This window comes from Thioflexithrix psekupsensis (assembly GCF_002149925.1).
Classification (GTDB): Bacteria; Pseudomonadota; Gammaproteobacteria; order Beggiatoales; family Beggiatoaceae; genus Thioflexithrix; species Thioflexithrix psekupsensis.
In genome coordinates this window covers 749,730-865,072 of sequence record NZ_MSLT01000012.1, presented here as the reverse complement: position 1 = coordinate 865,072, position 115,343 = coordinate 749,730, and the positions used below count along the sequence as shown (strand labels likewise).

General features: G+C 40.8%; 95 protein-coding genes and 1 pseudogene (2 of these 96 cut by a window edge). 40 read left to right on the top strand and 56 right to left on the bottom strand.

Annotated features, from left to right (window positions below; translation table 11 throughout):
* On the top strand, nucleotides 1-2,821 hold the 3' portion of the coding sequence (locus TPSD3_RS08845; protein ID WP_086488181.1) for a carboxypeptidase regulatory-like domain-containing protein. The gene continues 2,354 nt to the left of window position 1, outside the view; only the last 2,821 of its 5,175 coding nucleotides appear in the window; the start codon falls outside the window, past its left edge; its stop codon occupies nucleotides 2,819-2,821.
* An 81-nt stretch (nucleotides 2,822-2,902) separates the two neighbouring features.
* Nucleotides 2,903-5,923, top strand: coding sequence for an LbetaH domain-containing protein (locus TPSD3_RS08840; protein ID WP_140048522.1), 3,021 nt, complete (start codon nucleotides 2,903-2,905; stop codon nucleotides 5,921-5,923).
* 96 nt (nucleotides 5,924-6,019) lie between these two features.
* Here the strand turns inward: TPSD3_RS08840 and lon are convergent, their stop codons facing one another.
* Nucleotides 6,020-8,560, bottom strand: coding sequence for an endopeptidase La (gene lon, locus TPSD3_RS08835; protein WP_086488179.1), 2,541 nt, complete (start codon nucleotides 8,558-8,560; stop codon nucleotides 6,020-6,022).
* Between the two features lie 379 nt (nucleotides 8,561-8,939).
* On the opposite strand from lon, the gene TPSD3_RS08830 reads away from it, so the two are divergent.
* Nucleotides 8,940-10,163 (top strand): aspartate kinase, encoded by a 1,224-nt coding sequence (locus TPSD3_RS08830; protein WP_086488178.1) that lies wholly within the window; start codon nucleotides 8,940-8,942, stop codon nucleotides 10,161-10,163.
* A gap of 60 nt (nucleotides 10,164-10,223) precedes the next feature.
* Complete coding sequence (gene csrA / locus TPSD3_RS08825; protein ID WP_086488177.1) at nucleotides 10,224-10,412, top strand: carbon storage regulator CsrA; 189 nt, start codon at nucleotides 10,224-10,226, stop codon at nucleotides 10,410-10,412.
* A 54-nt stretch (nucleotides 10,413-10,466) separates the two neighbouring features.
* On the opposite strand, the gene TPSD3_RS08820 is transcribed toward csrA, so the two are convergent.
* Genes TPSD3_RS08820 through TPSD3_RS08790 form a run of 8 tightly spaced genes read right to left on the bottom strand, consistent with a single transcriptional unit; the run spans nucleotide 10,467 to nucleotide 20,523 of the window.
* On the bottom strand, nucleotides 10,467-11,363 hold the full coding sequence (locus TPSD3_RS08820) for a hypothetical protein (protein ID WP_086488176.1): 897 nt from the start codon (nucleotides 11,361-11,363) through the stop codon (nucleotides 10,467-10,469).
* A 4-nt stretch (nucleotides 11,364-11,367) separates the two neighbouring features.
* Nucleotides 11,368-13,233, bottom strand: a complete 1,866-nt coding sequence (locus TPSD3_RS18130; protein ID WP_086488175.1) for an AAA family ATPase — start codon at nucleotides 13,231-13,233, stop codon at nucleotides 11,368-11,370.
* 6 nt (nucleotides 13,234-13,239) lie between these two features.
* Entirely contained in the window at nucleotides 13,240-13,395 is a 156-nt protein-coding gene (locus TPSD3_RS17250) for an RloB domain-containing protein (RefSeq protein WP_140048521.1), read from the bottom strand.
* A complete protein-coding gene (locus tag TPSD3_RS08810; protein ID WP_086488174.1) occupies nucleotides 13,395-14,732 on the bottom strand; it encodes an AAA family ATPase in 1,338 nt (445 codons plus the stop codon). Before TPSD3_RS08810 ends, TPSD3_RS17250 begins: the two co-directional genes overlap by 1 nt.
* Nucleotides 14,733-14,777: 45 nt before the next feature.
* Entirely contained in the window at nucleotides 14,778-15,695 is a 918-nt protein-coding gene (locus TPSD3_RS08805; protein ID WP_086488173.1) for an energy transducer TonB, read from the bottom strand.
* Nucleotides 15,696-15,707: 12 nt separating this feature from the next.
* Nucleotides 15,708-17,516, bottom strand: a complete 1,809-nt coding sequence (locus TPSD3_RS08800) for a proton-conducting transporter transmembrane domain-containing protein (RefSeq protein WP_176329801.1) — start codon at nucleotides 17,514-17,516, stop codon at nucleotides 15,708-15,710.
* A gap of 20 nt (nucleotides 17,517-17,536) precedes the next feature.
* Nucleotides 17,537-19,033, bottom strand: coding sequence for a complex I subunit 5 family protein (locus tag TPSD3_RS08795; RefSeq protein ID WP_176329800.1), 1,497 nt, complete (start codon nucleotides 19,031-19,033; stop codon nucleotides 17,537-17,539).
* Nucleotides 19,030-20,523, bottom strand: coding sequence for a complex I subunit 5 family protein (locus TPSD3_RS08790; RefSeq protein WP_086488171.1), 1,494 nt, complete (start codon nucleotides 20,521-20,523; stop codon nucleotides 19,030-19,032). Before TPSD3_RS08790 ends, TPSD3_RS08795 begins: the two co-directional genes overlap by 4 nt.
* Nucleotides 20,524-20,692: 169 nt before the next feature.
* Between TPSD3_RS08790 and TPSD3_RS08785 the strand changes: the two genes are divergently transcribed.
* Complete coding sequence (locus TPSD3_RS08785; protein WP_086488170.1) at nucleotides 20,693-21,982, top strand: HlyD family type I secretion periplasmic adaptor subunit; 1,290 nt, start codon at nucleotides 20,693-20,695, stop codon at nucleotides 21,980-21,982.
* Between the two features lie 18 nt (nucleotides 21,983-22,000).
* A complete protein-coding gene (locus tag TPSD3_RS08780) occupies nucleotides 22,001-22,621 on the top strand; it encodes an arylesterase (protein ID WP_217884407.1) in 621 nt (206 codons plus the stop codon).
* A gap of 9 nt (nucleotides 22,622-22,630) precedes the next feature.
* On the opposite strand, the gene TPSD3_RS08775 is transcribed toward TPSD3_RS08780, so the two are convergent.
* The 4 genes from TPSD3_RS08775 to TPSD3_RS08760 all read right to left on the bottom strand — a co-directional run bounded on the left by TPSD3_RS08775 (nucleotide 22,631) and on the right by TPSD3_RS08760 (nucleotide 27,681).
* The gene (locus TPSD3_RS08775; RefSeq protein WP_086488169.1) at nucleotides 22,631-23,107 is read right to left on the bottom strand and encodes a rhodanese-like domain-containing protein; all 477 of its coding nucleotides are present in this window, start codon (nucleotides 23,105-23,107) and stop codon (nucleotides 22,631-22,633) included.
* 6 nt (nucleotides 23,108-23,113) lie between these two features.
* The gene (locus tag TPSD3_RS08770; RefSeq protein WP_176329799.1) at nucleotides 23,114-25,054 is read right to left on the bottom strand and encodes a hybrid sensor histidine kinase/response regulator; all 1,941 of its coding nucleotides are present in this window, start codon (nucleotides 25,052-25,054) and stop codon (nucleotides 23,114-23,116) included.
* A gap of 192 nt (nucleotides 25,055-25,246) precedes the next feature.
* The gene (locus TPSD3_RS08765; protein ID WP_086488167.1) at nucleotides 25,247-27,166 is read right to left on the bottom strand and encodes a M48 family metallopeptidase; all 1,920 of its coding nucleotides are present in this window, start codon (nucleotides 27,164-27,166) and stop codon (nucleotides 25,247-25,249) included.
* Between the two features lie 155 nt (nucleotides 27,167-27,321).
* Nucleotides 27,322-27,681, bottom strand: coding sequence for a PilZ domain-containing protein (locus tag TPSD3_RS08760; protein ID WP_086488166.1), 360 nt, complete (start codon nucleotides 27,679-27,681; stop codon nucleotides 27,322-27,324).
* 234 nt (nucleotides 27,682-27,915) lie between these two features.
* Between TPSD3_RS08760 and TPSD3_RS08755 the strand changes: the two genes are divergently transcribed.
* Entirely contained in the window at nucleotides 27,916-32,856 is a 4,941-nt protein-coding gene (locus tag TPSD3_RS08755) for a response regulator (protein ID WP_176329798.1), read from the top strand.
* 11 nt (nucleotides 32,857-32,867) lie between these two features.
* Here TPSD3_RS08755 and TPSD3_RS08750 read toward each other — a convergent pair whose 3' ends face one another.
* The 9 genes from TPSD3_RS08750 to TPSD3_RS08710 all read right to left on the bottom strand — a co-directional run bounded on the left by TPSD3_RS08750 (nucleotide 32,868) and on the right by TPSD3_RS08710 (nucleotide 41,707).
* The gene (locus tag TPSD3_RS08750; protein ID WP_086488164.1) at nucleotides 32,868-33,473 is read right to left on the bottom strand and encodes an LON peptidase substrate-binding domain-containing protein; all 606 of its coding nucleotides are present in this window, start codon (nucleotides 33,471-33,473) and stop codon (nucleotides 32,868-32,870) included.
* Nucleotides 33,466-34,083: a flavin prenyltransferase UbiX gene (locus TPSD3_RS08745; protein WP_086488163.1), complete on the bottom strand. Its 618-nt coding sequence runs from the start codon at nucleotides 34,081-34,083 to the stop codon at nucleotides 33,466-33,468. Before TPSD3_RS08745 ends, TPSD3_RS08750 begins: the two co-directional genes overlap by 8 nt.
* Nucleotides 34,080-35,435: a UDP-N-acetylmuramate:L-alanyl-gamma-D-glutamyl-meso-diaminopimelate ligase gene (mpl, locus tag TPSD3_RS08740; RefSeq protein WP_086488162.1), complete on the bottom strand. Its 1,356-nt coding sequence runs from the start codon at nucleotides 35,433-35,435 to the stop codon at nucleotides 34,080-34,082. Before mpl ends, TPSD3_RS08745 begins: the two co-directional genes overlap by 4 nt.
* A 325-nt stretch (nucleotides 35,436-35,760) precedes the next feature.
* Nucleotides 35,761-36,984: an NADH:ubiquinone reductase (Na(+)-transporting) subunit F gene (nqrF, locus tag TPSD3_RS08735; protein WP_086488161.1), complete on the bottom strand. Its 1,224-nt coding sequence runs from the start codon at nucleotides 36,982-36,984 to the stop codon at nucleotides 35,761-35,763.
* A gap of 15 nt (nucleotides 36,985-36,999) precedes the next feature.
* The gene (gene nqrE / locus TPSD3_RS08730; RefSeq protein WP_086488160.1) at nucleotides 37,000-37,608 is read right to left on the bottom strand and encodes an NADH:ubiquinone reductase (Na(+)-transporting) subunit E; all 609 of its coding nucleotides are present in this window, start codon (nucleotides 37,606-37,608) and stop codon (nucleotides 37,000-37,002) included.
* Between the two features lie 19 nt (nucleotides 37,609-37,627).
* Nucleotides 37,628-38,284: an NADH:ubiquinone reductase (Na(+)-transporting) subunit D gene (locus TPSD3_RS08725; protein WP_086488159.1), complete on the bottom strand. Its 657-nt coding sequence runs from the start codon at nucleotides 38,282-38,284 to the stop codon at nucleotides 37,628-37,630.
* 11 nt (nucleotides 38,285-38,295) lie between these two features.
* Entirely contained in the window at nucleotides 38,296-39,141 is an 846-nt protein-coding gene (locus TPSD3_RS08720; protein WP_086488158.1) for a Na(+)-translocating NADH-quinone reductase subunit C, read from the bottom strand.
* Complete coding sequence (locus TPSD3_RS08715; RefSeq protein WP_086488157.1) at nucleotides 39,131-40,342, bottom strand: NADH:ubiquinone reductase (Na(+)-transporting) subunit B; 1,212 nt, start codon at nucleotides 40,340-40,342, stop codon at nucleotides 39,131-39,133. The genes TPSD3_RS08720 and TPSD3_RS08715 overlap by 11 nt, the downstream gene beginning before the upstream one ends.
* On the bottom strand, nucleotides 40,343-41,707 hold the full coding sequence (locus TPSD3_RS08710) for a Na(+)-translocating NADH-quinone reductase subunit A (protein WP_342587071.1): 1,365 nt from the start codon (nucleotides 41,705-41,707) through the stop codon (nucleotides 40,343-40,345). It abuts the gene before it with no gap.
* A gap of 514 nt (nucleotides 41,708-42,221) precedes the next feature.
* On the opposite strand from TPSD3_RS08710, the gene TPSD3_RS08705 reads away from it, so the two are divergent.
* Entirely contained in the window at nucleotides 42,222-42,608 is a 387-nt protein-coding gene (locus TPSD3_RS08705; RefSeq protein ID WP_086488156.1) for a RidA family protein, read from the top strand.
* A 32-nt stretch (nucleotides 42,609-42,640) separates the two neighbouring features.
* The gene (gene speE, locus TPSD3_RS08700; RefSeq protein WP_086488155.1) at nucleotides 42,641-43,486 is read left to right on the top strand and encodes a polyamine aminopropyltransferase; all 846 of its coding nucleotides are present in this window, start codon (nucleotides 42,641-42,643) and stop codon (nucleotides 43,484-43,486) included.
* Between the two features lie 357 nt (nucleotides 43,487-43,843).
* On the opposite strand, the gene TPSD3_RS08695 is transcribed toward speE, so the two are convergent.
* From TPSD3_RS08695 to TPSD3_RS08685, 3 genes are all read right to left on the bottom strand, one after another.
* Nucleotides 43,844-45,052, bottom strand: coding sequence for an ISNCY family transposase (locus TPSD3_RS08695; RefSeq protein ID WP_217884406.1), 1,209 nt, complete (start codon nucleotides 45,050-45,052; stop codon nucleotides 43,844-43,846).
* Between the two features lie 251 nt (nucleotides 45,053-45,303).
* The gene (locus TPSD3_RS08690; RefSeq protein ID WP_176329665.1) at nucleotides 45,304-45,831 is read right to left on the bottom strand and encodes a transposase; all 528 of its coding nucleotides are present in this window, start codon (nucleotides 45,829-45,831) and stop codon (nucleotides 45,304-45,306) included.
* 47 nt (nucleotides 45,832-45,878) lie between these two features.
* On the bottom strand, nucleotides 45,879-46,334 hold the full coding sequence (locus tag TPSD3_RS08685; RefSeq protein WP_086486665.1) for a helix-turn-helix domain-containing protein: 456 nt from the start codon (nucleotides 46,332-46,334) through the stop codon (nucleotides 45,879-45,881).
* A 226-nt stretch (nucleotides 46,335-46,560) separates the two neighbouring features.
* Between TPSD3_RS08685 and TPSD3_RS08680 the strand changes: the two genes are divergently transcribed.
* From TPSD3_RS08680 to TPSD3_RS08665, 4 genes are all read left to right on the top strand, one after another.
* Nucleotides 46,561-48,768 (top strand): restriction endonuclease, encoded by a 2,208-nt coding sequence (locus tag TPSD3_RS08680; RefSeq protein ID WP_086488154.1) that lies wholly within the window; start codon nucleotides 46,561-46,563, stop codon nucleotides 48,766-48,768.
* A complete protein-coding gene (locus TPSD3_RS08675; protein ID WP_086488153.1) occupies nucleotides 48,752-49,402 on the top strand; it encodes a hypothetical protein in 651 nt (216 codons plus the stop codon). The genes TPSD3_RS08680 and TPSD3_RS08675 overlap by 17 nt, the downstream gene beginning before the upstream one ends.
* 148 nt (nucleotides 49,403-49,550) lie before the next feature.
* The gene (locus TPSD3_RS08670) at nucleotides 49,551-49,754 is read left to right on the top strand and encodes a hypothetical protein (protein ID WP_086488152.1); all 204 of its coding nucleotides are present in this window, start codon (nucleotides 49,551-49,553) and stop codon (nucleotides 49,752-49,754) included.
* Complete coding sequence (locus tag TPSD3_RS08665) at nucleotides 49,751-50,134, top strand: type II toxin-antitoxin system VapC family toxin (protein ID WP_086488151.1); 384 nt, start codon at nucleotides 49,751-49,753, stop codon at nucleotides 50,132-50,134. The genes TPSD3_RS08670 and TPSD3_RS08665 overlap by 4 nt, the downstream gene beginning before the upstream one ends.
* A 43-nt stretch (nucleotides 50,135-50,177) precedes the next feature.
* Here the strand turns inward: TPSD3_RS08665 and TPSD3_RS08660 are convergent, their stop codons facing one another.
* A complete protein-coding gene (locus TPSD3_RS08660; protein WP_086488150.1) occupies nucleotides 50,178-50,489 on the bottom strand; it encodes a hypothetical protein in 312 nt (103 codons plus the stop codon).
* Between the two features lie 669 nt (nucleotides 50,490-51,158).
* Here TPSD3_RS08660 and TPSD3_RS08655 point away from each other — a divergent pair.
* Nucleotides 51,159-51,362 (top strand): hypothetical protein, encoded by a 204-nt coding sequence (locus tag TPSD3_RS08655; RefSeq protein WP_086488149.1) that lies wholly within the window; start codon nucleotides 51,159-51,161, stop codon nucleotides 51,360-51,362.
* A 208-nt stretch (nucleotides 51,363-51,570) separates the two neighbouring features.
* On the opposite strand, the gene TPSD3_RS08650 is transcribed toward TPSD3_RS08655, so the two are convergent.
* The 7 genes from TPSD3_RS08650 to TPSD3_RS08620 form a co-directional block, all read right to left on the bottom strand.
* Entirely contained in the window at nucleotides 51,571-51,819 is a 249-nt protein-coding gene (locus tag TPSD3_RS08650; RefSeq protein ID WP_140048519.1) for a DUF4351 domain-containing protein, read from the bottom strand.
* A 457-nt stretch (nucleotides 51,820-52,276) separates the two neighbouring features.
* Complete coding sequence (locus TPSD3_RS08645) at nucleotides 52,277-52,567, bottom strand: DUF2442 domain-containing protein (RefSeq protein WP_086488147.1); 291 nt, start codon at nucleotides 52,565-52,567, stop codon at nucleotides 52,277-52,279.
* Between the two features lie 628 nt (nucleotides 52,568-53,195).
* Nucleotides 53,196-53,453, bottom strand: a complete 258-nt coding sequence (locus TPSD3_RS08640) for a DUF2442 domain-containing protein (RefSeq protein WP_086488146.1) — start codon at nucleotides 53,451-53,453, stop codon at nucleotides 53,196-53,198.
* A gap of 375 nt (nucleotides 53,454-53,828) precedes the next feature.
* Nucleotides 53,829-54,392 (bottom strand): Lcl C-terminal domain-containing protein, encoded by a 564-nt coding sequence (locus tag TPSD3_RS08635; protein ID WP_086488145.1) that lies wholly within the window; start codon nucleotides 54,390-54,392, stop codon nucleotides 53,829-53,831.
* 117 nt (nucleotides 54,393-54,509) lie between these two features.
* Nucleotides 54,510-59,771, bottom strand: coding sequence for an Lcl C-terminal domain-containing protein (locus TPSD3_RS08630; RefSeq protein WP_140048518.1), 5,262 nt, complete (start codon nucleotides 59,769-59,771; stop codon nucleotides 54,510-54,512).
* Nucleotides 59,772-59,979: 208 nt separating this feature from the next.
* Nucleotides 59,980-60,504: a zinc ribbon-containing protein gene (locus TPSD3_RS08625; protein ID WP_086488143.1), complete on the bottom strand. Its 525-nt coding sequence runs from the start codon at nucleotides 60,502-60,504 to the stop codon at nucleotides 59,980-59,982.
* 128 nt (nucleotides 60,505-60,632) lie between these two features.
* Nucleotides 60,633-61,595: a coiled-coil domain-containing protein gene (locus TPSD3_RS08620; RefSeq protein ID WP_086488142.1), complete on the bottom strand. Its 963-nt coding sequence runs from the start codon at nucleotides 61,593-61,595 to the stop codon at nucleotides 60,633-60,635.
* 122 nt (nucleotides 61,596-61,717) lie between these two features.
* Here TPSD3_RS08620 and TPSD3_RS08615 point away from each other — a divergent pair, with 122 nt between their 5' ends.
* From TPSD3_RS08615 to TPSD3_RS08605, 3 genes are read left to right on the top strand one after another with little or no spacing between them, the layout of a single operon-like run.
* A complete protein-coding gene (locus TPSD3_RS08615) occupies nucleotides 61,718-63,277 on the top strand; it encodes a hypothetical protein (RefSeq protein WP_086488141.1) in 1,560 nt (519 codons plus the stop codon).
* A 9-nt stretch (nucleotides 63,278-63,286) separates the two neighbouring features.
* Nucleotides 63,287-64,318: an IS630 family transposase gene (locus TPSD3_RS08610; protein WP_086486662.1), complete on the top strand. Its 1,032-nt coding sequence runs from the start codon at nucleotides 63,287-63,289 to the stop codon at nucleotides 64,316-64,318.
* Nucleotides 64,319-64,371: 53 nt separating this feature from the next.
* On the top strand, nucleotides 64,372-67,074 hold the full coding sequence (locus TPSD3_RS08605; protein WP_086488140.1) for a hypothetical protein: 2,703 nt from the start codon (nucleotides 64,372-64,374) through the stop codon (nucleotides 67,072-67,074).
* A 281-nt stretch (nucleotides 67,075-67,355) separates the two neighbouring features.
* Here TPSD3_RS08605 and TPSD3_RS08600 read toward each other — a convergent pair whose 3' ends face one another.
* The 4 genes from TPSD3_RS08600 to TPSD3_RS08585 form a co-directional block, all read right to left on the bottom strand.
* Nucleotides 67,356-68,489, bottom strand: a complete 1,134-nt coding sequence (locus TPSD3_RS08600) for a site-specific DNA-methyltransferase (RefSeq protein ID WP_086488139.1) — start codon at nucleotides 68,487-68,489, stop codon at nucleotides 67,356-67,358.
* Between the two features lie 76 nt (nucleotides 68,490-68,565).
* Nucleotides 68,566-69,225, bottom strand: coding sequence for a uracil-DNA glycosylase (gene ung, locus TPSD3_RS08595; RefSeq protein ID WP_086488138.1), 660 nt, complete (start codon nucleotides 69,223-69,225; stop codon nucleotides 68,566-68,568).
* 104 nt (nucleotides 69,226-69,329) lie between these two features.
* The gene (locus tag TPSD3_RS08590; protein ID WP_217884406.1) at nucleotides 69,330-70,538 is read right to left on the bottom strand and encodes an ISNCY family transposase; all 1,209 of its coding nucleotides are present in this window, start codon (nucleotides 70,536-70,538) and stop codon (nucleotides 69,330-69,332) included.
* A 150-nt stretch (nucleotides 70,539-70,688) separates the two neighbouring features.
* Nucleotides 70,689-71,153 (bottom strand): ankyrin repeat domain-containing protein, encoded by a 465-nt coding sequence (locus TPSD3_RS08585; RefSeq protein WP_176329797.1) that lies wholly within the window; start codon nucleotides 71,151-71,153, stop codon nucleotides 70,689-70,691.
* Between the two features lie 420 nt (nucleotides 71,154-71,573).
* Between TPSD3_RS08585 and TPSD3_RS08580 the strand changes: the two genes are divergently transcribed.
* Nucleotides 71,574-71,864 (top strand): CopG family antitoxin, encoded by a 291-nt coding sequence (locus tag TPSD3_RS08580; protein ID WP_086488136.1) that lies wholly within the window; start codon nucleotides 71,574-71,576, stop codon nucleotides 71,862-71,864.
* Between the two features lie 102 nt (nucleotides 71,865-71,966).
* Here the strand turns inward: TPSD3_RS08580 and TPSD3_RS08575 are convergent, their stop codons facing one another.
* Together TPSD3_RS08575 and pepA are read right to left on the bottom strand one after the other, a co-directional pair.
* Nucleotides 71,967-72,398 (bottom strand): DNA polymerase III subunit chi, encoded by a 432-nt coding sequence (locus tag TPSD3_RS08575; protein WP_176329796.1) that lies wholly within the window; start codon nucleotides 72,396-72,398, stop codon nucleotides 71,967-71,969.
* Between the two features lie 4 nt (nucleotides 72,399-72,402).
* Nucleotides 72,403-74,004, bottom strand: coding sequence for a leucyl aminopeptidase (pepA, locus tag TPSD3_RS08570; protein ID WP_342587070.1), 1,602 nt, complete (start codon nucleotides 74,002-74,004; stop codon nucleotides 72,403-72,405).
* A gap of 294 nt (nucleotides 74,005-74,298) precedes the next feature.
* Between pepA and lptF the strand changes: the two genes are divergently transcribed.
* The 3 genes from lptF (at nucleotide 74,299) to TPSD3_RS08555 (ending at nucleotide 79,036) form a co-directional block, all read left to right on the top strand.
* Nucleotides 74,299-75,369 carry an LPS export ABC transporter permease LptF gene (lptF, locus tag TPSD3_RS08565; protein WP_086488133.1) on the top strand — a complete coding sequence of 357 codons (1,071 nt, stop codon included), beginning with the start codon at nucleotides 74,299-74,301 and terminating at the stop codon, nucleotides 75,367-75,369.
* 49 nt (nucleotides 75,370-75,418) lie between these two features.
* Nucleotides 75,419-78,310, top strand: a complete 2,892-nt coding sequence (locus TPSD3_RS08560) for an ATP-binding protein (protein WP_086488132.1) — start codon at nucleotides 75,419-75,421, stop codon at nucleotides 78,308-78,310.
* 240 nt (nucleotides 78,311-78,550) lie between these two features.
* Nucleotides 78,551-79,036: a hypothetical protein gene (locus TPSD3_RS08555; RefSeq protein WP_086488131.1), complete on the top strand. Its 486-nt coding sequence runs from the start codon at nucleotides 78,551-78,553 to the stop codon at nucleotides 79,034-79,036.
* A gap of 37 nt (nucleotides 79,037-79,073) precedes the next feature.
* On the opposite strand, the gene TPSD3_RS08550 is transcribed toward TPSD3_RS08555, so the two are convergent.
* The 8 genes from TPSD3_RS08550 to TPSD3_RS08515 all read right to left on the bottom strand — a co-directional run bounded on the left by TPSD3_RS08550 (nucleotide 79,074) and on the right by TPSD3_RS08515 (nucleotide 86,929).
* The gene (locus tag TPSD3_RS08550) at nucleotides 79,074-79,997 is read right to left on the bottom strand and encodes a DUF58 domain-containing protein (RefSeq protein ID WP_086488130.1); all 924 of its coding nucleotides are present in this window, start codon (nucleotides 79,995-79,997) and stop codon (nucleotides 79,074-79,076) included.
* 40 nt (nucleotides 79,998-80,037) lie between these two features.
* Nucleotides 80,038-80,874, bottom strand: a complete 837-nt coding sequence (xth, locus tag TPSD3_RS08545; protein WP_245391551.1) for an exodeoxyribonuclease III — start codon at nucleotides 80,872-80,874, stop codon at nucleotides 80,038-80,040.
* 5 nt (nucleotides 80,875-80,879) lie between these two features.
* A complete protein-coding gene (gene hflX / locus TPSD3_RS08540) occupies nucleotides 80,880-82,187 on the bottom strand; it encodes a ribosome rescue GTPase HflX (protein WP_086488128.1) in 1,308 nt (435 codons plus the stop codon).
* Nucleotides 82,188-82,617: 430 nt separating this feature from the next.
* Entirely contained in the window at nucleotides 82,618-83,823 is a 1,206-nt protein-coding gene (gspF, locus tag TPSD3_RS08535) for a type II secretion system inner membrane protein GspF (RefSeq protein ID WP_086488127.1), read from the bottom strand.
* A gap of 35 nt (nucleotides 83,824-83,858) precedes the next feature.
* The gene (locus tag TPSD3_RS08530; protein WP_086488126.1) at nucleotides 83,859-84,203 is read right to left on the bottom strand and encodes a TraR/DksA family transcriptional regulator; all 345 of its coding nucleotides are present in this window, start codon (nucleotides 84,201-84,203) and stop codon (nucleotides 83,859-83,861) included.
* A gap of 88 nt (nucleotides 84,204-84,291) precedes the next feature.
* Nucleotides 84,292-85,266, bottom strand: a complete 975-nt coding sequence (locus TPSD3_RS08525; protein ID WP_086488125.1) for a WD40 repeat domain-containing protein — start codon at nucleotides 85,264-85,266, stop codon at nucleotides 84,292-84,294.
* A 140-nt stretch (nucleotides 85,267-85,406) separates the two neighbouring features.
* Complete coding sequence (hybD, locus tag TPSD3_RS08520) at nucleotides 85,407-86,063, bottom strand: HyaD/HybD family hydrogenase maturation endopeptidase (RefSeq protein ID WP_086488124.1); 657 nt, start codon at nucleotides 86,061-86,063, stop codon at nucleotides 85,407-85,409.
* A complete protein-coding gene (locus TPSD3_RS08515; protein ID WP_086488123.1) occupies nucleotides 86,060-86,929 on the bottom strand; it encodes a CAP domain-containing protein in 870 nt (289 codons plus the stop codon). Before TPSD3_RS08515 ends, hybD begins: the two co-directional genes overlap by 4 nt.
* A gap of 150 nt (nucleotides 86,930-87,079) precedes the next feature.
* Between TPSD3_RS08515 and TPSD3_RS08510 the strand changes: the two genes are divergently transcribed.
* The 5 genes from TPSD3_RS08510 (at nucleotide 87,080) to TPSD3_RS08490 (ending at nucleotide 94,373) form a co-directional block, all read left to right on the top strand.
* Entirely contained in the window at nucleotides 87,080-88,879 is a 1,800-nt protein-coding gene (locus TPSD3_RS08510) for an ABCB family ABC transporter ATP-binding protein/permease (RefSeq protein ID WP_342587069.1), read from the top strand.
* Nucleotides 88,880-88,967: 88 nt separating this feature from the next.
* Entirely contained in the window at nucleotides 88,968-90,293 is a 1,326-nt protein-coding gene (locus TPSD3_RS08505; protein ID WP_086488122.1) for a PAS domain-containing sensor histidine kinase, read from the top strand.
* Nucleotides 90,294-90,380: 87 nt separating this feature from the next.
* On the top strand, nucleotides 90,381-92,147 hold the full coding sequence (locus TPSD3_RS08500) for a methyltransferase domain-containing protein (protein ID WP_086488121.1): 1,767 nt from the start codon (nucleotides 90,381-90,383) through the stop codon (nucleotides 92,145-92,147).
* 5 nt (nucleotides 92,148-92,152) lie between these two features.
* Nucleotides 92,153-93,433, top strand: coding sequence for an ABC transporter ATP-binding protein (locus tag TPSD3_RS08495; protein WP_245391550.1), 1,281 nt, complete (start codon nucleotides 92,153-92,155; stop codon nucleotides 93,431-93,433).
* A gap of 16 nt (nucleotides 93,434-93,449) precedes the next feature.
* The gene (locus TPSD3_RS08490) at nucleotides 93,450-94,373 is read left to right on the top strand and encodes a lysophospholipid acyltransferase family protein (protein ID WP_086488119.1); all 924 of its coding nucleotides are present in this window, start codon (nucleotides 93,450-93,452) and stop codon (nucleotides 94,371-94,373) included.
* A 4-nt stretch (nucleotides 94,374-94,377) separates the two neighbouring features.
* Here the strand turns inward: TPSD3_RS08490 and TPSD3_RS08485 are convergent, their stop codons facing one another.
* Both TPSD3_RS08485 and TPSD3_RS08480 read right to left on the bottom strand, forming a co-directional pair.
* Nucleotides 94,378-95,337, bottom strand: coding sequence for a Nudix family hydrolase (locus tag TPSD3_RS08485; RefSeq protein ID WP_086488118.1), 960 nt, complete (start codon nucleotides 95,335-95,337; stop codon nucleotides 94,378-94,380).
* 89 nt (nucleotides 95,338-95,426) lie between these two features.
* Nucleotides 95,427-95,927, bottom strand: a complete 501-nt coding sequence (locus TPSD3_RS08480) for a DnaJ domain-containing protein (RefSeq protein ID WP_217884405.1) — start codon at nucleotides 95,925-95,927, stop codon at nucleotides 95,427-95,429.
* A 216-nt stretch (nucleotides 95,928-96,143) separates the two neighbouring features.
* Between TPSD3_RS08480 and TPSD3_RS08475 the strand changes: the two genes are divergently transcribed.
* From TPSD3_RS08475 to pyrF, 6 genes are all read left to right on the top strand, one after another.
* Nucleotides 96,144-97,073: an Rpn family recombination-promoting nuclease/putative transposase gene (locus TPSD3_RS08475; RefSeq protein WP_086488116.1), complete on the top strand. Its 930-nt coding sequence runs from the start codon at nucleotides 96,144-96,146 to the stop codon at nucleotides 97,071-97,073.
* Nucleotides 97,074-97,086: 13 nt separating this feature from the next.
* Nucleotides 97,087-98,028, top strand: a complete 942-nt coding sequence (locus tag TPSD3_RS08470; protein ID WP_086488115.1) for an Rpn family recombination-promoting nuclease/putative transposase — start codon at nucleotides 97,087-97,089, stop codon at nucleotides 98,026-98,028.
* A gap of 13 nt (nucleotides 98,029-98,041) precedes the next feature.
* Entirely contained in the window at nucleotides 98,042-98,959 is a 918-nt protein-coding gene (locus TPSD3_RS08465; protein ID WP_086488114.1) for an Rpn family recombination-promoting nuclease/putative transposase, read from the top strand.
* A gap of 13 nt (nucleotides 98,960-98,972) precedes the next feature.
* The gene (locus TPSD3_RS08460) at nucleotides 98,973-99,944 is read left to right on the top strand and encodes an Rpn family recombination-promoting nuclease/putative transposase (RefSeq protein ID WP_086488113.1); all 972 of its coding nucleotides are present in this window, start codon (nucleotides 98,973-98,975) and stop codon (nucleotides 99,942-99,944) included.
* Nucleotides 99,945-100,186: 242 nt separating this feature from the next.
* The gene (gene lapB / locus TPSD3_RS08455; protein WP_086488112.1) at nucleotides 100,187-101,353 is read left to right on the top strand and encodes a lipopolysaccharide assembly protein LapB; all 1,167 of its coding nucleotides are present in this window, start codon (nucleotides 100,187-100,189) and stop codon (nucleotides 101,351-101,353) included.
* Entirely contained in the window at nucleotides 101,343-102,044 is a 702-nt protein-coding gene (gene pyrF / locus TPSD3_RS08450; protein ID WP_176329795.1) for an orotidine-5'-phosphate decarboxylase, read from the top strand. The genes lapB and pyrF overlap by 11 nt, the downstream gene beginning before the upstream one ends.
* 82 nt (nucleotides 102,045-102,126) lie before the next feature.
* Here pyrF and TPSD3_RS08445 read toward each other — a convergent pair whose 3' ends face one another.
* Nucleotides 102,127-102,399 carry a hypothetical protein gene (locus TPSD3_RS08445; RefSeq protein ID WP_086488111.1) on the bottom strand — a complete coding sequence of 91 codons (273 nt, stop codon included), beginning with the start codon at nucleotides 102,397-102,399 and terminating at the stop codon, nucleotides 102,127-102,129.
* Nucleotides 102,400-102,681: 282 nt separating this feature from the next.
* Here TPSD3_RS08445 and rsxG point away from each other — a divergent pair, with 282 nt between their 5' ends.
* Nucleotides 102,682-103,287 carry an electron transport complex subunit RsxG gene (gene rsxG / locus TPSD3_RS08440; RefSeq protein WP_245391549.1) on the top strand — a complete coding sequence of 202 codons (606 nt, stop codon included), beginning with the start codon at nucleotides 102,682-102,684 and terminating at the stop codon, nucleotides 103,285-103,287.
* Between the two features lie 163 nt (nucleotides 103,288-103,450).
* Here rsxG and TPSD3_RS08435 read toward each other — a convergent pair whose 3' ends face one another.
* The 5 genes from TPSD3_RS08435 to TPSD3_RS08415 all read right to left on the bottom strand — a co-directional run bounded on the left by TPSD3_RS08435 (nucleotide 103,451) and on the right by TPSD3_RS08415 (nucleotide 107,720).
* Nucleotides 103,451-104,233, bottom strand: a complete 783-nt coding sequence (locus TPSD3_RS08435) for an RNA-guided endonuclease InsQ/TnpB family protein (protein WP_086488430.1) — start codon at nucleotides 104,231-104,233, stop codon at nucleotides 103,451-103,453.
* Nucleotides 104,234-104,710: 477 nt separating this feature from the next.
* Nucleotides 104,711-105,661, bottom strand: a complete 951-nt coding sequence (locus TPSD3_RS08430; RefSeq protein WP_086488109.1) for an AEC family transporter — start codon at nucleotides 105,659-105,661, stop codon at nucleotides 104,711-104,713.
* 52 nt (nucleotides 105,662-105,713) lie between these two features.
* On the bottom strand, nucleotides 105,714-106,634 hold the full coding sequence (gene rimK / locus TPSD3_RS08425) for a 30S ribosomal protein S6--L-glutamate ligase (protein ID WP_086488108.1): 921 nt from the start codon (nucleotides 106,632-106,634) through the stop codon (nucleotides 105,714-105,716).
* Nucleotides 106,635-106,694: 60 nt separating this feature from the next.
* Complete coding sequence (locus TPSD3_RS08420) at nucleotides 106,695-107,249, bottom strand: ATP-dependent zinc protease family protein (RefSeq protein WP_086488107.1); 555 nt, start codon at nucleotides 107,247-107,249, stop codon at nucleotides 106,695-106,697.
* Nucleotides 107,250-107,315: 66 nt separating this feature from the next.
* Entirely contained in the window at nucleotides 107,316-107,720 is a 405-nt protein-coding gene (locus TPSD3_RS08415) for an HIT family protein (RefSeq protein WP_245391548.1), read from the bottom strand.
* 223 nt (nucleotides 107,721-107,943) lie between these two features.
* Between TPSD3_RS08415 and TPSD3_RS08410 the strand changes: the two genes are divergently transcribed.
* The 7 genes and pseudogenes from TPSD3_RS08410 (at nucleotide 107,944) to TPSD3_RS08385 (ending at nucleotide 113,726) form a co-directional block, all read left to right on the top strand.
* Entirely contained in the window at nucleotides 107,944-109,434 is a 1,491-nt protein-coding gene (locus TPSD3_RS08410; protein WP_086488106.1) for a LysM peptidoglycan-binding domain-containing protein, read from the top strand.
* A gap of 99 nt (nucleotides 109,435-109,533) precedes the next feature.
* Entirely contained in the window at nucleotides 109,534-110,466 is a 933-nt protein-coding gene (locus TPSD3_RS08405; protein WP_176329794.1) for a DHH family phosphoesterase, read from the top strand.
* A 4-nt stretch (nucleotides 110,467-110,470) separates the two neighbouring features.
* Nucleotides 110,471-111,298, top strand: a complete 828-nt coding sequence (locus tag TPSD3_RS08400) for an esterase/lipase family protein (protein ID WP_086488104.1) — start codon at nucleotides 110,471-110,473, stop codon at nucleotides 111,296-111,298.
* 18 nt (nucleotides 111,299-111,316) lie between these two features.
* Nucleotides 111,317-111,466 (top strand): hypothetical protein, encoded by a 150-nt coding sequence (locus tag TPSD3_RS17515; RefSeq protein ID WP_176329793.1) that lies wholly within the window; start codon nucleotides 111,317-111,319, stop codon nucleotides 111,464-111,466.
* Entirely contained in the window at nucleotides 111,466-111,891 is a 426-nt protein-coding gene (locus tag TPSD3_RS08395) for a hypothetical protein (protein ID WP_086488103.1), read from the top strand. Before TPSD3_RS17515 ends, TPSD3_RS08395 begins: the two co-directional genes overlap by 1 nt.
* A gap of 483 nt (nucleotides 111,892-112,374) precedes the next feature.
* Nucleotides 112,375-112,828, top strand: a pseudogene (locus TPSD3_RS08390) (type II restriction endonuclease).
* 199 nt (nucleotides 112,829-113,027) lie between these two features.
* The gene (locus TPSD3_RS08385; protein ID WP_086488102.1) at nucleotides 113,028-113,726 is read left to right on the top strand and encodes a hypothetical protein; all 699 of its coding nucleotides are present in this window, start codon (nucleotides 113,028-113,030) and stop codon (nucleotides 113,724-113,726) included.
* Between the two features lie 145 nt (nucleotides 113,727-113,871).
* Here TPSD3_RS08385 and TPSD3_RS17770 read toward each other — a convergent pair whose 3' ends face one another.
* On the bottom strand, nucleotides 113,872-115,343 hold the 3' portion of the coding sequence (locus TPSD3_RS17770; protein ID WP_245391570.1) for a type I polyketide synthase. 5,935 nt of this gene lie beyond the right edge of the window; the window shows 1,472 of its 7,407 coding nt (coding positions 5,936-7,407); the start codon falls outside the window, past its right edge; its stop codon occupies nucleotides 113,872-113,874.

Sequence of the window (115,343 nt, the reverse complement as noted above, 5' to 3'; positions counted from 1 at the left end):
CTTGCGTAATAATATTGGGCAAGAGCTATCGTCTGTATCGGATATGCAATATCTGTTAAATGCGGTTAATCAATTGGCTGCATCGGCAGGCGCGGATTGCCCAGAAGCGAGTTTGGAAGCACTACAAGCAGCCAAACGCCATGTCAAAATGGGTGGCCGTATGGTGGTGATTACAGATGCTTCGCCACACAGCAAGGTCAATGTTGATACGTTAATCGCTGAATTACGGGCGCAAAGTATTCGTGTTGATGTGTTGCTTTCAGGTGAAGAGTGTGTGGGAATCTGTGGCATACAGACTGGAGACAGTTCAAGCCTGAGCGCAATCCAAACCTTTTCTCGCATCGCACATGAGACGGGTGGCGTTTTCTTAACCCCGTTTGAGGTCAATGATGGCTCAACGTCTGGTGCAGAACATTACCGTTTGGCCACGTTAAATTTATTGTCTGGCGCGGTAAAACCAACGATTATTTCTGTATCACCTAACCGCTTACCAGCGGGCGTGACTGCCGATGTCAGAGTTAAACTGGCTAACGCACGTTTTGATGACAAAGCCGATGTGGATTTTGGTTCAAACATCGAAACCAATACCGTGACCGTCCTTTCACCCACAGAATTGCAAGTGAATTTGACCGTTAGCGGCAATGCAAGCCCACAATTCGTCAGTGCTTCCGCTAACGTACCACAAGGAGAAGAACGTGTGGCTGCATCGGGAACAGGCGTGTTGGAAATTGTGGCCAGTACGGCTGGAGAAGTAGAATTGCTTGGTTTAACGCCTTCCGTTTTACAACAAGGGGGCAGCCAAACGATTACATTAAATGTCGCGGGTGTGGCAGGTCAAACCTTGGGATTAAGTGCAGGTGCAAGTTCTGGCATTAGCATTTCTCAAGTCAAGATGAGTAATCCCACGCAGTGGACGGCGGTAGTTGATTTGACGCAAGCCCAATTGGGAACGCATCCTTTGACATTGACCATAAACGGTCAAGCACAAGAAGCGAGTTGTTCAATGGTGAGTTCGCCGTTGAATAGCAGCGTGACGGTTGTTCCTAACGACAACGCAAGCAATACACCTCGTTTGGTTGAATTAACCCCAAATAGAGGTACTCAAGGATCCATGCGTCGTCTGCACGTCAAAGGCAAAAATACCACTTTTGCACAAGATGTTAGCAAGATGTACTTCAGCGGTGAACATGACATTTATGTTTTAGATGTCAAAGTCATCAATGCCTTAGAATTGGTTGCGCTGATTCAAATTGATGAAAAAGCAATTTTAGGCTACCGTGATGTGTTCGTTTACAATGATGAAAGTCAAATTTTCACGCTGTTAGATGGATTTGAAGTCACTCCCACTTGTGGTTATACACTTGAAGGCATTATTTCTAATGCGAAAGGTGAAGCGATTGCAGGCGTTGAGATCGACTCAGGCGAAAACATGGCGATCAGCGACGAAAATGGCTACTATCGCTTGTATGGCCTGTGTGAAGGTGAGTATGACTTAGTTATTGATGATCCTTCAGGCGGATACGAATTTGACCCAACCGAAGTCACGGTGTCTGATAATACCGCGAATAGCAATGGAATTGTTCAGCTTTCGTTAAAAGACAATTCTATGGGGGTTATTGTTAAGACCCGTCCTAACCGTTGGGAGATGTATCAAGGGGAGACTGTTCGTTACACTCTTAACGCCACTAACTTTGGTAAGACTACAGCTACAGGTTTGATCTTGACTAATCGTCTGCCTGCGAATACTGAGGTTGTCTCCATTGACGGCTTAGAAAGTGTGACTGGATGTAGTCAAAATGAGACAGAGATTATCTGTCAATTGGGTGATTTGGCGACGCATCAATCGGCGACCGTGGTTATTGTTTTACGTGCTTTGGGCGACCAAACCATTCGCAATACAGTAACGGTTCGTTCAAATGAATACGGTGCGACAGTTTCTGATACGTGGACAAAGGTATTGCCTTACCTTTCTGTCAGCATCAGCGATGATCCTGATCCTGTCTTGGCAGGCGAAATCGTATTTTACGAAGTTGCTGTAGAACTCAGCCAATACGTCAAGGAAGCGGGTTTGTCGCAAACAGCCACTGGAGTGACTTTAGTGTCCCAGTTGCCGAAGAGTGTAGAGGTGCAATCAGTCGAAACGGCGCACGGCACTTGTGAGGCAGCCACTATCGGTACAACCCCCGTGACTCGCTGTGTTCTGAATGATTTAAGTGTGGCTGAGGCAAGTTCTTTAAGCCGCATTGTCATCAACATGCGGGTATTGGTTAAAGAGCCTGGGTTGTTATACTTTATCCACGAGGCCACGATCTCTGCTAACGAGTTCGAACCGTTTACAATGCGTGAGCGGACTACAACTTGGGTGGGAGAGGGAACGGTTGACGCGGCAATTGTACTCGACACTACAGGGTCAATGCAGAATGAAATGAGTGCTACAGTAAATGCGCTCAAGGAAATGCTGATCGAAGTGGACAATCTGAAACTGCCTGTTTCACCGCTGGTTGCCTTCATCGGTTTCAAAGATGAAGTAGTTGTACACGCAGTAACTTCCGATTTGAACTTGCTGGCATCCACTTTGAGTAAAATCAAGGTTGAGGGTGGTGGTACTTGCCCTGAAGCGTCTGTTGAGGCTTTGATTAAGGTGATTCCTCACGTCAAACGTGGTGGTTATATTGTATTCGCCACAGACGCGTCGCCTTATTCAGATGCTGACATTGAGCAATTGGCTGATTTATTAGCTGAAAAAGAAATCACCTTGATTTCTTTATTATCAGGGGATTGTGTCGATGGAACGTCATGGAATGACATCGCTATTGAATAATTAGGAGGAGGTTTGTTTGGATACGCCGTATTTGGATAATGCGGCGTATCTTGGCGACCTGTCGCATCGGAGAACATCGCTGTGAAAAATTACCACTACATTAGTTTATTGTGCTTATTCAACCTAGCCGCCCCGCTGCGTGCTGAATCCTCCTACATCTTCTGCCAACTTGCCCAACAAACTGGCGGGCAATGTGTGCCTTTATCGTCAGAAGGACGAGATGATCCCGAATGGCAAGAACGCTTTACCAATACAATGCTCAATGGATTACTCGCTTCCGTAACGCCAATGATTACCGAAGTTGTCCCCAATCAAATTGCCCAAGGACAATCGATAAAAATAACCCTACTCGCGCCTAAAGCAAAATTTACAGCCGATAGTCAAATTGAGTTTAATCATTCGGATATTAAAATCAATGAAAAACGCTTATTATCCGAAACGCAATTAGAAGCGAATGTCACCGTGAATGCCAGTACCCCATTGGATTTTTATGACATTACGGTCATCACGGGAGAACAGCGCATTCAAGGCTATGGCATTTTGCAAGTCGTTACTCCTTCAATTAAGGCAACGATTAGCAGCGTTAGCCCTGCTAAAGTTCCGCGCAATAATGAAGTGCATGTGCAAATTGATGGAGAAAATACGCATTTTAATCAAAACACAACGATACAATTTGGCACAGAAAATTTAAAAGGTGAATTTACGGTTAATCCGCACATTAGCGTTTCCTATTTAAAGGTACTTTCACCGAATTCATTACAAGCCATTCTCAAGATTGGCGAACAATCATGGCTGGGTTATCATAATATTCGCGTGACCACCAGTGATGAAGTGGTGCGCAGTCGTCAAATCAGTTTATTTCAGATTGTTGCTGAAGGCAGCATGGATGTTCCTCCTCCTATTATTCCTCCTATTATTCCCCCTGGTGATCCAGAAAATCCATTGCCTCCTGAACCTTTACCTGAACCTTTACCAGTTTCGCCGACAATCACAATTATTTTAGATGGGCAAAAGACACCGCAAATTGGCCAAACCATTTCTTTAAAATTAGCATTAGAACATGCGCAATTTGATGAGCAAAGTAAAATTTATTTTACTCCTGATCAGGATATTCAAATTGTCAGTAAAAAACATGTTAATGACCATTTAATCGAATTAACGCTGGCTATTGGCGAAACGGCTACAGTAGGAAATTACACCATCACCGTGGAAACACAAGGAAAAACAGTGGTGTTGAAAGATGGCTTTACCGTTACTGCCGCAGGAACTCCCTCAGAACCAGGAATTGACCCCCCAAGTGAAGAACCACCTGTTAAGGAAGAACCTGTCACGCCAGTGATTCCTGAACCACCAACGCCTATTTTGCCCGATGATCCGCCGCCAATAACTCCGCCACCACCGCCACCTGAAAATCATTCATTAAGCATTATCATTGACGGTCAAGGCAGTGTTTCTTTAACGGACATTGCGGGTATAAATAACTGCGCCCAAGAACTGTGTCAATTTGATTATCCTGAAAATACAGCAATTACGCTTTTACCCCAATCTGGTTCTGATAGCGAATTTAAACAATTCTCCGATAATTGCTTGCAAGGACAAGTTTTATTACAACAAGATACGGTGTGTCGAGTCACTTTTAAAGCGATTGAAAAATCGCAAGAATTACCTATTTGTCCAGAAACGGGTTTAATTCGCACCAGTTGCCAAGCCAATAACCAACCGATTTACGATATAACGATTGAAAAAGGCGTTACCGTTTCTCGCGCTATTTTAAATGGATTTATTGACAATAAAGGCTGGATTATTCACAGCAAAATTGCAGAAATGACAGAAGTCAATCAAGGCTATTTAAGCGGTACTATTACCAATTTAGGCACTATCCGCGATAGTTATTTCGTGGGTCTTTATTTATTCGGTGGCGAATTGGCAGGAACAGTGATTAATAACAGCAAATTGCCTTCCTCTGCTTTTATTGATGTCAAATTAGCGGCTAATGCAGTGATAAAAGGGGGGCGTTTATCAGGTTATGTCATTGGTAAGAAAAACCAACCCGCTCGCTTAGAATCTCTGTTGATAAGCAATAACGCTTATTTGGAAAATGTTATCATTACCAAATCCGTTAAACTTGGGGATAATGTGACCATTGGGGAAGGGGTTTTATTTGAACCTGATGTGGTGATTGAAAAATCAGTGGTTTTTGCCAATGAAGTCATGCCATTAAATTACGCCAATATCGACAGTCTGCCCAAAAACACGGAATTAAGTCCATTGGTGAATGAAACCTTTACTTTCCCTTGTGCTTTAGACCGACAATTGAATTATCAACAAGTTGATTTAAATCGTCGCTTAATCACAACTGCGCCTACTTTATTAGAAAGCCTAAATCAGATCAGCGAATTGAAACAGAATCATTGGCAATTGCAGCAGGAAAATGACGGCAGCATTTATTTTAATGATGGATCATCGCGTTGGTTGTTAAATATCTACTCACTGCGAGTCAATCGTGAGCAAAGCAACCGTGCTTTCTTCAGTCGAGAGCACGTGGAATTTATCACGCCTGAAGGCTTGCATTTCAAAGCGCGTCGCTATTTTGCCGCGCCTTGTACTTTGCAACAAATTGTCACTGAAGCTGAAGTGGCTACTGAATTAAACTTTAATGATTCAGGTTTAATTCAAATTGATTTAACCAATGGTACATGGTTGCAAGCCCAAGTAGATTGGACAATAAAACCCGCACCCAAAGGTCAGAATGAAGGACTTTATGTCACTTATTCTCCTTATGTTTCAGGTTTACCTGTTGCCCATTTAATTTATCCTGATCAAGATAACAAGTTGTGGATGCAATTGCTGTCACCTACTTTAGCGGATTCATCACTTTTTTATGCCCAAATAGGGCAAGCAATTACTATGGATGAATTGGGTTTTATTCGCTTTTCATTTAATGGTCAACTTTATCAAGGCGTATTGGATTATTCCATAAAATCATCCAGACCTATTAGTCAATTACGAATAGACACTATTAACGATGTCAATCTTGACGGTAAAGCCGACTTTTTAATTTATTACCCTAATGGAATGCAACAGGTTTTATTTGGGCGGTAATAGGCTTTACTATAACACTAAACTGAATGCTTATTTCTATATTTTCGTTGTTTGGGACAATCAGTCGTGGATTGTCCCTTTTTTATCCAAAAACCCTTACAACCCCAACACTCCCATCACATCCCCAAATTGTTTGACAAAATGAATGGTGACTCCTTCTTTAATGTAATCAGGTAAATCGTCGAAGTCGCGTTTATTTGCGTAAGGCAAAATCAGCGTGAAAATGCTTAAACGACGCGCCGCGATGACTTTTTCCCGAATGCCCCCAACAGGGAAAACTTGACCTGACAAGGTCAATTCTCCTGTCATAGCAATGCGTTGCGAGACGGGTTTTTGTTTCGCTAAGGACAATAAGGCACTGGCCATGGTGATGCCTGCGCTGGGGCCATCTTTTGGCGTTGCGCCCGCAGGCACGTGCAAATGGATAAACGCATTTTCAAAAAAATGCTCTGGCACACCAAATTCTTGGCTACGACTGACGATGAAACTGTAAGCGATTTCGGCCGATTCTTTCATGACATCGCCCAATTGTCCCGTGAATTTAAAGCCACGTGTATAACGATGTACCGTATTGGCTTCAATGTTCAGCGTCGCGCCGCCCATTGCCGTCCACGCCAAGCCTGTCACAATGCCCACACCCGCTAATTGTTGTTCTTCTTCAAATAACGGTTTACCTAAGAATTGTTCCAAATTCTTTACGGTCACTTTAATGGGTAACGTTTCGCCTTCTAATAAACGAATCGCCGCTTTACGCGCAATCGTACCTAAGCGTTTTTCTAAATTACGCACACCCGCTTCTCGCGCATATTTCTCAATAATATGCAATAAAGTGGCATCGGGAATTTTTAATTGATCTTTATTTAAACCTGCCCGCTCCAATTGTTTGCGCAATAAATGCTTTTTCGCAATTTGCAATTTCTCGCTACTTAAATAGCCCGATAAACGAATCACTTCCATCCGATCTAATAATGGACTTGGAATTGTATCTAATTGATTGGCCGTGCAAACAAATAATACTTTGGATAAATCAAAGCGCACATCCAAGTAATGATCCAGAAAATCACTGTTCTGTTCTGGGTCTAAAACTTCCAGTAATGCCGATGCAGGATCACCACGATAAGAACTGCCAATTTTATCGATTTCATCGAGCATAATGACGGGATTGGCATAACTGACTTCTTTCATGGCTTGCAGAAATTTACCGGGCATCGCGCCAATGTAAGTACGACGATGACCTTTAATTTCCGCTTCATCATGAATTCCGCCCACAGAAAAACGATAAAAAGATCGCCCAATGGCATTGGCAATGGATCGTCCAATCGACGTTTTTCCCACCCCTGGCGGCCCAACTAATAGCAAAATATTGCCGTTAATACTGCCCTTCAATTTACCCACGCCAATAAATTCCACAATCCGATCTTTCACATCATCCAAACCTTCATGATCGCTATCGAGAACTTTGCGGGCTTTCTTAATATCCAATTTATCCTTTGAATATTTACCCCACGGCAACAATGTCAACCAATCTAAATAGTTACGAGTAATCCCATACTCAGCCGATCCCACTTCTAACACCGATAATTTATTGATTTCATCATCAATCCGTTTTTGAGCAGCGGGCGGAACATTCAGTTCTTTTAACCGCTCTAAAAAAGTATCAATTTCTGCCGTGCGATCATCTTTTTCTATACCCAATTCACGTTGAATCGCTTTGAGTTGCTCACGCAGAAAAAATTCACGTTGTTGCTTGTGCATTTTCTCTTCGACTTGGCGACGAATTTCCACTTGTGCTTTCGCCAATTCTAATTCCTTACTTAATAAAAATAAGGCTTTTTCCATACGCTTGGCCAAATCAAGACATTCTAATACCTCTTGTAATTCTTCTTTTTTAGAAGAAGTCATGCTGGCAGCAAAATCGGCTAAATGCGCAGGATTATCAGGGCCAAATCGTTCTAAGAACATTTTCAGTTCTTTGCCATAAAGCGGATTTAAAGGCAGCAATTCTTTAATGGTATTAATGACTGCTAAAACATAGGCTTTAATGTGATCATCTTCCTTGTCATAACGCAATTCTGGCACATAACGCACCCGCGCCGCAAAAGGACGCTGTGGATTCACCCAATCTTCTACGTGAAACCGTTGCAATCCTTCCACTAAAATCTGCACATGATCATCTGATTGACTAATGCGATGCACCCGACACGCCGTTCCCATTGGATAAAAATCGGTCACTTCGGCTTGATCCGCCATGTCTTTATGCACCAACACCAAACCGAAAATTTTATGATCCGAATCAACAATTTGTTTAATCGTTTCTTTCCACGCTTTTAAATCAACCAATAACGGAAAAGCCTGCCCCGGAAAAAATGGCCGATTTCCCAATGGCAATAAGGTCAAAATAGACGGCATGACATCTTTAAAAGACACTAAACTGGCGGTGTTATCATCATCTTCATCGTCCTCCTCCTCGTCGTCCTCATCATCCTCATCGTCGTTGATCAACGCTGCGTCAGTTGGCACACTGATCGCCTCTACCGTTTCGGCTTCTATGGTGACAGATTTGGAGTCAGGGTTATTTTCTACGGATGTATCTTGTTGATTTTCTGGGGATACCGCGTCATCTGAGGGGGTATTCATGTCACTGTTCTCTGTCGGTTTAAAAGGAGGGGTGGCAATTTTTACCGATCTTTGGTCAAAAGAACGACAAAAATCTTAATGCTCCCTATATGGTGGCAAATTGTCAAAATACTAATATCAGATAACGGTGATATTCTCGCCAAAAACTTCAATTTGTAGCGCACAATAAGCTCACCCTCAATGCTCAAAACAAGCGCACCGTTATTCTTTTAATTTTGCATTGCAAAAAAGTAAATAGAAATTTGATTAAATTCGCCTTTTTAGCTGCTTTTTTGTGCAAATGCAGCAAATATAAATTATTCTAACCGACCGCTTTATCTCTGGGCAAAAATAGTGTTTAATAATCGCGCATCGGACACTTGGATGAGAACAAAAGGAAATGGCATTAATCGTACAAAAATACGGCGGCACCTCAGTAGGTTCTACTGAACGTATCAGTCACGTCGCTGATAAAGTTATTGCTGCACGTCGAGAAGGACATGATTTGGTGGTGGTGGTTTCTGCCATGAGTGGCGAAACCAATCGTTTGGTGGCTTTGGCGAAGAGCCTCGCTGATCCCCCTAATCCACGCGAATTTGATGTGATTTTAGCCACAGGCGAGCAGGTCACGATTGGCTTGTTGTGCATCGCGTTGGAACAAAAAGGCTGTCCCGCTCGCTCTTACACGGGCGCACAAGTGCGGATTTTAACCGATAATGCTTACAATAAAGCACGGATTTTAGAGATTGACGATCAAGCGATTCGTCACGACTTGGCACAAGGTCGTGTGGTGGTGGTGGCAGGTTTTCAGGGCGTTGATGCCGAAGGTAATATTACCACGTTGGGACGCGGTGGTTCTGACACAACCGCTGTTGCGTTGGCCACGGCATTAAAAGCGGATGAATGTCAGATTTACACGGATGTTGACGGTGTTTACACTACCGACCCACGAATCGTACCGCGAGCGCGTCGTTTAGACCGCTTGAGTTTTGAAGAAATGTTGGAAATGGCCAGTTTGGGGTCTAAGGTTTTACAAATTCGCTCCGTTGAATTTGCCAGCAAATACAATGTCCCTATACGTGTATTATCTTCATTTGAAGATGGCCCCGGTACCCTGATTGTCCCAGAGGATAGTATTATGGAACAAGCCCTGATTTCAGGCATTGCATTTAACAAGGATGAAGCGAAAATTACCGTATTGGGTGTACCAGATCGTCCCGGTATCGCCCACCAGATTTTAGGCGTGGTTAGCAGCAGTAATATCGAAGTCGATATGATTATTCAAAATATCGCCCATGATGGCTCTTCGACTGATTTTACGTTTACTGTGCATCGCAACGATTTTAAGCGGGCAATGGCTTTAGTACAGGAAAAAGCCCAAGAATTAGAAGCGCGTCAAGTGGTTGGCGATGATCGAATTGTTAAAATTTCATTGGTGGGCGTAGGGATGCGCTCTCACGCGGGTATTGCCACGCAAATGTTCCAAGCCCTTGCCAGTGAAGGGATTAATATTCAGATGATTTCGACTTCTGAAATTAAAATTTCGGTGGTGGTGGATGAGAAGTATTTGGAATTAGGCGTGCGCGTGTTGCACGATGCGTTCCGTTTGGAGGAGGCCGCCTAACGTTTTTTCAGGTGCTTTGGTACCTGACACCGCAGTGTGCATCAAAAAGGAGGAGAGACTATGTTAATTTTGACAAGGCGTGTTGGCGAATCACTGATGATTGGCGATGAGGTCACAGTGACGGTGTTAGGTGTCAAAGGGAATCAAGTTCGGATCGGTGTTAATGCGCCCAAAGAAGTGGCAGTACATCGAGAAGAAATTTATCAACGAATTCAACAAGAAAAAATCGACGATCCGTCGGAATCTTAGAAAAAATCTTTTTGCGGGAGCGTGTTTTTTATTAATGCGCTCCCGTTGTTTTTTTTAAAGGGGGAATTGTTGGAGAATTTTATTTATTGTTTCTCTTCCTAATCCTTTCACACGTTTCTCTACATCACTAAGGCTAGAAAATGGCAATTGCTGACGTAATTCGATGAATTTTTCAGAAAAACTCTCAGCCCTTTTACCTTTAAACCAATCAACTCGCTTTAACTTCTGTATTAATTCTGATTTAGCATCGTTATTCAGCGAATCCAATATTTTTTGTAACCGATCTGGACTCGGATAAGAGGCGGCAGGCATTGGCGCATTTACACCAGTGGGAGTAGAAATGGAAGAGGGCGACACGGGCGTAGCCACTGAGTGAGAAATAGGCACAGATAAGGCAGCAATAGCTTGCAACAATTGCTGTTGATAATGCGCATTTTCTCTGGCATTTTCTCGCATTTCTTGCTGCATGGCTTGCATTTCTCGTGAGAAAGTCTCTTGCATGATGTGCATGGTGCGCGTGAGTTGTTCTATTTGCTGATTTAAATCTACCGAATTCACGCTTGAATGATCTGGCAAATTCGGAGAAATCGGCGGCGTTTCTAATGCAGGTTGTAATGTAACTGTAGATTGAAACAATGTAGCTTGTTCAATCGCTTGCATTTCCAATTCTTTTTTTACTACAAAAGCACTAACCATTCCACTTAAAATGCGCTTTTTATCCCTTTGTTTAGCTAAAACAGCCGCATGATATTCAAAATGTCCCACAAGAACTTTTAATTGCATGGGCGAAATTTGTTTTAGAATAAGCGGTTTTAATAAACAACCCGTTTCAACAATTTTATCCGCCAACACTTCTAAAGCCTGCCGATCAAAATCAGTGATTGGAATATCAGACTCAATATCAGGCACATCTACCAAATGAAAATGGATAAAATCTCCATATTTATACATAACATTACACTCCTATTTTCAATAAAACTTCTTTAGCCAGCATATTAAATTCTTCACAAGATTCTATACTGCCACCAAACATAAAAATAGATTTCGGATCGGGAATTCGTAATTCTCCATTTTCAATGTCTTGATTAAAGCAATCGGATAAAGACTTTCTATCAATAATTCGGCTTTCCATAACAGGAAAATGGTATTTATCCACAATATGCTGTCTTTGTTTTTGGAAAGTGTGGCGTAAATATTGGGCATTAGAAGAAATTTTAGAGGGCAACACGCCAATAATTTGCAACGCGCCTTTACCAATGCTCATTCGGGTTTCATCAATTTGACGAATAAAATGGCGCACATTCGGCAATCCTTGATTAGCAAAAGGTTTTAAATCAGAAGGAATAATTAAATAATCGGCAGTAATCAAAGTAATTTCGGCATAAATATCCCGCGAAGGCGGCGCATCAATAATCACAATGTCATATTGATCTTTGACCAATTGCAATTTCTTATGCAAACGAAAACGAGTGTGTAAAAAAGCAGTGATTCGACTTTGTTTATCAATCAAAGTAATGTGAGAAGCAATAACATCAATTTCTGGTGCATTAAAATTAACTGAAGAATGACGAATATCAGGTATAAAACCATTTTCCGCTTCTTCGAGTAAATTAAACACATTGCGATCTACTAAATCATCATCTTCATCGAATAAAAATTTAATTAATCCCGTTGCAAAAGTAGCATTAGCTTGTGCGTCAATATCGATTAATAATACCCGTTTGCCCATATTTCTCAATGCGGCCGCTAAATTCACGGAAACGGTGGTTTTACCCACGCCGCCTTTATTGTGATAAACACCAATAATTTTCATATTGCTGGATTCCTGAGAAGAATAATTTATTATTTCTGGTTCAACTTGTTGAATAATTTCAACGGGATTATGCTGAACGTTATCTTGAGTTTTATCTTGCGCTTTATTTTGGCTGAGAACTCGTTTTCCAATGAGTTTTTTTAAATCAAACATATTGTTCTCAATTCCTTTAACAAAACAACGAAAAACAAGCCGAATATCTGCATTAATCTGCTCATAAATACGCAATTCTTTAGCATTTGTCAACAGACCATAACGGGCTTTAGTTTCTTGTAAATAGCGGGTTAATTGTTTAACGTGATCATTGTCTAAATGTTGACTGGGTTTTTTTGCTTCTATCACCAATTGATGCGCTAAAAAATCCAATCTGAGGCGATTAAATGCAGGTTGCTGCACCCAATCACTGGCTTGATAATCTAAACGCGGCAATAAATAACTGGCAATAAATTTAGTTTCAACTTCTTTTTCATTACGACAAATTTCAGGATCAAATATCGCATTTTTTTGCGGTAAAGTAAAAAACTTTTCGACCAAGCGATAAAGCGTTGTAGTGATATTTTCCGAAAAACCAACAATTCCATTAGCACAAAAGCTATCTAATTCTCTGGCACGTGCAATGGCCTCCTCTGTGTAATATAAATATTCAACATAATTACCAGATAATTGATTTTTTTTGCTTAACTCATCCAATAGGGATTTACATTTTTTACTTCTTTTTCTGTCATTTCCTACTGATTCAATTTGCGATTTAATTGCCTGATAATCTTCAAAATGTAACAACAACCATAATTCAAAACAAGGATTGCTATAAGCTAAATAGTGATTAGCACTTTCTTGTTGCCATTGTTGTAAATTATTTAATGATTCTTTAGGCCAAGTATCGGTATCAAATACAATCCAAATTTCATCATAATTTTGTAATTGCATTTCCTGTGTGCATTGACGGGAAAATTCAATTAAATGCTTAGGTGCAGAATGATATTGTTGTGCTTCTGGTTTTTTATGCAATCTAATTTAAATTCTGCTATCCGTCAATTGTTTCTTAACAAATCTTTTTAGCTCATTAAAATAATCTGGCTCTTTTTTTTCACCCTCAGCAATAATAATGATATATCTAAAACGATCTATAGGTTCTTGCTGGCGCGTGGTTGGTGTTTTTTCTCTGGGCATTATACTTTCCACCCCAAAGTTTCAATGTCCGCAATAAAAGGGATACCACCAAAACGACCTTTTAAATAACCATTGACCACATTCAATTCTTCCACTGCGGCATCTGTCATTGAATAAAGCATAGATTGTTGTAGATTATCTTTTTCTACAAACCAAATCTCATCTTTTCTAAATAACTGCTTAATGTCCAGCAAATTAACTTCATGTGTGGTGGCAATTAATTGGCTGTGATGGGAATTAAACGCACCATGATTTAACACCAGTTCAAATAGTTTATAACTCAATAAAGCATGTAAACTTCTTTCTAATTCATCAATAATAATTGTAGTGTCATTTTCTCGCAGACGCATAAGAATAGGCATTAAATTAATAATTCGCCGTGTGCCGTCAGATTCTTCAAACAATTCAAAAAGAATTTTTTTATTTTCCGCATTAGTTCTTACTGTAAAAATTTTAAATGCGTCTAAAATATATTCGCTACTTTCTTTGATTAAATAATTGCAATCCGAATAAGATATAAACTGCACTTGGCCGCTACCATAAGGAAAACTGGATTTAATTTTTTCTTTTATTTGATAAGGCATTTCTCGGTCTTTTTCTAAAGCCAATGGCTCAAAATGAAGCTCACTAATACCAAAATCAAAAAAGCGTAAAGTCTGATTGAAAAAATCATTATCCATACTAGACAATAAATGTAATAATAAATTTTCTGAGTGAGGAAAAATAATGGATAATTTTTCTTGAAACCAATGATAAAATAAATGAAAGCGTTTAATATTTCTCTCAGCACAATTGGTTAAAAATAATAAATTAGCTCGCGTGCCTTTGGCTTCAAATTCTAAGCGTTGTTTATCTTCCTCAGAAATATTTTCAAATAAAGGGTGTTTATAATCAAAACCAATCAATTGTTCTCTGCGTTCAAAAATAGAAACTTCCTCTGTTTGATTAATATCAAATAACCACTCTTCCACGACTCGCTGCTTATTTAGAATAAAACCATAAGCATAAGCCTTATTTGCCACATAAAATTCAAATTCAAACCGACTGGGTTTATTGTAATTACTTTCATTGAGGCGAAAAGGAATTAATGGAATATTTTGTGATTTTTCTATGCCTTCAACAATCATTTTTTGCGCAAAAGACATGGCTTTAATTAAATTAGATTTACCCGACGCATTAGCTCCATAAATAATAGAAGTTCGCAAAATTTTACGCGATTGTGCTTGAGAAAAATTCACCACGTGATGCGGATGATTTTCTTCTTCACTGGCGAGTAAGTTGAAATCAACTCTTTGGTTAAAAGATAAAAAATTTTCTACAGTAAAACGAATCAACATATCAAATCCCCTATTCAATAGCAAATATTGCTAATAAAATCTAAGCTAATTTGACTCCACCAAAGCACTTAAACCATCTTGAATAAATCGCCATGTTCCCGTAATGTAAAGTGTATCAATATCCTGTTTAATAGACGCAGGAAAAGGGGCATAAGGACTGGCTAAATAAACAATTCTTTTTGCGGCTTGATCTAACAAAGGATGCCCTGATGATTTCTTAACAGCCACGCTTTCTACACCTCCACGCACGTTCAATCCCACTTCTAATACCAATCGCCCGGTCAAATTTTGCTTGCGGGCTTCTTCAGGATAATTAGAGTTACCAATTTGTTCGACTTTTCTGCGCCATTCATCCATATAAGCGGCATATTTATATTCTTTAGTGCTGGGAGAAATGCGTTTTTCTCTGGTGCGTTTAGAATAATCATTAAATTTTTCATCTAATTCTGCTTGCATACTGGCGTAATTAGCCAAAGATTGTTGTATTAATGTCGTGGGTAATTTTTCGGTTAATAAAGTGCTGCGTTCTGCGTCACCATCCGCATATTGTGCATCTTCGATTTCCGTAATAGACTCGTGTTGTTCTACCACAAATTCGGGCGCAGATTCGCGTTGAGTCAACACCTGTGTTTCAGGCATTTCCTCAGCCCGTGCCAATTCAGGGGGCGGAGGCGTGGCGATTTCGCGGGCATGAGGGTCAGGAAACGGCGCAACCAACGGCGTAGAGGGACGTTCAGGGGTATCATTGCTGCCGCTGCCTTCGCTGTTAGATTGCGCCAAAAAATCGGCTTTATTCGGCTCAGAAGGCGTACTTTTCTGCACCAAAATTACCTGCATTGAATGTTGTTGCGTTTGATTCGGCAAAACAAAATTAAAACCCACTGCATTAATAATAAAAACATGCAACACTAATGATAAAAATAACGCTGTCATTAAACGTTCAATACTAAGAGAAGCAGACATCAATAAAACCACCTATTGATAAGATAAAAACTGTGCCATCCAAAGTGCCAATCCCAAAAACAATAATAAAAATCCCGCGACTGGCCAAGCCAACAAACGTTGTTCCACATAAGTTAAGCAAATCGTAGGCAAAATCGAGACCTTTTGCAATGATAATAAAACATTTTGCCATAACACTTGCCATTTTGCATAAAAAACCTGCCCTATTGCAAATAAATTTAAACCCAATTTAATACTGAGATAACGAATAAACCAAAATATATCCCCCGCAGGTATCTCAAGGCGCAAAGAAATAAAATATTTTTTTTGTAAAAATAAGAATAAAACAAAAACAAGGAGTGCAATCATCAACATCACTGCACTTTCCATTAACACTGTATCAGATAATAGCGAAATAGAACGAGATTGTAACCAGATGGCAGCCAATAATAATCCCAATAACCAAATTCCCCAAATTATCCACAACACACTTTTTAAAGAAAAATCAATGGTTGTTTTCATTTCAAGGCGACTTGCCAAACGTAAAAAGTGCAGTAATAACAAACTACTGGTTATGGTAGAAAGGCTTAATGCTAAGGGTAAAAAATCAAATCCAATCACTGAATGATGAGCAATTATTTGTTTTAATTCTGTTTTGATAAAAATTCCAGTAGTCAATGGTGCGCCGACAATCATTAACGCAGGAATTGCCAGAGAAAATAATAGAATTAAGCGTTGCTTTTTCGTCATTTCTATCTGCAACAAACCATAACCAAAAAATAACGCGCCTTTAGTTAAAGTATGATGCAAAAGAAAAGTGAATAATAATGCCTGCAATATTCCCCAATTTCCTGCCGAATGCCAGCCTAAACCCAGCATAATAACCACTAAACCGATCTGACTAATACTAGAATAAGCCAAAACTGCTTGTGCCTGTGTCTGCATTAAACCGACCAGCACGCCATAAAACACAGCGACGATACCCAGTAGCAACAACAATGATCCCCACATAGGCGCGTCAAACTGACCCAGAGGCAAGAATTGCACCCAACCCAATACCCCCGTATGTAACATTGCTCCTCCCATCACCATCGCCGCCGCAACGGGCAATCCCTGATAGGTGATCGGCAAACTGACATGAAATAAAAATAAACCCGCTTTAATTCCAAATCCCACCAACACAAAAGCAATAATAATATCTTGATATTCTGCTGATTTCACCATTGCTTCGGCTATTTTTCTCAAATTAAATACTGGTTCACCCTCAACCATTGCCACATGAGCCATTAATAATAATGCCGCAAATAATAACATTTCTCCAGCAATCACAAAACTTAAATAAATCCGTCCCGCTTGCAATACCGTTTCATCTTCATAACGGCGATAAATGACCAAACCATAAGCAGAAAAACTCATTAAAGCAAAGAAAGTGTAAAAACTAATAATATCTTGAGCAATAATAACGCCTAAATTACCCGCCATACTCAGTAAGAAAAAAATAAAAAACTGATGTAACCGCTTATCTTGTGCCATAAAAATGCGGGCAAATAAACCCGTTATTAACCACAATAACGCAGTAACACCTAAAAAAACGCGCCGTGATCCATCTAAACCAAATTCCGCTCCCAATAATCCCCATGTGAAATAAAAACTTTGGCCGCTATTTTCCATCCAAATTATCGCCACCAATAATGCAGGCAAAGCCGCCCATGGTGCCCATTGAATTAGCACATCCCGCCATTCTCGAATCACCATAGCTAAAGCCAATAATAAGGGAGTTAAACATAAAAAAACAAAGGAAAAAGCAGTAGCTACATTAATCAGTTCAATTAAATCAGTCATTACAACCATATCCTTTATTTTTAATAAAATTCACGGTTAGAAATTAAACTTGCCCAAGTCAAAGGACTGAAAGGAGCAAAGGCTAATAAACCCGCTAATAAAGACAACGCCGCAGTTATTAACGGCGGGAATAATAACATTAATGCCGTTTCATGACGGCCGAATTTAACTTCGTGAGGCCATTCTTGACGCATTGGCTTAAACCAAGCCGTATATAAAATAGGTAAAAAATAAGCCGCATTTAATAAACTGCTTATAATTAAAACCCCAATGACCCAATCCATATTGGCTTCTAATGCGCCCATTCCCAAATACCATTTACTGACAAATCCAGCCACAGGCGGCACGCCAATCATTCCCATTGCGCCTATGGTAAATGCACCCATTGTTAAAGGCATTTTTTTCCCTATGCCTTGCATTTCACTGACTTTATGAATGCCTAATGTTTCGGCAAAATTACCCGCGCAAAAAAACAAAGTAATTTTCATAATGCCCTGATGCACCAAATGCACCACGCCACCGATAATTCCCAAAGGGCCAAACAGAGAAACACCTAACGCAATATAAGACACTTGACTAACCGTAGAAAACGCCAAACGTTTCTTTAAATCATCTTGAAATAAAGCCCGTATTGAACCGTAAATAATCGTGATAGAAGCCAATACCGTTAATAACACCAAAACACCCAAATCATGGGCAAAATGAACCCCATAAATATCATAAACTACCCGCACAATGCCAAATGCCCCCGCTTTTACCACCGCCACCGCATGCAATAAGGCACTCACAGGCGCAGGCGCAACCATTGCCTGCGGCAACCAACCGTGCAAAGGCACTAACGCCGCTTTTACGCCAAAAGCAAGTAGAAATAAAATAAAAATAATGGTTAAAGCAAAATAATGATCTTCTCCCACATTTTTCATAATGCCTTGTTCAGCAAAATCTTGAGTTCCTGTAATGCTATATAACCAAATAATTGCAATTAATAAAACTGCACCGCTGGTAATGGTATAGCGCAAATATAATCCGCCTGCATTAATAGCTTTTTCTGTACCGCGATGCACCACCAATGGATAAGTTGAAAGCGTTAACAATTCGTAGAAAATAAAGAAAGTAAATAAATTATCTGCCATTGAAATGCCCATTGTCGAAGCCACACATAAACTAAAGAAACCAAAAAAACGACTTCGATGCGGCGCATTTTCTAAATAACCAATCGCATAAACCGTAGTAATTAACCAAAGAATTGAAGACAAAGTAATAAATAACATTGCCAAAGCATCAGCCTGAAAAGCAAATGTGATGCCCGGTACTAAATTAAAACTACTATAATATTCTTCTTTTTCATTAAACACACCATTCAGCATCATACCCACAAAAATTATTTTTAATAAAGCAGCCAATAAATTAAGAATAGTTCTGGCAAAATGCCGCGTTTCAGCCAACATAAAAATTAAAATAGCAGGCACTAAAGAAGTTGCCAAAACTATAATAGGTAACCAATTATCAAAATTCACTGTTTTATACTCCCTGTTACAAATGGGCTACCCATTTCTAGCACCGCTAAAGGTTGATAACTAATAAATCCCAATATAATCGATATAGCCGCTAAAATCAGGGGTAATAATTCCATCGTTCTCGGTAATGGAGTTAAAGCGTCTAATTTAGGTGAATTAAGATTGGGATTAATAAACGCATAACGCAATACTCTAAACATATAACTGGCCGATAATAAGCCACCTATTAATATCACTGTCACTAACCACCATTGCGCACTAGAAAATGCTGCATTTAATAATAACCATTTAGCCACAAATCCACCACTGGGCGGCATTCCCATAATACTCACCCCTGCTAATGCTAAAGCAAATAAAGTTAAAGGATAGGCTTGCATTCTGCCTTTTAATTCGCTTAATTCATCTGTTTTTAAGGCATATAATAAATTACCCGCAGCCATAAATAATGCCGCTTTAGCAAAACCATGCGTCAACATCTGATATAAGCCCCCTTGCCATGCCATTAAACTGATAGGGCTGTCCATTTCTAATACCAAAGGAAATAACAAAAACATATAACCCAATTGTGCCACTGTAGAATAAGCAATAATTAATTTTAAACGAGTTTGACGCAATGCCTGTAATGACCCCCAAATAATTGCCATTGCACCTAATAAACCCAGTAAGAAACCCATAGACGGTAAAACCGTATTTGGAATTAAATATAGCCATAAACGAATAAGTAAATAAAGAGTGGCCTTCACCACTAATGCAGACAATAATGCACTCACCGGTGCAGGCGCGCCCGCATGAGCTGGTGGCAACCAAAAATGTAAAGGAAAAAGTGCTGATTTCGTTAATAATCCTAATACCAACAGCATAATAGCTGTCATGGTCAATGGTGTTAATTCTATTCGTTCACTCAGCAAATATAAATCTAATGTTCCATAAGAAGCATATAATAATGCCACACCCAATAAATACAATGCAGAAGCCAATAATGCTATCATTAAATAACGCATTCCCGCCTGCATAGCCGTCAAGCCACCACTTAACACAATTAATGGCACGGCCGCCAGCGTTAAAATTTCTAACGTGACATATAAATTAAAAATATCTGCGGACAAAAATAAACCATTCAAACCACTCCATAATAATAACCACAATGGCCAAAATAATTCTGCTTTATACTTATCTTTATATTGGCTGAAATAGGATAAAGCATACCCACTAATAGCACTGCCGACCACAACACTAAGCCACAGCATAAATAAACTTAACCCATCAATACGCCATTCAATCCCTAATGGCATCCCCCAATTACCTAATTTAAAAATCAGAATAGATTGTTGCCAAACCGCTTGCGTTAATGGATATAAACTGCTCCATAAAATAAGCAATGTTAAAAAAAATAAGCCCTTTAAAAAACGAGAACCCAATAAAAAAATAAGCACCGCCGCCAATAAAGGCATCATGACTAATGCAGTAGCCGATCCCGTTAAAATATCCATTGCTCGTTTTGTTTCCTTTTACAGTAAATAAAATGGAATAAATTTAATTCGTTCATCGCTCAGAATATCACTCTTGATGATGACAAAATCTATATTTTACGACATACTGTTAAACAATATTGGTTTGTCTTAATTTTTTACAAGCATCATTGAGCAAAAGGACAATTTTATGTACCAAAAACGTGTGATTCAACACACTCGCCCATCTTATTATAGCCATTTGATTTTATGGATGAGTTTATTATTGATGACGCTCATCAGTGTCTGGGCTTATCATGCCGAATTAGATGAAGTCACACGAGGTTATGGGCGCGTGATTCCTTCAAGTCATTTGCAAGTGGTGCAAAATTTAGAAGGTGGCATTATTGCTGAATTAAATGTTAAAGCGGGCGATATTGTGGAAAAAGATCAAGTTTTATTACGTATTGACGATACTCGTTTTGCTTCTTCTTATCGAGAAAGTCAATTAAAAGCAGTCGATTTAGAAGCCCGTTTAGCCCGTTTGCAAGCAGAATCACAAGAAAAAAAATTTACTATTCCCAAATCACTTAATGCAGAACAAAAAATTGCTTTTGAACGCGAATATCAACTCTATCAATCTCGACAACAAACTTTACAAGCCAATTTAGATGTTTTAAATCAACAAAAACAACAGCGGGAATTAGAAGTTAAAGAATTAAAAACCCGCCGCACTCAAATACAAAATAACCAAAAATTAATCCAGAAAGAACTTAACATCACCGAACCTTTAGTGAAAAAAGGCGTGATGTCAGAAATTGATCTCTTGCGTTTACAGAGAGAAAACACCACATTACGAGGCGATTTGGAAACCATTAATGCCAGCATTCCGCGAGTTGAAGCGGGTGTGCGCGAAGTGGTGCAAAAGATTGTAGAAGCCCGCTCAAATTTTCGCAATCAAGCTGTGCGCGAACTAAATGAATTACAATTAGAGGCTTCACAACTCAGTGAATCCAGCGAGACCCTGAAAGATCGCGTGGTGCGCACGGCGGTGCGTTCTCCCGTGCGTGGAACGGTCAAGCAAGTGAAAATGACCACCATTGGTGGGGTGGTACAGCCCGGTATGGATTTGGTCGAAATCGTGCCGTTAGAGGACTCTTTGCTGGTAGAAGCGCGGGTACGTCCAGCCGACATTGCTTTTTTGCGGCCGGGTTTGGCGGCGATGGTGAAATTAACCGCTTATGATTTCTCTATTTACGGCGGATTAACGGCACATTTAGAACATATTAGTGCAGACAGTTTATTAGATGAACGGGGAGATTCTTATTTTTTAATTCGGGTGCGTACTGAAAAAAATTATCTTAATCATTTACAGCAATCATTACCGATTATGCCCGGAATGACAGCACAAGTTGACATTTTAACGGGTAAAAAAACGGTGTGGTCTTATTTACTAAAACCCATTCATCGTGCATGGCATAATGCGTTACAAGAACGTTGATTAACAAGGAAATATTTTATGTTGAATAAAATTATCGCATTTATTTTTATGGTTTATTTTATCCCCGTAGGAGCGGAAAATCAAACCGCACCAACGATTTTAATTATAGGCGACAGTTTAAGTGCAGGTTACGGCATGAAAGCGGAGGAAAGTTGGCCGCATTTACTGCAAAAAAAATTGCAAGAACAAAAAAGTTCTTACCGTGTTATTAACGACAGCATTAGCGGAAATACTACGCATAATGGTTTATCTCGTTTGCCTGATTCATTAAAACAATATCAACCTGATATTGTTATTTTGCAATTGGGAGGAAATGATGGATTGCGCGGATTAAGTTTAAAACAGATGCGTGACAATTTTATTCAGATGATTGAAAAAATTCAGAATCAAGGCGCAAAACTGCTTTTATTAGGAATAAAAATTCCCCCTAATTATGGTGCTGCTTATACTGAAAGATTTGAAGCTATTTTTCTTGAATTAGCAGAACAATATAAACTGCCATTTGAGGCTTTTTTTCTGGCGGGTGTTGCTGATAACCCTGAGTTAATGCAAAGTGATGATATTCATCCTAATGCCGCAGCTCAACCAATTATGTTAAATAATATATGGCAGGTATTAGAGCCATTATTATCAGATTAAGTCATATCATCAGATTTTTTCTTTATCTTGCACGCAAACCACAGGCAATTCTTCGGCTATCCATGCGTGCATTCCGCCCTCTAATAACAAAGCAAAGCGATAGCCCTGTTGTCTCAATAAACGCACGGCAATCGCGGATCGCCCGCCAGTTTGGCAAATTAACACAATGCGTTCTGATTTTAAAGTTTGGAATTGGGGATTATTTTGAATATGGGCTAATAACTCAGGTAAAGGAATGTTAATAGAACCTTCAATATGTCCCATTGTGCTGTGAAATTCATCAGCTAAACGAACATCTAATAAAATAGTTTTTTTATTTGTTTTTTCTAACCATTCTTTTAATGACAGTGGATTAATCGTTGCCCGCCATCCTGCAATAAAACGGGGTAATAAACGAACCATTAAAAACAACAAAGCCACCGAAATGACTAAAATAATGCCTTCGGGGTCAGTCATGCTAATTTGATGGTCTGAATTGACATTCATTATCAGTTAATTACTTACTTCTGTGATTGAAGATTCGGCCGATTCTGCTATTTTATTAGCCACTTTATCCAGTTTAAGATGAAACCAAAAACGCGAACCACATCCCAACTGACTTTCCACTCCCATTGTCCCTCCCATTAAACAAACCAATTGATGGTTAATAGCCAATCCCAATCCCGTTCCTCCATGCCGACGAGTGCTAGAACCATCGACTTGAGTGAATTTATCAAAAATATGCAAACAATGTGATTCTGGAATGCCAATTCCTGTATCAATCACTTCAAATTGAATATCTACCGCTTGCTCCGTTTGTTCTAAAATTTGTGCCCGCACAATAATGTGGCCTGATTCAGTAAATTTAATAGCATTTTCAATCAAATTCTCAATAATCTGAGAAATTCGTTCATTATCTCCTTGAACATATTGCGGTAAATCATTTAAGCCTTCAGCTTTAAAAGTTAAATTTTTCTGTTCAATTTTAGGATAAAAACGTTCAATTTGACGATTGATCAAATCACGCAAACTAAACGTATTGATATATAAAGACATTTTACCCGCTTCTAAATGAGCAATATCTAAAATTTCGTTAATAATGTTCATTAAATTATCGCTAGAAGATTGCAACACTTCTAAATATTCTCGTTGTTTAGGGTCTTCAATAATGTACAATAAAAAATCAGTCATGCCAATAATGCCATTCATGGGCGTGCGCAATTCATGGCTAATATTAGCCATAAATTCACTTTTAGCACGGCTGGCAGCTTCGGCTTTTTCTCGCTCAATCACTAATTCTGCATTTAAACGTTGTAAGTGCAAAGTACGTTGATAAACTTTCTCCTCTAATTCATCTTTAGCGGAAGCTATTTGTTGATAGGCTTTACGCAATTCAATCACCATTTTATTAAAAGCATTGGCTAATGCACCAATTTCATCTTTTTGTGTTGTTTCTATTTGCGTTTCTAAATCACCACGTCCCACTTTTTCACTGGCTTCAGCTAAATGTTGCACAGGTTGAATAATAAGGCGATTTAATACCATAAATAAAAGCAAAAACGCCACTAAACTGCTTAAACTAACAATAAAAAATAAATAATCTCGTAATAATCTCCCAGCAGCCAATACATTAGATTCAGGCAAAATGGCATAAATATAGAGATCATCAAATAACATTGCGCCTTGTAAATAAGCAGATTGGTTTTGAATCATTCCTAAAACAGGTTCAAATTTATTTAAATTATCCACAAATAAATCTAATTCTTCACGTGGTAATTGTTTCGACAATTTAATATCCACCAAACGGCTACGGGGTTGATATAAAACCTGCCCTTGTCGATTCATAACAAAAAGATAACCCGAACGATCAATTAAAATACTATTAACCTGACTATTTAAAAATTCAGGATGCAAAGATAAAAATAAATAACCATACAAACGCGCTTCGGAATGAGGAGATAAACGATACAATAAAGGCTGTACTAAAATTAAACGTAATTGATGCGCTGTTTCTGTGGCATTAAACAATACCATCACTTCTGAACTATTTTGGGTGCGATGAAATAATTGCGCAATATCTGCTTCATTGTAAAAAGAAGGTATTTTTTCGACTGAAAACCATTGCATTTCATGACCATCGACTTTTAGTAAATGAATGGCTAAATAATGCTCATAAGTATCTAAATAAGAATTAAATAAACGCTTTACCGCTTCTGCTTGATTTTGAGTGCGCTGATCAGAGGTGGTTTTTAAATAGTTTTCTAAGGTTTCGGAATGGGATAATAATTCAGTATTAGCACGTGCAGTTTTCAAATGCAAACGACTTTCTTGAGTGGCTTGACTCAAGGCTTTATTCATCTCTGCCAATACAGTTTGTTTGGACGCTGTCACTAAAGCATCATAAGCAATTTTACCTAATAATAACATGGGTAAAATAATGAGTGGTATTAACATAAAAGTTAATTTTGTTTTTAATGTCATATTAAGAATTACCCATCGTTTTTACTAAGATAAAAATCCAAATTAAATTTTTTATACTAAAAAACAGTTTCCACAAACCCGCTTCAATTTATAAAGTGCAAAAAATAAACCATTTTTTTTTTGTAAATTATTTTTTCATTAAAAATCATGATGTTAATTTATTCTTTAAAGTAACAAAGGAGGCATCGGACAATCTAATGCCTCGGTGATCGCCCGCAACACCTCCATTTCTCGCGGACGCACTTGCCCATCACTCAAGACACAAGTGGCGTAAGCGGTCACCACTTGCTTTTTTAACAAGGGATTTAAGGCTTGCAAACGCCGCAAAGCTGTCTGTAATTGACGTGCAGAATAGTGGGCTAAATGAGGTGGTGAAATCGTTTGCGAAGTCAAAATAGATAAACCAGCTTGATACGCCGTTTCTCCCCCTCCAACATGCGCTAATAAAGCCAAAAATATAATGGCTTCTGTCAACACAGGTTCTAAAGTTGATAAAGGCTTTATTCGTGGCGCAGATAACACAGGAAGATGCTGATGAATAATGGTTGCCAATACAAATTCAAATAAACTAAAACGCCCATCAGCTTTAATCACAGCATCAATAATTTCTAAAAAATATTTTCTTTCAGGATAAGATAAACGTTTTAATGCAGGAATAGCCAAGTCAATTAATGGCAAGCGTCCTTCTATACCAAAAGATTGAATTAATGGCATTAACTTAATAACCGCTTCTAATGTATTTGCATTTGTTTTATCTTGCAAAACTTGTTGCTTTTTCTTTCGGTCACTGATTTTACCTTGACACAATAAAGCATAAATTAATTGCTGTGCGGTTTCTTTGTGTCGTGCTTGCGCTAATAATTCGTCAGGTAAACGTTGATATAATTCCGCCGCATAGTGTAAATGTTCTGGGGTTGGTTTGCCGATTTGTGCAGTTAAATGGCGAGCGGCTTGGGCATTAAATTGATTGTTTTGTAAATAAGCCGCTTCGGGAAAAGGTGGCACAGTGCGCGGGTCAATAATTGCTTGTTGTTTTTCTTTTTGTTTTTGCCATTTAAAACGGTATTTATAAGTTAAATCTAAACGAATCACTCGTGCTTCTAACGGGGGATGTGTTGCGGTAATTTTAGAAAAATGCGTGACTAAACTTTGCGCAAAACACATGTGACTAATCGCTTCGGTATGAAAATTAAAAAGTTTTGCCCCTATCTTATCATTTTTAATTTTAAGTAAGGCATTAATTAATCCTTGACGATTTCTAATAAATTGCACCGCAGAAGCATCCGCTAAAAACTCTCGTTGTTGACTAATCGCTGCTTTAATAATGCGCCCAATAAATAACCCTAAATAACCCATAGTAATTAAAATCAATGCAGGCGGTAACATTAAAGGAGAAACTTGTAAATTTTTTAAATATTCTCCGCCAGTTAATTGTTGAAAATGCTCTCGCCGATGTTGATAAGTGCCATTGGTGAAGAGAAAAAAACCCAATTGTCCAATCACTAAAATACCCGATAATAGTCCCACCAAATGCAAATTTAAACGAGTATCTCCATTTAAAATATGACTAAATTCATGCCCAATAACGCCTTGCAATTCTTCTCGATTTAATTTTTCTAATAAACCACGAGTCACCACTAAAATTGTTTCCGTCGCCCGATAGCCCGATACAAACGCATTAATACCATATTCATGGTCTAATAAATAAACGCTAGGGACAGGAATGCCAGAAGCAATTGAAATTTCTTCTACTACATTTAATAAACGACGCTCTTCAGGACGTAAAGCATCGGGAGGAATTTCAATTGCGCCTAATAAATAAGCCAGTGCATCAACATCTTGTGCCAATTGGTACATGCGCCATCCCGTTGCACCTAACATAATGCCAATTAAAGCAATATTAAGCCATATAATAATAGGATGATATAACCAGACTTGAAAACTCTCAATAAAAATAAATTGAGACAGCAATAAAAAGAAAGAAAAATTTAAAATAACAACAATCGCCACTATTGCTAATATAAAGTAAAATAACAATAAGCGTGTTTGTTTTCTAGCCTGATCTTGATGATGAAAGAAATCCATTTTTTTAATGCCAAATTCAATGAGCTTGAATCAGATAACCTTAGTATTTTGTTATTCTAACAGGCCAAAGTATAGCAATTAAAAAATGGTTTGTGAAAGGGTGGGCTTTGAAGAAAATGGAAATAGAGAGAGGAAAATATTGACAGATAAGTGATTTATTTTTTTAGCTTTTCATGAGTTTGCACCATCGTTTGATAAGATTGAATTTGCAAAGCAGATTCCAAAACATTGGCTTTTTTTGCCATAAATTCTATCCCCACTTCAAAGTTTGACGGTTCATCCTCCATTGGCTCGCACCATGCGACGCGCCCTAAAAATTCAAAAGGTGGAGTCAACATCACCACAATGCTCACAATCGTGCCTATTTCCCACACCTGAGTCGATTTAAACGCCAGCCCCCCCGAACTGACATTTTTTGAATACACCTCCTCCAGTGGCACAAGCACATCACTCACTAATGGCTTGATAGTCAAAGGAATTTCAACAGGATGGCGGGTAAATTTTCGTGATTGCATTTTGTTTTGCTTTAATTCAAAATAAATTTATCGTACACTTTACGGACTTTGGATTTTTTAACAAAACCCACAACCAATACTATTCGTAAGGAGTGACAAGGCGATTAAAAACAGATGACAATTTAATGGCAATTTGCTTAGAATAATCGTTTTGTTAGTCATTATTTTTATTAGAGATAAAAAATAGAGTTGCAACATTCAATGAGTATAAAATTTATGAACCTGTTTAGACAAATGAAAATCCGTACCAAAATATTAGCCACTTCTTTAGCCATTGGTTTTTTACCTGTGGTGGTTATTGGTTATTTTGCTTTGGTAGAAAGTCAAGACGCATTATCACGACAAGCATTTGGTCAATTAGAAAGTATTTTAGAGCTTAAAAAAGGACAAGTTGAATCTTTATTTTATACACGACAACAAGACATGCAAGTATTGTTGAATGTGGTTAGTACGTTTCAACAGAATGCGTTCCTTAAATTTGAAAGCATTCAAGAAAATAAAATTAACCAATTACAGAGCTATTTCCGTGAACGTGCCAATGATATTGCTGTATTGGCAGAAAGCTCATCAGTTATTGCTTCATTGCAACAATATGAAGAAGCCTTATTTACGCAAGGAGAATCTGCATCAACATTGGATTGGCCAAAGAAAATTGCTGAACAATTTGATAATGAATTCCGTCGTTATTTGGTACAAGGTTATCATGATGTGTTATTAATTAGCCTGCAAGGCCAAGTATTGTACAGTGCAACTCGCGGTGAGGAACAAGGACAAAATTTACTGCAAGGCGCATTGCAAACCACGGGATTATCTCGTGCTTTTCGGCGGGGAAGAACTCAATTTTCTATTCAAGATATTAGCCCCCATGCACCTGCTGAAAATAAACATATTTTATTTTTAGCCATGCCTGCTTATAACAGTTTAAAAGAAGTCAATGGCGTGGTGGTTATGGCTTTAACGACAAATCCTATTAATGACATTATGCAGCAATATGCGGGCATGGGAGATACGGGAGAAAGTTATTTAATTGGACACAGTAATAATCGCTTTAGTTATCGCAATCAAGGCCGTGCTAATTCTGGAGATCGTGCGTTGCAATTTGGTGTGGAATTCACGGGAGATACGCAGTTTTTACGCGCCATATTGCGTGATAATAAACCCGTTATTGATTTAAAAGCGCACGATATTGATTTTTTACGTGCTGAGGCGATCAGTCCTGTTAATATTTCAGGTTTAGATTGGTTAATTGTCACCACTGTAAAATTAGAAGAAGTGTTGAGTCCCAAGCAACAAGGGGAACGGGATGATTTCTTTACTCGATATGTGAAGCAATATAATTATCGGGATTTATTTTTAATTCATCCTGATGGTTTAATTTTTTATTCTGTAATGAGAGAATCTGATTATAACACTAATATTATTAGCGGCAAATATGCGAATTCTCCTTTAGGGCAAGTGGTGCGAGAAGTATTAAAAACGCGAGCATTAGGTATTAGTGATTTTGATTTATATCCACCCAGTGATAATTCTCCTGCCGCATTTATGGCATTGCCATTAATTCATGGGGGAGAAATTAAATTAATTGTCGCCTTGCAAATGTCTAATGAACGCCTAAATCAAATCATGGCATACAATACAGGAATGGGAGAAACAGGCGAAACTTATTTAGTCGGTTCTGATTATTTATTACGTTCAGACAGTTTGCGCCAACATAAAGAATTTTTTCTAAAAAATGCCCTTAATGAATCGTTAAATCGGCGTATAGAAACCAGCAGTGTGAAAGCCGCATTAGCAGGAGAAATGGGCAAACAAACCACACAAAATTATGTGAATGAACCTGTTTTGTCAGCTTATACGCCCATTAAAGTGGGACAACATCAATGGGCGTTAATTGCTGAAATTTCTAAGCAAGAAGCTTTCGCGCCTATTCGGGTTTTGCAATGGGGAATGGGTTTTACTGCGTTGGCTATTACATTGATTGTGTTATTTATGATTAGCCGATTTAGTCGTCGTTTAGTCACTCCTTTATTGCAGATTAGAGAACACTTAAAATTATTGTCGCAAGGAAGAATTACTAAAACTGATATTGTCTATAAAGCCAATGACGAAATTGCTGAGATTATTCAATCGGTGCGTCAGCTTAAAGACAACACGCGAGAAACCATTGAACAAACTCGTGCTATTGCTTCAGGAAATTATGATAAAGCCGTGATGATGCGCTCTGAAGAAGATGAGCTAGGACGGGCGTTATTGGACATGACCAGTACCCTACGTCAAGCCATTTCGCAAACGCGCACGCAAGACTGGTTAAAAGGCGGTCAAGCGCAATTAAATGACACTATTCGCGGTGAGCAAGATTTAGCCGCATTAGCGCGCAATATTATTACTTTTCTCTGTACTTATTTAAAAGCCCCAGTGGGTACTTTTTATATTTTGCAACCGCCTAATGCGCAACACGCCCAACCTTTTTTAAAATTATATGCCGCTTATGCGTTTCAAAAACGCAAACATTTGGCTAATGAATTTGAAATTGGCGATGGTATGGTAGGGCAAGCTGCTTTGGAAAATCAAAGCATTTTGGTTAGTGAAATTCCTGATGATTATCTTAGCATTCAATCTAGTTTAGGTTCTGCGCCACCGAGTAATTTATTAATCATGCCTTTTTCTTATGAAACTCAATTAAAAGGCGTGTTAGAAATTGGGATGTTTGCGGATATTGATGCGGTGCAATTTGAATTTTTAATGCAAGCCATGCCGATTATTGGTATTGCGGTACAAACGGCTGAATCGCGCAATCAAATGCAAGCCTTATTGCAACAAACTCAACAGCAAGCCGAAGAATTGCAAAGTCAAGCCGAAGAATTGCAAAGTCAGCAGGAAGAATTGCGCCAAGCCAACGAAGAATTGCAAGCACGCACGCAAGCCTTAGAATTGCAAAAAGAAGACATTCGCAAAACCAATGAGGCTTTAGAAATTAGCCGCACCGCAATTGAGCAAAAAGCGCAAGAATTGGAATTAGCCAGTAAGTATAAATCAGAATTTTTGGCGAATATGAGCCATGAATTGCGCACGCCGTTAAATAGCTTATTAATTTTAGCGCAATTGTTAATCGATAATAAGACGGGAACAATGACCGATAAACAAGTCGAATATGCCCGCACGATTCACAGCGCAGGTTCTGATTTATTGTCGTTAATTAATGAAATCCTTGATTTGGCCAAGGTTGAAGCGGGTAAAGTTGAAGCCCACGTGGAACAGGTGGAATTGATGGAATTATTGCAAAATATTGAGCAAAAATTCCGTCATTTGGCTGAAGAGAAAAATTTAAGTTATGAACTGAATGTTGCAGGTAATTTGCCCACGCATTTATTCACGGATGGACAGCGGTTAAAGCAGATTGTAAATAATCTGTTATCTAACGCCTTTAAATTTACCAGTCAGGGCAGTATTAAAATGCAAGTGACACGCCCTACTCCAGAAATGGCAAAACGTTTAAATCTGCCTGCTCATTCCAGTATTGCTATTGCGATTTCTGACACGGGAATTGGCATTGCTAAAGATAAGCAACAGGTAATTTTTGAAGCCTTTCAACAAGCCGAAGGCAGCACTAATCGCCGTTATGGTGGCACAGGATTGGGTTTGTCGATTTCTCGCCAATTGTCGCGTTTATTGGGAGGAGAATTATTATTAGAAAGTGAATTAGGGAAAGGCAGTACTTTTATTCTTTGCATTCCTGAGCAATTGCCGAATATCACCCCAATGCCTTCTATGCCCAGTTCGGTATTAGAAGCGGCAACGCATTCACCAGTGGCTTCTTCTTTTGCACCTTCATTTAAACCGAAAGTAGCGCAAATAGAAACTGATAAATCGCGCTCTAAATCATCCACTCCCTCTGGTGAAATAGCGACGGATTCCAACGCGGCTAATAAAGTGGAAGAAACATTAGAATCCAGCGAATCTTTACCCATTGCAGATGATCGAGAATTATTAAATAGTGCGGATAAATTAATTTTAATTGTCGATGATGATCGCAAATTTTCTCATGTCTTAATGGAATTAGCCCATGAAAAAGATTTTAAATGCCTAATTGCTGAAGATGGTTTGACCGCATTGACATTAGCACAGCAATATCAACCTGATGCGATTATTTTAGATATTGGCTTGCCCGGAATGGATGGTTGGGGAGTCATGGAAAAATTGAAAGATAATCCCGAATTGCGCCATATTCCTGTGCATTTTATGTCGGCAGCGGATGAAAATCGAGATGCACGGCGAATGGGCGCAATTGGTTATTTATTAAAACCCATTAGCATGGAAGCATTAAGTTCTTCTTTCCGTACCATTGAGCATTTTATTGAGAAAACATTACGCAGCATTTTAATTGTGACGGATAGTGATGAGAAAAGTAACGAAATTTTATCACTGATTGAAGCAGAAAATGTTTCCCCTACGGTGGTGAAAACTTGCACCGAAGCCACACAGCAATTGTCACAGCAATCTTTTGAATGTGCCATTATTGATGTGGATGTGGAAAAAGCAGGGCAAGGACTGCAATTATTGGCGCAATGGCACGATCAAGATAATCCCAGTCAAGTTCCCGTGATATTGTACAGTGATCGAGAATTGAATGCCGAAGAGGAATCATTGCGTCAAAGATGTGAAGATCGGCTGACCATTAAAGAGGTGAAATCACCCGAACGATTGTTAGATGAAGCGACTTTATTTTTACACCAAGTTTCTGAACAATTGCCGCCTGAGAAACGCTCTATGTTGCAGCGTTTGCATGATCGAGAAGCAATTTTTAATGGCAAGCGAATTTTATTAGTGGATGATGATATTCGCAACACCTATGCGCTGGCGACGTTTTTAGAAGGTAAAAATATGGAAGTTTTAGTGGCAAATAACGGCCAAGAAGGCTTAGATACGTTGGCTGAAGAATCGCCTATTGATTTGGTATTGATGGACATTATGATGCCTGAAATGGACGGTTATGAAGCCATGCAAAAAATTCGTGAACAACCCGCATTGCGCAAATTGCCGATTATTGCATTGACTGCAAAAGCCATGAAAGGAGACAAAGCCCGCTGCATTGAAGCTGGCGCAAATGATTATTTAACGAAGCCCGTCGATACGGATAGATTGTTGTCGTTAATGCGGGTGTGGTTATATCAGTAATGTACAGCAAATTAGCCGCGTAATTTCATGATGGCCACAGATTCTTGTAATAACACCAAACGTTTTAACGCATTGTCTAATTCTAATAATTGTTGTCGTTGTTTTAACGGTAAAGGCAATAATTCACTTAAACGATGACTGACCCAATTGGCACTGCGATAATCAATGTTTAATAAACTGCAATAATGCTTGTCCAATTGCTTTAATAAATGGGCTAAAATATCGGCTAATTCTTCAAAAAGATGAGGTAATTCTTGCACGGGATCATCGGCTAATAATTTTACTCTGGCTTCAATTAATTGATTGCTTAATGTGCGGCGCGATAACACGCGAAAACGTTGTTGTCCTTGTGCATCAATGCCTAACAAGCCATCCGCCCGTCGATCCCAATGAATAATTTTTGCCAATGTCCCTGTGTCGTGAATTTGCACTTGATGATCCAATTCGCTGCCTTCTTGAATCAAACAAACGCCAAACGGGCTATCTGTACGTAAACAATGACTGACCATGTCCAAATAACGCGGCTCAAAAATGCGTAATGGCACAATACCGCCAGGGAATAAAACCGTGTGTAATGGAAATAATGGCACGGTTAATTCAACATCATTTTTACTCATTCATTTCAACTCCCCAGCGCGGCAATAAAGAATGCTCAATTCGTAATTGATCCAGAATTCGAGCCACAATAAAAATAATTAATTCGTCAACCTGTTTAGGACGGTGATAAAAGCCCGGATTGGCAGGCAAAATAACTGCGCCTGCGCGGGTTAAAGTCAACATATTTTCTAATTGAATGCTGGACAAGGGTGTTTCTCGGTGGACTAAAATTAATAAACGCCTTTCTTTTAAAACCACATCGGCAGCGCGTTCGATTAAATTTTGACTTAATCCGTGGGCAATCGCCGCTAATGTCCCGCTGGTGCAAGGACACACCACCATCGCTCTGGGGACGCTGCTGCCGCTGGCAACGGGGGCTGTCCATTCTTCTTGTCCGAAAACGCGCAATTGACCCGGTGCGGCGTGAAAATAATCGCTTAAAAAACGCTCGGTTTGTGCGGTGTGGGGCGATAATTTTAAATCAGTTTCCATCGCAATGACTAATAAACCTGCTTTAGAAATCATTAAATAAACCGTTTCTCCCAATTGCAATAATTTCTCAATGAGCGTTAAGCCATACATTGCGCCAGAAGCTCCCGTTATGGCAACGGCAATCGGTAATGTACTCATGCCTGTTGTTTTAATCCTTGCAATAATCTATCGTGTAATTGTTCAAAATGGCCATTGCTCATAATTAACACATGATCATGCGGTTTCACTTCGCTTAATAAATGGTTTAATAGCAAGGCGGTATTTTGAAATAAATAAACCTGTGGTAAACGGGCTAATGATTCGGCTAATGACCAACTTAATTGCGGCGGTTGATAGACAATAACTTGATCGGCTAATTGCAGCGATTCGGCTAAACTGTCACGAAACACACCTTGTTTCATGCTATTGGATCGCGGTTCTAATACGGCAATAAGGCGTTGTTGGCCGATTTGGGCGCGTAATGCGGCGAGAGTCACCGCAATGGCAGTGGGATGATGGGCAAAATCATCGTAAACATGAATATTCTGCACGATTCCGCGGCATTCTAGGCGACGTTTGACGTTTTGAAACGTGGCCAACGCCTCACAAGCCAGCGCGACGGGTACACCCGCATGACGTGCCGCGGCAATGGCGGCGAGGGCGTTGTTTACATTATGTTGTCCGAAAATTGACCAGTTCACATCCCCAACGGATTTATTGTTATACTTAACTTGAAAACGGCAGCCGTTGTCTTCTATCGTGTCGGCTTGCCATTGGGCGTGAGAATCGCCGAAGGTTTCGCGGGGAGTCCAACATTCGCGTTGTAAAACAGTTTCGATACTGCTTTGTTGGGCGTGAACAATTAAACCTTGCGACGGTAGGGCGCGAACTAAGTAGTAAAATTGTTGTTGAATCGCTGCTAAATCCTTGAATATATCGGCATGATCATATTCTATATTGTTAATAATCAGAGTATTCGGGCGATAATGCAGAAATTTAGAGCGTTTATCAAAAAATGCGCTGTCGTATTCATCTGCTTCAATCACGAAAAATGCGCTATTCCCAAGATCAGCCGATACGCCAAAATTTTCAGGGATTCCGCCGATGAGATAGCCCGGTGCCAAGCCTGCATGGTGTAGTATCCAAGTTAAAATGCTGGTGGTGGTGGTTTTACCATGCGTCCCTGAGACTGCTAATACCCACCGATCACGCAAAACATGATCAAACAGCCATTGTGGCCCCGAACAATAGAATAAACGTCGATTTAACACTTCTTCTACTTCTGGATTACCGCGAGTCATGGCATTGCCAATGATGACACAATCGGGCGCGGGCGATAAATGCGCGGCATCGTAGCCTTCAAAATAAGTAATCTGTTGTGCGGCCAATTGCTGGCTCATGGGGGGATAAATGGCGTGATCAGAACCTGTTACGGTATGACCTAGTTGGCGTGCTAACAGTGCCAATCCCGCCATAAATGTGCCACCAATGCCGAGTAGGTGAATGTGCATGATGTGAAATGTACTGTACTAAGGTGAAATCATGTGTAAAAGTTTTTTAAATCTTGTTTTGAATGCGCCACACGTGACACGATAAAGCGAGATTTATCCTCTACATTACGAAACAATCAACTGCCCTATGATAGTGGCTTTTTAAAAGATTTTCGATGGGCTTAACAATGACATTGTTCAGTTTTTGAAGAGGAAGGTTTTAGTTTAACCGCACAGTTTAAGTAAAACCCTCCTCTGTGCATTAGCGATTCAATACCAAACCGATAAATGGCTATCTATAAATAGGTTTGAAACACCAGAATAAAGCAACAAAATAAACGCTAATTTACCCCCCAAAATCATCCAACAAAATATTATCCCGTTCTACACCAAGCCCTTCCAACATATTAATCACCGCGGCGTTCATCATCGGCGGGCCACACATGTAATATTCGCAATCTTCGGGTGCGGGATGATCTTTCAAATAGTGTTCGTACAACACATTGTGAATAAATCCCGTGTATCCTATCCACTGATCTTCGGGCAAAGGCTCGGATAAAGCAACGTGCCACGTAAAATTAGGATTTTCCCGCGCCAACATGTCGAAATCTTCCACGTAAAACATCTCACGTTTACTGCGCGCCCCATACCAAAATGTCATTTTACGCTGACTTTTCAAGCGGCGTAATTGGTCAAAAATATGCGACCGCATCGGGGCCATGCCCGCGCCGCCCCCGATAAACACCATTTCGTGATCCGTTTCTCTGGCGAAAAACTCCCCGAATGGCCCCGAAATCATCACCTGATCACCGGGTTTTAAACTAAAAATATACGACGACATTTTGCCCGGTGGCGTGGTTTCAGGCGCACGCGGCGGCGGTGTCGCAATACGAACATTCAACATAATAATCCCTTGTTCTTCGGGATAATTCGCCATCGAATAAGCCCGTAAAACAGGCTCAGTCACCACAGATTCATAACGCCACAACTGAAACCGATCCCAATCTTCACGAAACCGTTCAGCAATCGCAACATCTTGATATTTAACATGATGTGGTGGGGCTTCGATTTGAATATAACCGCCTGCGCGAAAATCCACATGTTCACCGGGTGGCAATTCTAACACCAATTCTTTAATAAAAGTGGCGACATTGTCGTTAGATCGCACCGTACACAGCCATTTTTTAACGCCAAACACCTCTTCTGGTACATGAATACGCATATCTTGTTTTACGGCGACTTGGCACGACAAGCGATCCCCAGCTTTGGCTTCGCGTTTAGTAATATGATTTTGTTCCGTGGGGAGAATTGCGCCGCCGCCGCTGAATACTTTCACGCGACACTGGGCGCACGTGCCGCCGCCGCCGCACGCCGATGACACGTATAACTGTGAATCGGACAACGCGCCCAACAACTTAGAACCGACTTTGGCTTGAATGGTTTTTTCGTCATTCACGACAATATTCACGTAACCGCTGGCGACCAATTTCGACTTGGCGGCCAAAATAACGAATACTAATAGAATGACAACCGCAGTGAATAATAATACACCTAAAATAATTTCTAGCATAAGTACCTCTCTATATTATAACTGAATGCCAGAAAATGCCATGAAACCCAATGACATTAACCCTGCGGTAATAAAAGTAATGCCCAAGCTTTGTAATCCGTCAGGCACATCACTGTATTTTAATTTTTCCCGAATTCCGGCTAATACCACAATGGCCAAAGCCCAACTGACTCCGCTGCCGAAACCGTAAACGACACTTTCAGAAAAATTATAATCGCGTTCGACCATAAATAAAGTGCCGCCTAAAATGGCACAATTTACCGTAATTAAAGGCAAGAAAATCCCTAAAGCATGGTACAAACTGGGGAAATATTTATCTAATAACATTTCTAAAATCTGCACCAATGCAGCGATCACACCGATATAACTAATTAAGCCTAAAAAGCTCAAATCCACATCAGGAAATCCTGCCCATGCCAATGCACCATCTTTCAATAAAAATTGATAGATTAAATTATTAATAGGGACAGTAATAATCTGCACCGCAACGACAGCAACACCCAAACCAAATGCCGTTTCAATTTTCTTAGAAATGGCGAGAAAAGTACACATTCCCAAAAAGAAAGCCAAAGCCAAATTTTCAATAAAAATAGACTTGACCAATAAACTCAAATAATGTTCCATTATTTCACCTATTTAAGCCCTAAATATTCTCAAGTCGTTTAACTGGTTGATAGCTGGGTTTTTCTTGTTGTGCGGGTTTCCACGTGCGCAAGCCCCAGATAAGTAAGCCAATAATAAAAAACGCACTGGGCGGCAACAACATAATGCCCCAGGGTTGAAACCAACCCCCTTCCGTAATTAACGGCAATATCGACACGCCTAACAAAGAACCCGATCCCAATAATTCCCGAATAATGCCGACAATAATTAACACCAAACTATATCCCAAACCATTGCCAATTCCATCTAAGAAACTAGGAAGCGGAGGATTCTGCATCGCAAAGGCTTCTGCACGACCTAAAACAATGCAATTGGTGATAATTAAACCGACAAAAACAGACAATTGCTTGCTTAATTCATAAGCAAAAGCCTGTAACAATTGATCCACCACAATCACTAAAGATGCAATAATAATCATCTGCACAATAATGCGAATATTGCTGGGGATATGATGCCGTAATAAACTAATAAATAAATTAGAAAAAGCAGTGACCACCGTCAACGATAAACTCATGATTAAAGCGGTCGCTAATGTTGTGGTAACAGCTAAGGCCGAACAAACGCCTAAAATTTGCAATGCAATGGGATTATTATTAACCAATGGATCGGTTAAGGTGTGCTTAATTGTGTGTGACATAAAGATCGCCCCTAAGTTCCAGATTGACCAAACTGGCTGCGTAAAAAAGGTGCAAAACCTTGTTCACCGAGCCAGAATTGTAATAATTGCGTAACACCGCGACTGGTCAATGTCGCTCCCGACAGCGCATCAACGTAATGCAAATCAGCCAATTCGCTGCCTGTGCTTTGTTTCGCCAGAGCCAAGCGCACCACGCCATCGGCATCGTAAGCCGACTTGCCAACAAATTGAGCGCGCCAATTGGGATTATCGACTTCTCCGCCTAAGCCTGGTGTTTCCTTATGCGCATAAAAACTAATGCCTTCCACCCGCAAGTCACTGGCACGCAAGGATAAAAATCCGTATAGCGTTGACCATAGCCCCTTGCCATAAATCGGAATAATCACCTTATGCACCTGATCCGCCGTTTTCACGACGTACACAGGTGCGTAATGCGGCTGCCGTTGAATGCCTGCGATGTCTTCTGCTTTTGATAATACATCACTGGTTTGTGGATCGCGTGCAGTTTGCTGTAAATCGAATTGAGTGGGATCGATATGTGGCGCATATTCGCCTGTTCTTAAATCGACAATTCGCGTTTCAATAAACGCAAACTTATCCAATAAAGACAATTGCGCATAATCCTTACCCATACTCGCCACAATGGGTTCTAAACCCGCGACGGCTAAAATATTTTCTTTAAAATCGCGTAATTTATTTTGCGTTTGTAAAGGCTTTAATAAGACGGCCGCTGCCGACACAAAAACCGAACACACCAAACACAACACCAAAGCAACACCTATCGTTTTGCTAGTGCTATCATTGGGTTGCTGTAAAAAACGTTGTAATGGATTCAGTGAGGGAGAATTAGATTGCATTGCGTTTTACTCTTCTGCGGATATTCGCTTTAACCACTAAATAATCAATTAATGGCGCGAATAAATTACCAAATAAAATAGCCAACATAATGCCTTCAGGATAAGCAGGATTAACCACGCGAATTAACACCGTCATTGCGCCGATCAATAAGCCAAAAATCCAGCGTCCTTGTTGTGTCATGGCGGCGGAAACGGGATCGGTCGCCATAAAAATCATCCCAAACGCAAATCCACCTAATACAAAATGCCAATACCACGGCATGGCAAACATTGGATTTGTATCACTTCCAATCAGATTGAACAACAAACTGGTCGCCACCATGCCGAAAAACACGCCAGCAATAATACGCCATGAAGCCACTCGTGTATAAAGCAAAAACGCCGCGCCCAACAAACACGCCAGCGCAGAAGTTTCTCCCAACGATCCCGCTTCGATGCCGATAAACGATTGTGTCCATGTGATACCGCTGTTTGTAATCGAATCGACTCCGCCCAACGCCGCTAAACCCAAAGAAGTTGCGCCACTAAACCCATCGACGGCCACCCAAACGGTATCCCCTGACATTTCGGCGGGAAATGTGAAGTACAAAAAAGCGCGTCCGGTCAAAGCAGGATTTAAGAAATTTTTGCCTACGCCACCGAATACTTCTTTACCGATGACCACACCAAAAGAAATACCAATCGCCACTTGCCACAAGGGAATATCCGGTGGACAAATCAGTGCGAATAACATCGAAGATACTAAAAAACCTTCGTTGACATCGTGGCCGCGCACCGCAGCAAATAACACTTCCCAAATTCCACCGACCACAAGTGTGACAAAATAAATGGGTAAAAAATACGCTAACCCGTGCCAGACATTATCCCAAAGGCTGTTAGGGTCAAAACCGACTCCCAAAAGTCCCAATATTGCTCCGCGCCAACCATCAATCCCGTTCAATCCCAATGCAGCCATCGCCGTATTGGCTTGATAACCAGTATTCCACAACGCCATTAAAATACAAGGAATGGTCGCCCAAACCACGTAAGTCATTGCCCGTTGCAAGTTAATCCCATCTCGAACATGAGGGGCATGTTGCGTGGGTTTAGCTGAGTTGTAAAGGACGCTGTCCACCATTTCATAAATCGCATAAAAGCGTTCTAATGGTGCGCCTTTTAAAAAAAGAGGATGAATTTTATCCAAAAAACGTCGTAAAGCCATTTAACCTTCTCGCTCTATTTTATCTAAATTGGCACGCAAAATAGGGCCATATTCATATTTGCCCACACAGACAAATGTACATAAAGCCAAATCTTCCTCATCTAATTCCAAACAACCCAAAGCCTGCGCCATATCCGTATCGCTCACCAATAAGGCACGCAATAAGGGAGAAGTTAGAATATCCAATGGCATAATTTCATCGTAAATGGTAAAAGGCACCATTGCACGGAAATTACCATTTTGATTGGTGTTAAAAGCGAATTTTTTAGTGGCGCGTTTTAAGCTAGAAATAAATAAATTAATCACTGAAAATTTCTCTTCACCGGGACGCAACCAACCAAGCAACTCCCGTTCGGACAATTTCGCTTCTTCAATTGCTGTGATTTGTGTATGATAACGACCGAGAAAATGCACTGCTTGTGCGACACGATGACCCGAAAAAACAGAACCAGAAAGAATACGAGATTGCGTGTGAGCTAATTCATTCGCCACCAATTCTTCTGTATTCGTCCCCAAGCGCGTCCGAATTAACCGCGGACGATGCACCACTGGCCCCGCTAAAGCAATAATCCGTTCACACCATAATTTCCCAGTGGTCAATAATTTACCTATCGCAATCACATCTTGATAAGCAATTGTCCACACGGTTTTATGGGCATTGACGGGGTCTAAAAAGTGTATGTGAGTACCCGCCACACCAGCGGGATGTGGCCCTGCAAAAGCCACATATTGTACTTGTTTGTGTTGTACGGTTGGCACGTTCGCTTCGGGTGCTTGACACACAAACACAGCGCCTTCTGTCAAACGCGTTAATGCCACAATTCCATTCTTAAAATCGTCGGCATATTGCGCAATAATCACCGCAGGATCAGCCGCTAATGGATTGCTGTCCATTGCCGTAATAAAAATAGAATGCGCAGATGTTTCAGGATCAGGAATTTTGCTATAAGGACGAGTTTTTAATGCTGTCCATAAGCCGCTATTTAACAAATTTTCTTGAATTTGTTGGCGAGAACAATGTAGCAATTGTTCTTGATTATAATGAGGAAAAGTTAAAGATTCTTCCTCAGAATCAATGGTAATTTCTACCGATTGCAACACCCGTTTTGCGCCGCGATGAATCGCCGACACCACCCCTGCTGCGGGTGCAGTGAATTTAATCAGAGGATTTCTTTTATCAAAAAACAACGCCTGTCCAATTTTAACGCGCTCCCCTTCTTGCACCAATATTGAAGGTTTTAATCCCAAATAATCTCTGCCCAACAACCCAACTGTGCGGACGGGATTGGCATCTTCATGAATGATTTGCAAGGGGTCGCCTAAAATAGGTAGATCGAGTCCTTTATCAATGTTGATTTGCATCATAAAACATTCACACCGTGACCTAAGGCAACGTTCGGCAATATGCCCAATAACGCGCCAATTCAATGAATTAAAAGACAATTCTCAACCAAACAATTGCATATAATCCCATCACTATTGTTTAGACGGTCTAAACTACCGTGTTTTGTTTTTAGATGCAATGCAATGCGGCGAAAAATAAGTGATATTAGTGTTTTCTAATAAACTAATTTAACTTGAGAAAGCCACAGAAACCGTGACATGACGACGGATGGTGCATAGCAAAAAAATGACCGATTTTGCTTTATGGTGATTTCTTAGTGAATAAGGCAATTTTTAGCAAGCAAGCAGCAAAAAAGTGAGATAATTTGCACCATTTTTGTTCTAAAAATTAGAAAAATGCACTATTTTGTACAGCCCCTGTGGATTTGGGCGCAAAATGAATTGCACCTTATCTCTAATTCCGTTAAGCTATTTCGGCTTTTTTTGCTTTTATCATTGAACGAATTAACTTATTTATTAGCGAGGTTTTTAAGCCATGAATCGGACGATTATTAACACATCCAATGCGCCACAAGCCATAGGCACTTATTCCCAAGCCGTTAAGGTGGACAATACCGTTTATATTTCAGGACAAATCCCTTTAATTCCAGAAACGATGACCGTATGCGAAGGCGATATGGCGGCGCATATTCGTCAAGTTTTTGAGAATTTAAAAGCCATCGCACAAGCCGCAGGAGGCGATTTAAGTGATGTGGTGCGTTTAACGGTTTATTTAACAGATTTATCGCACTTTGCTTTAGTGAATCAAATCATGGCGGATTATTTTCAGCCGCCTTATCCCGCACGTGCGGCCTTAGGTGTGGCGGCGTTGCCCAAAGGCGTTGGGGTGGAAATGGATGCGATTTTGGTGTTAGCTGATTAAGCGGATAGATTGGATTTTATTAGGGTTTTATAATGATTATTGAGAATTGGTTTTTAGATGACGATGTGATGGGAGCAGATTGCGTGACGGCTTTAAAAATTAAAGCCAAATTGCATGAGGAACAAAGCCCATTCCAAAAAATCGCCATTTATGACACAGAAAAGTTTGGGCATTTAATGACGATTGACGGCGTTATTATGCTCACGGCACGGGATAACTTTTTTTATCATGAAATGCTGGCACATCCCGCTTTATTTATTCATGACAATCCGCGTGATATTTTAATTATCGGTGGAGGCGATTGCGGTACATTACGCGAAGTGCTGAAACATGAGCAAATTGAGAAAGTGACTCAAGTGGAAATTGATGAGCGTGTGACGGCATTGGCAACGCGCTATTTTCCTGAGTTGTGTGTGGCGAATGGGGATGTGCGGGCGCGGTTGTTGTTTGAAGATGGGATTGCTTGGGTGAAAAACGCGCCTGATGCCAGTTTAGACGTGATTATTATTGACAGCACTGATCCTGTCGGCCCCGCGGAGGGATTGTTTAACGCGCCTTTTTATGCGGAATGTCGTCGCGTATTGCGTTCTGATGGCATTTTAGTACAACAAAGTGAGTCACCTTTTCTGCATTTCGACACATTTCGTGCGACAGGTGAGGCGATGCGTGCGGTAGGATTCACCGAAACGCAAGCTTTATTATTTCCCCAATGTGTTTACCCGTCGGGTTTATGGTCGGCGACTTTAGCCCGTTCGCAATCTTTAACCAAATACAGAGTGAAAGACGCAGAGCAGAAGTCATTTGATACAATGTATTATTCTGCGGAGATTCATGCAGCAAGTTTGGTGTTGCCCCCGTTTTTGCGGGGAAATGGTTGATTTATAGTTAAATTTATCGTCGAGTGGTGAGAATCTTTTACAGCCTTAGTCCATTGTAGGGGCATCAGGCTGTAAAAGAACTCCCAAAGTTGAAACTCAATCGCTGTTATTCTCTTTCTCTTTCTACCCCGAACGGGAAATTGAAACGCGTCATAAATAATCACGTTAATAGCTAACAGCGACTTTCTACCCCGAACGGGAAATTGAAACTTTCTTATGTTTCTGTTCCTGCACAAGAATCTTTACTTTCTACCCCGAACGGGAAATTGAAACAATCAAGCATTAGCATCATATCAAGAGGTGCTAAAACTTTCTACCCCGAACCAGCAATTCTCAATTTAAACCCTACCAAGCAACTCAAGAATTACGCCTAGAGAGGGCTTCAAGCATAAAATCGGTCAAATGCTGCCAACTATCGAATACTAAATATTGCATCAGGGTGCGTAACTGCTCAAAAAATGTGCGTCTTGATGGACACAAAAGACGTACTTTTTCATAGGTCTCATCCAAGTATTCTAGCATCGTATGCGTTAAATAAGCCAATAAAATCAACGTAGCCAGTAAGTTAGATAAGTGTTGCTTACCATGACCAAAGTTATGCTCAAAATGATAGCCGTTATTCTTTAGAATATTGTTGTTTTCATTTTCTATTTTCCAACGCGCTCTCGCTGCATCTGTCAGTTCTGCAAGGTTTTTTTCTGTTATTTTATGGGTGGTTATCCAGCTATTTTTGTATTTTTGCTTCCCTTGTCCATCAATTTCTACCAACTCGAACCAATTAACCATTAACGCATCGTTACCATCACGCAAAGGAACTTGATTCATGTAACGATAATGTCGGGTTGTTCGTTGTTTTCCGTGTTTATGATGGGTTTGTAGCGACTGTATTTTGTTCATTTGCTCAAATTCAGACAGCCACTCATGAGTTGTTTGATGAGAGTTTGGCTTGCAAGAAGTAATAATATCAAAGCCTTGCGCAATGGCTTTTTCAAAAAAAGGCTGATGCGCAAACAAATCATCCCCTAACAAAGTGGCTTGCCACAAGCTGTAATATTTACCCCAGTTGTCCAACCAACGTTTTGCCGCATTAATTTCGCAATCTTGTTTTTCTGCGCCATCTTGTGCCTGAATAAATTCAGGCGGCAGCGGTATCACGCGGGACTGTCCATGTGCAACGATAACGGGAGTTAATGCACTATGTCGATATAAAACTTTACCGTTAACCAAATCTTTTTTTAAACAACATGGACAAGAAATCTTTTGAGAACTGAAAAAATCAGTGCCATCTAAAGCAATAAATAATCCATTGTTTTTACTCATGAAGTTTTGTAAAAAACCATTATCATAGAGAAATTGATTAAGCTCAAAAAATAGTGGATAAATTTCGGTTTCAGGAACAGTATCCAGTAAATTACGAATTTGATTCATACTGGGGATTTTATGTATGCCAAAAATACTTTGGGCGTTATTTTTCCCGTGTGCTTTTTCCATTCGAGTTTGATAATCGAGAAAAGAAGAGCTTTGTGTGAAAAAAACAGAAAAAGCACTCAAAAAAGCATCACTCATGCTATATTTAAGGTTGTTCGCTGTTTTAGTCTTACGACTATCAGACAAATTTTCAGACATTTCTATTATTCGACCAATCAGGTAGTCAAAAAAATATTGCTGATTTTTTTGGAAAAATGCTTCGAGTTTGTTCATCATCTTTACTTTCAATCAGTTATAAAAACATTGTTGGTTGTAAGGGTTTAAATTGAGAATTGCTGCTATACCAAAATTATGTGAGATATAAAAACAAATTAAGTTCTAATATCTAGCTAGATATTAGGTATAAGATACTGTTTAATTTTATTAAACTTAAACAATTTACCTGACAAAAAGGTCTCAAACATACTAGTGACTTCTTTAAAGCTTGATAGACGATGAAAATTCTTTCTGACCCAATTCTTACCTTGAAGCCAAATATCCTCGACTGGATTTTGCTCTGGGGCATTGGGCGCAAATCTTAATAAACGAACTTTCCATTCTGATTCTGGAAGTCCCCCATTTAATTTCTCTAAATAAGTTCTTAAACCTTCAGAACGATGATAACTTGCACCATCCCAAATAATCACATGACGGGCTTCTTTATATCTGTAAATGAGCCAGTTAATAAAGTCTATCGTATATTTTGTATCAGCTTTCTTTGCCCTATCTAAAATAAATTCTCCCGTATAAATATTCACCGCTCCATACCACGTTTGAGAAGTGCGATAATTACTCATCTTTATTGACGTTCTTTCTCCTTTTTTCGACCAAACATAACCACAAATATCTCCCCACAACTGATGGCTTTCGTCTTGCATCCAGTACATTACCTCTCCACTTTCTATCTGTTCACGCTCCTTATCTATTAAATCCTTAATCTCTTTTTTTTAGCTTCTACTTTTACCTCATCTTTTGCCGAATTCTCTTTGTGTGTCTTCTTATAACTTAAATTCGCTTCTTCTAATAATTTAGTATAAGAAGTATTTGAAGAATAGAAAACATCATACTCCTCTTTTAAGTATCTCTTTAGTTCCTCTATTGTTATTGTCTTCTTTTCTTGTATCCAATTAATCACATCTTCTCGTTCACGCGGCTTTAAATACCCTGGTGAGCCTTTATACGCTAACTTTAATCCTTCAACCCCTGACGCTAAATAAATGGCTTTCCATTTATCCACAAATTGCACACTGACACAACACGCTAAAGCCGCTTCCGCACGCACAAAACCAAGCAAAGACATTCTTACTGCCATCGCTCGCTTCACTTCTCTCGCCTCACCTGTTGACATTAACTCTTCTAAATCTTCATATCTTTTGTTCATTATTCTCTCCTATTTGAAAAGTATTATTATACGACTCTGAAAAAATTGGTATTGAAGCACTCTCTAGGTGTAATTTTTGAGTTGATTGGTAGGGTTTGAATTGAGAATTGCTGCACTGAGCCTGTTGAAGTGTGCGCTGTCATTCGCTATGATGGGACCCCCAAATGTCGCATAACGCTATCGCTTATGCGACCTACTCAGGCTTAATTAATTGGAGGATAGAGTTTTGAATATCGAAGTAGCAGTTAGTAAGTCAGCAACAACTAAAGACAAAGGCGATTTGCTTGAAGAACTTGCCATGCACCTTTTACGCGCACAAAACTATGAAGTAGAACGTGAAGTTCGTAAGACGGGAGTTGAATTAGATTTATTGTGTAAACATAAAGCTAACAATAACAAGAAACTTTATGTTGAATGTAAAGCATACAAAGATGATAACAATATAAATGCTGGTATTATTGTGAAATTACTTGGAGCAATGCAACTTGAAGAATGCGAGGAAGCTTGGATTATTTGCACTTGTGAGCTTGGAAAGGATGCGAAAGGTGTAGTAGACAAACTAACATCCAAGGGGCGCACCGATATAACAATTTATACGCCAAGTAAATTTATTACAGTACTTGTTGATGCTAATGTAATAAAAAGTGAGGATATTGCCAATCACTCAATATCAAAAATTCTGAATAGAAATTTATACCAAGATTCCACTCTATTAGTGACACCAGTAGGAATATATTGGACATATCGTAAGAAGAAAGAAAAAACAGATACCCGCGTATTTGTTGTTGATGCGAAAACAGGTGATATTGTTGTTGATAGTGACATCCTTTCAAAGTTATCAACTTTTGACTCTACAATGTGTGGGTTTGAGTTTTGTGCGCTTATTCCTGCATCAATCTCAACAACAAATGGAAAAGGCGTTGTAGAATACAAATTCCGACTTGATGATGAGTATGTTCAATCAATTAAAGATACGGGAGTAATGTATACTCATCCACATAAGAGAGTATTAGACAAAGATGATTTGTTTATATTTCCTGATCTGCAATTAGTAAATGAAGATGATAAAATTTCATCAGCAGAACTGATGTCGTTTGATGAAAAATACAGAAAAAATATTATATTTGGTGATGAACTTTCTGGAAAAACTACGCTTGCTCAGAAACTTCAACGAATCTATGTAGAGTCTGGAAATATTCCCGTCTATATTAACGCCTGCGATATTAATTTTAGTAACCTAGAAAAATTTCATAAAATTCTCCGTCGCCAAATCAAATTACAATATGCAAATGTGACAGATGAAATTGTTGGTACGATTGATAAATCAAAGATTATAATTTTTATCGATGATTTTCATAATACTACACTAAACAAGGACGCTGCATCTCAGCTTTTCTTAGCTATAGATAAAGAGTATGAGAGTATCATATGGCTAATGAACACGAAGCAGGAACTCGAACTTCTAGCTAATGATAAACTGGTTTCTGAACTGGCTGAGTATAATCTGTATCGTATTAAAGAGCTTGGATTTAAACTACGCGATGAGATGATAAAAACGTGGATAAGTATTGGTCGCGTAGATACTATCTATGAATCGGATAAGCATAATCAAGTGATGGAGATAGCAGAAATTATTAATTCTACTATTGGATATAATTATGTGCCAACATATCCTATATATGTACTCACATTACTTCAGTCGTTTGAAGCATCTACAGTCAAATCATTACAAGGTAGTGCATATGCGGAGTTCTATAACTATCTGATTACACATGCGTTAGGAACTGCTGGCGTAAAAGCGGCTGAACTTAATTTATATTATTCATTACTCTCTGAGCTTTCGCATTACTTCTTTGTTGGTTCTGAAAAAGAAATATCTGAAAGCAATACGAGAAAATTTTATGAAGAGTTCTGCAATCGAAAGATGCTGGATCGGAAATTTGATAAAACGAAAAAGATACTAATCCAATCAAAGATATTAAAATCAGAAAATGATTCTTATCGGTTTAATCATTCATATATATATTATTTTTTTGTTGGAAAATATCTTTCAGATAATGCGCAAAAAAATGTTGATATACAACAAAAGATTACTGACTTAACCAAAAGGCTCTATTTAAGGGAATGTGCAAATATTGTTATATTCTTGGTTCATTTCTCAAAAGACCAATTTGTTCTTGATAATATTTTATTAGAGGCTAAAAAAATATTTACAGAGATCAGTCTGGCAACCTTTGCTGAGGATGAGTTTGCCAATATAAATCGTTTGGTTGAAGCAGAATTAAGAATTATCCTTGAAGATAAGCGTCCAGAGGAAACTCGTGCTAAACAACTAGAAATTAAAGATAGTCTGAATGAAAATCTTCCAAAAGAGCCAACTAACGAAACAGATTATAATTCAGATATTAAAGAACTCGATGTATACAGATTATAATTCAGATATTAAAGAACTCGATGTATTTGGTCAGATTAATCTAGCTTTCAAAATTATAGAAATACTGGGACAAATAACTAAAAATTATTATGGCTCCCTTGATGGTAATGTCAAAATTGACTTATTAGAAGAAACGTATAATCTTGGGTTACGTTCATTAAAGAAAATAATGACTGTATTTAATGAATATACTGGTTTTTTTGAGCAAGAAATCTCAAGAATTATTCAAGACAAATCGTTTTCTGAAAAAGAACGGAATGCTTTGAGTAAACGTCTTATATTTGAGTTTGCGACTCTAATTTCACTTGGGTTTGTTACAAAGGTTGCAAACAGTGCCGCATCAAAAGAGTTATCTGCAATATATGAAGCAGTTTATAAGAAAGACCCTAACATATCAAAACAGTTAGTTAATATAGCTATTGAGCTAGATTTTCCTAATGGATTGGATACAGGAAAAATTATTAATCTTGCATCTGAAATACGCAATAATCATATTCCTTCCATGCTACTAAAAATGTTAGTGATTCGTCATATATATAAGTTTCATATTCCATATGACAAAAGACAAAAAATATGTGACAAATTAAATATTGGAATTGAAAAGCAGAAAAAAGCACTTTCATCAGTTAAATAACAGCCATGCAGGGTGTGCAATATCTTTTCGTTACACACCATGCACACCATTTTGCGCAACATGATGGTAGACAAAACAAAAAGACGTTTTGCCCACCTCGACTACAAACCGCAACTGGCGAAACAACTTGATGACGGAGAAATGAAAAATGTTTACCGTTTCAAAACAACAACTCAAACAGGAAATAGACCAGCTTGATACCGATTATTTAGAATTGGTATATAAGGTTTTGCGCCAGTTTCCTCATCAAAAAATGGATAATAAAACACCATTATCCTTGCGTGGCAGTGTATTAAGTTATCTTGAACCCACTCAGCCTGTTGCACTAAATGATTGGGATGTAATTCAGTGATTTTGTTGGATACGCACATCTGGGTACGTTGGGTAAATGGGGATTTGCCTGAACAATCTGTAAAACGGTTCGTCGCACACCAAGAAAGTGGCTTGGGCGTGAGTTTGATTTCTTGTTGGGAAATTGCCAAACTTGTTGAATATCAACGTCTAAAATTACGTTATGCTGTACAAGATTGGCTACAATCCGCATTGGTATTTCCCGGTGTTGTGCTTTTGGATTTAAGCCTTCCTGTTATTATAGAATCAACACAATTACCCCAATCTTTTCATCGAGACCCGGTTAATCAGTTAATCGTTGCAACGGCGAGAATCCATAACGTTGCTTTATTGACATTAGATGAAAAGATTTTGGCTTACCCGCATGTCAAAACGCTGTAGACGGGTAGGGCGGATAAAGCGCGTCTTTTTGCGCCGTCATCCGCTAATGAAATCCCCAAATGTCGCATAAGTGTAGCCGAATCCAGCAATTCTCACTAAGCCCTACCAAACATCTGTTCACATCCCGACTAAACACCGCCACTGCACTCGACACCACACTGGCCGCATAAAGGTGTTGTCCATCTGGACTCACTGCCACAGCAGCCACCCCATCTAATCCTAATACCTCATTTTGCGCCTGTCGTTGCACTTCGACCAGCGAGAGCGCGTGGGCGTGAGGAAACAGTAGCAGCAAAAATAAGACAAACACGCCCCCACGCCAGAGAGAATGTTGCAGTGATCGAAGCAGCGGCATTTTTAACCTTCTCTTTTAACTTGATAAGCCATACTATTGATTGGCTTTAATATATCGCAAATTAAGCCTAAGTTATGCGTGATGAATGGTGAATCATGAATTTACTCGTTACCCTGCGCACTGAAGCGGTAAAAGAACACACAAACACGCCCTTCTTTGCAGAACTGACAGATACAGCGAGATCGCGTTGGAAAATAGAACAGGTTACCTCCTAGGTGTAATTTTTGAGTTGATTGGTAGGGTTTGAATTGAGAATTACTGAAGTTGACAGGGGTTTTTTTTTTGTATTTGTTGATGTATTAAGGTGGACTAACGTTGATGTTTTTATCTGCGTGCATCTGCGGTTAGAATAACAGTAAAAGAGAAGTGAATGTAGATTGAGCTGAAGTACGAAGCCCAACAGGGAACGCGGCATTGTGCCGTATGTTTTGGGTATTTGGGGTATCGTTGTGTTGGGCTTGCTTCGACAGGTTCAGCACAAGTCGCAACAGAGACGCTCAGCCCAACCTACGCGGGCTTGTGCAAGTTGGATAGGTAAACGTAAAATACGTTGAGGTTTGAGCGTATCCGTCGTGTAAACGATGCGTTTCGCCAAAAGATGCTTTATGTATCGCATAATGATGGGCAACGAAAAGAGCTTGTCCCCAGTACTAATGATATGAATCAATCATGCAAATCACCCTGACCTTACCCGATGACTTGGCGCGGCAAATTCAAATCCTGCCGAACCCTGAGCAATTTATCCGCGAAGCGTTGCAGGCAGTAATACAACAACGGATTGAACAGACCGTCACGCAAGGCTTTGGTATGTTAAAAAGCCGACGACGCGCCGTGCCGGTAGATTTCGATCCCGCCAACATGTTGCGCAAATGATTGGCTTGGATACTAATCTCCTGGCGCGTTATTACATTCAGGACGACAGCGACGAGGAGGCGCAAAAGCAGCATGAAGCGGCGCGCATTTTCCCCTTACAGTCTTGACCGCGTTGCGGTCAGTACCAAAAAAGGCATTTTTAGGCGTTCTTTTACAGGCTCGCCACTTGGGAACAAGGGGAAAACTCCTATTCAGCACAAAAAATAATTTAATTCTGAAAAACATCCTCCATCGTTTTCGCATCCAATATATTCAAAGCCCATTGCTCCAATTGAGCAGATGTCGCATTCTCAATTTTACTCTCCACAGAATAAGGCAATTTCCCAAAACGCTTTTTTAATAAGCGCATGAAAATACCGCGTTCGCCATTGGTTTGTCCTTTGCGCTCGCCTTCGGTCATTCCCATGTGGTAAATATCTTGTCCTGCTTGGGTGTCCATTAAGTTTAAATTTAGCATGTTAATTACCTCTTCATTGCTCAGTTTACGAAAGCGATTTAATAGGAATAATTCCACAATATTAATCGCCTCTTCGTGTTGTTCATTATCGGGGTAAATCTTGCGAATTTGTTGACCCCAATCTTGTATCTTTTGCTTTAATTCTTGCTTGCCTAAATGTTCTGAAACTGTAAATGGCGCAAGGATAATTAAACGCTCATCCGCCGCTAATAATTCAGCTTCAGTATAATCCGTTAATACTTTTTCAATTAAGTGTATTTTACCGTTTAATAACTGCTCTAGTGGTAAAGCCGCATTTTGGTATTGTTGTTGAGTATAATGGCATTTTTAGGAGTTCTTTTACAGTCTCGCCACTTGGGAACAAGGGCAAGTTAAATATATTTAATTTTCGGTGATGGGATGTAAAAGGGATAAGCCAAAATGATAATATTATATTTTTGTTTTTTTATCCCTTTTTTTATTGGTGAATATACCCCCATTGCCTGAATTGTTCTTGTAGTTCTTTATTGTCTTTGAATGCTTGAAAATATAAATATTCTGGTGCCATATCCGCTCCAGTTGCCCATACGATGGTTTCCAGTTCTTCATCCACTCGAAAGTCAGAAAACTGTGACTCATTATTCAGTGGCTCAAACACGGGGCCACTCAATGCGTCTGTCAAATCGGCGATACCATGCCGACCATCATTAAACGACAACTCAATTTTGTAACCATTTACATATTTGGCCGCTGTTACCTGTAGAAACATATTTTTTACTCTAATGGTTCAATGGGTTTTGGGTTTTCATTCCGCTGGCACAATTCCCAAAGAGGAACATTGGCGTTATTCTATACCCAAAAGATGTGGTTCATAGAATCTTTATTTTGTCAGAATCAGAATTTACAGACACAAGAATTTTCAAAATTTACTCTTGCAAGTCGTTTATTTTCAATCGATTTTTTATTCTTTAATTCTGAAAATCCTAAAATTCTGTAAATTCTGATTCTGACAGAAAAATTTTATGAATGATTTAATTTTGGTATATACCCAAAAGATGTGGTTCATAGAATCTTTATTTTGTCAGAATCAGAATTTACAGACACAAGAATTTTCAAAATTTATTCTTGTAAGTAATTTATTTTAAACAGATTTTTTATTCTTTAATTCTGAAAATCCTAAAATTCTGTAAATTCTGATTCTGACAGAAAAATTTTATGAATGATTTAATTTTGGTATAGTGCGCGTAATGATTTGAAACAAGTGGGTTTGATTTCTGTTTATACGGGATGGTGGACTGATGAATGACTGACCGCAACGCGATCAAGACTGTATTTCCAAGTGGCACTTGGGAACAAGAGGAAACGGTTTTAGTGGCTGAATATTTTTATTTAACGACTTAATTTTGGTATGTCAAAAGATGTTTTTTGCATTTTTGATAAACAAATTCAGGATCAAGATCGATATTAACAGACGGCCATTCAATGGTGTCAAAAGCAACTCGGACATTTTTAAAATGAGAGTAATCCTTAATCCGTTTAAAAACGCCAAAGTCTAAATAAGGTTTCATATCTAAAGTGCCAACTTCATTATTATTAAAAATGATAGTGAGAATATAATCATCATGTGGTGTGACTGATTTTACTTTAGGTGGCATAGTTTAATTACCTTATTGAAGCGGTTGAATTTTAAACGGCTCTTCACCGTTCCCCTTTCCCCTTCCCCTTGTTCCCAAGTGCCACTTGGGAATACAGTCTTGACCGCGTTGCGGTCAGTACCAAAAGAGGAACATTGGCGTTATTCTAGTGCGCGTAATGATTTGAAACAAGTGGGTTTGATTTCTGTTTATACGGGATGGTGGACTGATGAATGACTGACCGCAACGCGGTCAAGACTGTATTCCAAAATGGTACTTGGGAACAAGAGGAAGAGGAAAATCAATTTATTTTCAGAACGTTATTTGTCCGAATCAGAATTTCCAAAATTAAGAAAAATCCCGATTCAGACAAAAGCAATAAAGCAAAAATGCAAATCACTGTCCGCCGCGCACCAACCGAACGTGATTGTTGTCGTAGTAGCGATTGTAGTAGTTGGCACCACCATTACCGAAATTCACGTCCCACGCGTTGTAAGTGCCGCTCGCAACAGGGGAACTAGACCAAACCCCAGAACTACGCGTGTTAGGGAACGCTGACAAGTTGATAGCAGGGTCGTCGCATTTTAATTCAACGATGGAAGCCAGTTCCTTAATGTTAGGTAATCTCCAGCCTTCGCCCACTTGCTTTGCGTACTGTAGGGCTTGTTGCCAAGTGAATCTTGAGGCGTTTCCTGTTTCACAGTTTGCGCCTGTTTGTCCCTCTAGGCAGCGTTTCCAAACAAGATTGGTGCGCACGTCTGTGACAGTGCCGTCTTCATTGATTTGAAAGCGGTCATTAGGGGTGCTGGCGCGAATGGCATTATTACACATTTGTAATGCCCAGACATTAAAACTCAATAAAACTCCCAATGAAAATGCCGTTACGGTTAAAAAACGCTTGCAAAAACGGATTTGCTTGACGGAAGAAAAAACAGCAGTGGATGGGTCAGTTAAAGACATAGTTTAATTCCTTTGTGGAGGTGAAAAATCAGACAACCCCTCCCCAAAAAAAGCAAAGGGAGGGGAAAACCTACTACACTAACGTAGTGCCTAATCTACAATAAGAAAAAATGCAAATCACTGTCCGCCGCGCACCAACCGAACGTGATTGTAGTTGTTGCGACCGCCGTGGCCGTCACCATCATAATGGAAAGGCACGTACCACGCGGAGTATGGGTAGCCCACAACAGGGGAACTAGACCAATACCAGCTAGAGCGCGTATTGGGGAAATAGTCCGCATCAATGACTGGACCACGCCGTCCATAATGAACAATGGAACGCAATTCTTCCCGATTCGGCATCCGCCAATCTTTATAGCCGCAGTAACCTGCTACATTCACCCGTGCAACGTAGGCTTGGGTGTTGCAGTAGGTGTCGGGATTGTCTTTTTGATAACCGTAACAAATCGCGCCATCGTCATCTGCATAACCATCCGCGCCACCATTGGTATCAGGGTCAGTGTTGTACCAGTTATAGCGGTCATCTGCATCATGCAGACCTTCATCACCGACTTTACCATTTCCGCCTTGCTTCACTTCCCACATCAAGCCAGTGACGTTGTCTTGTACACAAGACCACTCGGTTGCTGCCGCCGATAATGCCTGCCCTGTCGCACTGATTTTGGTGAAACTAAAGCCTGCATGACCATCACTGGGGTCGTTATGCGTGACATCTCGCCCGTGCGAACAGTCTTGCATTTCTACCGTTGCACCTGTGCAGGTGGCGTTATTTCCAGATGGATAATTCCCGCCCCAGGTGATGCCTGTGTCGTTGAGCTTGGATGTGCCTGTGAAGGGGGGAGGGGGTGGAGCTGTCCCAATCACATCAACCCAGCCTTCCTTCACTTCCGAACCAGGACGTATCCCTGAAATCACACTAATAGAGAAAAAATCCGTACCGACATAGTTAGTGTCTGTCAGGCTATAAATCAGATTGTTACCATCGACCGATAACTCCCCATGCTTAGGAGATTCAACAATATTGATGTGAAAATCATTTATAGGCCGCCCAGCAAACGTGACCTCAACAGGGAAAACTTTGGGGAAAGACGAAGCCTCGCCTGAAGCCGTCAACCGCGTTTCAATTTCAGGCAACACAATATCAGGCCCAATGTCCGAAAATTCAGAAGCCAAACGATCTACAATAAAAGCAGAATTATGGGCGTTGTAATCTATTTTCCAAGGATGGCTCAAATATTCATAATACGTGAAAGAATTTGACCCATTATCCGTGCGTAATGCCAAATGTCTTATGAGATCAGCATCATCTCTCCATTTATAGTCAAGTGTATATTGGCTAAAAATAGCATCAAACACGGCATAGCGGTAACGCTCTGCCAAGCGAGAATCAAGACAATACTGCACGCCAGGCGATAAATCAGTGGAAGCTAAAAACTTCAAAGCCCCGCTGTTGTATCGTACCAAACGCAAAGGTATATCCGTCAGATTTGTAATGCAGTGAAACGCCTTATCACCTTGATTGAACTTATGAAAATGCACGCTGGGAGAATTTGGCGAATTCTCAACTGCATTTTTCATAATATCTTGTGCTGAAGCCATTTTGTAGTAAGAAATATGCTGCGCTGGATAATGCGTTTTCTTACTGGACTCTTCAGTACTGCACTGTTTCAACTGGTCATCAAGAAAGAAAAATTGAAAAACTTCTCTAAAAACCCCACGAGACTTGTGATTGACCAAAACACTGGCTTCATTGCGTCCCATAATGAAAGAAAAATAACCACTTTGCTCTGTCACCAGAACATCAAAAAAGTCAAAAAAAGCCAAACCCGTAGCAGGGTCTTCTTTCAAATGATCAATGACTTGTCCTGCCGTAATCAAAGCATTACGCACTTGATTGACTTCAGGTCTAAAACTCACCCATTCTTGATAACTCCCCTCAGAATATGGACGTTCTTGAATATCAAACGACCATCCTAACAGCGGCAATGACTTATTAACACGCAAAGCCACTTCAGTAGAGGCTTTTGACTGGTTAAAGTAAAAAAGAGCGGAATTTCGAGTACGCGCCTGTCTTTCACTATTAGCCACCATCAAAATATTTTTTGACAAGGTTTCAGGGTTGGTATCTCTAAGCAAAAAGAACCCATTATTAAAACAATCACCAGTTAATATGAGTCCGTGACAATCCTCATTTTCAAGGCCAAATGTTTCCATATTAAGCTTAGGCTGAATGCCGTAAGTAAACATTTTGTGTTGCACACTGGGCGGAGAAAAAGTCAATTCCCCATCCACCACCTTAATATCAAAAGGATATTCGTTGGGTGTCGCAAACTGCGCTCCCAAAATGCCTACCAAAGCATTTGCTTTTTGGGCTGCGCCAAACGCATTGGAACTCAAAACAATACGCAGTAAATTTTCCACATTATCCGCAACCGTTTCTCTTGACCAATTAAACAATTCAGTCAATACCACTGTCCCGACAGCTTGGATAACCGAAGCAATGTCTTCAGGAGATTTAACCGCCGCCGCAACACCAAGCAATGCCGTAGCCCCTACAATTTCTTTGGCTCGCTTCTCTAAATTGCTCAAGATTCCGTGGAAAAGTATATTGGTTTGGCGCGTGTAATTGTCTTTACCGATGCTGCGAAAAATCCCTTTCATATCATGCGGATTGAGCTTGTCGATCAAGGTGTATTCATAGCTTCCTTTAGCAAAAATACCCAATTTATACCCTACATAAATTCGCGCCACTGTTTTACAAGAAAGCGCGCCCACTTGACAAGGCACTTTCTGACTTCCTTGTTGAACATGGGTTGGAGTCATTTTAGCAAGATGATGTCCAAGCAATTGAGCAGCAACTAATTTTGCAAGGCCAACGTCTTTTGACAAGCCACGATACATGGCATCGTCTTGTTTCCCTTTTTTATCAATCAGCATATTAAATATGCTTTGGGCATCAATCTCAGCACGGTTTGGACGTTGCGGCAGTGCTGCCACAGCCACTTCTACCAAACGTTTTAAGTTACCCAGCGCATTTCTTGTTGGATCAATCACATCGATTCTGAGCTTATGCGCATCTTCGGCGTTGAAACTTTTTGCTTCTGAATCAGCATCTTCTGCTTCTGAATCAGTATCTTTCACCTCTGACTCAGCAGTCACGATACCCGAATAAATATCAAGCACTAAATCAGCAGCCAACAAAATAGCCTCAATCCCGTCCATAATTTGAGAGCCAATTTCACCTGCGTTTTCCAATTTAGTGTGGATTGCTGTCAGGGAATCCTTGATTTTCACCATGTGACCGTTTTTGTACTGAACCCCTGTTGTTAATGCCTGTAAAGCCAGCATCACGTTATTAATGGTGTGTACATTCCAGCCCAGTTCTTTAGTCACCACATAACGCCCTTCACCTTCAGTACAATATTTATTTTGATCGGGGAAATTATGCGCCAACTGATCCCCCGACAAAAACAGCGAGTTATCAAAGGTTGTTCCCTGAAAATCCGTTTTTTGATAAGCGTTAAAGGCTATCGCCGCGGCAGTTCCAACAGCCCCGCCACTCATTTCTCCAACCAAATTAGGCTCAAGAATAGGTTTAGTAAAAGCCTGAGTTCCCGAAACACCCGCCATAAAATCACTAAAAGAGTAACTTTTACCCACAACAGACAGCGCAATAGGCAATGAATTACCCACGCTGACTGTAGAATTCCCATCAAACTCAACACCAACCCATCCCATATTCTGACTTGCTGGAGCAGACCGCGCTGTTCGTTGCGGGTCTGATGGAGCTTGATAAGGCATTCTCCGTGCGGTGGGTTCAGGCAAAGCAACAACAGCAACATAAGTGCGGGCTTGAGCAATTAACTCATCTAACCCATCAAAGTAAAGAACGGCTAAAATATCCTCATTAACCGCTTCTAACCACTCATCTTGTGCTTGTTGCATTAGCTCACTTTCTGCTGTTACCAACAAGCGAGCGATTCTATTTTTTTCCGTGACAGGCAAATTAAATAATGTCGGATCACGAGAAAAAACTTTAGCAAGAACAGTGGTTTCTGCATTTAACTGACTTTGCCAATCACCCACTTGAAAGGATTGATAAACAATAGTGCTTTCCCCATTTTCCAGTTCTTCTTTCAAAATCACATCAGACAAAAACTGTTGTGTTTCAATTTGAGTACCTTGTGCGGTTTTTTCTCCAGACAAACTTTCTAAAACCAACTGACGCGAAGATTCAGAAACATTACCTTGTTCATCAACAACTTGTCTGGGTTGAATTTGCTCATACTGAATCGCATAATTTGCTACCGCAGACACTCTAACTTGGGCTTGTTTAAACACGCCTGCGGAAATGCTGGCATCATCCAAAAACCCATCCGCCAAATCAGCCGTCAACACATCTGCCCAAGCGTCAAACTGTCCTGCATCGTTCCCAATTTTCCGCCAAAATTCATCACCATCAAACAAAGTTTCAAAATTATCAATGACTTCTAAAGTGGGATCGCGGTCAATTTTCAGCGTTTCAGCGATTAAAGTGCGGGCTTTTGATTGTCGCATAGTCCAATCATCATCAGCGAATCGAGTCGCCAAGCGCATCACCAAACTGCCATAAACCGTAGCATGACAAGTATTCTCCGTTTGCGTGGGCAGGCACAACACCATCAATTCCCCAGCGAATGGGCGATTGGGATCGTTGCTAAAAAAACCGCCGCGAATTTTCAAATACGTCACATCGCCATCAGGCACGGTTACACTGTAATTGCCATTTTCATCTGTCACATTGGGAAAAGACGCAAGTTCAACCCCATTGACATCGTAAAACGACAAAGTCGCTTGCGTAATGCCAGGCGAACCGCCTGCGGAATTTTTAGAACGCGCTTTAACCGATTGTCCCGATAAATCCACCGACACTTGGCCGCTAATCATATTACCCGAACGCGCAGGGCCAAAATTATCCACTTGCAACAACAAACTGCCATCTTCAGCTGTACCGTGATAACGCAACGTCAACCACCAATCAGAGGGCGCAGAACCCCCTAAATCATAATGTACACGCGGCAAATGCAAGCGACGATCCGCATCTAAAAATGTATTTGCCGTCACCGAAGCCACAGGCATATCGCCATATTGCGTCAATTTCAACAAATGCACGCCTTCAGAGGGATTTAAATGCGCAAAACGAGCCGTAGCATCAGGAGGAGGAGTGGGAGTATTTTGCAATTGCGACAACGGGACAGTGAGAATCCCATCAGGACTGAGTGATGCTGTACTCCATACAGAAACAGAATACGACAGCAGCAATCCCCAAGTCGCTAATTTTCCTAGCGAAAATAAAGGTATATAAGTAAAATCCTTTGGTGAATGGATGATAAAATGCACAAATCGTTTACTTTTTATCGTAAAACCAATGCACCATCGAATTTTACCTAATTTTTAAAAAATACGGAAATGATTTTTTTCTGAATTAGAGTTTACAGAACAAGTTAATTCTGAAAATTCTTTAATTCTGTAAATTCTGATTCAGACCAAATATTATTTTGGTGAGTTTTTTTTGTTACCTGAAAATCCTAATCCAAACCAATAAACCTCACCCCAAAGATTCAGAATCAGACTCACTCTCCGAAGCCACGCGCTTGAACAAAGTATGACCGCAATTTGGACAGACAGGAATGTAATCAGGCTGGGTAAATTCTAAGCGATGACCGCATTGCTCACAAATTAATACGCCTATGCCTGAAATTTCTCCGCTTAACCACTCACTGGCACAGCGGGCGCGTTCAGCCAAATCTTGCAACTCTTGTTGCGTGTGATCCACCATCACGCTGAATAGGTCTAATAACCGATCTTCTATTAACTCTAAATCTTGTTGTAACCAATCCGCTAAACTCTGTTGCGTTTCGCTGAGAAAATGTGCCGCATCTTCCACATCTCGACGCAAATAATCACCAATATGTTGTGCTTCCTCTTCGGTTAATTCGCCCAACTCCACCGCACGCTCCCGCGCATGAGCAATATGTTCGCCCAAACTCAATGTGGCTGGTGTGGTTAATGTTTCTTTAATCCGCGCCATCATTTGTTGATAGCCCGTGGTTAAATGATCGTGGTTTGACATGATATTTCTCCTTTTGTCTGAATCAGAATTTACAGAATTAAAAAATTGATAATATTTGACAAGAATCCGTTCATTTTGAACATTCAGAAATGCTGATTCAGACTACTTTTTCCATTAGAAAAAATACACTAAGCTGGCACTTGACCCGCAGACACCAGTTTGGCTTCCAAACGTTCTACCGCTTTTTTCTCCCGTTCTAACGCGCCCTCCGTCTTAATCAAACGATCTCGCAGCGTTTGTAATTCTTGTCGTGCCAAAATCACCTCGCTGTCTTGACGGCTGGCATTTTCCTTATAGGCTTGTTCTTGCGCCTCACCACGCGCCACAATCCCCGCTATTTTCTTCTCCAACTCCACACGAGCGCGAATTTCTGCGTCTATCGCTTCGCGCTGCTCTTGTTTCTCTTCTTTGGCTTGTCGGGCTTCGGTGTCTAGTTTTTTAATCGTCTCGCGCAACTCTTGCACTTGCGCCTCGGCGACACTGGTGCGGGCTTGTTCTTGCTTCAATTGTCGCCACACCTGATCTGATTCTAGCTTAATTTCGCGTAAGCTCTGTTCCAAACGCTCTTTAATGCGTAGGTTGACGGCTGATTCTTCTTGGGCTTGGCGGGCTGATTTTTGCTCTTGATCCAGTTGGCGATTGGCTTCGTAGAGGCGTTTTTGTAAACCATCATTACTTTCTCGCGCACGCCCTAATTCTTCGATTAAATGGCGAATTTCATGTTCTTGTTTATCGACTTTCTCTTGTAGCAGCACAATTTGGGTTTTGGCACTCTTGAGTTCCCCATTCTCCCGTTCCAAATCCACTTGCAGCGATTTGTTGGCGCGAGTCATTTGTTCAATGGTTTGCTTTTTTGCAGCAACCACTTGTTCTAATTCGATAATTTGTTGTTGGGCTTGTTGTCGTTGTTGCGTCAAAACCTGTTGTTGATCTTGATGTTGTTGGCGCATGGCATCAAGTTGGCGATGCGCATAATCTTGCGAAATCGTCCAAATGATCTCTGCGGCCTCCACACCAATACGTTTGACCTCTTCGGGTAATTCGGCCAATTTATCTTCTGAAGTGCTAAGGTGAATAGTTTTCCGTGACATTAAAACAATCCTGTTCTGAAAACGTGAAGGAAAAGGAGGAAAAAATTACGTCGGGCGCACCGTCCTTAAACGGTGATACTGGGTTGTCATTATAGTGGCTAATTTAAGCAGTGAGTATGGTTATGAATAAAATCCTTGTTGTTTTATTGGGGAGTTGCTGGTCGCTGATCGCGCTGGCGAATCCTCTGGCTTTAGACGACGTTCCTGAACCACTACAACCTTGGACAGAGTGGGCGTTGTGGGGAACAACGGAACAAGCTTGTCCTTTGGTACAAACGGGAGTGTCCAATGCGGAGCGGCTGTGTGCGTGGCCGAGTTATTTACAAGTGACCGCTTCGGCCACACAAGCCCATTTTTCTCAAGAATGGCAATTGTACCGCAGCGAATGGATACCCTTACCCGGCCACAGTCAGTCCACGCATCATCATTGGCCGCAGCAAGTCCAAGTGAATCAAATTAATGCCTTAGTGGTTGAACGAGAGGGGCTGCCGTGGATACGGTTAGACGCGGGGCGACATCAAGTCACGGGGGTATTTTTTTGGGATCGAGTGCCTGAATTTTTGCGTGTTCCCAGTCACACGGGATTGGTTACTTTATCCGTTATGGGACAAGAGATGGCTTTACCTGAATTGGATCGCCAAGGTCGTTTGTGGCTGAATCGCAATGAGCGCGCCCGCGAAACAACGGACGAAGATCGTTTAACGTTACGGGTTTATCGTCGTTTGTCGGATCAAGTGCCATTGCAAAGTGTCAATCGTTTGGTGTTAGAAGTCGCTGGGCGACATCGGGAAGTGGTGTTAGCTCCCGTATTGTTGGCCGATCAAATTCCTATGCAGTTAAACAGTCCCCTGCCGGCGCGTTTAGAACCTACGGGAGAATTACGTTTACAAGTTCGTCCCGGTACATGGGAAGTCGAAGTGGCCGCCCGTTCTCCCCATGAAGTCACAACCTTGCACAGTGTGGCTTTGAACCGCGATCCCGCTAATCATACGCAAGGCATCTGGGCAACGGAAGAATTATGGAGTTTTGAAGCCCAACCGATGTTACGTGTGGTGGAGATTAGTGGTGTGACGGCTGTTGATCCGCAACAAACGCAATTGCCTGACACATGGCGTTCGTTGCCGACTTATCGCGTGTTGCCCGGTGAAACCATGACTTTGTCAATAAAACAACGCGGCCTCGCGGATACGACAGCCAATCAGTTGAATTTGTATCGACAATATTGGTTAGATTTTGATGGCAAGGGTTATTCGATTCAAGATCACATCACAGGACAAATGAACCGTCATTGGCGATTAAACCTATTGAATTCTCAGAATAATCAAGATGCAGCTTATGCGATGCAATTGGGACGGGTGAGCGTTGCAGGACAAGACCAGTTTATTACGCGCTTAACTGAAAATCAGCCGATGGGCGTTGAAATTCGACAAACACAAGTGGATGTCACTGCGGACAGTCGGTTGTATGGGGATATTCAGATATTACCTGTGGTTGGTTGGCAGCATGAGGCGGAAACGGAGAGTTTTCAACAATTCCAACAAGTCGGTGCCAGTTTACATTTACCACCGGGGTGGTCTCTATTACATCTACACGGCGCGGATCAGGTCACGCAAACTTGGTTGCAAAATTGGACACTGTTATACCAATTTTTTCAGAGTCGTATAATAATACTTTTCAAATAGGAGAGAATAATGAACAAAAGATATGAAGATTTAGAAGAATTAATGTCAACAGGTGAAGCGAGAGAAGTGAAGCGAGCGATGGCAGTAAGAATGTCTTTGCTTGGTTTTGTGCGTGCGGAAGCGGCTTTAGCGTGTTGTGTCAGTGTGCAATTTGTGGATAAATGGAAAGCCATTTATTTAGCGTCAGGGGTGGAAGGATTAAAGTTAGCGTATAAAGGCTCGCCAGGGTATTTAAAGCCGCGTGAACGAGAAGATGTGATTAATTGGATACAAGAAAAGAAGACAATAACAATAGAGGAACTAAAGAGATACTTAAAAGAGGAGTATGATGTTTTCTATTCTTCAAATACTTCTTATACTAAATTATTAGAAGAAGCGAATTTAAGTTATAAGAAGACACACAAAGAGAATTCGGCAAAAGATGAGGTAAAAGTAGAAGCTAAAAAAAAAGAGATTAAGGATTTAATAGATAAGGAGCGTGAACAGATAGAAAGTGGAGAGGTAATGTACTGGATGCAAGACGAAAGCCATCAGTTGTGGGGAGATATTTGTGGTTATGTTTGGTCGAAAAAAGGAGAAAGAACGTCAATAAAGATGAGTAATTATCGCACTTCTCAAACGTGGTATGGAGCGGTGAATATTTATACGGGAGAATTTATTTTAGATAGGGCAAAGAAAGCTGATACAAAATATACGATAGACTTTATTAACTGGCTCATTTACAGATATAAAGAAGCCCGTCATGTGATTATTTGGGATGGTGCAAGTTATCATCGTTCTGAAGGTTTAAGAACTTATTTAGAGAAATTAAATGGGGGACTTCCAGAATCAGAATGGAAAGTTCGTTTATTAAGATTTGCACCTAATGCCCCAGAGCAAAATCCAGTCGAGGATATTTGGCTTCAAGGTAAGAATTGGGTCAGAAAGAATTTTCATCGCCTATCAAGCTTTAAAGAAGTCACTAGTATGTTTGAGACCTTTTTGTCAGGTAAAGTGTTTAAGTTTAATAAAATTAAACAGTATCTTATACCTAATATCTAGCTAGATATTAAAACTTAATTTGTTTTTATATCTCACATAATTTTGGTATAGATTTGTTTATTGTATTAATTTTGTCCTTAGCGGTGGCGAAATTGTGGGGCTATGGTTGGGGCGTTTTAACTTTGATCACTTTGGTTTTGAGTTATCAACAACATCCCGTTTTACCGTGGGTGTGGATGCAAGTGATTGCGGCGTTGGCGTTGTTGCGTGTGTTGCCCGGTGAGGGCAAATTGCAATGGTGGGCAAAGAGTTATCGTAATTTGAGTTTATTGGTCTTGTTGATTTTAGTGATACCGTTTTTAATTGATCAAGTCCGCATTGGTTTGTATCCGCAATTAAGTCAACCGTGGCGTAATTTGGCAGAAGAACAGTATGCTTATGATACTTATGGTTTTGATTCGCAAAATCAAATGGCTGCTCCTGAACCAGTGGCACCGATGTTGTACGAGTCTGAAGAACGCACTCGTTCTACTGAAGGTATCGTTGCGAAGAGTAAAAAATTAGATTCGTCGCAATCGTTGGCTTTGATACAAATCGATCCGAATGTTTACGTGCAGACGGGGCAAGGTTTACCGCGTTGGCAGTGGCAAAAAGTGGATTTAACCTGGAGTGGGCCGGTGAGTCATGAACAAATGATGCAATTATGGTTGTTACCCCCCGAATGGACGCGCGTTTTAAATATCATTCGGGCGATGTTAGTGGGTATTTTGGCGACTTTCTTTTTATATCTCTCTTGGGCAACGTCAGCCCGCGCTTGGTTTTATGCGATGAAAACGGAAAAGCCAACGTCACCAAGTACAAATACAGGAAATAGTTCTACGGCTGCGCTGCCCTTATTACTGTTATTTGTAGGCGTAATTTCGGCGGGTTGGTCTCCGTCGGGACGTGCGGAATCGGCAATGGCCAGTTACCCTTCTCCGGAATTATTGAGTGAATTACGTCAACGGGTATTGGCGTTGCCTGATTGTATGCCGCATTGTGTTAGCAGTCCACAAGTGCATTTGCAATTAGAAGGTAATGTGTTGACGCTCAGACAGCAAGTCCACAGCGCAGTGGATGCCGCGATCCCTTTACCGGGTCAAGATCGCCATTGGTTGGCGCAACAAGTGTGGGTTAATGGAGAGTTGGCAACGGCATTGCGCCGCGATGATCAAGGGCAGTTGTGGCTGTCGCTGACATCGGGTATTCATGAATTGCAATTAATGGGTATTGTTCCCTCCCGCAACAGTTGGCAGTTGCCTTTTCAGTTAAAACCAAAACGTTTGACGTTGAGCGTCGAAGGTTGGCAGGTTGAGGGCTTACGCGATTCGGGGGAAGTTGAAGGCACTTTGCAATTTACCCGTCAATTGAGTGCTGATCCCACTATGCCGTTGGAAATGGGGATGTTGCCGCCGTTTGTAGAAGTGGAGCGGGTGTTGTCCTTGGGTTTAGATTGGCAGGTGCAAACCACGGTGACACGCTTATCGCCTTCGGAAGGTGCGGTGGTGTTAGAAATTCCGTTGTTGTCTGGGGAATCGGTGACTTCTGAGCATGGGCGTGTGGTTCAAGGTCATTTGCAATTGACTTTGCCCGCGCAACAAAAATCGCTGACTTGGTCTTCTGTTTTACAACCACAACCGAGTTTAACCTTGACTGCGGCCACGTCTCTGGCCATGACTGAAGTGTGGCGATTGAATGTGAGTGCGATTTGGCATTTGGCCTTGTCGGGTATTCCACAAGTGCAGCAACACAGCGAGGGTTATTGGTCGCCGGTGTGGCGGCCGTTTCCCGGAGAACAAGTGACCTTAGCGTTAAGTCGTCCTTTGGGAGTCGCGGGACAATTATTGACGATGGATAACAGTGTGTTGGAAGTTACGCCGGGGCAGAGAAGTACGGATTATACGTTGACGCTGTCGATTCGTAGCGGCCGCGGAACTCGACATCCTATTGGTTTGCCTGTGGGTGCGGAGTTGCAAAGTGTGTTTATTGACCATGTGTTGCAGCCGATTCAAGCGCAGAATGATCAAGTGGTGTTGCCGATTCGTCCGGGCGCACAGCAAGTGGTGATTCGTTTTCGTGAAGCGCGAGGGACAGAAATCCGTTTTTCTACTGCGCAAGTGAATTTGGGTGTGGACAGTGTGAATCACCGCGTAGAAATTTCTCCGCCATCGCAACGGTGGATTTTATTCACCTGGGGCGATGCGGTGGGGCCAGCGGTGTTGATTTGGGGGGTGTTGTTGGTGATGTTGTTGTTGTCGGTTGGTTTGGGGCGTTTGTCGTTGACTCCGTTGAAAACGCGCCATTGGTTATTACTCACTGTGGTGTTGACTCCGTTATCGGTGGAATTGGTGTTGTTGGTGGTGGGTTGGTTGTTGGCTTTGGGCTGGCGACGGGAGTTGAAAACCGCACCGTTGACGTGGCGATTTAATCTGTTGCAATTGGCTTTAGCCTTGTGGACGGTGGTGGCCTTGTGGACGTTGTTGTTAGCGATTCAGCAAGGTTTGCTGGGGCATCCAGATATGCACATTGCGGGCAACGGTTCAAATGCGGGTTATTTGCGTTGGTATCAAGATCGGGTGGATGGTGTATTACCGTTGGTGGGTTTCTTATCCTTGTCCATGTGGTGGTATCGGGTGTTAATGCTATTGTGGGCCTTGTGGTTGTCGTTTGCGTTGTTGCGCTGGCTGCCGTGGGCGTGGGAATGTTTTACTGTTCAGGGTTTATCCCGTCCGTTTTGGGAGCGTAAAGGCAAAACCGTAATGACTGAATCGAAGTAAGGCGTTTTGTTTTAAGGGTCTGAAATCGTAAAAAAAGCCCGTCTAATTGCTGGTTAATATGGCTTTAGACGGGCTTTTATTGGGTATTAATTGGGTTCAATTTTGGGTTATTTTTTCAGAATCAGAATTTACAGACACAAGAGTTTTCAAAATTGATTCTTGCAAATGGTTTATTCTTTAGTTCTGAAAGTCTTGAAATTCTGTAAATTCTGATTCTGACAGAAAATTTTATAAATAGCTTAATTTTGCTGTACTTGCCTTTAAAATTAGAATTAAACAAATTACCCCGTCACTTTTCCATTCACTTTCAAATAAACCACTTCCAAACTTTCTAAGCCGTATTGTTGAATAATCCAGCTTTCAAATTCAAAGGCATTAGAATAACGCAAAGTATCATAATCGTATTTGTGTAATTGTACCGTGAAAGGTTTTGAGAATAAATCTTGTTGTTTTTGCAAGCGCAATTCGGAAACTTTAATCGCTTGCACCGATTGATCAATACCTATCCATTGGCGTTTTAATTTATCGGCCACGGCCACAGTTGTTCCGCCGCCGACAAAGGGGTCTAATATCACGTCATTTTCGTTAGAGGCACATAAAATAATGCGTTCTAATAAGGCTTCGGGTTTTTGCGTGGGGTAGCCGATGCGTTCCTCTTTGCTTTTAAAAACACAATTAGACCAAAATTCATCTACACTTACCCCTTGCATTTCATCTAAATAATTTTTTAGATAAGGTTTACCTGTTTTAGAATAATAAATTCTATTTTCAGCCTCGAATTGTTGCATATTTTCTAAAGAAAATGCCCAAAATCTCCCTTTTGGTGGGCTTATTCCTTTCCAAAGATAAGAAGTATTTCCCCCTGGTTTTGCGGCTGATAAATCAGAAGCTTTAAATCTTCGGCCATCTGCATCTTTTTTATTGTAAGTGGATTCTAAATAAGCCGCTGCATAGTCTTCATAAATCGTATTGAATTGAGCAATTTTGGCTTCCTTACTATAAAAGAAAATCGAATCACATACCCGGCCAAATTGTTTTGCACCTTGTTTTGCATCATTATGGGTGGTGGTTCTTTTCCAAATAATCTCATTTCTAAAATTATTTACCCCAAAAACTTTATCCAAAATAAACACCCGAATATACGCATTCGCGTGCCAATCACAATGCAGAAAAATAGAACCCGTTGATTTTAAAATGCGGTGCATTTCTTCAACCCGTTCTTTTAACCACGCAATATAATGATCAATTCCACCCGACCAGCGATCTTCAAAACTGCGAATTTCTCCCTTATCGCCCCAAATCACCTCATAATTACGATTCGAGAAAAAAGGCGGGTCTAAATAAATTAAATCCACCGATTCAGATTCTAAGTTTTTTAAAATCTGGAGATTATCGCCTAATAAAAGTTTATTCATCTTTATGCACGCTTTAAGCACTTAAACGAAAATGATCTGGCCTATCAGAATTTCAAGTCAATAAAGCAATACCGTTTTACCATTGAATCGGCGATTGTCCGTGTGCAGTGAGGTAAGCATTTGTTTTACTAAAATGGCGACACCCAAAAAATTGGCGGGCTGACAACGGCGACGGATGCCCGGCCATCAACACACAATGACGCTTGGGATCGACAATACGACCTTTTTCCTGCGCATATTTCCCCCACAATAAAAATACAATATGTTCTTTTTGTGTGGCCAAACACTGGATCACCGCGTCCGTAAACCGTTCCCAGCCGCGCCCATGATGCGATGCCGCCTCGCCTGCGCGTACCGTCAAAATCGCATTTAACAACAAAACGCCTTGCTGCGCCCAACGGGTTAAATTTCCCGACGCAGGCATGGGCAGTTGTAAATCATCGTTGATTTCTTTAAAAATATTACGCAACGACGGCGGAAACGGCACGCCATCATTCACCGAAAAACACAAACCATGCGCCTGTCCCGCGCCATGATAAGGGTCTTGACCAATAATCACCACTTTCACCTGTTCAAACGGACATTGTTCAAACGCATTAAAGTAAAGTGATCCCGGCGGATAAAGCGTATATTTTTCCCGTTCGGTTTTAATAAACGCCACTAAATCCGCAAAATAGGCTTGTTCAAATTCAGATTGTAATTGTTGCTTCCATGACGGGTGAATTTTTACATCCATTTAATACTCCAAAATTAAGCGCGCAACGAGACCATGCCACGCCGATTAATGCAAACGGGGATTAACACGGGCAGCAATTCTCAATTTAAACCCTACCAAGCAACTCAAGAATTACGCCTAGAGAGGGCTTCAAGCATAAAATCGGTCAAATGCTGCCAACTATCGAATACTAAATATTGCATCAGGGTGCGTAACTGCTCAAAAAATGTGCGTCTTGATGGACACAAAAGACGTACTTTTTCATAGGTCTCATCCAAGTATTCTAGCATCGTATGCGTTAAATAAGCCAATAAAATCAACGTAGCCAGTAAGTTAGATAAGTGTTGCTTACCATGACCAAAGTTATGCTCAAAATGATAGCCGTTATTCTTTAGAATATTGTTGTTTTCATTTTCTATTTTCCAACGCGCTCTCGCTGCATCTGTCAGTTCTGCAAGGTTTTTTTCTGTTATTTTATGGGTGGTTATCCAGCTATTTTTGTATTTTTGCTTCCCTTGTCCATCAATTTCTACCAACTCGAACCAATTAACCATTAACGCATCGTTACCATCACGCAAAGGAACTTGATTCATGTAACGATAATGTCGGGTTGTTCGTTGTTTTCCGTGTTTATGATGGGTTTGTAGCGACTGTATTTTGTTCATTTGCTCAAATTCAGACAGCCACTCATGAGTTGTTTGATGAGAGTTTGGCTTGCAAGAAGTAATAATATCAAAGCCTTGCGCAATGGCTTTTTCAAAAAAAGGCTGATGCGCAAACAAATCATCCCCTAACAAAGTGGCTTGCCACAAGCTGTAATATTTACCCCAGTTGTCCAACCAACGTTTTGCCGCATTAATTTCGCAATCTTGTTTTTCTGCGCCATCTTGTGCCTGAATAAATTCAGGCGGCAGCGGTATCACGCGGGACTGTCCATGTGCAACGATAACGGGAGTTAATGCACTATGTCGATATAAAACTTTACCGTTAACCAAATCTTTTTTTAAACAACATGGACAAGAAATCTTTTGAGAACTGAAAAAATCAGTGCCATCTAAAGCAATAAATAATCCATTGTTTTTACTCATGAAGTTTTGTAAAAAACCATTATCATAGAGAAATTGATTAAGCTCAAAAAATAGTGGATAAATTTCGGTTTCAGGAACAGTATCCAGTAAATTACGAATTTGATTCATACTGGGGATTTTATGTATGCCAAAAATACTTTGGGCGTTATTTTTCCCGTGTGCTTTTTCCATTCGAGTTTGATAATCGAGAAAAGAAGAGCTTTGTGTGAAAAAAACAGAAAAAGCACTCAAAAAAGCATCACTCATGCTATATTTAAGGTTGTTCGCTGTTTTAGTCTTACGACTATCAGACAAATTTTCAGACATTTCTATTATTCGACCAATCAGGTAGTCAAAAAAATATTGCTGATTTTTTTGGAAAAATGCTTCGAGTTTGTTCATCATCTTTACTTTCAATCAGTTATAAAAACATTGTTGGTTGTAAGGGTTTAAATTGAGAATTGCTGTAACACGGGGTTGTACAAATGCTGCCTCAGGTTGCGCTAAAATCTCCGCACAACCGTGTAATGACGGCCGTCGCAGAGCCAAAATTAACGCCGTATCTCCGAATTGATTTTGATGATACAAATTCGCGCCGCGCAATAACAGCAAAGACACCACCGCCGGATAATTGCTCAATGTTGCGTAAAACAGAGGCGTTTGCCCCAAACGATCACTGTAATTAACATCAGCCTCGTGATCCAACAAATAATCCACCAAACCCAAATGACCACGCATCGCCGCATAACCTAATGCAGAAGGTTTACCTTGATAGGTCAAATCAACCGGCCACTGGTCACGTTCCAAATAACGTTGTATTTTTAACATGTCCCCGCGTACTGCCGCCAATAAAAAATAGCGTAATTGAGAAGAGTTAAACATGATCACATTGCATTTTTGAAAAATTAAAAGTGGCGTTGAGCAGCAAGGGAATCGCAAGACGTTGTCGCACATCATAACCGATCTAAACCAGAGATGTCATCCTTTGAGCCAGCAAGCTTACCTCACGCACCAAAATTGCCCTTGATATACCAAAATTAAGTCATTCATAAAATTTTTCTGTCAGAATCAGAATTTACAGAATTTTAGGATTTTCAGAATTAAAGAATAAAAAATCTGTTTAAAATAAACGACTTACAAGAATAAATTTTGAAAATTCTTTAATTCTGTAAATTCTGATTCTGACAAAATAAGGATTCTACGAACCCTATCTTTTTGGTATAGTTGCAAAATTTACTTTTATACTCTTATTGTATATACAAAATCGCTACAAAAACCACTATTTTTAGTGAAACCGAGTATATGGACAAATCAGAAAACACAATCAACGCATGGGATACAGGAAAATTAGGCGAAGATGAGGCTTTTGCAAAAGTCGCTACTGATGTGGATGAGGTGGCGTTAAACTACGCTTTGAATTTACATCCCATTTCAATTCGCTTGCAAAAAAATCTTGTAGAAGATTTAAAAAAAATCGCTCAAAGCGAGGGTATTGGCTACCAACCATTAATTCGCCAAATTTTGACTCGTTTTGTCAAAGCCAAACAAGAAGAAACCGCACAACAAACGCTTTTGCGTTCCGTCTCGCTTTAAAGCAATAAAACGCAAATAATTCACCAATCTCCCCCAAAAAAATCTGACCTATCATTAAGACTAAGGTCAGATTTTCATGGGGCGGAGAGGATCAAAGGCATACTACACCGTCATATCATGCGTGCGAATCTCCCAGCGTAGAGCCTGATAACGTCGATAACGTTCCCGTGCCAACTCTCGTGCCAGCGGCGTATCTTCAATGGGTTCTAACACGCGCTCGTAATCTTCTGTAAAAACAGGCCAGTGCGAAGTGACATTGAGCAGCAACGGAATCGCAGGATGTTGTCGCACATCGTAACCGATTTGAATCGGAGAACTCGCCTCTTGCGTCGGCAACCATAATTCATGCGGCACAAAACTATCCACGCGAAAAGTCCACAACAAATTGTCCAATTGTCGCGCTTGCGTTTCCGATTCCGTGTATAAATACAGCCGCTGCCCTTGTCGCCAAATTTTTTCGCTTAACCGACAAATAAACCGAAGCCGCGCCGCTCCCGTGCTGCCATGTAGAATATAAAAATCGACTTGAGACACCCGATTAATCGTCTTCAGTTTCTGGTGGCAAATCGTCTAATTCCGGTTCGGGAGGAACAGGCTCTGGTGGCATTTGATCAATGGGCGTTAATTCCTCTGATTGTCCAATTGAACTGCGATTAATCAAATATTGCGTGAGTAAAGGGACAGGTCGGCCGGTGGAGCCTTTTTCTTTGGTTTGCGCGATATATCCTGTGCCGGCGATGTCCAAATGCGCCCAGTGGTATTTGCGGGCAAAACGCGAGAGAAAACAAGCCGCTGTGATTGTGCCAGCGGGTTTACCGCCGATATTTGCCATATCGGCAAAAGGGCTGTCCAATTGTTCTTGATATTCATCCCATAGCGGCAATTCCCACGCTCTATCACCGCTCATTCGACCTGCATTTAGCAAATCATTGGTTAATGGATTATGGTTACTTAATAATCCGTGCGCATGGCTACCTAAAGCCACCACACACGCTCCTGTTAACGTCGCAATATCAATCACAATTTCAGGTTTATACCGCTCGGCATAAGTCAACGAATCGCATAAAATTAAGCGGCCTTCGGCATCGGTATTTAAAATTTCTACCGTTTGTCCGGATAAAGTCGTGACAATATCACCGGGTTTAGTGGCTTTACCGCTGGGCATATTTTCTACGGCGGGAACGATGCCAATGACATTAAGTGGCAATTGCAATTCAGCCACCGCCGATAATGTACCTAATACGCTGGCTGCGCCGCACATATCAAATTTCATTTCGTCCATTTTTTCAGCGGGTTTTAACGAAATTCCGCCCGTGTCAAAAGTCACGCCTTTACCGATTAATACAATGGGGTCTGCGCCTTTTTTACCGCCTTTATATTCCATAATAATTAAACGCGGAGCTTGATCACTACCGCGAGAAACGGCTAATAACGCATTCATGCCTTGTTTTTCAATTTGCAATTCGGTTAATATTTTGCACGTTAATTTTTCATGCAAACTGCATAAGGTTTTAGCCCGGTCGGCTAAATAAGTTGGCGTACAAATATTACCGGGTAAATTGCCTAAATCTTTGGCTAATGCCACACCGGTGGCGACGGCTTGGGCTTCGCGGCTGGCTTTTTCTGCGGCGGGTAATTCACGACGTGAGGCCACACTAAACACAATTTTGCGTAAAGGGCGGCGGGTGGGATTTTTCTTACTTTTCAATTGGTCAAAGGTGTATAACGATGCGTGTGCGGTTTCAATCGCGTGGCGTACACGCCATGACGTGTCTCGGCCGCGCACGTTTAATTCGGTGAGATAACAGACCGTTTCCATTGACCCCGTATCATGCAGCGTACGAATGGCGTGGGCGATAATTTTGCGATATTGGCTGTCGCCCAATTCGCGCTCGCGCCCGCAGCCGACCAATAACACCCGATCCGCTAACATATTGGGGACATTGTGCAGTAACAAAGTTTGTCCGATTTTGCCTTCTAAATCGCCGCGACGGAGGATTGAGGACAAATGCCCTTGACTGACTTCGTCAATCTTTTGCGCCACATCAGACAGCCGTCGTGGTTCATATACGCCAACCACCACACACGCGGTACGTTGTTTTTCGGGTTGGCCACTTTTTACATTAAATTCCATACGCATTCCCAGTGATAATTGTTTTTTCTAGCGTCAACTGCCTATTTCAGTGGGCAGTTGCCGAGTTTGCTCAATTTGCCAAAAAAAATGAGGGGTGATTTCTACTGCCACTATACCTGTTTCCCCATAAACTTGTAAAATTGAGTTGATTTTGTCATGGTAAGCGTTGAAACTGAGTTTGATGATTTTGGTTCGTGTAAAAAAATCAAGCTAACCATGCAATTCTATGATTTTAAAGTTTAATTTTTAAACCGATGGCGATAATTTTTTGCAACCGACATGGACTAGGGAGTATTTTTTTTGATCATTATTCGCTACTTTTTTCGTGAGATTATTTACACCCTGTTGGCATTAACCGCACTGTTGTTGTTGATTTATATCAGTCACCGCTTTATGTTATACCTTGTGCAAGCGGCTTCGGGCAGTATAGCGGCTGATTTTATCTTACAATTGTTAGGATTAAAACTACTCAGTGATTTAATGTTAATTTTACCTTTGGCGTTTTTTTTAGCCATTTTATTGGCATTAGGGCGTTTATACAAAGATAACGAGATGACGGCATTGGCGGCCTGTGGTGTGGGCGTGCCGTTGGGGGCGATTGTGGGATTAGGCACTTTATTTGCGTTTTGCGTGGCGTTGCTGTCTTTATTTCTGGCCCCTTGGGCAGAACACGAAGGCAAGCGTTTAGCCAGCCGAGCCAGTGCTGACGCGGAGATCAGTGGTATTGCTGCAGGGCGATTCAAAGAATTTTTAGGCGGACAAGGCATTTTTTATGTAGAAAACTTGGAAAATCGCCAGTTTCAACACATTTTCGCCCAAGCCAACCATCCAGAACAATGGGCGATCATTACCGCGCAGCGTGGAGAACAGGTATTGGAAGACGGAGAATTGTATTTTTTTCTACAAAATGGCTACCGTTACCAAGTGACTCCAGAGCAATTAGATTACACAAAAATTGCTTTTGCCGAACATCGTATTTTAATTCCGCGACTGTGGGACGAGGCCGATGGTTTTAACCATGAAACCTTACCCACCACAGCCTTATGGGGAGTGACTGATGTGGAATATCAAGCAGAATTGCAATGGCGATTGTCTTTACCATTATCGGTTATTTTATTGGCCACATTAGCCGTACCGTTGTCGCGCACCACGCCGCGACAAGGACAATATGCTAAAATATTTTTTGGGATATTAATCTATTTAATTTATAATAATTTATTAAATATCGCTAAAAAATGGGTAGAGCGTGGTGATGTGTCTCCTGAATTAGGTTTGTGGTGGGTACATGGATTATTGGTGATTATTATTGCATTTTTTCTATACTGGCCTTATTGGCGTAATCAACGTCATGCCAAGACGATACTAAAATAGAGGACAGAGTGAAAATAACACCTGTTTTATTTTCTGAATTCACGGTTGAATGAACAACATGATATTTTTTAATTTTGCGAATCATTTTACGGTCAAACTTTATTTGGCATTTTTTGGGATTGTTGTTCAAATTTTATTTATTACGGGATTGGCTTTATACGTTTTTGCGGAATTTGAACACATGATAGACGATGCCACAGATCGTACCGTCCCAACGGTAATCAGTGCCTTGCGTTTGTCTGAGCAGAGTGGTCGCTTGGCCGCCAGCGCGCCAATTCTCGCCCGTGCAGAAAATAAAAAACAATTAGAAACGATTTATTTGCAATTAACCCATTTGCTTAATGATATTCAAAGCAATATCACTATTCTCAGTGAACATACCAGTGAACATGCGTTATTGCCTGTGAAACAAAGTACTGAAGAAATGTCCATGGTTTTAACGAATTTGCAGATAGAAACAGGGCATTATTTAGATTTGCAACAAGAAGTGCATAATTTTAGTATTGAATTATTAAGATTGCAAAATATTTTAGTGGACAATACGAATCCTATTATTTATGGCGTGCATTCATTAAATCGTTTATTTGCCAAACGCACCAGTCGCCGCCATCAAGTGGCGGTGCGTCAATTGGTGGAGTTTTATATGGCGCGGCTCATTGTCATGACCGAATTGCAGCAATTAACCCAATGTTTGCATTATCGTTTTATTAAGCCTGATGAAATTAACTGCTATATGATTTTTACTGCCATTGAGGAACGTTTGAAAGTCATCAGTGCGCAAACTGAAATGGATCAATCTTTAACGGAAACTTTACAAAATGCAGTCAAATGGCTGGAACAAATGCAAGAATTTGATCCTAAAAAATTGGAAACCCAAAGAGACACTTTACAAGAGATTAGATTTTATATTGACAGTTTGATTGAAACTGAGAAAAAAGAATTAAAAGAGCATTATCGAGAAACCAGTGAAACCTTATCCAGTTCTTTAGATACTTTAGTGGAACAGGTGATGACTGATTTAAATTACGCATTGGATATTAAAGCCGAAGGACATTTAGCGATTGGTTTATTAAATAGCGTGACTTATGTCAGTAATCAAGAAGCGGTTAATAATTTATATCAATATTTTCAAGAAGCCCTCACGCGCTTTATCAGTGCCGCAGACAGTTTTGCCCTCAGCGATTTGGCGCAACGCAATCCTGTGTTAGCGGAAAATATCGGGGTGATTACGCGAGAAGTTAAGGCCTTTTCTGAGCAAAATAATATTTTTTCCTTAAAAAATAAAATGATTGAAACGGAAAATAATATTGCTATTCTATCCAGCAAAACCCAAGAAATTGCCAGCCAAATTAACAGCCAAATTAATCAAATTGATGATATTATTAACAGCTTGCAAGCTGATTTAACTCAAGTTAAGGAAAGTGTCAAGCAAACACAAGACACCAGCCAATCTATTTTAGGTTTAGTCTTTTTTATCAGCTTATTAACTTCGATTACCATTGCCTATTTCACCACACGAATTATTAGCCGTCATGAACAGGAATTGCGTTTGGCCAAAGAAAGTGCTGAATTGGCGAATCAGGCAAAAAGCACTTTTCTCGCCAATATGAGCCATGAATTGCGCACGCCATTAAATGGTGTTTTAGGTTATGCGCAAATTCTATCTAATCAACCGCAATTAACCCCAGAACAACGCGAAGGATTAGGCATTATTCAACGCAGTGGCGATTATTTATTAACATTAATTAATGATATTTTAGATTTGTCAAAAGTGGAAGCAGGGCGTTTAGACATACAACCTGAACCCATTTTGTTTACTAATTTCATGCAAGGAATTACTGATTTATTCAAAATTCGCGCACAACAAAAAGGCATTAGTTTTATTTATGAACCTGCCTCGCCTTTGCCCGATTTGATCGAAGCCGATGAGAAAAGATTACGGCAAATTTTAATTAATTTATTAGGCAATGCGGTTAAATTTACTTCAGAAGGTTGGGTGAAATTAATTGTCAAAGAGGAAAACGGTTATTTCTATTTTATTATCGAAGACACGGGAGTAGGCATTGCAAAAAATGATTTAAAACATATTTTTAAACCTTTCCAGCAAGTCGGGGAACGACATTATCGAGAAGAAGGCACGGGATTAGGTTTGTCCATTACCCATCAATTAGTGTTGGCAATGAGAGGACAATTAAGCGTTGAAAGCGAATTGGGCAAAGGAACAATATTCACCATGTCTTTGCCACTGACCGCGGCAGAACGCCCTGATTGGGATCAGCACAGTGAAGTCACTACTTCGCGGCTTATCGGTTTCGCCGAGCCTATTTGTCACTTATTAGTCATTGATGATCATCCCAAAGATCGACAATTATTAGTGGATATGTTGTCACCATTGGGCTTTATTGTGAGCGCGGCTGATTCAGGAAAAACCGCCTTGTCTTTAATCGCTAAACAAAAGCCTGCTTTAATTTTTTTAGATTTAATGATTCCAGAACAAGATGGCTTTTCTATTGCACGGCAATTACGCACGGGAATAATTGCTAAAGATACGCCAATTATTGCCGTTTCTGCCAGTGCATTTGAACACCATCGCCAAGCCAGTCTTAATGCAGGTTGTCATGATTTTTTAAGCAAACCATTACAATATTCGCTATTAATTGACTGTTTACAACGTCATCTGCATTTGACCTGGGAGTATATTACAACAACTCAAGCCACTCCCCGTGATCAACAAACCATGATAGGTCCCTCTGCCGAACAAGCCTCATTTTTGTACGAATTGACCATGATGGGCGACATCGGTGGTATTTTGGATTATTTGGCACATTTAGAAGAAAAAGATGCCCGTTTGACTCTGTTTATTGAGCGAGCGAGAGAATTGGCACGCGCCTTTGATGAGGAGGGCATTTGTCTGTTGATTGAGCCGTATTTGAGCAAATAGCCTTAGTCCCCTCAACACTTGTCGATTTTTCAAAATGTGACTGATTTTAAACAGCCCACTTGTTCGTTTTATAAAAATAAAAGATGTTTGTACGGAGAGATAAAGTGGTTCAAACTAGACTGTTGTTTTTGGCCTATTATTTGATAAGCGATCTGTGCATTCAATTTTCATGAAAATGAACGAAACATGAATGGATGATCAATAAAACCGCTTATTGCTGGAATGTGGAGCATAAAAGTGATGCGACAAGAAACGTTAGAACAACGCTTAAAACGTTTAGAAGAAGAACAAGCAAGACAAGATCATGATTTAAATGAATTGCGTGATTTAGAAGAGATTTTGCGCTTGCAAAAACGCCTAGAGGAAATCGCCAATGATGGGAGCAGCCCCGCTCACGCCCCTGCTTATGGTGATGATGTGGTATTGGAACTGGAAAATGAACTGGAAAATGCGGGATTAAACCAAGGCGATAAAGATTTTGTTTCTCAAGCCATTCCAGATATTGAATTGCCACCCGAAGAAAAAGGACAAATCCAATCGGGTTATGTGGTTTGTCTGATGTTTAACAAGAAATCGCCCAGTGAGTGGTCAGATGAGGGTTTAGGGGGGTGGCGCGAACGCGGACATGGCCGCGCTTATCCTTCTGTCGCGGCCGCTGAGAAACAATTGGCAAAATTAAAAGCCCAATTTCCTGATTATCCGCTTAAAATTTTTAGACGGATTTAAGGCGAGGAAATGTCTTTTTTCTATGGAAAACAGACCCCTAGCGATGGGCGCGGCTTCGTGCAGCGCGTTGGCGTAATCCCGTAATCACCGCTTCATAGGGGTCTTGATCCGTGTGTACACTAAAAAAGTCAATCGCCAAGCGGCGACACGTTTGAATGAGTGCGTCCCGACGCACATGCCACGCTTGGCGGTAGCGCATACGGGCTGTCTCATCGTCTAGGTTGACACGCACGCTTCTCCCTTCTTCTTCTATAAAATTCACCCAACCCACCGCAGGCAATTCGTAATCCACAACGTCATCCAATGCAATCAGTACCACTTCGTGTTGTTGATGCAATAGGCTTAAATGGCGTTGTAAAGTCGTGACAGAAATCCAGTTAAAATCGGTGAGGATAAACAGTAATGACCCTGTATCTGTACTGCGACTCAGCACGGGTAAAACATGCGCCAAATCAGTGACAGGTGCATTATTCAACTCGCTGGGAGCTTGAGCCAGCGCACGTAAAAATTGGCTAAATGTCCGTAACGCACGACTGGGCGCGAAGAAAGACAAGGCTTCTCGCCCAAATAATACGCCACCAACCCGATCCCCATGCGCCTGCGCACTCCACCCCAGCAACGCCGCCACGCGGGCGGCTTGAATGGATTTAAACGTGCCTTGTGTGGCAAGTGCCATTTTTCGACTACAATCAACACACAGCACCACATCGCGCTCGCGCTCTTCACGAAACACTTTTAAATACGGTTTACGCATTCGCGCTGTGACACGCCAATCAATATGACGTACTTCATCTCCTGCCCGATATTCGCGCACTTCATCAAAATCCATCCCTTGACCACGAAACACTGAAGCATACAAACCACTTAGCGGTGTACTCGTTTTTGTCGCAGAAACCAAACCAATCCCACGGGCTTGATGGCGCAACGCCAGTAATTCATCTATATCAGGAAATAAAGTCATTCGTTTATCCTGTTATCCGTTAAAAGTTCAGAAAAAACCATTAAATCGCAAAATTAGCCCAAACTGGCGCATGATCAGAGGGTTTTTCCCAAGTGCGGGGCATTTTATCAATGTCGCAAGCGACACATTTTGTCGCCAATGCCGATGAGGCAAGAATCAAGTCAATGCGTAGTCCTTGATTGCGTCGAAAACGTGCAGCGCGGTAATCCCACCAACTAAATTGCACCGTATCTCCCGCTTTGTGGCGAAAACAATCGACCAATCCTAGTGCATACAAACGCTGTAATGTCTCACGTTCATCGGTGCTACATAAAATCTGCTGCTCATGCCACACTGTTGTATCGTAAACATCAATAGCCGCGGGCGCAATATTAAAATCACCTAGTATTAAAACGTGTTGATAATTGGCTAATAAGGTTTTTATTAAACTTTCTAATGCGGTCAGCCATTGCATTTTATAAATAAATTTTTCTGACAATAAATCTTCTCCATTCGGCACATAGATATTTAACACATAAATTGATCCATAATGCGTCCCAATAATGCGGCGTTGTGGGTCTGATTGGTCGGGAAAATCATATAATAACGGCGATGCCAATGGTTCGCGGGTTAATAAAGCGACACCGTTATAAGTTTTTTGTCCTGAATAGGCGACGTGATAACCTGCGGCTTCTAATTCGGCGTGGGGAAATTTATCATTTTCCACTTTTGTTTCTTGCAATGCCAATACATCAGGCGCATGGGTGTTGAGCCATGTTAAAACATGCGGCAAACGAACCCGTAATGAATTAACATTCCATGAGGCGATTTTCATTGTGCTTATTGTCCATGATGGCGAATGTGCGGAATTTTCAAAATTTTCAAATATCGCATTCAAAAAACCTATCCCACCCCACTCACCGGCCGCGTCAAATCTACTTGTATGCGGGGATCGCTGTGTTGTAATTCTTGAAAATAGCGGTTTTGAATTTCAACTTCTAACAAGAACCCACCATCATCGCAGTATTCCTCTTGAATCACGTGTCCCCATTCGTAGAAACGGGCGCGTATTTGGCCTTGTTCGGCGGGAATGCGTATCCAATTATGAATACGATCTGTGTTCACATAGTGCATTAAGGCGCGGTGTAATTGCGCCAAACCGTCTCCTGTGTGGGCGGATAACCAAATTTTTTGGATTTTGCCGTGGGCATCGTACTCAATTTTGGCAGGCATGTCTAAACGATCTATTTTATTATAAACAAGCAGTTGCGGCACATGATCCGCGTGAATATCGGCTAAAACGGCTTGCACTTGTTCAATCCGCTCTTGTCGCTCTGGATCGCTGGCATCCACGACGTGTAACAATAAATCCGCATTCGCCACCTGATCTAAGGTCGCATGGAACGCTTCAATTAAAGTATGAGGCAATTGTTGAATAAAACCCACCGTATCCGTCAGAATAATAGGACTGTGATCGCCCAATTCTAAACGACGTGCCGTTGTGTCTAATGTGGCAAATAATTGATCCGCCGCATAGGTTTTTGCTTGCGTTAAGCGATTGAATAAAGTCGATTTTCCTACGTTCGTATAACCCACAAAGGACACGGTCGGCCACTCGGCACGTTTGCGAGCGCGTTGGCTTAATTGATGCTGCTGCTTCATTTTTGCCAACTGTTGCTTGGTTTGTTTAATGCGATCAGTGATTAAACGCCGATCCACTTCCAACTGGGTTTCACCTGGCCCACCGCGTAAACCAATTCCGCCTTTTTGTCGTTCCAAATGCTTCCACGCCCGCACTAAGCGCGTTGATGTGTACTCCAATTGTGCCAATTCCACCTGCAATTGTCCTTCAGATGAACGCGCCCGCTCGGCAAAAATAGTCAGAATTAATCCCGTTCGATCCATCACCCGACAGGCAATTTTTTCTTCTAAATTACGCTCCTGCGAGCCTTGTAATTCGTGGTTAAACAACACCAATTCCACTTGATGCTCTGCCACGTAAGCCGTAATTTCTTCTACTTTACCCTCGCCTAGGAAAAATTTACTGTCGGGTGCTGTATTTCTCTTTAATCGCCACTCCGCAATCACGTGCAAGCCCGCAGAGCGCGCCAATTCGGCAAACTCGTCTGCGTCAGGTGAAGCCACATGTCCTCGACTAAATTCAATACTCACCAATAAAGCGCGTGAACCCCCTTTAGGACGTTCAAACATGATGTTATCCCTCACAATAATTATTTTTTGTCTGAATCAGAATTGACAGAATTTCAGGATTTTCAGAATTAAGTACCTAAAGGAAAATAATCTGGCATATTAATATTTCTACCGCCCCCCAGCCCCCTCCTGCTAGGAGGGGGAGAAAGAGGTTATTTTTATGGTTAAAATTCAACAAGATAACCTCATCTCTTTCCCCCCTCCTAGCAGGAGGGGGGTAGGGGGGCGGTAGAAATGTGAAAATTCTGAACGCTTTTAATACCTTAATATTTTTATTTAACTACTTAAAGAATAAAAAAATCTGCTGAAAATAAACCACTGGCAAGAATTAATTTTGAAAATTCTTGTGTCTGTAAATTCTGATTCTGATAAATAAGAACTTTATAAATTAAATCTTTTTAGTATACTAATTCTGAAATTCTGAAAACGCTTACTGTACCAATTGATTTAATTCAAAAATGGGCATTAAAATCGCTAAAACAATGGTTAATACCACGCCACCCATGAGTAAAATTAATAACGGCTCAAATAACCCTAAAAAAATCGCAATTAATGACTCTAATTCCCGTTCTTGCGTGGTCGCGGCGCGCTCTAACATCTCATCTAAACGGCCACTGCTCTCACCACTGGCGATTAAATACACCGTCATGGGCGGAAATAAACCCGATGCCGCTAAGGCATCGTGCAAACTACTGCCTTCTCGCACCCGATCCGAAGCCAATAAAATAGCCTCACGAATCAAACGATTACTCACCACCTCCGCAGTAATTCGTAACGCATCCAACAACGGCACACTGCTGGCCATGAGAATGCTTAATGTCCGCGTGAAACGTGCTACATTGGCTCCGCGTTCTAAACGCGCAATTAAGGGTAAATGTAATAATAGATGATGAAAACGTTTTAAAAAAGATTCATAACGTAATAAATAACTAAATCCCATCACGCCCATCGCTAAGAATAATAATAAAATCCCGCCCCACTCTTTTAAAAAATCACTGATATTAATTAATAAACGAGTTAATAACGGTAATTCTTGGCGCGTGTTTAAAAACACTTGTACCACTTGTGGTACAACATACGCCAATAAACCCACCACCACCAATAAAGCCACAGTAGTCAGCAACGCGGGATAAAATAAAGCCAACAAAGTTTTTTGGCGAATATGTTGGCGCGTTTCGGTGTAATCCGCTAACCGTTCCAACACAATATCTAAATGTCCCGACTGCTCCCCCGCCGCCACCGTAGCGCGATACAATTCAGGAAAAACTTTAGGAAACAAGGCCAAACCTTCGGCTAAACTATGCCCTTCTAGCACCCGCGCCCGCACCGCTAACAGTAAACTTTTTAAACGCGCTTTTTCAGTTTGTTCAGAGATCGCCCGCAAAGCCTCTTCCAATGCCAACCCTGATTTGACTAACGTCGCCAATTGACGAGTGAATAAAGCCAAATCCGCCGCACCCACACGCGTATGAGAACGGCGTTGTTGCTGACTGGCTTTCATCACCTCATCAATGGTCAACGGAGATAAACCCTGTTCCCGCAATTGCTGGCGAATTTGACGCGCCGTATCTCCTTCTAACACGCCTTTGCGGGTACGTCCTTTGGCATCTAGGGCAGTGTATTCAAAAGCGGCCATAATTCAATCATTTTCCTTTGCTGGAGTGGAAAAGATTACGCAAATTTTTCTGCGCATTTAATACAACGCGGAGTCGCTGGATCGATCAACAAACGCCGTTGATCAATTTCCATCCCACAATCCAAACAATCCCCATATTCCCCCGCGTCTACTCGACGTAATGCGGCTTCAATCCGCACCAATTGTTGTTGATAACGGCGTACGGTATCTTTTGCCATTTGTTGGGCTTGAATGGCATCTAAGCGCGACAAACGTCCTACTGCGCTTTGGTCTAATTCCACCGTTTCTACCATTTCTTTTTGCGATTCGGTGGATTGGCTTAATTCTGCACGAGTCTCTAATAATAAGGCTTTAAAACGTGCTAATTCCTCTTCTGTCATCTTTTTTTCTCACAAGCAAATAAAATAAAAATAAACCTGTCAGGTCATTACACCTGACAGGTTTTTTTATGACAATTAATCTTAAAAATTACTGCCAAAAAATAATTAAACGATCATCACCACCCGATGCCAAAGGCATTCCATTGGGACTAAAGGTGACGGCATTCACATGACCATTGTGGCCGGGTAACACGGTTTTTAATTCTCGTGTGGCCACTTCCCAGACTTTGACATTGTCCCCTTGGCCGCCGCTGCCTGCGGCTAAGTAGCGTCCATCTTTGCTGAAACTGACTGAAGTGATTGAATTTGTGCCGCTGTTTAAATCCGCAACGGCTTGTCCTGTGCTGACATCCCACAATTTTAAATTGTTTTGCTGTCCGCCGCCGCCCGTTGCTAATAACTTGCCATCGGGATGAAATGTCACACTTAATACAGAGCCTTCGTGTCCTTCTAAACGATGTACTGTATCACCTGTAGCCACATTCCACACCCGCACCGTGCGATCAAAACTGCCGCTGGCCAGCAAACTGTTATCTGGACTAAAAGCCACTGACCACACCCGTCCTTGATGTCCGCGTAAGGTCTTGATTAAACGCCCCGTAGCCACTTCCCACACATTAATCGTTTTGTCCGAACTGGCCGAAGCCAACAAACGGCTGTCATGACTAAAGGCTAAATGTTGTACAGAACTGACATGGCCTTCCAATGTGCGCACGATTTTTTGCGTACTGCTGTCCCACAACAAAATATTTTCATCCACGCCACCGCTGCCTGACGCAAACCAGCGTCCATCCGCACTAAAAACGACACTGTTCACCCAACTGCGATGCCCCGCCAGCGTGTGTAACGGTTTACCTTCGCTCACCGACCACAAGCGCACCGTATCATCCATACTGGCTGAGGCGAGGATTTTTCCATCAGGGCTAAAACTAAGCGACATGATCGAATCGCGGTGGCCAGCTAAAGTTTTTGTCGCTTCGGTCGGCACTTTCACCGCCGTCGCCGTACACCCCGCGAATAACGGCAGTAACACGACAAGAAGCCAAAAATTACAATGTCGCATGGTGATAAACTCTCCAGAATAAGCCTGACACGTTCAGGAATATAATACAGTGCGTTAGGGGTGAAACGGTGGCTATCTTCGACGCTCAAAAATCCGCAAACAGCCGATTTAACACCCAAATAGGTTAAAATTTTACCTGATTATGCGTCTGTTTTGGGGAAAATTTGGTTTAAAACCCGTGCATCTCCCCAGCGACATGCGTATTCTGCGTCAGGTCGTTGTGTTTCGTAGGCTTCAAGGCCTAAACTGGGGTCAGTTAAGCCTTCCGATTCGGCTAAGGGAAGGGTGCGTTTTTCTGGAATCACTCCCCATTCGGCGAGTAAGTGCAAACACGCCGTTATGGCGTTATCCATTTGCGCTTTAACGGTAAAGGTTAAACTGCCGCCGTAATCTTCTAATAATTCGGGTTGAATGCCAATTAATGCCAGATGTTGTGGACATTTTCCTGTCAAAACCGCTGCGGCTAATACTTCTTGAAATCCTGTTTGATGCAGACTCATTTTTTTTACGCCCATAAATTGGGGTACATCGGCATTTTTTACTATTTTTAAAGTACCGGGATCAAGTCCATAATCAATCGCATCTAAAATAAGTAAATGACTGGCGATTTGAATATGCGGCAATAAATACATACCTTGCGTGCCACCATCCATTAAAGTAACGTGCCAAGGAAAAACATAACGTTGATGTAATAAATTCACCAAACGCACGCCAAAACCTTCATCCGCCCACAATAAATTTCCAATACCTAAAATTAAAATATGCGCCTGATTAAAATTAGAATTCTGATCATTCATTCGTAATATTCTCCCGCATAATCCATGACACACATCATTCGATAATAACTGTGATAACCACACGCCACGCCAATATAATTAAAATGAGGATTAAAAATATTAATACGATGGCCGCGATCTGGCACACCGTCATCAATAATTAGCCCAATTAAATTGCTTTCAGCGGTAAAATAACCATAAGCAATATTTTCTCCAGAAGATTTACGCCACGTGCCATAACGGTTAATGCGATCCGAAATTTGACTGCCATCGTTACCCATGTGTCCAACAAATCCTTGTGCGCCTTGATCCGCGACATGATCTTGTGCGGCACGGGTTAATCCAATCGAATAAATTAAGGGAGGTAATGGGGATTGTCGTTGTAAGAATTCAATGGCTTCATCAACAGCCGCTAATCCTTCTTTAATCTCAATACCGGGCAAATTAATGGTTAAATGAACATGTGGATTTTGTGCGGCATGTTGATATAATTGGTCAATGCCATTTTGATAATAAAAGCGTAATTGTTCGGGTAATCCTTGTAATAAAACGTCATTAAATTGCTGTGAGAGGGTATTTAAACTGATCTCCTCAATATGAGGAATTTTGATACGATTCCCATTCACATAACCGCGTAAATGTGCCAATTTACTGGCATATTCTTGGGGATAAAGTCGTGCCAGATTGGTTTCTTCAACAATTTGCCATTCCAATTGCAATAATTCATCGCTCGTGTCAGTTTTAGGCGCGAAAGGCGCGGGTATCGTAGGCAACAATAGCGGTGGGGAAGATTTTGCTATTTCAGGGACAGGCGGCTGCCACCGTTGATAAGCCACTATTGCCGCAAATATAAGCAGTAGAATGAACAGAAATTTTGACACGTTCATCTGATAACTTTTTGTTTTTTTAAATTTTTCTCGTTTTCAAACTGTTTTATCCCATTCCAAAGCAGTAGAATAAGTTGCGTTGGCGGTCTTCATCTTCATCATATCACGGATTATGTTACCATTGTTTCATTCAAAAATGCGCAAAAATCTATGTCAAAATTTGCTTTTTCCCCTATGCCTGTTGAGGCATTTTCACCTTCTTCTCAACCAAGCTCTGGCGTTTATTTCAGTGCGATTTGGCCGTATATTTGGGATTATCGTGGGCGTGTATTAGCGGCATTAATGGCCTTAGTCTTAGCGAAAATTGCTAATGTGGGCGTGCCAATTTTACTGAAATATTTAATTGATGACTTAAATCAACCCGCGGAATTATTAACCTTACCGTTATTCTTGCTGTTGATTTATGGTGCATTGCGCTTGTCCAGTAGTTTTTTTAACGAGCTACGGGATGCTTTATTTGCGCGGGTGCGTTATCGGGCGATGCGGCGATTATCGAATGAATTATTAACGCACTTACATCAATTGTCTTTGCGGTTTCATTTAGAACGGCGCACGGGTGCAATTTCCCGCGATTTAGAGCGCGGCACACGCAGTATTAGTTCTATTCTGAATTATCTGGTGTTTAATATTATTCCTACGATTGCTGAATTATTATTAATCACGGGGATTTTATTATGGAATTATCATTTTAGTTTTACGGTTATTACGCTGGTGACGATTGCGGTTTATGTGATTTTTACGTTTATGATGATGGATTGGCGGGTGAAATATCGCCATCAAATGAACGCCTCCGAATCCGAAGCCAATACCCAAGCGATAGACAGTCTGGTTAATTACGAAACGGTCAAATATTTTGGCAATGAAGCATTTGAAGCCCGTCGCTACGATAACACCTTGAGCGAATGGGAAGAGTCCGCGGTAAAAAGTCAAACCACCATGTCGGCTTTAAACTTTGGTCAAGCGTCGATTATTGCCATTGGCGTAACGCTCATTATGATTGCCGCCAGTCGAGAAGTGGTGGCCGGACAAATGAGTATTGGTGATTTGGTATTAGTGAATGCTTTTTTGCTGCAATTATTTATCCCATTAAATTTTTTAGGGGTGGTTTATCGCTCCATGAAATATGCGTTTATTGACATGGGGAATTTATTTAAATTACTGGACGAAAAACCAGAAATTCAAGATAAAATAAACGCACCTGCATTAATCGTTGGTGATGGTACAGTTGAATTTAAAAACGTATCTTTCTTTTATCAAAAAGAGCGTCCTATTTTGCATCATATTAGCTTTACCATTCCTGCGGGGCATAAGGTTGCAGTGGTTGGGGCGAGTGGTGCGGGGAAATCAACTTTAGCCCGTTTATTGCTTCGTTTTTACGACGTGCAAGGCGGTGGCATTTATATTAATGGGCAGAATATCAGCGAAGTGACGCAAGCCAGTTTGCGCGCTGCCATTGGCATTGTGCCGCAAGATACGGTGTTATTTAATGAAACGATTTTTTATAATATTCATTATGCCTTACCTTCCGCGAATAAAGAAGCCGTGATTGAAGCGGCAAAATTGGCTAATATACACGAATTTATTTTGCAATTACCGCAAGGTTATGACACTTTAGTGGGCGAGCGCGGTTTGAAATTATCGGGCGGTGAAAAGCAGCGTGTCGCCATTGCACGAGCGATTTTAAAACGGCCAAAAATTCTGATTTTCGACGAGGCCACTTCAGCTTTAGACAGCCATTCGGAGCAGGCGATTCAACAAGCTTTGTCGCAAGTGGCTGAAAATCATACCACTTTGGTGATTGCACACCGTTTATCAACCATTGTTGATGCCGAGCAGATTTTAGTGATGGCGAATGGAATGATTATTGAGCGCGGCAATCATAGCGAATTATTGGCATTAAATGGCACTTATTCGCAAATGTGGGCGTTACAGCAAGAAACGGATAATTAAGCACCATTCCCTCATTATGTGCTAGAGTTTATGGGGTAAGTTGTTATTTCTTACCCCAGATTATTTCTAGTGCATTAACAGGAGTCCTATGATGTCCATAGAGCATGTTGAAAATTTGCAATCTTTAGTGCAAAAGTTACAGAATTATCACCTTGAATTAGAATTGCAAAATGAAGAATTGCGTCGTGCGCATAATGAATTAGAATTTTCACGGGATCGTTTGGCCGAATTATATCATTTTTCGCCTGTGGCTTATTTAACGCTTTCTATTCATGGGCAGATTATTGAATTGAATATGACGGCTGCGTTATTGTTAGAGAATGATATTATTTTTTTGCGTTATAAACCGTTTATTAGTTTTATTGCGCCAGAGTCACAAAATGCGTTTTTATTGCATTTAAAATTAGTGGCTAAACAAAGTGTAGAACATCATCGTTGTGAATTGGAATTGTCTCATAAAACCAGAAAGTTAATTGTGCGCTTAGAAAGCGTGGGCATTCCTGATGAGAATAAGAATATTTATAAAATCCATACTGCGTTAATTGACATTACTGAACAGCGACAAATCCAAGTTCGTTTGCAAGATCACCATCAGTATTTAGAACAACTGGTGTCAGAACGGACTTTATGCTTGCAAAAAACCAATCAAAAACTATTAGAAAGCAATAAGGCAAAAGATCAATTTCTGGCTCTCATGAGTCATGAATTAAGAACGCCATTACACGCCATTATTACCTTAGCAGGCACATTACAAGATCAATTACAAGAAACCCTTAATCAAAAGCAATTAAAATCATTGCGCACCATTGAAGAAAGTGGTCAACATTTAACGGCATTGATTAATAATATTTTGGAATTGTCGAAAATTCAGGCGAATAAATTAAAGTTAGATATTGGCATTGTTTATGTGGATGAATTGTGTGAAACGTGTTTACGTTTGGTGCGAGAAGAAGCCAGTAAAAAAGAGCAGACTTTGGTATTAAAAATTATGTCGAATACTAAAGTGTGTTATGGGGATGAGCGTTATTTGCGACAAATTTTGGTGAATTTACTCAGTAATGCGGTGAAATTCACGCCCAAAGGTGGCACGATTTCCTTGCAAGTGAATGGTTTTTTCTGTGCGGAAGCCATTGAATTTTCTGTTATTGATACGGGTGTGGGCATTGCGCAATCGGATTTGAAAAAATTATTTCAGCCTTTTACCCAATTAGACAGCCGTTTATCGCGCCAATTTGGGGGCAGCGGTTTGGGTTTATCTTTGGTGCAGAGTTTGGTGGATATTCATTGGGGAAAGGTGTTGGTCGAAAGTGAGGTGAATCGAGGCAGTTGTTTCAGCGTGCTGTTGCCGTGGTTGAGACAGCAAGATTCGCCTCATGGCACGCTTTCGCTGCCCAAAGCTCAGGCGAGCAGATAAGCGCGTCGTGGGCTGTGGCATGGTCAGCAAGGACGGGATCATGTTATCCTAGTGAACATTATTTTCATTTTTGCCTAAAAGAAATTTATGGATATTGTTGATTTACCACAACCTTTTGGTTTTTATCGGGTCATCACGGGGGGAGATGAGTTACATTTTGGTTATTGGACTGTTCCCGAAGACAAGCTCACTTTACCCCAAGCCCAAGAGGCATTGACGGCGTTAATTTTTTCCCGTTTACCGCCCGCACCTGCACGTATTCTTGATGTGGGTTGTGGGTTGGGTGCGACGGCACAATTGTTACACGAAAAAGGTTATGAGGTTGTGGCGATTGCGCCCGATGCGAATTTAATAGCCTACGCAAAGAAATACCATCAAGGGCCGGAATATATTGCCTGTGGATTTTTAGAATTATCGCAAGCATTAGTGCAAGAAAATAGTTTTGATTTATTATTATTCCAAGAATCTTTACAATATTTTCCTGATTTGCATTCCGTGTTTATTCGTGCCAAACAATTATTAAAAGCACAGGGGAAATTGTTAATTTGTGATGAAGTGTCTTATCATCCTAGGACACGTGAATATTCTGCGGTACATTTAGCCGCGGATATTGAGGCTATTTTTGCGCAAATGGGTTTTTTTGTGCGTCATCATCAACGTTTAGGCGAAGCAGTGACTTTAACGTGTGATTGGGTGGCGCGGGGATTTGCGGAAAATCGGGATTATTTCTTGTCTTTATTTGGTGAAGCCATTGCGCCTGAAATTGATCGTTTTTATCATGGTTGGTTAATGCAAGGGCAATGGTATCGACAGCATTTATTTGGTTATGAATTATGGGAATTAGAGCCGAGTCCTTACACCATTCGCGGTTATATTTCGGGTGATGAATATGCGATTTTAGACGGATTTCATCAAGCTTTTGGGGTGAATCGCAGCACGCAACATTGGCAGTGGAAATTTTTACGCAATCCTTTTGGCGGCCCTTTTATTGCCAGTGTGTGGCAACACACGCAATTGGTCTGTCATTACACGGCTTATCCTGTTCCTGTTTGGCTCAATGGCCGCAGTACTTTAACTTTCCAAGTGGGCGATACGTTTACCCTGGCCGCATGGCGCGGCATTGGTCGCGGTCATAGCAGTTTATTAGCCAGAGCGGTGCGGTTTTTTCATCGGCAATTTTGTGAAAATCGTTTGCCTTTTTTCTATGGTTTTAATACGGGAACAGTGCAGAAATTTGGGCAAAAATTTCTTGATTATCAATCTGCTACAGAAATTTATGATTGGTTTCTTTCTGAGTCTATTTTTAAGAAATTACAGAAAACACCCCGCTGGAAAAATTGGTCAAAAGGTTACACCGTGGCTTGTGTTAATCGAGTCGATGATTGGGCGGATAAAATCTTAAAACAATCTCGCCATCATTATCCTGTTTTTATTGAACGCAATCAGGTTTATTTAAAATGGCGTTATGAGCAGCATCCTGATTTTAGTTATCGTTTTTTTGTGGTGCATCGTTGGCGTAAACCTGTGGGTTGGTGGATCACTCGTGTCGAAGGGGAAACTTTAATTTTAATTGATGCGTTATTTAGTCAATTTGATGCTTTTGCTTTACGCGCTGGATTGATTGCGGCATTAAAATTTTATCAGCAATGTGGTCAGAAAATTACGCAAGTGCATGGTTGGTTTTCATTAACCCCAGAAACGTGGACAAATTTATTGCGAGATATTGGTTTTGAACCACAACGACAATGGCAACAATTAGACCTTTGTTTAACTTTGTTTAATGCCAATCAAGCCGATCAACAGGCATTATTAAAACAATTTTATTTTACCGCAGGCGATAGTGATTTATTTTAATAAATATGATGGACAATGTGATTGAATTAGAAAATGTCAGTAAAACCTACCGCATTTATCAACGCGGTTGGGATCAATTAAAAGAAATTATGACAGGGCGCACTTATGCCCATTTAACTTATGCGTTGCATCCTTTAAATCTCAATATTCATCATGGACAAGTGGTTGGATTAGTGGGAAAAAATGGCGCGGGAAAAAGCACTTTATTAAAATTAGTGGCGCGTACTTTAACGCCTGATTTGGGCGGACATTGTCGGGTTCATGGGCGCGTTGCGGCGTTATTAGAATTGGGTGGGGGATTTCATCCTGAAATGACGGGGCGAGAAAATGTCTATTTAAGTGGCGCGGTCATGGGGTTGACTTTGCAGCAAATTGATGAATTATATGATGAAATCGTCGCTTTTGCGGGCATTGCCGACGACATGGAACGCCCGGTAAAAACTTATTCTTCGGGGATGTTTGTCAGACTGGCGTTTGCGGTGGCCACGTGTATTGAGCCTGATATTTTAATTGTGGATGAAGCGTTATCGGTTGGAGATGGGGCATTTGCGAGAAAATCATTTGACCGCATTATGCACTTTCGAGAGTCGGCCAAAACGATTTTATTTTGCTCTCATTCTCTGTATCAAATGGAGAAAATTTGCGACACGGTTTTATGGTTAGATCACGGCCAAGTTAAAGCCCAAGGCGATCCCAATCATGTTTTAACGGAATATGCGGAATTTTTAAATCATGATAGCAATAGTCGCACTTCTCTTTTATCTCCGGCAAAAATCAATACCTCTTCTGATTCCGACATAGAAAGCACAGAAGAAACCCTTTCTATTCCCACCGAATTAAAAGGCACGGCTCGATTAACTCAAATTGTCGCCCACAGTGGCGCGCAATCTGGTACGGCTTTGCAATTGCACAGTGGCGAAAGTGAATTAACGGTGACCATTGAATTTATTTACGATCCCACATTAGCCACGCCGACGGTGGGTGTGGCGGTGATGCGTCGAGATGGTTTATTAATCGCCAGTGCCACCACGCATAATGATGATGTATTAATTCCTCATCACAATACGGGGAAAGGAAAAATTAATTTATTATTTCCGCGTTTATTACTGTTAAAAGGTAATTATCAATTAGATGTTTATTTAGGTTGTGAAAAAGCCTTACATGCTTATGATCAAGCCTTGTCAGCGATTCAATTAGAAGTGGTGCAACACGGCGTAGAACAAGGAATTGTCGCCATGCCGCATCGGTGGCAGTTGACGGCGCAAGACCATTTATTGTCGTTATAACAATACGGTAGGTATTATGAAAAATACTGAACGTGTTATGCACGCTTATGGCCGACGTTACCATCGTTTTTTAAGTATTTTGCGACAAACAGCGCGTTATTTACCGCCTCGTTATGGTTATCCTTTTGCGGCGCGGTTGGCGCGTTATTTTAGTCCCCATCGTGATCCGGCGATTTGCGGGCATGTACACCACATTGCGCAGCAATGCGTAGCTCATTTATCCCATTCTCCGCCGCAAGTGTGGCACAGTATGTTGAATCATATTGGTGTGTCTCATCTTAATATTTTTCGTATCGCGCAATTAGATCAAGATTGGTTAGCGCAATCAGTGACGATTCATTGTGATTTTGATATTAAAGAAACGTTAAAAAATCGCGGCTTATTTTTAATGACTTATCACAATCACCATAATTTTTTATTTACCGTGGCCATAGGGTTATTATTAGCGCGTCGCATTCGTACTTTAGCGATGAGTCCAGAAATCAGCCCTATTTATTCTTATATTAGCGATATTTACCAAAATTATTTTACTGATTGTGAGCGATTTTATCATGGGGGAGAATTCCTTTATGTCACGGAAAATACTTCGCCCCAATCCTTACGTGCAGTGAGTAAAACTTTAAAAGCAGGGGATATTGTCATTAGTTTGAACGATATTTTTAGTCCTTATGCGGAAAAGCGCACCCGTCATTTTGATTTTTTAGGGCAGAAATTACCTTGTCCCGTAGGAACGGTGGAATTGGCGATTCACACGGGAGCAGCAATGGCGGCGGGTTCTATTCGTTGGTTGGGAGGGGAGCGATTTGAATTGACTTTATTTGCGCTGCCCGCAGAACAAGGTGTAGATGCGGTGATGTCGGCTTATTTGGCAGGATTGCATCGTTTAATTACGCTTGATGCGGGCGTTTGGGAAGGCTGGCGTTTATGGCGTTTGCCGTGATTTTTTATATTTCATTCTTCCCCAGCCAAAAATCCCGAATTCCTGCAATTCCTTGTGCGCCGTGGGCGCGGGCGCAGTGGAGTTGTTTTTGTTGTAATCCACCTAAGGCATAAGCTGGACAATGGGCTTGTTCGACCAAACGGAAAAAACCTAACCAACCCAAAGCACGCCCATCAGGGTGCGACAAGGTCGGCCGCACGGGACTGATCACCACAAAATCAGTTTGTATTCGTTGCGCTTGCACCAAATCGCTGGCGTGATGACAAGAAGCAGACACCCAATATTCCTTAGATAAAGGCCGTGAAACCTGCTCAAAAAGCCGCTCACTGGTCAAATGGACACCATGACTGCCCACCGATTGTGCCGTAGTCACATCCGCATTTAAAATCAATTCTGCCCGATGTTCTGCGCAAATACGCAATACATTTTCAGCAAAATGACAATAATCTCGCAATGAATCCGCATACAAAGCTTTAGCACGCAACTGAATTAAACGCTGTCCTTGCGCCAATACGTGCGACAAACCATTAAAAAATGCCTTATCCCGCAAACGAGTGGGTTCTGGCGTAATCACGTAAAAATCAGGTAAAAAAATCGCGTCAATAATCGGATAATTGGCATCAGGAAAATGGTAATCAGACAACTGCTCTGGATGGCACCACAACAAAGGTTGTCCTTCACGCCCCCACGCCTCTCCTTGCCATTGTTCTACGTACCACACATCTAACAAGATGGTTTGCTTGGGATAGTGATGTAAAACACGAATCAAAGGACGAGCTTGTAAAACATCAATACCCAGTTCTTCATTTAATTCTCGCGCCAACGCATGTTCTACAGACTCATTGCTTTCCACTTTACCGCCGGGAAATTCCCACCGATCCCCCTGATGCGCTTGGCTGGCGCGACGGGTGATTAAAATGTCCCCTTTGGGATTGGCGATAACGGCGGCAACAACGTGCAACATAACCCAACTTCTATCGTATGATTAAACAGCGTAAAATGATACTGCAATTCGCGTGCAATCGCCACGTAAAAAAATGCGACTGCACACGGTTAAGAACGAAACACTCGCCCTTGCAATTCCTGAGCAATACTCCACGGTAATAAAACGCGGGCTAATTGTGCGCCATATTTATCAATCATGGCTTGCCACGCATAACTGGGACAATAACAATATTGACGGGCTTTTAATAATTCGCGTAAATATTCTAATAAAATTAAACTGTCTTCAATTCCTAATTGAATCGCCCATTCACAATAAGATTGTCGTTCTTGTTCATCTTCAATTCCCCAATGATCTAAAAAAGTTTCTAACCGATGATAAGTAGAAGAAGAATAAGAATAAGTGGATCGCGGTGGGGATGTCGTTTTTTTAGGCGACAGCGGCTCTTCCGCCTGACAGTAAGGTCGTGCGGCTTGATAATAATGCTGTAATGTTTGAAATGCCTCTTTGCTGCCGCCTTTATCGGGGTGTAAACGCCGTGCCAATCGCCGATAAGCCGCTTTTAACTCCACCGCTGTAAACGGTACAGACAAACCAAAGTAGGTTGACAATGCCTCCTGCATTTCCATAAACCTCTATAAAATCAGTTTAATAGGAGATTCTACTAAAAATCAACTTTAGGAAATGCAGATTATAGCTTGTTTTTCAGGAAAAAATTAACCAATATGACAAAAAAAATGAGACTGAGGTCAATAGCCTATACCAAAACTAACTTATTGATTATAATGCTTAGTGTAGCAATATAGTCAATTAAGGAGTACGCAACGATGCCAAATTCACCAAGAAAATTAATTAGTTTTGATTGGGCGATTAAGAAGATTCTGCGCAGTAAAGCTAATTTTGGGATTTTAGAAGGATTTTTATCTGAATTATTATTTACCAATATTCAGATTTTAGAAGTGTTGGAAAGTGAAAGCAATCAAGACCTGCCCGATGATAAATTTAATCGGGTTGATATTAAAGTTAAAGACAGTGAGGAAAAGATTTATATTATTGAAGTGCAGTTTTCGCGTGAATTAGATTATTTACAGCGAATTCTTTATGCTTGTTCTAAAGTCATTACGGAACATTTACCTAAGGGTGTGCCTTATGCTGAGGTGAGCAAAGTTATTTCTGTGAATATTCTGCATTTTGATTTGGGTAAAGGCGATGATTATATTTATCATGGCACGACGCGCTTTATTGGATTGCATAATCAAACTGAATTAGAGTTAAGCGAGGAACAAAAAAATCTTTATGCGGTAAAGAAAATTGCTGATTTATATCCTGAATATTATTTGATTGAATTGCGTAATTTTAATAATGTGGCGAAGAATACTTTAGATGAATGGATTTATTTTCTTAAAAATGAACAGATTGAAGATAATTTTACTGCCAAAGGTTTGAAAGAAGCTAAAGAAACATTAGATGTGTTAAAAATGACTCCACAAGAACGATTGGCTTATGAACGCCATCAGGAAGATTTACATTATCAAGCCAGTATGTATCAATCAACTTATGTATTGGGTAAATTGGAGGGCAAAGAAGAAGGTAAAGAAGAAGGGATAGAAATAGGTATCGTCATTGGTGAGGAAAGAGGCATGAAAAAAGCCTTATTACAAACTGCGACAAAAATGAAAAAAATGGGAATGAGTCACCGTGATATTGCAGAAATAATGGGTTTGACATTGGAAGAAATAGAAACACTTTTCATCTAAGGAGTACGCAACGATGCCAAATTCACCAAGAAAATTAATTAGTTTTGATTGGGCGATTAAGAAGATTTTGCGCAGTAAAGCTAATTTTGGGATTTTAGAAGGATTTTTATCTGAATTATTATTTACCAATATTCAGATTTTAGAAGTATTGGAAAGTGAAAGCAATCAAGACCTGCCCGATGATAAATTTAATCGGGTTGATATTAAAGTTAAAGACAGTGAGGAAAAGATTTATATTATTGAAGTGCAGTTTTCGCGTGAATTAGATTATTTACAGCGAATTCTTTATGCTTGTTCTAAAGTTATTACGGAACATTTACCTAAGGGTGTGCCTTATGCTGAGGTGAGCAAGGTTATTTCTGTGAATATTCTGCATTTTGATTTGGGTAAAGGCGATGATTATATTTATCATGGCACGACGCACTTTATTGGATTGCATAATCAAACTGAATTAGAGTTAAGCGAGGAGCAAAAAAATCTTTATGCGGTAAAGAAAATTGCTGATTTATATCCTGAATATTATTTGATTGAATTGCGTAATTTTAATAATGTGGCGAAGAATACTTTAGATGAATGGATTTATTTTCTTAAAAATGAGCAGATTGAAGATAATTTTACTGCCAAAGGTTTGAAAGAGGCTAAAGAAACATTAGATGTGTTAAAAATGACTCCACAAGAACGATTGGCTTACGAACGCCATCAGGAAGATTTACATTATCAAGCCAGTATGTATCAATCAACTTATGTATTGGGTAAATTGGAGGGCAAAGAAGAAGGGATAGAAATAGGTATTGTCATTGGTGAGGAAAGAGGTATCGCCATTGGTGAGGAAAGAGGCATGAAAAAAGCCTTATTACAAACTGCGACAAAAATGAAAAAAATGGGAATGAGTCACCATGATATTGCAAAAATAATGGGTTTGACATTGGAAGAAATAGAAACACTTTTCATCTAAGGAGTATGCAGCGATGCCAAATTCACCAAGAAAATTAATTAGTTTTGATTGGGCGATTAAGAAGATTCTGCGCAGTAAAGCTAATTTTGGGATTTTAGAAGGATTTTTATCTGAATTATTATTTACCAATATTCAAATTTTAGAAGTGTTGGAAAGTGAAAGCAATCAAGACTTGCCCGATGATAAATTTAATCGGGTTGATATTAAAGTTAAAGACAGTGAGGAAAAGATTTATATTATTGAAGTGCAGTTTTCGCGTGAATTAGATTATTTACAGCGAATTCTTTATGCTTGTTCTAAAGTCATTACGGAACATTTACCTAAGGGTGTGCCTTATGCTGAGGTGAGCAAAGTTATTTCTGTGAATATTCTGCATTTTGATTTGGGTAAAGGCGACGATTATATTTATCATGGCACGACGCGCTTTATTGGATTGCATAATCAAACTGAATTAGAGTTAAGCGAGGAGCAAAAAAATCTTTATGCGGTAAAGAAAATTGCTGATTTATATCCTGAATATTATTTGATTGAATTGCGTAATTTTAATAATGTGGCGAAGAATACTTTAGATGAATGGATTTATTTTCTTAAAAATGAGCAGATTGAAGATAATTTTACCGCCAAAGGTTTGAAAGAGGCTAAAGAAACATTAGATGTGTTAAAAATGACTCCACAAGAACGATTGGCTTACGAACGCCATCAGGAAGATTTACATTATCAAGCCAGTATGTATCAATCAACTTATGTATTGGGTAAATTGGAGGGCAAAGAAGAAGGGATAGAAATAGGTATTGTCATTGGTGAGGAAAGAGGCATGAAAAAAGCCTTATTACAAACTGCGACAAAAATGAAAAAAATGGGAATGAGTCACCATGATATTGCAGAAATAATGGGTTTGACATTGGAAGAAATAGAAACACTTTTCATCTAAGGAGTATGCAGCGATGCCAAATTCACCAAGAAAATTAATTAGTTTTGATTGGGCGATTAAGAAGATTCTGCGCAGTAAAGCTAATTTTGGGATTTTAGAAGGATTTTTATCTGAATTATTATTTACCAATATTCAGATTTTAGAAGTGTTGGAAAGTGAAAGCAATCAAGACCTGCCCGATGATAAATTTAATCGGGTTGATATTAAAGTTAAAGACAGTGAGGAAAAGATTTATATTATTGAAGTGCAGTTTTCGCGTGAATTAGATTATTTACAGCGAATTCTTTATGCTTGTTCTAAAGTCATTACGGAACATTTACCTAAGGGTGTGCCTTATGCTGAGGTGAGCAAGGTTATTTCTGTGAATATTCTGCATTTTGATTTGGGTAAAGGCGACGATTATATTTATCATGGCACGACGCGCTTTATTGGATTGCATAATCAAACTGAATTAGAGTTAAGCGAGGAGCAAAAAAATCTTTATGCGGTAAAGAAAATTGCTGATTTATATCCTGAATATTATTTGATTGAATTGCGTAATTTTAATAATGTGGCGAAGAATACTTTAGATGAATGGATTTATTTTCTTAAAAATGAGCAGATTGAAGATAATTTTACTGCCAAAGGTTTGAAAGAGGCTAAAGAAACATTAGATGTGTTAAAAATGACTCCACAAGAACGATTGGCTTACGAACGCCATCAGGAAGATTTACATTATCAAGCCAGTATGTATCAATCAACTTATGTATTGGGTAAATTGGAGGGCAAAGAAGAAGGTAAAGAAGAAGGGATAGAAATAGGTATCGTCATTGGTGAAGAAAGAGGCATTGCCATTGGTGAGGAAAGAGGCATGAAAAAAGCCTTATTACAAACTGCGACAAAAATGAAAAAAATGGGAATGAGTCACCATGATATTGCAGAAATAATGGGTTTGACATTGGAAGAAATAGAACGATTATTTGACTCAGACAAAAATCTTCTCTAAATATAAAAATATTTAGGCTATATCCCTTATTTTTTTAAATACTCCCCACATCCACTAAAAACCTCAGCCAATTTTTACACTTGTCGATTCAAGTTATCGCATAATCTGCTATAGTGTACCATCTAAACGAAATCTGTGCTTAGACGGACGGAATTCACTTGACTATTATTGTCGTCAGACCAATTTCTGCATAAACCTTTTGTTCTATTTCCCCATTTCATTTGTAATAATAATGTGTCTCAATGAATGAGTTGTTATGGCTACTTTTACCTATTGCTGCCGCATCAGGCTGGTTTGCAGCACGTCGCAGTTTCTTAGAACAATCGGCGCGTAGCAATAATCATTTATCGCTGGATTATTTTCGCGGTTTAAATTACCTATTAAACGAACAACCTGACAAAGCCATTGATGTTTTTATTAAGCTGATTGATGTCGATAGCGATACGGTAGAAACACATCTGGCTTTAGGTGCTTTATTTCGACGGCGCGGTGAAGTGGATAGAGCCATTCGCATTCATCAAAATTTAATTGCGCGTCCCACTTTAAATACTGAACAACGCAGCCAAGCTTTATTAGAATTAGGTCAAGATTATTTTTGTGCGGGTTTATTGGATCGGGCGGAAGATTTATTGTTACAATTAACACACAGTCCGATTCATCAATTACGGGCTTATTATCAACTGTTAGATATTTATCAACAAGAACATGATTGGGATAAAGCCATTCATACTGCGCGACAATTGTCACAAGTCTGTGGGGAATCGCTGCATCCCGTGATTGCCCAATACCATTGTGAGCAAGCTGATTATTGGCGGCAGCAGCACGATTTAAACCGCACCCATCAAGCCCTCGCGCAAGCCCTACATGTCGATCCCAATTGCGTACGTGCCAGTTTGTTGGAAGGGGAATTGTCGTTGCAAACGGCCGATTATCCACGCGCCATCACCGCATTTAAACGAGTAGAACAACAAGACCCCGATTATTTATCTGAAGTGATTGAGCCTTTACAACAATGTTATGAACAATTGCAGCAAACCGATCAATTTGCCGATTATTTAAACGGATTATTAAAACAATATAATGGCATCACTCCCATGCTGGTGATGGCGAAAATTTTAAAACAACAACAAGGCGATCAACACGCTGCTGATTTTATCGTGAAACAATTGCATCGTTGTCCCTCAATTCGCGGTTTAGATCACCTGCTTGATTTAGCCTTGATGCGTGCAGGAAATATCACGCATGATCACTTATTATTACTCAAAGATATGACTAAACAATTGCTACGCAATAAACCAATTTATAAATGTGGACATTGTGGTTTTACCGGTAAAACTTTACATTGGCAATGTCCAAGTTGCAAACAATGGAACACAGTTAAACCAATACAAGGTATCGATGGTGAGTAAAACTCCTTTAATTATTGCTTTAGATTTTCCCACCGCACAAAAAGCATTGGCTTTTGTGCAGCCATTGGATGCCCAACGTTATCGAGTCAAAGTAGGTTTAGAACTGTTTACTCGTGAGGGACCCGCTTTAATTGAAGCGTTGCATCGTTTGGGATTTGACGTGTTTCTTGATTTAAAATTTCACGACATCCCTAATACGGTGGCGCGGGCTTGTGCTTCTGCGGCGGAGTTGGGGGTGTGGATGTTAAATGTACACGCTTTGGGCGGACGGGATATGTTGTTGGCGGCGCGGGAGGCAATTGAAGCGTATCAACCACGGCCTTTATTGATTGCGGTCAGTATTTTGACCAGTTTGGAACAAAGCGATCTGTATGCGACGGGACTTCATGGCACTTTAGAAGAAAATGTGTTAAGACTCGCTCGTTTAGTTAAAGCAAATCAATTAGATGGTTTGGTGTGTTCACCACATGAGTTGACGGCAATTAAGCGCACAATGGATAAAGACGATCCTTTTGTGTTGGTCACACCCGGTATTCGTCCTGTGGGCAGCGAATCTCATGATCAAAAACGTATTATGACCCCCAAAGAAGCCTTAGATTTGGGAGCGACTTATTTGGTGCTTGGCCGTCCTGTGACGCAAGCTGATGCGCCTCAAGCGGTTTTGGCCGCGATTGAAGCCAGTTTACAGTAGCAAAAACCAATATTTCCCTGAATCATCGCCAACACAACCCCATGGTAAGGCAGACGCATTTGTCTGCCCTTATGGTAAGCAGCTACAATGTTTCGCTGTGTTCTAAAACTTCAGGGTAGAATTGTTGCAATAATATGCAAATTCGCTTGCGAATAGATACAAAAACATCCAAACGCCCCGCCAATGCGTGTCGTTCTAAATGTTCTGCAATGGCCTGTTTCAAGGCACGATGGGCATTATTCCGTAAGTGTTTGTCATGCGCACGATGTAGTAAGTCATTCAGTGCATCACTAAATTCTTCTACATTTTCTGCATGAAACAGTCGGTTCATGGTTTGTAAGTCATCAGCCATCATATCTGTACCTGCTGAATGTCTTTAAAAAAAGCGCGTCTCTTCGCTAATCCAGTTTTTTTTGCACTGCACAAAATTAGGCAAATTATATACCTTATACAGTCAGCAATAAAGTATTTTTTGTTGTTTTTTTCACAAAATCTGTGGTAAAAACAGCACTATTTCACAAAAAAGACTTTTAGAATACAAACGCAGGGTGATCATGACGGCGTTTACTAGAAAAAATAGATAGATAAAACGGCTTTCTGATAGAGAATATTTAGTGATTTTTAGGAGTATTTTATTTTGAAATCATTTGCAAAAGCCACCAGCGTAATCAGTATCGCAGCTTTGGTGGGGGCTGTTTTGGTGGCCGGCACTTATCAGGCAACTCGCGCCCAAACCGCTCAAAATGAAAGAAATACCTTATTGCGCACCCTTAATCAAGTGATGCCTGCTGATTATTACGACAATGAATTGTTAGCAGATAAGATCGATTATCCCGCTAATACGTCACATGCTGCCTCTATCACGGTTTATCGGGCGTGGCAACAAGGTCAGGCGCGTGGTGTGGCTTTGATGACCAGTGCGTTAGAGGGCTATAACGGGCGTATTCAATTGTTGATCGGCTTGGATGCGCAGGGAACAGTGTTGGGTGTGCGTGTTTTGTCGCATCAGGAAACGCCTGGATTGGGGGATGCCATTGAACATCGTCGTTCGGATTGGATCACCGCGTTTAACGGGCGATCTTTGGAAAATCCGTCATCAACCGGCTGGCAAGTAAAACGCGATGGCGGAATTTTTGACCAATTTACCGGCGCGACCATTACTCCGCGTGCGGTGGTGCGTGCGGTTTACCATGCTTTGCAGTTCTATCAGCAAGAAAAAAGTACCATTTTCCCCGAAAGTTGATAACGATGCTTAGGGCATGGTTTAACTTAAAAACCGATTCCAAAACTGGCTTTAATGGGAGCTTAAATGAATTGCTGTGTAAAAGCAGCTTATAGTTACGATTTACATAGAAAAGAATTTTCTATGCTCCTCTAAACGCTTCAACGCAGATAGCTTTAGCGGATTAATCCGCTAAAGTCTGACATCCGCTCGGCGTTCGTATAGCATTGATAACTCTCAATGCTTTGTTTAAAATGTTTTTGCTTGCGTTTGAATCCCTATCTATTTCAAATCCGCACGCTTTGCAAGTAAAGGTTCTATCCGATAACGTTAAATGCTCATTTCTCCAACCGCAACATGAACACGTCTTTGAACTTGCAAACCACCGATCTATTTTAACCACTTCTTTACTGTACCACTTCGCTTTATAACTAAGGATGTTATAAAACTCTGAGAAAGAAGCATCACTGATGGATTTTGCTAGATTATGATTTTTAATCATTCCAGATACGTTCAAATCTTCAATCATGAATTTACTGTTGTTCGGAATTTCTCTGTCTAAAACAATTTTAACTTTCCCAATTTTTTCTAAACGGATTTTGTTGTCTGATAAACTGAACTTTTGATTGGGCAGTCTAAAACTTTGAAGGCCGTCTTTAGTTTTGAATTGAGGACGACCTATTTTTTTCTTTCTAGTTTTTGAAAAGTAATTCTTTTTAAAAGATTTAAAATCTATTTCTTTCTGTTGTAAGGCTGCTGCACTTACTTCACCCATCCACTCATATTTCTTTCTCAATAAAGTAGAAGTTAAAGGCGATTCTTGCTCTGTCTTATTCTTATCAAATTTATTAAAGATTTCTACATTGTGATTCCACACCACTCTCACACAACCAAAGGTCTTATTCAACTGTATAAGTTGTTGTTTTGTTGGATATATCCGATATTTAAACGCTTTAAGAGTGATCATCTTCTTTATCCAATTGCTTAATAAGTTCTTCGGTTTTACGGCGACTTTTCCGTCTTCCGTACAATCTAGCGGTAAAAGACGTTACCAATCAGAATTGACAGAATTTCAGGATTTTCAGAACTAAAGAATAAAAAACTGATGGAAAACAAACGACTTGCAAGAATAAATTTTGAAAATTCTTGCGTCTGTAAATTCTGATTCTGACAAAATAAGAATTCTATACCAAAATTAAGTCATTCATAAAACTTTTCTGTCAGAATCAGAATTGACAGAATTTCAGGATTTTCAGAACTAAAGAATAAAAAACTGATGGAAAACAAACGACTTGCAAGAATCAATTTTGAAAATTCTTGTGTCTGTAAATTCTGATTCTGACAAAATAAGAATTCTATGAACCCTATATTTTCTAATTGTTGACAAATCCAAACATGATAAGCACAACATATTTTATTCACCAAAACCCTGCTGACATCCCCCTTACATCAACCCCAAACCACGCAACAACGTCACACCAAAACTGGTCGCAAACAGCGAACCAATCACCGTTAAAACAATAATATTCGCGGCCAAAGACGCATTTCCGCCCATCGCTCTAACCATGATATAACTGGCAGCCGCAGTGGGCGCAGAAGATAATAGAAATAACACGCCTAAATCAATCCCACGAAATCCCAATAAATAACCCCCAAAAGTCAATAAAAACGGCACAATAATCAATTTACAAGCCGACGCAAATAACGCCTTATTTAAATCACATTTAAGCGCATTAAAATCTAACGATCCCCCCGTACATAACAACGCCAAAGGCAACGTCATTTGTGCAAAATATTCTCCCGTATCCAAAATTATCGCAGGCAATTGCACTTCTGTCCACGCAATCGGTAACGCCAACACAATCCCAATAATTAAAGGATTCGTAATAATCCCCATAAAAGTATTGCCAATACCTTTATTCTTATGGAGAGAACGATTTAAAGTAATAACAGACAGAATGTTAAATAAAATCGTCACTAAACCAATATATAAAGATGCCGCCACCAATCCCGCATGACCATAAGCATTAATACAATACGCCAAACCAATAATGCCCATATTAGAACGGAACGATCCTTGTACAATCACCCCCCGATCTTCCTGCGGATGAATAAAATAATGCGCAATCACTTCCAATAGCAAGTAAACCACCACCGTACCTATCGCCGCATAGACAATTAATGTCCCATTGGTGACTTCAGAAATATGGGTTTTACTAATGCTAATAAACAATAAGGTAGGCAAGGCCACATTAAAGACTAATTTCGATCCCACTTCGATAAAATTATCATTAATCCAACCCAAATAGGTAAACCAAACGCCTAACGCTAAAATAACAAAAATCGGTGCCGTAATGGAAAAGGAAAATCCTAAAATTTCTAAAAAATTAGACATTATTTTTACTTCAATAAAACAGAGAATATTATTCTTATTCTGCGATGGCGCATTAACCCTTGCCACGTGTTCGATTACGAGCGGGACTGTCGCGGGTTTCCTCAATTTTTCTTTGTGTAAACTCGATGATCATACGCGCAATATCTTTACCCGTAGCGCGCTCAATCCCTTCTAAGCCCGGACTCGAATTCACCTCCATCACCACAGGGCCATGATTGGCGCGGAGAATATCCACACCCGCAACATCCAAACCAATAATATTCGCCGCTCGCGTCGCAATCGAACGCTCCTCTGGCGTAATTTTAACCAACTCCGCCCGACCCCCGCGATGCAAATTAGAACGAAACTCACCAGGCTTTGCTTGGCGCAACATCGAAGCTACCACCTTATCCCCAATGACAAAACAACGAATATCCGCGCCTCGGGCTTCTTTAATAAATTCCTGCGCCAAAAAATGCACTTTTAAGCCGCGAAACGCATCAATCACACTCTCAGCCGCTTGGCGCGTTTCTGCTAACACCACACCACGGCCTTGCGTGCCTTCCAACAATTTAAGAACCAAAGGCGCACCGCCCGCCAAATTAATCAAATCATCCGTATCATCAGGCGAATGCGCAAATCCCGTCACCGGCAGCCCAATGCCTTTACGCGCCAATAATTGCAAAGATCGCAACTTATCCCGTGCGCGACTGATGGCGACGGATTCATTGACGGTCAACACGCCCATCATTTCAAATTGTCGCACAACCGCCGTACCATAAAAAGTAACGGACGCACCAATGCGCGGAATGACAGCGTCAACCTGTTCAATTGCCTGTCCTTTGTAATGAATTTGCGGATTATGCGCGGCAATATTCATGTAACAGCGCAAATGATCAATCACCTGCGCCTGATGTCCTAATTGTTCGGCCGCTTCAACCAAGCGGCGAGTAGAATATAAATTACGGTTGCGAGAAAGGATGACTAATTTCATCGTAGTATGCAGGAATAGTTGGCTTAGATTGGGAAAATTAGAATTTTAGAATAGAACGCGCTAACTTTTTTTAACGGGGCGCGCCAGCAAATAGGAAGCGGTGGGATTAATGAACAAACCCTCTGGCATAGCCGTACGCCCAAGCAACATGGGAAAACGCATGGTATCCCGATTCGTGAGCGTAATTTCAATCGGCCATTCATGCCCGGCCAAACGTACCGGCGTACAAATCACATACCGCTGTTCCCGATGCCCTCCCGAATCACTGACTACCCGTTGATCAATAATTTGCGCTTCACAACAAACATGCGGATAAGGGGGGTGTTTAGACAAATGCACATAAAAACGCACCCAATGTTGTTGTTGACGTTGGAAAGTTTCGAGTTGATAAGCGTGTAATGCCGAAGTGCGCGCTCCCGTATCCACTTTGGCCTTGAGCGCGACAATTCCCAATTCGGGCAGAGCCAACCATTCGCGCCAGCCAATGGTGAGCGGCTCAATTTTTTGTATTTTTCTAGGCGCGGGGGCTTTCAATATCGACCTATCACCGGGTAGCAGAGAAAAAATAACGGTTTTATTCTCGACTATTGTCAAACAACGAGATGACAAAACCATGAAGAGTTTCTGACAAGACGACCGTTCGGGGGATATTGTACCAGCAATTATTGAGAGACACTGCTTTTATAAGTTCAGTGGTTTTTCCTCCCAATACACCGCTTTTTCTGGGAATAAATGCCGAATTCCCCCACGCGGATCAGCACAATCCCCGCGATAACGTGGAATTAAATGAATATGTAAGTGCATGACAGTTTGTCCAGCCGCTGCGCCGTCGTTAATGCCGATATTATAGCCATCAGGCGCAAACATTTCAGATAAGCGAAAACGCGCATCACTGAGGGCTTGTAGAATCGCCATTTGTTCCATTTCAGTTAAATGAAATAACGAATGAATATGACGACGTGGAATAATTAAAGTATGTCCCGGTGAGACAGGGAAATTATCCCGAATAGTGACAGTTAATTCAGTTTCTGCAATAATTTCGCAGGCTTCTAAAGTGCAAAACGGACAATATTGATGTTTCATCATAACAACCCACGCATTGAGTAAAGCGATCCGTTGTGTGGTGCCAAGAAAGAGGCACTATTCAACGGTTAATTGATTTCATTCATCGGCTCAAGGCAATTTTAATACCTGAATTCAGGTTTTGACGGTGTGGAGGCTGGTTTTGGGGAAAAAACTGCTGTATAAACATCCCATAATACTACTTTGTCTTAGTCAAAGTGTGTTGTGGTTGGCGGGATGTCAGAGCGTGCCGCCTGCCACTGAACCTTTGCCAATGCCGCCTATTCGCCTTCCTGTGCCGCAGGCCTCGCCGGTGTTGCCTTCTCAAGATGCGGATATTCCGCTGTGGCGACCTCCTGATCCTGTTTTACATGCGGAAGAAGAGGAAGAAACAGAAGACATTTCTCTTGCAGATTCCCCAGCAATACCCAAACCTGCCCTGCCCAAACAACGCCTCACTTATCCTCTGACCAGAGAAGATCGGAACAGTTTGTGGCATCGCATTCGCAGTGGCTATGGTTTGATCGAAAATGAACATGAGTCTATTGAAGAGATCACGGCTAAATATCTGAAACATCCTCAATATTTTAATCGTCTGGCGGAAAATGCCGCGCCTTGGTTATACCACATTGTGTCTCAAGTCGAAGAACGAGGAATGCCGTTGGAAATTGCTTTACTGCCCGCTGTGGAAAGTGGCTTTCAACCATTGGCACGCTCCCCCAGAAATGCCGCCGGTTTATGGCAATTTATGCCCGAAACAGGACGATCTTTTGGCTTAAAACAAGATTCATTGTACGATGGAAGACAAGATATTGTGGCTTCGACCGATGCGGCATTGACTTATCTGCAACGTCTACATCGCCAATTTGACGGAGATTGGCTGAATGCCCTAGCTGCCTACAATTGGGGACAGGGCAATGTGCAAAAAGCCATTGAAAAAAATATTGCCGCCGGCAAACCCACCGATTATTGGTCTTTAGATTTACCCAAAGAAACCCGTGAATTTGTACCGCGTCTTTTAGCCATTTCTGAGATTATTAGAAATCCGAAACAATACGGGGTTAAATTAATGCCCATTGCAGATTCTCCTTATTTTGAATCTGTACCTTTAGAACAGGCGATTGATTTAAATGTGGCGGCGGATTTAATTGGGCTTCATGCGGAAGATTTAAAACGCTTAAATCCGGGTTATCGTGGGAAAATAACTCCGCCCCAAGGAGAGGGTCATCATGCTTTGGTTTTACCGATTGGCAAAGCGGATTTATTTCGTCGCCAAGTTGCGCTACTCGATGCGGATCAACTGTTGCCGGAGGGCGACAAACCGCCCCGTAAAACATTAACCGTTGCCTCAACCCCAAGTCCCGGCAATTCCCCGTCTTCTACCGCTCCCGTACAAAAAACAATCGCTTATCGAGTAAAAAAAGGCGACACATTGGCACGCATTGCGCAGGCTTATCACACCGATGTGACCACCTTAAAACGATTGAATCGACATCTAAACACGCGCCAATTAAAAGTAGGTAGCCGCATTCGTGTCCCGGAGCTATCTGTAGCACTCGTCAGTCAGCCCACAAAAGCACCGCGTGCTGAATTGTCAACGGTCTATACGGTGCGAAAAGGTGATACATTAGGCACTATCGCCCGTCGCTATCAAGTGACTGTCGCTCATTTAAAACGCTGGAATCGTTTATCCAGTAATCGCCTACACTTGGGACAGCAATTACGCATTAATCCCTAATATTTTCTATAAGAAAAACCACTTATTCATGAGCAATCGAATAATCTATATTTACACCTCTACACCTTCACACCTTTACTTTTTGTATGGAGTATTATAATGGCAGAACGACAATATCGTTTAGTGACTCGTAGCGATTTTGATGGTTTAATTTGCGCCGTATTGTTAAAAGAATTGGATTTAATTAATGAGATTAAATTCGTCCATCCCAAAGACATGCAAGATGGTAAAATTGACATTACCGCTAACGACATCACCACCAATTTGCCTTATGTAGCGGGGGCGCATTTGGTTTTCGATCACCATTGGAGCGAGACTTTACGCAATACAGATCGTCCAGAAAATTACATCATCGATCCCAGTGCGCCTTCAGCGGCTCGCGTGGTTTATAACTATTTTGGGGGGGCGGCGCGTTTTCCACAGATCAGCCAAGAGATGTTGGAAGCGGTGGACAAAGCGGATTCGGCACAATTTTCCCGTGAGGAAATTTTATTTCCTAAAGATTGGGTGTTATTAAATTACCTGATGGATCCGCGCAGTGGTTTAGGGCGATTTAAAGAATTTCGAGTGTCTAATTATGAATTGATGATGATGCTTATTGATTATTGTAAGAATCATACGATCAATGAAATTCTGCAATTACCTGATGTTAAAGAGCGGGTTGATCTTTATTTTGCGCATCAACGTGAGGCGATGATGCAAATTGAGAAATGCGCTCAAGTGCATCATAAATTGGTAGAAATTGATTTGCGTAATGAAAGCGAGATTTATGCGGCGAATCGATTTATTGTTTATGCGATGTATCCTGAATGCAGCGTGTCAATGCACGTGCTGTGGGGTTTGCAGAAACAAAACACCGTATTTGCTGTGGGCAAATCGATTGTGGATCGCAGTTCTACGCTAAATATTGGAGAATTAATGTTGAGTTATGGGGGGGGCGGTCATGCGAATGCAGGCACTTGCCAAGTTCCTAATGATCGCGCCGAAGTGACACGTAAAGAACTGATTGAAAAAATCACCAAAATGGGGTAATGCCATGCGTCGTTATTCATTATTATTATCTTTATTACCGCTGTTGTTTTTCTTTAATCTCCTGACCAGTGCGACTGTAATGGCAGGGCAAACAGTAGTATTAATTCATGGTTATTTGGGTGGGGGTTATAGTTGGTATATTAATGGGATTAGTGCGACGTTGCATCATGCCGGGTGGCCGATGGGCGGGGAAATGAGTCCTTTTCCTGCGCTTGCGCCCGTGATACCACAAGCCGCGGGAGATTACCATTATACCATTGTGCTTCCCTCTGAAGCTCCGATTATGATACAAGCCCAGCACGTGCAGGCTTATTTGCAGCTTATACAACAACGTCATCCTGAGAATGAATTGATCTTAATCGGACATTCTGCGGGGGGCGTGGTGGCGCGATTTGTTTTGGTTTCTCAGCCACAATGGCCTGTTAAGGCGTTGATTACCATAGCGTCTCCTCATTTAGGCACGGCATGGGCGGATACGGGATTATCGATAGTTCACAGTCCGTTTGGTTGGATTACACCATTTTTAGGTTTGGGGACATTAAATCGCTCTGTGGGTTTGTATGCGGATTTATTGCCAGAAATGCCGGGGTCTTTTTTGTTCTGGCTTAATCGGCAACCCCATCCACAAGATGTTGAATATATTGCTATTTTGCGAGGTAGTGATCCCGGTTTGCATGGAGATGGGGTTGTGCCTGCATTGAGTCAAGATTTGAACCGAGTATTTGCATTACAAGGGCGAGCGCGCCTTATTCCGACTTGGGGACAACATGACTTGCATCCGGGAGATGGTTTGTTACTGGTGCAGGTGTTGAAGGAGTTGAGAGGAGATTAGGCTGGCTGGTGATACTAAATGAATCCTATCAACGCGGTAAGAGTTGTTATTTTGGGGGGTGTACTCGGTTTTATTGTTATTGTGCTTTATTTGCAGCTTGTCCAAGCAGAATATAACCCAACGGAGCAATTTATGAGCGAACTGCGTTGGGAAGGGATGGTTTTTTAATGATTTGGGCTTTCTTATTGTTGGCCGCTTCGGTTGCTGGAGCATCGGGTGTAATGGCGGCCGTTTACCATGCAAAAAAAATCATTCCCATGCTGCTAATGGGAGCTGCTTTGTGTTTGGTGGGCGCAGGGGAGATTGACTTGAGGAATTCTGCCGTGATTCATATTGCTTTTGTGGCAATTGCCTTTGTACAGCTTGGCTTGGTGATGTACCTTACTCCATATTATGTCCATATTTTTCGTCAAGGTTATGGAAAAGCGGTATGTTGGGGGTTGGGTACGGCCATGGGGCTTTTTGTTTCACTTAGTAACCATTTGTTACCTGTGGGGACAGGGCAGAGGCTTGCGGCAGTTTGTATTTTACTGTGGTTATGTTGGTTGGCTATTTTTACAGCAAAATCCCCAGCTTCTCGTCCTGTTTCTTAATTAGAAATGCGCCTTTTTGCATGGTGTGTGGGAGCGAGATAACGGGCTAAAACGCCGCACTAAATCACGGGTTTTCTTCAGTATTACTTTATGTTGACATAGTAAAAATACAGTGATATACTAAAAAGATATGGTTCATAAGAATCCTTAATTTTGTCAGAATCAGAATTTACAGAATTAAAAAATTTTCAAAATTGATTCTTACAAGTCATTTATTTTAAACAGATTTTTTATTCTTTAATTCTGAAAATCCTAAAATTCTGTAAATTCTGATTCTGACAGAAAAATTTTATGAATGACTTAATTTTGGTATAGCACCCGAAAAATATCTTGCTATACCAAAAAGATATGGTTTATAAAATCCTTATTTTGTCAGAATCAAAATTTACGGAATTAAAGAATTTTCAAAATTGATTTTTGCACGTCGTTTATTTTCTTTGAATTTTTTATTCTGTAAATTCTGATTCAGACAGATAAAGTTTTATGAGTGGCTTAATTTTGGTACTTGAAATTCACCTTTTTCCTAAACTAATGGAATTTGCAAAAAAATATAAATATAAAATAGTGCTTGCTGATCATCAAAACTATTACCCCGATCTGTCTTTTGTGAAATCGGATAACGAAGATATAAAATTTGCTGTTGATTTTAAAACAACTTATCGACTTTCAGATAAACCATATCTTTGCAACGGCTTTACTTGGCTCTCATGGTAAATACTTTCAAGATCGTACCAGCACAAAAAATATTCAATTCCCATACGGATCATATTCAGGTCATTTCTGCTTAGGAATTATTTATAACCGTGCAGATGAAGGAGTGATTGATGAAACTCAAAAATATACAGTAGGAGAATTACACTCTATTGCATCCGTTGTAAGAGATTTTCAGTTTTTCGCCGTCGAAAAATGGAAAATTGCCAGCGATAAAAGCAGATAAGGTGCGTTTTTTTGCGTTGCCATCCACCGAGGCTGTAAAAGAACTGACAAAAACACCATTTTTTCGTTCGTAACTTATTGATTTTTCATTATCGAATACTGAAAAATGAGCTTCTTTTACAGTCTCGGCATGTGGGAACGAGACGATAGGAAGTTGCGAAAGTCTTTTCGTGTTTTTTATGTTCTAAAAAGGAGCTGTTATGGAATTCAAAGATGAAGAAGGAGTTATCAAGAAGGCACTGGTTTCAACAGCAGTTATTAAGGTCACGCCAAAAAGTGGTGAAGTGGACTTCATTAACGACTTCGTAGAAAAAATGTCCAAAATGGGAATTCGTGAGAAATTCGATATTTGTCCAATCTTGTCGCCTGTCCATGAGTTTAGACACGAGTTCCTCGATTATATCGCCGAACACGGTTTGTCTCGGCTTTTTAAATTCGACATTGTGATGGAGGATATAACATCGCGATCAATGCCCATCGACGAAATTGAGGAGGTTGTTACAAAATTTGTTAAGAAACTACAAGGGGCAAAAAAACTTATAATTATTGATCCCTATTTCTTCGCAAAATCAACAAGAATTGATGTCGGTCAGCTATTTTCAAGGCTCTTGAGTCAAGTTTCTAGTGATCTTGAAGAGATATGCTTCATAACTAATGGGAGAAAAAACGAAGCAAAAACCGACATTCTCGCTGTTATTGATCGGAGAGTTGAAGTTCATTACGTAACAACTGATGAATTTCATGACAGATATTGGATTGATCCCATCACCAACAAAGGTATCATCATGGGAACCTCCCTAAATGGCCTCGGCAATAAGATTTGTTTAATCGACTGTCTCCGTGAGGAAGATGTTGCGAAAATAGCCGAGCTTGCTAAAGAACTAGGCTCTCCAATATAGACATAACCCATCATTTATCTCATTCCCACATGGCGAGAGGCTGTAAAGAAACCTCTTTTTCAGTTACAGCCTCACCATGTGGGAACGAGGAAAAACCCCAACCAGAGGCAAAAAAAAACTTTTTGCCCCCAGAAAACAAACAACCTTAAACCCCCAACCCCGCCAATTTCTCTTCTAACCGTTGCAACAACATTTCTTCTGACCAATCATCGACATTATTTAACACCGTTATGGTGGGCGTTTCTGGCTTTTCAATTAAGCCTAATACTTCGCTAAATAAATGCTCAACTAAGGCTTCTAAAGTGGGATAATCAAAAATTAATGTGGCGCGTAAATCTCGCTGTAAAGAAACTTGTAAAGCATTCTTTAATTCCACTGCCATTAACGAATCTAATCCCAAATCAAAAAATCGTTGTCGCGGCTCAATACTCGCCACATCGCGCAATTTCGCCACTTTACCCAATTGCGTGCGCACGTGTTGCGTGAGGCGGGTTTTTTGTTGCACTGCGGGAAGTGTTTGTAATTCTCGTATAAAATCAGAAACACCAGTGGAAACAGCGGCTTGCGTTTCCACCCAATCGCTTAAAAACGCAGGAATTGACGCATACTGTCCCAAAAATGCCCGCCATTGCACAGGTAACACAACCAACTGCGTTAAATCTTGACGCAAAGCGCGTTCTAAAATGCCCAGCCCTTCCGTTATCGCAATACGCTCCAAACCCAAATGACGTAAACGCGCCTGTTCTCGCTCGGACAAATTCGCCGCCATGCCCGCTTCCGCCCACGGTCCCCAATTCACCGACAAGGCAGGCAAGCCTTGACGACGACGATAATGTACGACACCATCCATAAACGCATTGGCCGCCGCGTAATTCGCTTGTCCTGTCGCACCCAATACGCCCGTGATAGACGAAAAAGCCACCCAAAAATCAAGCGATAAATCTTTAGTTAATTCATGCAGTTGCCACGTGCCGACCGCTTTAGCAGCGAGAACTTGCACAAAATCCGTCCAAGTTTGTTGCGTCAACAAACCATCGGCTAATACGCCCGCCGCATGAATGACACCCGCTAAGGGCGGCAAAGATGACAAGGCCGCCCGCAACTCATCTAACACGCCAATTTTCGCAATATCCACATGCAAAACAATAACTTGCACGCCTGCGGCTTCCAAACGAGTCAGCACCGTTTTCGCCGCATCACTGGGCGCACGCCGACTGAGTAATACTAAATGACGCGCTCCCAAACCCGCTAACCATTGCGCCGTTTGTAAACCCAACGCACCCAAACCACCCGTAATCAAATAACTGGCTTCTGCTTTTATTTGCCAATCGACAGAATTATTTTGTACAGCACGGTGTGATTGCAATTTAGCCGTGTAAACTTGTTCAGAATCAGACTGTTCTGAATCACGAAATGCCAAATGATTGACTTGAAATTTACCCGAATTCCAATGTAATCCTTGCCATAAAGATGCAAATAAAGCATTTTCCCCCGCAGAAACATCCAAATCCACACAACGACAACGCAATTGCGGCTGTTCTAAATGAATCACCGCCGCCAAGCCCCACAAACTGGAATGTAGAGGGTTAACCGCTCGCGGCGCGTCTGAAATCGCCA

Bases quoted from the DNA above. Each gene is read 5' to 3' on its own strand.
- lon (WP_086488179.1), bottom strand. From the start codon at position 8,560: ATGAATACCCCCTCAGATGACGCGGTATCCCCAGAAAATCAACAAGAT.
- TPSD3_RS08830 (WP_086488178.1), top strand. From the start codon at position 8,940: ATGGCATTAATCGTACAAAAATACGGCGGCACCTCAGTAGGTTCTACT.
- csrA (WP_086488177.1), top strand. From the start codon at position 10,224: ATGTTAATTTTGACAAGGCGTGTTGGCGAATCACTGATGATTGGCGAT.
- TPSD3_RS08820 (WP_086488176.1), bottom strand. From the start codon at position 11,363: ATGTATAAATATGGAGATTTTATCCATTTTCATTTGGTAGATGTGCCT.
- TPSD3_RS17250 (WP_140048521.1), bottom strand. From the start codon at position 13,395: ATGCCCAGAGAAAAAACACCAACCACGCGCCAGCAAGAACCTATAGAT.
- TPSD3_RS08810 (WP_086488174.1), bottom strand. From the start codon at position 14,732: ATGTTGATTCGTTTTACTGTAGAAAATTTTTTATCTTTTAACCAAAGA.
- TPSD3_RS08805 (WP_086488173.1), bottom strand. From the start codon at position 15,695: ATGTCTGCTTCTCTTAGTATTGAACGTTTAATGACAGCGTTATTTTTA.
- TPSD3_RS08800 (WP_176329801.1), bottom strand. From the start codon at position 17,516: ATGACTGATTTAATTGAACTGATTAATGTAGCTACTGCTTTTTCCTTT.
- TPSD3_RS08790 (WP_086488171.1), bottom strand. From the start codon at position 20,523: ATGGATATTTTAACGGGATCGGCTACTGCATTAGTCATGATGCCTTTA.
- TPSD3_RS08785 (WP_086488170.1), top strand. From the start codon at position 20,693: ATGTACCAAAAACGTGTGATTCAACACACTCGCCCATCTTATTATAGC.
- TPSD3_RS08780 (WP_217884407.1), top strand. From the start codon at position 22,001: ATGTTGAATAAAATTATCGCATTTATTTTTATGGTTTATTTTATCCCC.
- TPSD3_RS08775 (WP_086488169.1), bottom strand. From the start codon at position 23,107: ATGAATGTCAATTCAGACCATCAAATTAGCATGACTGACCCCGAAGGC.
- TPSD3_RS08770 (WP_176329799.1), bottom strand. From the start codon at position 25,054: ATGTTAATACCACTCATTATTTTACCCATGTTATTATTAGGTAAAATT.
- TPSD3_RS08765 (WP_086488167.1), bottom strand. From the start codon at position 27,166: ATGGATTTCTTTCATCATCAAGATCAGGCTAGAAAACAAACACGCTTA.
- TPSD3_RS08760 (WP_086488166.1), bottom strand. From the start codon at position 27,681: ATGCAATCACGAAAATTTACCCGCCATCCTGTTGAAATTCCTTTGACT.
- TPSD3_RS08755 (WP_176329798.1), top strand. From the start codon at position 27,916: ATGAAAATCCGTACCAAAATATTAGCCACTTCTTTAGCCATTGGTTTT.
- TPSD3_RS08750 (WP_086488164.1), bottom strand. From the start codon at position 33,473: ATGAGTAAAAATGATGTTGAATTAACCGTGCCATTATTTCCATTACAC.
- TPSD3_RS08745 (WP_086488163.1), bottom strand. From the start codon at position 34,083: ATGAGTACATTACCGATTGCCGTTGCCATAACGGGAGCTTCTGGCGCA.
- mpl (WP_086488162.1), bottom strand. From the start codon at position 35,435: ATGCACATTCACCTACTCGGCATTGGTGGCACATTTATGGCGGGATTG.
- nqrF (WP_086488161.1), bottom strand. From the start codon at position 36,984: ATGCTAGAAATTATTTTAGGTGTATTATTATTCACTGCGGTTGTCATT.
- nqrE (WP_086488160.1), bottom strand. From the start codon at position 37,608: ATGGAACATTATTTGAGTTTATTGGTCAAGTCTATTTTTATTGAAAAT.
- TPSD3_RS08725 (WP_086488159.1), bottom strand. From the start codon at position 38,284: ATGTCACACACAATTAAGCACACCTTAACCGATCCATTGGTTAATAAT.
- TPSD3_RS08720 (WP_086488158.1), bottom strand. From the start codon at position 39,141: ATGCAATCTAATTCTCCCTCACTGAATCCATTACAACGTTTTTTACAG.
- TPSD3_RS08715 (WP_086488157.1), bottom strand. From the start codon at position 40,342: ATGGCTTTACGACGTTTTTTGGATAAAATTCATCCTCTTTTTTTAAAA.
- TPSD3_RS08710 (WP_342587071.1), bottom strand. From the start codon at position 41,707: ATGATGCAAATCAACATTGATAAAGGACTCGATCTACCTATTTTAGGC.
- TPSD3_RS08705 (WP_086488156.1), top strand. From the start codon at position 42,222: ATGAATCGGACGATTATTAACACATCCAATGCGCCACAAGCCATAGGC.
- speE (WP_086488155.1), top strand. From the start codon at position 42,641: ATGATTATTGAGAATTGGTTTTTAGATGACGATGTGATGGGAGCAGAT.
- TPSD3_RS08695 (WP_217884406.1), bottom strand. From the start codon at position 45,052: ATGAGTGATGCTTTTTTGAGTGCTTTTTCTGTTTTTTTCACACAAAGC.
- TPSD3_RS08690 (WP_176329665.1), bottom strand. From the start codon at position 45,831: ATGCAAGACGAAAGCCATCAGTTGTGGGGAGATATTTGTGGTTATGTT.
- TPSD3_RS08685 (WP_086486665.1), bottom strand. From the start codon at position 46,334: ATGAACAAAAGATATGAAGATTTAGAAGAGTTAATGTCAACAGGTGAG.
- TPSD3_RS08675 (WP_086488153.1), top strand. From the start codon at position 48,752: ATGTATACAGATTATAATTCAGATATTAAAGAACTCGATGTATTTGGT.
- TPSD3_RS08670 (WP_086488152.1), top strand. From the start codon at position 49,551: ATGTTTACCGTTTCAAAACAACAACTCAAACAGGAAATAGACCAGCTT.
- TPSD3_RS08660 (WP_086488150.1), bottom strand. From the start codon at position 50,489: ATGCCGCTGCTTCGATCACTGCAACATTCTCTCTGGCGTGGGGGCGTG.
- TPSD3_RS08655 (WP_086488149.1), top strand. From the start codon at position 51,159: ATGCAAATCACCCTGACCTTACCCGATGACTTGGCGCGGCAAATTCAA.
- TPSD3_RS08650 (WP_140048519.1), bottom strand. From the start codon at position 51,819: ATGCTAAATTTAAACTTAATGGACACCCAAGCAGGACAAGATATTTAC.
- TPSD3_RS08645 (WP_086488147.1), bottom strand. From the start codon at position 52,567: ATGTTTCTACAGGTAACAGCGGCCAAATATGTAAATGGTTACAAAATT.
- TPSD3_RS08640 (WP_086488146.1), bottom strand. From the start codon at position 53,453: ATGCCACCTAAAGTAAAATCAGTCACACCACATGATGATTATATTCTC.
- TPSD3_RS08635 (WP_086488145.1), bottom strand. From the start codon at position 54,392: ATGTCTTTAACTGACCCATCCACTGCTGTTTTTTCTTCCGTCAAGCAA.
- TPSD3_RS08625 (WP_086488143.1), bottom strand. From the start codon at position 60,504: ATGTCAAACCACGATCATTTAACCACGGGCTATCAACAAATGATGGCG.
- TPSD3_RS08620 (WP_086488142.1), bottom strand. From the start codon at position 61,595: ATGTCACGGAAAACTATTCACCTTAGCACTTCAGAAGATAAATTGGCC.
- TPSD3_RS08615 (WP_086488141.1), top strand. From the start codon at position 61,718: ATGAATAAAATCCTTGTTGTTTTATTGGGGAGTTGCTGGTCGCTGATC.
- TPSD3_RS08610 (WP_086486662.1), top strand. From the start codon at position 63,287: ATGAACAAAAGATATGAAGATTTAGAAGAATTAATGTCAACAGGTGAA.
- TPSD3_RS08600 (WP_086488139.1), bottom strand. From the start codon at position 68,489: ATGAATAAACTTTTATTAGGCGATAATCTCCAGATTTTAAAAAACTTA.
- ung (WP_086488138.1), bottom strand. From the start codon at position 69,225: ATGGATGTAAAAATTCACCCGTCATGGAAGCAACAATTACAATCTGAA.
- TPSD3_RS08590 (WP_217884406.1), bottom strand. From the start codon at position 70,538: ATGAGTGATGCTTTTTTGAGTGCTTTTTCTGTTTTTTTCACACAAAGC.
- TPSD3_RS08585 (WP_176329797.1), bottom strand. From the start codon at position 71,153: ATGTTTAACTCTTCTCAATTACGCTATTTTTTATTGGCGGCAGTACGC.
- TPSD3_RS08580 (WP_086488136.1), top strand. From the start codon at position 71,574: ATGGACAAATCAGAAAACACAATCAACGCATGGGATACAGGAAAATTA.
- pepA (WP_342587070.1), bottom strand. From the start codon at position 74,004: ATGCGTATGGAATTTAATGTAAAAAGTGGCCAACCCGAAAAACAACGT.
- TPSD3_RS08560 (WP_086488132.1), top strand. From the start codon at position 75,419: ATGAACAACATGATATTTTTTAATTTTGCGAATCATTTTACGGTCAAA.
- TPSD3_RS08555 (WP_086488131.1), top strand. From the start codon at position 78,551: ATGCGACAAGAAACGTTAGAACAACGCTTAAAACGTTTAGAAGAAGAA.
- TPSD3_RS08550 (WP_086488130.1), bottom strand. From the start codon at position 79,997: ATGACTTTATTTCCTGATATAGATGAATTACTGGCGTTGCGCCATCAA.
- hflX (WP_086488128.1), bottom strand. From the start codon at position 82,187: ATGTTTGAACGTCCTAAAGGGGGTTCACGCGCTTTATTGGTGAGTATT.
- gspF (WP_086488127.1), bottom strand. From the start codon at position 83,823: ATGGCCGCTTTTGAATACACTGCCCTAGATGCCAAAGGACGTACCCGC.
- TPSD3_RS08530 (WP_086488126.1), bottom strand. From the start codon at position 84,203: ATGACAGAAGAGGAATTAGCACGTTTTAAAGCCTTATTATTAGAGACT.
- TPSD3_RS08525 (WP_086488125.1), bottom strand. From the start codon at position 85,266: ATGCGACATTGTAATTTTTGGCTTCTTGTCGTGTTACTGCCGTTATTC.
- hybD (WP_086488124.1), bottom strand. From the start codon at position 86,063: ATGAATGATCAGAATTCTAATTTTAATCAGGCGCATATTTTAATTTTA.
- TPSD3_RS08515 (WP_086488123.1), bottom strand. From the start codon at position 86,929: ATGAACGTGTCAAAATTTCTGTTCATTCTACTGCTTATATTTGCGGCA.
- TPSD3_RS08510 (WP_342587069.1), top strand. From the start codon at position 87,080: ATGTCAAAATTTGCTTTTTCCCCTATGCCTGTTGAGGCATTTTCACCT.
- TPSD3_RS08505 (WP_086488122.1), top strand. From the start codon at position 88,968: ATGATGTCCATAGAGCATGTTGAAAATTTGCAATCTTTAGTGCAAAAG.
- TPSD3_RS08500 (WP_086488121.1), top strand. From the start codon at position 90,381: ATGGATATTGTTGATTTACCACAACCTTTTGGTTTTTATCGGGTCATC.
- TPSD3_RS08495 (WP_245391550.1), top strand. From the start codon at position 92,153: ATGATGGACAATGTGATTGAATTAGAAAATGTCAGTAAAACCTACCGC.
- TPSD3_RS08490 (WP_086488119.1), top strand. From the start codon at position 93,450: ATGAAAAATACTGAACGTGTTATGCACGCTTATGGCCGACGTTACCAT.
- TPSD3_RS08485 (WP_086488118.1), bottom strand. From the start codon at position 95,337: ATGTTGCACGTTGTTGCCGCCGTTATCGCCAATCCCAAAGGGGACATT.
- TPSD3_RS08475 (WP_086488116.1), top strand. From the start codon at position 96,144: ATGCCAAATTCACCAAGAAAATTAATTAGTTTTGATTGGGCGATTAAG.
- TPSD3_RS08470 (WP_086488115.1), top strand. From the start codon at position 97,087: ATGCCAAATTCACCAAGAAAATTAATTAGTTTTGATTGGGCGATTAAG.
- TPSD3_RS08465 (WP_086488114.1), top strand. From the start codon at position 98,042: ATGCCAAATTCACCAAGAAAATTAATTAGTTTTGATTGGGCGATTAAG.
- TPSD3_RS08460 (WP_086488113.1), top strand. From the start codon at position 98,973: ATGCCAAATTCACCAAGAAAATTAATTAGTTTTGATTGGGCGATTAAG.
- lapB (WP_086488112.1), top strand. From the start codon at position 100,187: ATGAATGAGTTGTTATGGCTACTTTTACCTATTGCTGCCGCATCAGGC.
- pyrF (WP_176329795.1), top strand. From the start codon at position 101,343: ATGGTGAGTAAAACTCCTTTAATTATTGCTTTAGATTTTCCCACCGCA.
- TPSD3_RS08445 (WP_086488111.1), bottom strand. From the start codon at position 102,399: ATGATGGCTGATGACTTACAAACCATGAACCGACTGTTTCATGCAGAA.
- TPSD3_RS08435 (WP_086488430.1), bottom strand. From the start codon at position 104,233: ATGATCACTCTTAAAGCGTTTAAATATCGGATATATCCAACAAAACAA.
- TPSD3_RS08430 (WP_086488109.1), bottom strand. From the start codon at position 105,661: ATGTCTAATTTTTTAGAAATTTTAGGATTTTCCTTTTCCATTACGGCA.
- rimK (WP_086488108.1), bottom strand. From the start codon at position 106,634: ATGAAATTAGTCATCCTTTCTCGCAACCGTAATTTATATTCTACTCGC.
- TPSD3_RS08420 (WP_086488107.1), bottom strand. From the start codon at position 107,249: ATGGTTTTGTCATCTCGTTGTTTGACAATAGTCGAGAATAAAACCGTT.
- TPSD3_RS08415 (WP_245391548.1), bottom strand. From the start codon at position 107,720: ATGATGAAACATCAATATTGTCCGTTTTGCACTTTAGAAGCCTGCGAA.
- TPSD3_RS08405 (WP_176329794.1), top strand. From the start codon at position 109,534: ATGGCAGAACGACAATATCGTTTAGTGACTCGTAGCGATTTTGATGGT.
- TPSD3_RS08400 (WP_086488104.1), top strand. From the start codon at position 110,471: ATGCGTCGTTATTCATTATTATTATCTTTATTACCGCTGTTGTTTTTC.
- TPSD3_RS17515 (WP_176329793.1), top strand. From the start codon at position 111,317: ATGAATCCTATCAACGCGGTAAGAGTTGTTATTTTGGGGGGTGTACTC.
- TPSD3_RS08395 (WP_086488103.1), top strand. From the start codon at position 111,466: ATGATTTGGGCTTTCTTATTGTTGGCCGCTTCGGTTGCTGGAGCATCG.
- TPSD3_RS08385 (WP_086488102.1), top strand. From the start codon at position 113,028: ATGGAATTCAAAGATGAAGAAGGAGTTATCAAGAAGGCACTGGTTTCA.